94 protein-coding genes and 2 tRNA genes (2 of these 96 only partly in view) are annotated in these 115,343 nt (G+C 35.2%); 51 read left to right on the top strand and 45 right to left on the bottom strand.

The features are described from left to right. The 9 genes from NO995_RS01545 to NO995_RS01505 form a co-directional block, all read left to right on the top strand. Positions 1-189: the end of a hypothetical protein gene (locus tag NO995_RS01545; protein ID WP_258226003.1), read on the top strand. It extends 630 nt beyond the left edge of the window; 189 of the gene's 819 nt are visible here — the last part of the coding sequence; its start codon lies beyond the left edge, outside the window; its stop codon occupies positions 187-189. Then, positions 182-1,354 (top strand): glycosyltransferase family 4 protein, encoded by a 1,173-nt coding sequence (locus NO995_RS01540; protein ID WP_258226002.1) that lies wholly within the window; start codon positions 182-184, stop codon positions 1,352-1,354. The genes NO995_RS01545 and NO995_RS01540 overlap by 8 nt, the downstream gene beginning before the upstream one ends. Before the next feature lie 5 nt (positions 1,355-1,359). Continuing rightward, positions 1,360-2,544, top strand: a complete 1,185-nt coding sequence (locus NO995_RS01535; protein WP_258226001.1) for a glycosyltransferase — start codon at positions 1,360-1,362, stop codon at positions 2,542-2,544. A 93-nt stretch (positions 2,545-2,637) separates the two neighbouring features. Continuing rightward, on the top strand, positions 2,638-3,870 hold the full coding sequence (locus NO995_RS01530; protein WP_258226000.1) for a glycosyltransferase family 2 protein: 1,233 nt from the start codon (positions 2,638-2,640) through the stop codon (positions 3,868-3,870). Continuing rightward, positions 3,870-4,973, top strand: a complete 1,104-nt coding sequence (locus tag NO995_RS01525; RefSeq protein WP_258225999.1) for a glycosyltransferase family 4 protein — start codon at positions 3,870-3,872, stop codon at positions 4,971-4,973. The genes NO995_RS01530 and NO995_RS01525 overlap by 1 nt, the downstream gene beginning before the upstream one ends. Beyond that, entirely contained in the window at positions 4,970-6,097 is a 1,128-nt protein-coding gene (locus NO995_RS01520; RefSeq protein ID WP_258225998.1) for a glycosyltransferase family 4 protein, read from the top strand. The genes NO995_RS01525 and NO995_RS01520 overlap by 4 nt, the downstream gene beginning before the upstream one ends. An 85-nt stretch (positions 6,098-6,182) precedes the next feature. After that, positions 6,183-7,502, top strand: a complete 1,320-nt coding sequence (locus tag NO995_RS01515; RefSeq protein ID WP_258225997.1) for an O-antigen ligase — start codon at positions 6,183-6,185, stop codon at positions 7,500-7,502. After that, on the top strand, positions 7,465-8,475 hold the full coding sequence (locus tag NO995_RS01510) for a glycosyltransferase family 4 protein (RefSeq protein WP_258225996.1): 1,011 nt from the start codon (positions 7,465-7,467) through the stop codon (positions 8,473-8,475). Before NO995_RS01515 ends, NO995_RS01510 begins: the two co-directional genes overlap by 38 nt. 63 nt (positions 8,476-8,538) lie before the next feature. Next, positions 8,539-9,930, top strand: a complete 1,392-nt coding sequence (locus NO995_RS01505; RefSeq protein ID WP_258225995.1) for a sugar transferase — start codon at positions 8,539-8,541, stop codon at positions 9,928-9,930. A gap of 417 nt (positions 9,931-10,347) precedes the next feature. Here NO995_RS01505 and NO995_RS01500 read toward each other — a convergent pair whose 3' ends face one another. Together NO995_RS01500 and NO995_RS01495 are read right to left on the bottom strand one after the other, a co-directional pair. Further along, entirely contained in the window at positions 10,348-11,514 is a 1,167-nt protein-coding gene (locus NO995_RS01500; RefSeq protein WP_258225994.1) for a DUF4105 domain-containing protein, read from the bottom strand. A gap of 54 nt (positions 11,515-11,568) precedes the next feature. Then, positions 11,569-12,555 carry a PorV/PorQ family protein gene (locus NO995_RS01495; RefSeq protein WP_240572664.1) on the bottom strand — a complete coding sequence of 329 codons (987 nt, stop codon included), beginning with the start codon at positions 12,553-12,555 and terminating at the stop codon, positions 11,569-11,571. 202 nt (positions 12,556-12,757) lie between these two features. On the opposite strand from NO995_RS01495, the gene NO995_RS01490 reads away from it, so the two are divergent. Both NO995_RS01490 and NO995_RS01485 read left to right on the top strand, forming a co-directional pair. Then, on the top strand, positions 12,758-13,510 hold the full coding sequence (locus tag NO995_RS01490; protein WP_258225993.1) for a phosphatidylcholine/phosphatidylserine synthase: 753 nt from the start codon (positions 12,758-12,760) through the stop codon (positions 13,508-13,510). 27 nt (positions 13,511-13,537) lie between these two features. After that, the gene (locus NO995_RS01485) at positions 13,538-14,416 is read left to right on the top strand and encodes a DUF808 domain-containing protein (RefSeq protein WP_258225992.1); all 879 of its coding nucleotides are present in this window, start codon (positions 13,538-13,540) and stop codon (positions 14,414-14,416) included. Positions 14,417-14,435: 19 nt separating this feature from the next. Here NO995_RS01485 and NO995_RS01480 read toward each other — a convergent pair whose 3' ends face one another. The 7 genes from NO995_RS01480 to NO995_RS01450 form a co-directional block, all read right to left on the bottom strand. Next, positions 14,436-14,612 (bottom strand): Arc family DNA-binding protein, encoded by a 177-nt coding sequence (locus NO995_RS01480; RefSeq protein ID WP_240571483.1) that lies wholly within the window; start codon positions 14,610-14,612, stop codon positions 14,436-14,438. 2 nt (positions 14,613-14,614) lie between these two features. Then, the gene (locus NO995_RS01475) at positions 14,615-15,106 is read right to left on the bottom strand and encodes a hypothetical protein (protein ID WP_258225991.1); all 492 of its coding nucleotides are present in this window, start codon (positions 15,104-15,106) and stop codon (positions 14,615-14,617) included. A 2-nt stretch (positions 15,107-15,108) separates the two neighbouring features. Further along, positions 15,109-15,969 (bottom strand): SPFH domain-containing protein, encoded by an 861-nt coding sequence (locus NO995_RS01470; protein WP_258225990.1) that lies wholly within the window; start codon positions 15,967-15,969, stop codon positions 15,109-15,111. A gap of 325 nt (positions 15,970-16,294) precedes the next feature. Then, the gene (lptB, locus tag NO995_RS01465) at positions 16,295-17,035 is read right to left on the bottom strand and encodes an LPS export ABC transporter ATP-binding protein (protein WP_240571479.1); all 741 of its coding nucleotides are present in this window, start codon (positions 17,033-17,035) and stop codon (positions 16,295-16,297) included. Positions 17,036-17,159: 124 nt separating this feature from the next. After that, the gene (locus NO995_RS01460) at positions 17,160-17,519 is read right to left on the bottom strand and encodes a carboxymuconolactone decarboxylase family protein (RefSeq protein WP_258225989.1); all 360 of its coding nucleotides are present in this window, start codon (positions 17,517-17,519) and stop codon (positions 17,160-17,162) included. Positions 17,520-17,622: 103 nt separating this feature from the next. After that, entirely contained in the window at positions 17,623-18,459 is an 837-nt protein-coding gene (gene tatC, locus NO995_RS01455; protein WP_240571477.1) for a twin-arginine translocase subunit TatC, read from the bottom strand. Further along, positions 18,459-19,424 carry an SIS domain-containing protein gene (locus NO995_RS01450; protein ID WP_240571474.1) on the bottom strand — a complete coding sequence of 322 codons (966 nt, stop codon included), beginning with the start codon at positions 19,422-19,424 and terminating at the stop codon, positions 18,459-18,461. Before NO995_RS01450 ends, tatC begins: the two co-directional genes overlap by 1 nt. A gap of 213 nt (positions 19,425-19,637) precedes the next feature. On the opposite strand from NO995_RS01450, the gene NO995_RS01445 reads away from it, so the two are divergent. The 3 genes from NO995_RS01445 to NO995_RS01435 all read left to right on the top strand — a co-directional run bounded on the left by NO995_RS01445 (position 19,638) and on the right by NO995_RS01435 (position 23,666). Then, positions 19,638-21,836: an ATP-dependent DNA helicase RecQ gene (locus NO995_RS01445; protein WP_240571473.1), complete on the top strand. Its 2,199-nt coding sequence runs from the start codon at positions 19,638-19,640 to the stop codon at positions 21,834-21,836. Positions 21,837-22,130: 294 nt separating this feature from the next. Then, positions 22,131-23,063: a peptidylprolyl isomerase gene (locus NO995_RS01440; RefSeq protein ID WP_240571469.1), complete on the top strand. Its 933-nt coding sequence runs from the start codon at positions 22,131-22,133 to the stop codon at positions 23,061-23,063. A gap of 117 nt (positions 23,064-23,180) precedes the next feature. Next, a complete protein-coding gene (locus tag NO995_RS01435) occupies positions 23,181-23,666 on the top strand; it encodes a GNAT family N-acetyltransferase (protein WP_258225988.1) in 486 nt (161 codons plus the stop codon). Here the strand turns inward: NO995_RS01435 and NO995_RS01430 are convergent. Continuing rightward, positions 23,663-24,220: a thioredoxin family protein gene (locus tag NO995_RS01430; RefSeq protein WP_258226885.1), complete on the bottom strand. Its 558-nt coding sequence runs from the start codon at positions 24,218-24,220 to the stop codon at positions 23,663-23,665. The two genes, NO995_RS01435 and NO995_RS01430, sit on opposite strands and share 4 nt — an antisense overlap. 46 nt (positions 24,221-24,266) lie before the next feature. On the opposite strand from NO995_RS01430, the gene NO995_RS01425 reads away from it, so the two are divergent. Continuing rightward, on the top strand, positions 24,267-24,602 hold the full coding sequence (locus NO995_RS01425; RefSeq protein ID WP_258225987.1) for a tRNA-binding protein: 336 nt from the start codon (positions 24,267-24,269) through the stop codon (positions 24,600-24,602). 53 nt (positions 24,603-24,655) lie between these two features. On the opposite strand, the gene NO995_RS01420 is transcribed toward NO995_RS01425, so the two are convergent. The 3 genes from NO995_RS01420 to NO995_RS01410 all read right to left on the bottom strand — a co-directional run bounded on the left by NO995_RS01420 (position 24,656) and on the right by NO995_RS01410 (position 29,554). Continuing rightward, positions 24,656-27,160, bottom strand: a complete 2,505-nt coding sequence (locus tag NO995_RS01420) for a M14 family metallopeptidase (protein ID WP_258225986.1) — start codon at positions 27,158-27,160, stop codon at positions 24,656-24,658. An 89-nt stretch (positions 27,161-27,249) separates the two neighbouring features. Continuing rightward, complete coding sequence (locus NO995_RS01415; RefSeq protein WP_240571461.1) at positions 27,250-27,633, bottom strand: PUR family DNA/RNA-binding protein; 384 nt, start codon at positions 27,631-27,633, stop codon at positions 27,250-27,252. Positions 27,634-27,796: 163 nt separating this feature from the next. After that, the gene (locus tag NO995_RS01410; RefSeq protein WP_258225985.1) at positions 27,797-29,554 is read right to left on the bottom strand and encodes an ABC transporter ATP-binding protein; all 1,758 of its coding nucleotides are present in this window, start codon (positions 29,552-29,554) and stop codon (positions 27,797-27,799) included. Between the two features lie 299 nt (positions 29,555-29,853). Here NO995_RS01410 and nusB point away from each other — a divergent pair, with 299 nt between their 5' ends. The 8 genes from nusB to NO995_RS01370 all read left to right on the top strand — a co-directional run bounded on the left by nusB (position 29,854) and on the right by NO995_RS01370 (position 36,163). Next, on the top strand, positions 29,854-30,765 hold the full coding sequence (gene nusB, locus NO995_RS01405; protein WP_240571457.1) for a transcription antitermination factor NusB: 912 nt from the start codon (positions 29,854-29,856) through the stop codon (positions 30,763-30,765). A gap of 131 nt (positions 30,766-30,896) precedes the next feature. Then, a complete protein-coding gene (locus NO995_RS01400) occupies positions 30,897-31,352 on the top strand; it encodes a DUF1573 domain-containing protein (RefSeq protein WP_240571455.1) in 456 nt (151 codons plus the stop codon). Positions 31,353-31,400: 48 nt separating this feature from the next. Beyond that, positions 31,401-31,694, top strand: a complete 294-nt coding sequence (yajC, locus tag NO995_RS01395; protein ID WP_240571452.1) for a preprotein translocase subunit YajC — start codon at positions 31,401-31,403, stop codon at positions 31,692-31,694. A gap of 890 nt (positions 31,695-32,584) precedes the next feature. Further along, a complete protein-coding gene (locus NO995_RS01390) occupies positions 32,585-33,025 on the top strand; it encodes a GNAT family N-acetyltransferase (RefSeq protein ID WP_258225984.1) in 441 nt (146 codons plus the stop codon). 30 nt (positions 33,026-33,055) lie between these two features. Further along, on the top strand, positions 33,056-33,247 hold the full coding sequence (locus tag NO995_RS01385) for a hypothetical protein (RefSeq protein WP_258225983.1): 192 nt from the start codon (positions 33,056-33,058) through the stop codon (positions 33,245-33,247). 118 nt (positions 33,248-33,365) lie between these two features. Then, positions 33,366-34,172 (top strand): pyrroline-5-carboxylate reductase, encoded by an 807-nt coding sequence (gene proC / locus NO995_RS01380; RefSeq protein WP_258225982.1) that lies wholly within the window; start codon positions 33,366-33,368, stop codon positions 34,170-34,172. A 1-nt stretch (position 34,173) separates the two neighbouring features. After that, positions 34,174-34,944: a glutamate 5-kinase gene (gene proB, locus NO995_RS01375; protein WP_188217366.1), complete on the top strand. Its 771-nt coding sequence runs from the start codon at positions 34,174-34,176 to the stop codon at positions 34,942-34,944. Further along, entirely contained in the window at positions 34,919-36,163 is a 1,245-nt protein-coding gene (locus NO995_RS01370) for a glutamate-5-semialdehyde dehydrogenase (protein ID WP_258225981.1), read from the top strand. The genes proB and NO995_RS01370 overlap by 26 nt, the downstream gene beginning before the upstream one ends. Before the next feature lie 7 nt (positions 36,164-36,170). Here the strand turns inward: NO995_RS01370 and NO995_RS01365 are convergent, their stop codons facing one another. The 9 genes from NO995_RS01365 to pepT form a co-directional block, all read right to left on the bottom strand. Beyond that, positions 36,171-36,764, bottom strand: coding sequence for a YdeI family protein (locus tag NO995_RS01365; protein WP_258225980.1), 594 nt, complete (start codon positions 36,762-36,764; stop codon positions 36,171-36,173). A gap of 9 nt (positions 36,765-36,773) precedes the next feature. Continuing rightward, positions 36,774-39,746 carry an AsmA family protein gene (locus tag NO995_RS01360; protein ID WP_258225979.1) on the bottom strand — a complete coding sequence of 991 codons (2,973 nt, stop codon included), beginning with the start codon at positions 39,744-39,746 and terminating at the stop codon, positions 36,774-36,776. Between the two features lie 184 nt (positions 39,747-39,930). Continuing rightward, positions 39,931-40,788 (bottom strand): PHB depolymerase family esterase, encoded by an 858-nt coding sequence (locus NO995_RS01355; protein ID WP_258225978.1) that lies wholly within the window; start codon positions 40,786-40,788, stop codon positions 39,931-39,933. An 18-nt stretch (positions 40,789-40,806) separates the two neighbouring features. Beyond that, entirely contained in the window at positions 40,807-42,549 is a 1,743-nt protein-coding gene (locus NO995_RS01350) for an amidohydrolase (RefSeq protein WP_258225977.1), read from the bottom strand. Between the two features lie 469 nt (positions 42,550-43,018). Next, entirely contained in the window at positions 43,019-44,584 is a 1,566-nt protein-coding gene (locus NO995_RS01345) for an arylsulfatase (RefSeq protein WP_258225976.1), read from the bottom strand. A gap of 135 nt (positions 44,585-44,719) precedes the next feature. Next, positions 44,720-44,995 carry a hypothetical protein gene (locus NO995_RS01340; protein ID WP_258225975.1) on the bottom strand — a complete coding sequence of 92 codons (276 nt, stop codon included), beginning with the start codon at positions 44,993-44,995 and terminating at the stop codon, positions 44,720-44,722. 43 nt (positions 44,996-45,038) lie between these two features. Further along, positions 45,039-45,710, bottom strand: coding sequence for a methyltransferase (locus NO995_RS01335; protein ID WP_258225974.1), 672 nt, complete (start codon positions 45,708-45,710; stop codon positions 45,039-45,041). 24 nt (positions 45,711-45,734) lie between these two features. After that, the gene (locus tag NO995_RS01330) at positions 45,735-46,661 is read right to left on the bottom strand and encodes a hypothetical protein (RefSeq protein WP_258225973.1); all 927 of its coding nucleotides are present in this window, start codon (positions 46,659-46,661) and stop codon (positions 45,735-45,737) included. A 160-nt stretch (positions 46,662-46,821) separates the two neighbouring features. Next, the gene (gene pepT, locus NO995_RS01325; RefSeq protein ID WP_258225972.1) at positions 46,822-48,063 is read right to left on the bottom strand and encodes a peptidase T; all 1,242 of its coding nucleotides are present in this window, start codon (positions 48,061-48,063) and stop codon (positions 46,822-46,824) included. Positions 48,064-48,221: 158 nt separating this feature from the next. On the opposite strand from pepT, the gene NO995_RS01320 reads away from it, so the two are divergent. The 11 genes from NO995_RS01320 to NO995_RS01270 all read left to right on the top strand — a co-directional run bounded on the left by NO995_RS01320 (position 48,222) and on the right by NO995_RS01270 (position 65,705). Further along, complete coding sequence (locus tag NO995_RS01320; protein ID WP_258225971.1) at positions 48,222-49,256, top strand: quinone-dependent dihydroorotate dehydrogenase; 1,035 nt, start codon at positions 48,222-48,224, stop codon at positions 49,254-49,256. Positions 49,257-49,335: 79 nt separating this feature from the next. Continuing rightward, positions 49,336-50,199 carry a hydroxymethylglutaryl-CoA lyase gene (locus tag NO995_RS01315; protein ID WP_258225970.1) on the top strand — a complete coding sequence of 288 codons (864 nt, stop codon included), beginning with the start codon at positions 49,336-49,338 and terminating at the stop codon, positions 50,197-50,199. Positions 50,200-50,343: 144 nt separating this feature from the next. Next, positions 50,344-51,546 (top strand): DUF4856 domain-containing protein, encoded by a 1,203-nt coding sequence (locus NO995_RS01310; protein WP_258225969.1) that lies wholly within the window; start codon positions 50,344-50,346, stop codon positions 51,544-51,546. A 98-nt stretch (positions 51,547-51,644) separates the two neighbouring features. Beyond that, positions 51,645-52,763, top strand: coding sequence for an imelysin family protein (locus tag NO995_RS01305; protein ID WP_258225968.1), 1,119 nt, complete (start codon positions 51,645-51,647; stop codon positions 52,761-52,763). 63 nt (positions 52,764-52,826) lie between these two features. Next, positions 52,827-54,182, top strand: coding sequence for an HTTM domain-containing protein (locus NO995_RS01300; protein WP_258225967.1), 1,356 nt, complete (start codon positions 52,827-52,829; stop codon positions 54,180-54,182). Continuing rightward, positions 54,163-56,586 (top strand): TonB-dependent receptor, encoded by a 2,424-nt coding sequence (locus tag NO995_RS01295; RefSeq protein WP_258225966.1) that lies wholly within the window; start codon positions 54,163-54,165, stop codon positions 56,584-56,586. The genes NO995_RS01300 and NO995_RS01295 overlap by 20 nt, the downstream gene beginning before the upstream one ends. A gap of 89 nt (positions 56,587-56,675) precedes the next feature. Next, positions 56,676-59,438 carry a TonB-dependent receptor gene (locus NO995_RS01290; RefSeq protein ID WP_258225965.1) on the top strand — a complete coding sequence of 921 codons (2,763 nt, stop codon included), beginning with the start codon at positions 56,676-56,678 and terminating at the stop codon, positions 59,436-59,438. Positions 59,439-59,593: 155 nt separating this feature from the next. Beyond that, a complete protein-coding gene (guaB, locus tag NO995_RS01285) occupies positions 59,594-61,066 on the top strand; it encodes an IMP dehydrogenase (protein ID WP_240571400.1) in 1,473 nt (490 codons plus the stop codon). Positions 61,067-61,247: 181 nt separating this feature from the next. After that, positions 61,248-63,626, top strand: a complete 2,379-nt coding sequence (locus NO995_RS01280; RefSeq protein ID WP_258225964.1) for a TonB-dependent receptor — start codon at positions 61,248-61,250, stop codon at positions 63,624-63,626. Between the two features lie 71 nt (positions 63,627-63,697). Beyond that, positions 63,698-64,858 carry a PepSY domain-containing protein gene (locus NO995_RS01275; protein WP_258225963.1) on the top strand — a complete coding sequence of 387 codons (1,161 nt, stop codon included), beginning with the start codon at positions 63,698-63,700 and terminating at the stop codon, positions 64,856-64,858. 196 nt (positions 64,859-65,054) lie between these two features. Further along, on the top strand, positions 65,055-65,705 hold the full coding sequence (locus NO995_RS01270) for a sterol desaturase family protein (protein ID WP_258225962.1): 651 nt from the start codon (positions 65,055-65,057) through the stop codon (positions 65,703-65,705). A gap of 1 nt (position 65,706) precedes the next feature. On the opposite strand, the gene NO995_RS01265 is transcribed toward NO995_RS01270, so the two are convergent. Continuing rightward, entirely contained in the window at positions 65,707-65,943 is a 237-nt protein-coding gene (locus tag NO995_RS01265; protein WP_258225961.1) for a hypothetical protein, read from the bottom strand. 147 nt (positions 65,944-66,090) lie between these two features. Here NO995_RS01265 and NO995_RS01260 point away from each other — a divergent pair, with 147 nt between their 5' ends. The 8 genes from NO995_RS01260 to mqo all read left to right on the top strand — a co-directional run bounded on the left by NO995_RS01260 (position 66,091) and on the right by mqo (position 79,512). Then, entirely contained in the window at positions 66,091-68,049 is a 1,959-nt protein-coding gene (locus NO995_RS01260) for a peptidylprolyl isomerase (RefSeq protein WP_258225960.1), read from the top strand. Positions 68,050-68,090: 41 nt separating this feature from the next. Further along, the gene (locus NO995_RS01255; RefSeq protein WP_258225959.1) at positions 68,091-68,906 is read left to right on the top strand and encodes a peptidyl-prolyl cis-trans isomerase; all 816 of its coding nucleotides are present in this window, start codon (positions 68,091-68,093) and stop codon (positions 68,904-68,906) included. Then, the gene (locus NO995_RS01250) at positions 68,869-70,317 is read left to right on the top strand and encodes a peptidylprolyl isomerase (protein ID WP_240571380.1); all 1,449 of its coding nucleotides are present in this window, start codon (positions 68,869-68,871) and stop codon (positions 70,315-70,317) included. Before NO995_RS01255 ends, NO995_RS01250 begins: the two co-directional genes overlap by 38 nt. A gap of 3 nt (positions 70,318-70,320) precedes the next feature. Further along, positions 70,321-71,274 carry a MoxR family ATPase gene (locus NO995_RS01245; RefSeq protein ID WP_258225958.1) on the top strand — a complete coding sequence of 318 codons (954 nt, stop codon included), beginning with the start codon at positions 70,321-70,323 and terminating at the stop codon, positions 71,272-71,274. 541 nt (positions 71,275-71,815) lie between these two features. Beyond that, a complete protein-coding gene (locus NO995_RS01240) occupies positions 71,816-74,608 on the top strand; it encodes a bifunctional aconitate hydratase 2/2-methylisocitrate dehydratase (protein ID WP_258226884.1) in 2,793 nt (930 codons plus the stop codon). A gap of 220 nt (positions 74,609-74,828) precedes the next feature. Next, complete coding sequence (locus tag NO995_RS01235) at positions 74,829-77,096, top strand: aconitate hydratase (protein ID WP_258225957.1); 2,268 nt, start codon at positions 74,829-74,831, stop codon at positions 77,094-77,096. Positions 77,097-77,202: 106 nt separating this feature from the next. Then, on the top strand, positions 77,203-77,976 hold the full coding sequence (gene mazG / locus NO995_RS01230; RefSeq protein ID WP_258225956.1) for a nucleoside triphosphate pyrophosphohydrolase: 774 nt from the start codon (positions 77,203-77,205) through the stop codon (positions 77,974-77,976). Positions 77,977-78,147: 171 nt separating this feature from the next. After that, a complete protein-coding gene (gene mqo / locus NO995_RS01225; protein WP_258225955.1) occupies positions 78,148-79,512 on the top strand; it encodes a malate dehydrogenase (quinone) in 1,365 nt (454 codons plus the stop codon). A 64-nt stretch (positions 79,513-79,576) separates the two neighbouring features. On the opposite strand, the gene NO995_RS01220 is transcribed toward mqo, so the two are convergent. The 12 genes from NO995_RS01220 to NO995_RS01165 all read right to left on the bottom strand — a co-directional run bounded on the left by NO995_RS01220 (position 79,577) and on the right by NO995_RS01165 (position 96,996). Further along, positions 79,577-81,550: a DUF349 domain-containing protein gene (locus NO995_RS01220; protein ID WP_258225954.1), complete on the bottom strand. Its 1,974-nt coding sequence runs from the start codon at positions 81,548-81,550 to the stop codon at positions 79,577-79,579. 128 nt (positions 81,551-81,678) lie between these two features. After that, positions 81,679-82,422: a shikimate dehydrogenase gene (locus NO995_RS01215; protein ID WP_240571366.1), complete on the bottom strand. Its 744-nt coding sequence runs from the start codon at positions 82,420-82,422 to the stop codon at positions 81,679-81,681. Then, positions 82,415-83,434 carry a DUF368 domain-containing protein gene (locus NO995_RS01210; protein WP_258225953.1) on the bottom strand — a complete coding sequence of 340 codons (1,020 nt, stop codon included), beginning with the start codon at positions 83,432-83,434 and terminating at the stop codon, positions 82,415-82,417. Before NO995_RS01210 ends, NO995_RS01215 begins: the two co-directional genes overlap by 8 nt. After that, positions 83,435-84,355, bottom strand: coding sequence for a DUF368 domain-containing protein (locus tag NO995_RS01205; protein WP_258225952.1), 921 nt, complete (start codon positions 84,353-84,355; stop codon positions 83,435-83,437). A 51-nt stretch (positions 84,356-84,406) separates the two neighbouring features. After that, positions 84,407-85,795, bottom strand: a complete 1,389-nt coding sequence (locus NO995_RS01200) for a tetratricopeptide repeat protein (RefSeq protein WP_240571362.1) — start codon at positions 85,793-85,795, stop codon at positions 84,407-84,409. A gap of 154 nt (positions 85,796-85,949) precedes the next feature. Beyond that, positions 85,950-87,134 (bottom strand): aspartate aminotransferase family protein, encoded by a 1,185-nt coding sequence (locus NO995_RS01195; RefSeq protein WP_258225951.1) that lies wholly within the window; start codon positions 87,132-87,134, stop codon positions 85,950-85,952. 7 nt (positions 87,135-87,141) lie between these two features. Continuing rightward, positions 87,142-89,295: an OstA-like protein gene (locus tag NO995_RS01190; protein ID WP_258225950.1), complete on the bottom strand. Its 2,154-nt coding sequence runs from the start codon at positions 89,293-89,295 to the stop codon at positions 87,142-87,144. Positions 89,296-89,462: 167 nt separating this feature from the next. Beyond that, positions 89,463-90,695, bottom strand: a complete 1,233-nt coding sequence (locus NO995_RS01185) for a M48 family metallopeptidase (RefSeq protein ID WP_258225949.1) — start codon at positions 90,693-90,695, stop codon at positions 89,463-89,465. 4 nt (positions 90,696-90,699) lie between these two features. Continuing rightward, on the bottom strand, positions 90,700-91,497 hold the full coding sequence (locus tag NO995_RS01180; protein ID WP_258225948.1) for an RNA methyltransferase: 798 nt from the start codon (positions 91,495-91,497) through the stop codon (positions 90,700-90,702). Between the two features lie 73 nt (positions 91,498-91,570). Next, positions 91,571-92,872 carry an amidohydrolase family protein gene (locus NO995_RS01175; protein ID WP_258225947.1) on the bottom strand — a complete coding sequence of 434 codons (1,302 nt, stop codon included), beginning with the start codon at positions 92,870-92,872 and terminating at the stop codon, positions 91,571-91,573. Positions 92,873-92,882: 10 nt separating this feature from the next. After that, positions 92,883-95,852: an amidohydrolase family protein gene (locus tag NO995_RS01170; RefSeq protein ID WP_258225946.1), complete on the bottom strand. Its 2,970-nt coding sequence runs from the start codon at positions 95,850-95,852 to the stop codon at positions 92,883-92,885. 76 nt (positions 95,853-95,928) lie between these two features. Beyond that, on the bottom strand, positions 95,929-96,996 hold the full coding sequence (locus NO995_RS01165; protein ID WP_258225945.1) for a DUF3810 domain-containing protein: 1,068 nt from the start codon (positions 96,994-96,996) through the stop codon (positions 95,929-95,931). Positions 96,997-97,176: 180 nt separating this feature from the next. On the opposite strand from NO995_RS01165, the gene NO995_RS01160 reads away from it, so the two are divergent. Then, positions 97,177-98,640 (top strand): aminoacyl-histidine dipeptidase, encoded by a 1,464-nt coding sequence (locus NO995_RS01160; protein ID WP_258225944.1) that lies wholly within the window; start codon positions 97,177-97,179, stop codon positions 98,638-98,640. 178 nt (positions 98,641-98,818) lie between these two features. Here the strand turns inward: NO995_RS01160 and yidD are convergent, their stop codons facing one another. The 5 genes from yidD to NO995_RS01135 form a co-directional block, all read right to left on the bottom strand. Continuing rightward, entirely contained in the window at positions 98,819-99,040 is a 222-nt protein-coding gene (gene yidD, locus NO995_RS01155) for a membrane protein insertion efficiency factor YidD (RefSeq protein WP_258225943.1), read from the bottom strand. Between the two features lie 101 nt (positions 99,041-99,141). Continuing rightward, the gene (gene cysS / locus NO995_RS01150; RefSeq protein WP_258225942.1) at positions 99,142-100,623 is read right to left on the bottom strand and encodes a cysteine--tRNA ligase; all 1,482 of its coding nucleotides are present in this window, start codon (positions 100,621-100,623) and stop codon (positions 99,142-99,144) included. 31 nt (positions 100,624-100,654) lie between these two features. Next, positions 100,655-101,332 (bottom strand): GTP cyclohydrolase I FolE, encoded by a 678-nt coding sequence (gene folE, locus NO995_RS01145; protein WP_240571338.1) that lies wholly within the window; start codon positions 101,330-101,332, stop codon positions 100,655-100,657. Between the two features lie 220 nt (positions 101,333-101,552). Then, positions 101,553-103,070, bottom strand: coding sequence for an OmpP1/FadL family transporter (locus NO995_RS01140; RefSeq protein ID WP_258225941.1), 1,518 nt, complete (start codon positions 103,068-103,070; stop codon positions 101,553-101,555). A 29-nt stretch (positions 103,071-103,099) separates the two neighbouring features. Next, the gene (locus NO995_RS01135) at positions 103,100-104,248 is read right to left on the bottom strand and encodes a hypothetical protein (RefSeq protein ID WP_258225940.1); all 1,149 of its coding nucleotides are present in this window, start codon (positions 104,246-104,248) and stop codon (positions 103,100-103,102) included. Positions 104,249-104,347: 99 nt separating this feature from the next. Between NO995_RS01135 and proS the strand changes: the two genes are divergently transcribed. From proS to NO995_RS01110, 5 genes are all read left to right on the top strand, one after another. Continuing rightward, positions 104,348-105,826 (top strand): proline--tRNA ligase, encoded by a 1,479-nt coding sequence (gene proS / locus NO995_RS01130; protein WP_258225939.1) that lies wholly within the window; start codon positions 104,348-104,350, stop codon positions 105,824-105,826. 149 nt (positions 105,827-105,975) lie between these two features. Then, a tRNA-Glu gene (locus NO995_RS01125) sits at positions 105,976-106,047 on the top strand. Between the two features lie 98 nt (positions 106,048-106,145). After that, positions 106,146-106,217, top strand: a tRNA-Glu gene (locus tag NO995_RS01120). 27 nt (positions 106,218-106,244) lie between these two features. After that, positions 106,245-106,496, top strand: coding sequence for a 30S ribosomal protein S20 (gene rpsT, locus NO995_RS01115; protein WP_240571332.1), 252 nt, complete (start codon positions 106,245-106,247; stop codon positions 106,494-106,496). A gap of 199 nt (positions 106,497-106,695) precedes the next feature. Beyond that, a complete protein-coding gene (locus NO995_RS01110; protein WP_240571330.1) occupies positions 106,696-107,052 on the top strand; it encodes a hypothetical protein in 357 nt (118 codons plus the stop codon). A gap of 75 nt (positions 107,053-107,127) precedes the next feature. Here NO995_RS01110 and rho read toward each other — a convergent pair whose 3' ends face one another. After that, positions 107,128-108,801 carry a transcription termination factor Rho gene (rho, locus tag NO995_RS01105; protein ID WP_258225938.1) on the bottom strand — a complete coding sequence of 558 codons (1,674 nt, stop codon included), beginning with the start codon at positions 108,799-108,801 and terminating at the stop codon, positions 107,128-107,130. A gap of 198 nt (positions 108,802-108,999) precedes the next feature. On the opposite strand from rho, the gene NO995_RS01100 reads away from it, so the two are divergent. Further along, on the top strand, positions 109,000-109,410 hold the full coding sequence (locus NO995_RS01100; RefSeq protein WP_258225937.1) for a DUF4293 domain-containing protein: 411 nt from the start codon (positions 109,000-109,002) through the stop codon (positions 109,408-109,410). A 143-nt stretch (positions 109,411-109,553) separates the two neighbouring features. Here the strand turns inward: NO995_RS01100 and NO995_RS01095 are convergent, their stop codons facing one another. The 4 genes from NO995_RS01095 to NO995_RS01080 all read right to left on the bottom strand — a co-directional run bounded on the left by NO995_RS01095 (position 109,554) and on the right by NO995_RS01080 (position 113,482). Further along, positions 109,554-110,051, bottom strand: coding sequence for a metallophosphoesterase (locus NO995_RS01095; protein ID WP_258225936.1), 498 nt, complete (start codon positions 110,049-110,051; stop codon positions 109,554-109,556). Positions 110,052-110,657: 606 nt separating this feature from the next. After that, the gene (locus tag NO995_RS01090; RefSeq protein ID WP_258225935.1) at positions 110,658-111,641 is read right to left on the bottom strand and encodes an ABC transporter permease; all 984 of its coding nucleotides are present in this window, start codon (positions 111,639-111,641) and stop codon (positions 110,658-110,660) included. Between the two features lie 8 nt (positions 111,642-111,649). Next, positions 111,650-112,606 (bottom strand): ABC transporter ATP-binding protein, encoded by a 957-nt coding sequence (locus NO995_RS01085; RefSeq protein ID WP_258225934.1) that lies wholly within the window; start codon positions 112,604-112,606, stop codon positions 111,650-111,652. A gap of 6 nt (positions 112,607-112,612) precedes the next feature. Beyond that, the gene (locus NO995_RS01080) at positions 112,613-113,482 is read right to left on the bottom strand and encodes an NEW3 domain-containing protein (protein ID WP_258225933.1); all 870 of its coding nucleotides are present in this window, start codon (positions 113,480-113,482) and stop codon (positions 112,613-112,615) included. Between the two features lie 532 nt (positions 113,483-114,014). Here NO995_RS01080 and truA point away from each other — a divergent pair. Both truA and NO995_RS01070 read left to right on the top strand, forming a co-directional pair. Continuing rightward, entirely contained in the window at positions 114,015-114,758 is a 744-nt protein-coding gene (gene truA / locus NO995_RS01075) for a tRNA pseudouridine(38-40) synthase TruA (RefSeq protein ID WP_258225932.1), read from the top strand. Beyond that, positions 114,758-115,343, top strand: the 5' end (the start) of a protein-coding gene (locus tag NO995_RS01070; protein WP_258225931.1) for an ABC transporter ATP-binding protein. 1,184 nt of this gene lie beyond the right edge of the window; the window shows 586 of its 1,770 coding nt (coding positions 1-586); it begins with the start codon at positions 114,758-114,760; its stop codon lies off the right edge, out of view. The genes truA and NO995_RS01070 overlap by 1 nt, the downstream gene beginning before the upstream one ends.

Here is a 115,343-nt window from a genome sequence, read left to right as displayed (position 1 = left end):
ATTGCTCCTATAGAGGATCAACAACCAACAACATTAGATTCAGATTATCAGATAACAAATCACAGCACATTACTTAATGATAGTTATTTTTTTTATGATCGTATACATGTTAATTTGGAAGGAAGTAAGCGCGCAAGTTATGCTTTTTCTCCAATTTTAGATAAGTTTATCAAAATGAAAAATGAGTAAAATATTAAAAATAGCTGTTTATTCTGGACAAATTCCCAGTACGACTTTTGTAGAGCGTTTGGTTCTTGGACTTTCTGAGCAAGGACATCATCTGTATTTATTTGGAGTTAAGAATAAGCACTTAAACTATCCTAATCGAATAAGTGTTTTAGGTTATAAAAATTCCCGATTATGTAAGAGTATTTATCTTTTGAAATATTGGCTGCTTTTAAGTTTGTTTAAGTCGAATGATAAAAAACGTTTAGATCGTATATTGAAAAATAGAAAGGATAATAAATTATATACACGTGTTAAATGTTATCCAGTTTTATGGCATCGCCCTGATATTTTTCATGTACAGTGGGCGAAAGGTTTAGCAGATTGGATATGGGTTCAGGATTTCGGTATGCAGTTAGTGTTAAGTCTTAGGGGGGCTCATATAAATTATTCACCCATAACTAATACCAAATTAGCTACTATTTATAGGGAGTTATTTCCACAGGTGGATAGTTTTCATGCTGTTTCTAAAGAAATAGCTAAAGAAGCGATAAAGTATGGAGCTTCATTTCCTAAAATTAGGGTGGTTTATAGTGGACTTCCTCTGAATGAATGGCCTTATCAAGAGAAAAAGGCATTAAATCATTCATTAAAAATTCTATCAGTGGGTCGTTCACATTGGATAAAGGGGTATGATTATGCTTTGGATACTATGAAAGTATTAGATGATCAGGGATTTAATTATCATTATACAATTATAGGTGTAGAAAATAATGAAGAACTGCTTTTTCAACGATACAGACTTAATTTGGAGAATAGAGTCTCTTTCTGTTCTAAAAAGGACTATGAAGAAATTGTTACAGCTATTCAGGCCGCTGATGTGTTATTATTGCCTAGTTTAAAAGAAGGTCTTCCCAATGTGGTATTGGAGGCAATGGCTTTGGGGACTTTGGTTGTAAGTACACTTTGTGGAGGAGTAAGTGAAGTAATTACGCATTGTGAATCGGGGTATTTGGTTCCTGTTCGAGACATTCCGGCCTTAGCTGAGACTATAAAACTAGTGAAAGATCTGTCTATTTCAGATTATCATGACATTACCCGACAGGCTAGAATTGTAATTGAACAAAATCATGAAAACACACATATGGTGTCAGGAATGGTAAAATTGTATAGGAAAAAAGAGGATTAGATCATATGAAAATAGGATTGGTATTGGCATTGGCACCAGGTTATTCTGAAACATTTTTTAGAACAAAAATAAAGGGACTGCAAGAATCTGGACATAAGGTAGTCTTGTTTTGTAACTCAGATAAAGTTGGTTTTGATTTATGTGAGATTCAGTCTTTTCCTAAGCGAGATTCCTTGGTATTGCTACAGGTGGGAAGATTAATTCTTGAGTATATAAGTTTATTGCCTTTTGCTAATCGTGTAATACGGTTTATTAGGGAAGAAAGGGAGCATAAAATTACTTGGAGGGCTATTTTTAAACGAATCTATCAAAATTCACCTATTTTAAGATCTGATTTGGATTGGTTACATTTTGGGTTTGGTACACTTGCTTTGGGAAGAGAATCTTTAGGAAAAGCAATTGGAGCTAATACAGCTGTGAGTTTTAGGGGATTTGATATTAGTATTTATCCATTAAAGAATCCTGGATGTTATACGAGGTTATGGCAGTATGTAGATAAAGTACATGTTATATCAGAGGATATAAAACAATTGATTTATGATAATGGTTTTTCTAATGAGGCTCCTGTAGTGAAAATTACACCGGCAATAAATATTGATTTGTTTTGCGAAAATGAAATATCAACGTATTTAGAATATCCTATAAAATTGGTGACAGTCTCCCGATTGCATTGGATAAAGGGCTTGGTTTATATCTTAGAGGCCTTAGCTATTTTAAAGTTACAAGGCTTAAAATTTCAATATACCATTATTGGGGAGGGACCTGAATTAGAACGATTGAAATATATAACCCATCAATTGAAACTTGAAGATGAAGTTGTGTTTTTTGGAAAATTTGAACATTCTGAAGTAAAGAATTATCTTCGAAAATCTGATATTTATGTACAGTACAGTTTACATGAGGGGTTTTGCAATGCGGTTTTGGAAGCACAGGCAATAGGGTTATTATGTGTTGTGAGTGATGCTGGAGGTCTTTCTGAAAATGTGTTAAATGGGATAACTGGTTGGGTTGTTCCTAAAGGAGATAGCATTTGTCTTGCTAAGGCAATAAATAATGTGATTACTTTGCCAGAAGACACTTTATATGCAATAAAAAAAGTAGCGAGAAATAGAATACAAAAAGATTTTAATGTAACTAATCAAAATGATGCTTTTTTAGCATTTTATAACCAGAATCTTAAAAAAATATAGATGCTATTTAAGTTTTTAAAATACCTACAACCTACACATTATTTTTCTTTGCCTCATAGGTTAGGATATTCCGTATTTCCTAAAATTTCAGCCATGCCTCAATCAATTTTGAAGCAGTTAAATTATGATAGTCAGTATTCTAATTCTGTTTCGGTTGATTATGATTTGTCATGGCAAGCCATCCAAAAAGGCTATATAGGAGAGGCAGAAACTTATAAAGAGTTTGAAAATCTTCCTATTATTGATAATTATAGGTTTATTAGAAAGTATTTTAGTCCAGTTTGGGTATTTTATGTTTTGTTTTTGCGTATTCTTTTGCTTTGTAATCCATATGAAGAATTACGAGCCTATATTAAAACTTTCAGAGTTAAGCGATTAAAATATCAAGAAACTCCTTTGCAGTATTCAGATTATAATGGGTATGACTTTCCTTTGTTAAAAGAAGCTCCATTTATAAGTGTTATTATACCTACTCTAAATAGGTATGATTATTTGAAGGTTGTACTAAAGGATTTTGAAAGTCAGGATTATTCTAATTTTGAAATTATAGTTGTTGACCAATCAGAACCATTTGATTTGACTTTTTATAGGGAATTTAATTTGAATATTAGGGTAATTCATCAAATGGAAAAGGCTTTATGGTTAGCACGAAATACTGCTATAAAAGTATCAGAAGGAGAGATAATTGCTTTATCGGAGGATGATGTGCGTATTCAATCTGATTGGTTGTCCCAACATATAAAATGTTTAGATTATTTTAAGTCTCAGGTTTCAGCAGGGGTTTTTTATCCATTAGGATATCAATTGCCAAAAGAACGCTCCTATTTTGCTAAATCAGCTCAGTTTGCTACAGGGAATGCAATGCTTTATAAAAATGTATTTCAGAAAGTTGGTCTTTTTGACAGACAATTTGAAAAACAACGCATGGGGGACGGTGAGTTTGGAATGCGTTTATATTTAGAAGGTGTAAAAAGTGTGTCTAATCCCTTGGCTTCATGTGTCGATATTAAAGCCAATGTGGGGGGGCTTCGGGAATTGGGAAGCTGGGATGCCTTTAGACCCAAGAAGTGGTTTGCACCAAGACCTATACCAAGTGTATTGTATTTTTATAGACGTTATTTTGGGAATACGGCTGCGTGTTATGCGTTGTTACGAACGGTTCCCATGTCTGTATTACCCTATCGTTTTAAGAAGAATAAGCCACTTCTTGTTTTTGGGGTGATTTTAACCGTACTGTTTTTCCCTTTTGTTTGTGGTCAGGTATTCTGGTCGTGGTGTTTATCTAGTAAAAAGTTGAAAGAAGGTCCATTAATTGAACATCTATAGTGAAAGAAAAGCCTAAACATATACTTCTTGTAACTTCAGAGTTCCCTCCGCAACCCGGAGGCATAGGAGTGCATGCCTTACATTTAGCTGGTGCTTTGGTGAAAGAAGGGTATAAAGTATCTGTTGTTACGGATCAGCGTTCAGATGAAGGTCTGGAAGAAGCTAAATTTGATACCAATTTAAGTTTTTCTGTATACAGGATAAAAAAGTATTCCATACGTACTTTAATGTATGTTAATAGAGTTTTGAAAGTTATTCAATTGCTTAAATCAGCCGATTATGTAATTGCTTCGGGTAAATTTTCTCTGTGGAATGTGGCATTCTGTAATGGGTTTAATAAACGTTTTAGTCTGGCTGTTTTGCATGGTACTGAAGTGAATTTACCACAAGGAATTTCTAGGAAATTGGTAGATGCCGCTTTAAAACAATTTGATAAAGTAGTGGCGGTTTCTAATTATACTAAACAACTGGTGGCACACTTAAATATGGATGTTGCCATTATTCCAAATGGTATAGACTTGGCAAGGTGGCAGACCTTTGAAAAAGGAGAGTTTGCATTGCATGGCTTTCCTAAACTAATAACGGTGGGGCGTATAAGTGAGCGTAAAGGCCAGGTGGAGGTAGTGAAATTATTGCCTGAACTTTTAGAAACCTTTCCTAATCTGCATTACCATTGTGTAGGTATAGATACAGAAGGCGGTCATGTAAAATCATTAGTTCAACAATCAGGATTAGATGCTCATGTCTCTTTACATGGGGTGTTGGAACAAAATCAATTGAAAAGTTATCTGGCACAGAGTGATATATTCATCATGCTGAGCAAACCCGGAGAAAAGGGAGATGTGGAAGGTTTTGGAATTGCGATATTAGAAGCCAATGCCTTGGGTGTTCCTGCTATTGGGGCTTATGGGACTGGGGTTGAAGATGCCATTTTAGAAAGGAAATCTGGAGGATTGATACACTTGGGGGATGCAAAAGAGTTAAAGAAGCTTTTAAAGAATATTTTAGATCATAAAAAAAGTTATAAGCAAGGTGTCGAGGACTGGGCGAAAGAGCATGACTGGAAAAGTATAGTTAAACAATATACAGCCTTATTACCATGAAGCAGTTAACTATTATTTCTCATACTGAGCATTATATAAAGACTGATGGTCAACTCGTGGGTTTTGGAGCCACAGTAACCGAAATTAATCAATTGTTAGAGGTTTTTGATAAGATTGTACATGTTGCTGTATTGCATCACGATTCCCCGCCAGAAAGTGCTTTGCCTTATCAGTCCGATGCTATTCGTTTTGTCGCTGTACCTGCGGTTGGTGGTAAAAGATTTTCTGATAAATTTAAGGTAATTTTGAAGGCTCCAAAAATTTTAAGAACCATTCGGCATAGCTTGAAGGGAAGTACGCACTTTCAATTTAGAGCCCCCACGGGTATGGGAGTATATGTTATTCCGTATTTCATGTTTTTTTGTTCTAAATCAGGATGGTTTAAATATGCCGGAAACTGGAAACAAGAGCAGGCCCCTTTAGCATATAGATTTCAGAAATGGTTACTGAAACAACAAAACAGAAAAGTAACTATTAATGGACAGTGGGCAGATCAGCCTGATCAATGTGTATCTTTCGAAAATCCGTGCTTAACAGAGCAGGAACTTCAGGAAGGACTTCTTGTTCGTAGAGAAAAGCAAAAGCCAGAAATGGGAATTTCCTTGTGTTTTGTAGGGCGTTTAGAAACGGCAAAGGGCTTTTATTTGTTTCTGGAAAGTTTAAATGCATTATCTGAAGGTTTTAAAGGTCTGATAAATACCGTGCATATTGTAGGGGAAATGAAAGACGATTTTTCTAAAAATAGTTTAGCTGTTTTAGGAGTTTCTTTAAACTATCATGGGACTTTGCCAAGATATGAGCTTCATGACATTTATAAACAATGTCATTTTATTGTCCTGCCATCTAAATCGGAAGGCTTTCCAAAAGTTATTTCAGAAGCTTTAAATTTTGGCTGTGTTCCTGTGGTGTCTGATGTTTCTGCTATAGGGCAATACATTAAAGATGGTGAACAGGGGATATTAATTCAGGAGTTAACGCAAGCTTGTTTGGTATCAAAACTGGAAGCCTGCTTGAGAATGAATGTTAAGAGATTTACAGATTTGATAGCTCAGGATGAATCCTTTTATCATCAGTTTTCATATATGCACTATAATCAACGCATTTTAAAAGATGTTTTAACTTAACCATGATTGAGTTTTAAAAGAAATTATATATTTACTTTTTAGAGAAAATTTTTTGAGACTAAAGGATAAACATATACAATTGATATTGCTCCATATAATCATAGGAGTACTGGTGTATTTTAATGAAGGTCTGGCAAAGCTTTATTTTTTATCGGTAGTTGGCTATTATCTCATTAGAATCATAAATGCATCAAAAAAAGATAAGAGCATTGAGGTGTTGTGTGCTTGCGCTTATATAATGGGAGCAGAGGTGTTTTTAAGGATGAACTATGGTACCTTTTTTTATGAGGCTAGTAAGTATTTAGTCATTTTATTTTCGGTGATGGGGCTGTTTTATAAAGGGTTCCGACTCCATGCTATTCCTTATGTGTTTTATTTACTGCTTCTCATTCCTGGTATTTATGTATCGATGTACGCTTTGAATGTTAGTGTAAACTTAAGGAAAGCTGTAGCTTTTAATTTAAGTGGACCCGTATGTCTAGGGGTATCCGCATTATTTTGTTTTGGTGTTAGCATTACTAAACTTCAATTGCAACGCCTTATAAATTCAGTGCTTTATCCTTTAGTAGCTATGCTGTTTTATGTTATTTTTTATAACCCGGATGTGTCGCAAGTTGTTCATGGCACGGGTTCTAATTCTATTACCTCAGGTGGTTTCGGACCTAATCAGGTAGCTACAGTTCTGGGTTTGGGGGCTTTTTTTATGGCTGTAAGATTTTTTGTTTTTACCAATACTCGCTTCCTTCGGTATGTTGATTTGTTTTTTGTATTATTATTTTCCTTTCGAGCTGTTGTAACTTTTAGTAGAGGAGGAGTTCTTACGGCAGTTATTATGTTGGCTTGTTTTTTATTTTTCCAGTTTAAGTTTATGAATAAAAGTAAACGGAGTCATATGCTGGTTTCTTTAATATTATTTTCATGTATTATTTTAGGCACTTGGGTTTATTCTTCTATTCAAACAAATGGTTTAATAGAGCGTCGTTATGCTAATGAAGATGCTCGCGGAATTGAAAAAGGAGATATTACTACAGGTCGTGTTTATTTATTTCAGCAGGAAATAAAGGAATTTTTTGATAACCCGTTCTTAGGTGTGGGAGTCGGACGGATTAAAGATATCAGATTTCAGGAAACCGGTATTCAGGCAGCATCTCATAATGAAATGAGTCGAATCATTGCCGAACATGGTTTACTCGGTATTCTGGCATTTTCAATTTTACTTCTTACGCCCTTAGTGTTCCGAACAAGAGATAGAAGTAATTTGCTGTTTTTCTCTTTTTATTTTTTCTGGTTTTTAACCATAAACCATTCGTCCATGCGTATTGCTGCGCCGGCCTTTATTTATGCTTTAAGTTTATTACATATTAAACATGATCAACCTAGTTTACATAGGGAACAAATTAAATAACACCAAAGCGACGGTGACGTCCATTGATGTTTTGGGACCTTTGTTAGAGGATGAAGGGTTTCATATAAATTACGCGTCCAGTATATCGAATAAAGGACTTCGGTTTTTTGATATGGTTTTTACGGTAGTGAAACACCGAAAGTCTACTGATTATGTGTTGATTGATACCTACAGCACACTTAATTTTTATTATGCCTATGTTATTAGTCAATTGTGTAGGGTATTGAAACTAAAATGTATTCCTGTTTTGCATGGAGGGAATTTACCAGACCGGTTAATAAAGAATCCTAAAATGTGTCAGTCGATTTTCAATCATGCGTTTAAAAATGTCGCACCGTCGCAGTATTTAAAGTCGAGGTTTGAAAATGAAGGCTATTCCAATATTTTAAATATCCCGAACAGCATCAACATAGAAGCTTATAGGTTTCAACAGCGAACTATTGATACGATTCATCTGCTTTGGGTACGTGCCTTTGATAAAATCTACAACCCCTTGTTGGCCATCGATGTTTTAAAAGCATTACAGGATCGTGGAGAACCAGCAACCTTAACCATGGTCGGACCTGATAAGGACGGAACCTTGCAACAGGCTATAGATTATGCAGATAAATTAGGGGTAACCGTGAATTTTACCGGTAAACTGGAAAAGGAAGAATGGATTAAATTATCACAACAGTGTAATGTGTTTATGAATACCACGAATTTCGATAATATGCCTGTGAGTGTTATTGAGGCTATGGCTCTGGGATTACCTGTGGTGTCTACTAATGTAGGCGGGATGCCTTTTTTAATTGAAGATGAACAGGATGGGATTCTGGTGCTACCAAATTCGGTTAAAGCTTTCGTGGAAGCGATTATGAGTTTAAAGAATGATTCTAATTTCACAAAAAAAATCACATTAAATGCACGTAAAAAGGTTGAACAGTATGATTGGGAAGTAGTTAAAAGTTTGTGGCTTAGTTTGTTGGTTTAAACAGTGTTTCATTCAATAAACTTGCTATCTTTACACTATCTCAAATCATGACCTACATAGAAAATGTTCAAAGGTGGAGTACATTTTAATATATCAGAGCGCAAGGTGTTATTGCGTTTGGTTGATGTTGCCTCAATATTGTTCGTGTTGTGCTTTGTAAGTAGTACCTTCAGTTTTGATTATTTTACCATTTCCGAAGACCGCTGGCGTTGGGTATTTGTATTGATTCTTTACATTAGTATTTTCGGGACGATTTTTGAACTGTACGATTTAAAAAAGTCCAGTAAGTTGGATAAGATTTTTACCAGTATCGTTTTTACGGTATCCACAACGGTATTGTTTTATTTTTTAACACCTTTTTTCACGCCGGAACTCCCTAATAATAGATTGCAGATTCTTTACTTTTATTTTTCTATACTGTTTGCTTTACTGGTATGGCGCTGGGTCTATTTAACATTTATTGTGTCGCCCAGGTTTTTTAAACAAGTGTTGGTAGTAGGTGAGGTTTCGGATCTGGATGCCATCATTGATGTTTTTAAACAATCAGATCCGAATTATAAGATTTCGGGGTTTGTAAATTGTGAAACAGGAAAAAAAATATCCTTATCCCATGAAGATGTCATGGAATATCAAACACACGAAATTATAGAAGTCGTGAAACGGGAAGGGATTATGGAGATTGTGGTGGTTAGTTATAAGCCCGACACGATCACACCTGAGGTTTATCAATCCTTGATAACCTTACTGGAATCTGGTTTTCCGGTTCGTGAGTATACTCAGGTGTATGAAGATATGACCTACCGCGTTCCTGTTCAGTTTATAGGTAAAGATTTTTATAAGTATTTCCCATTCAGCCGGAACAATCAAAACCGTTTATACCGTTTTTTTCAACGGGTGTTTGATATTGTTATTTCAGTTGTTGGTCTTTTGTTAAGTCTTATTTTTGTGCCTTTTATAGTTTTAGGAAACCTTATCGCTAATCGGGGGCCGTTATTTTATACTCAGGAACGTGTAGGAATGAATGGTAAGGTGTTTAAAATCATTAAGTACAGAACCATGGTTAAGGATGCGGAAGCCAATGGGGCTGTGTGGGCAGTGAAAAAAGATGGGCGTATTACACCTTTCGGACGTTTTTTAAGACATTCTCGGTTAGATGAAATACCACAGTTTATTAATGTATTGTTAGGGGATATGAGTTTTATTGGCCCCAGACCTGAACGTCCTGTGTTCGTCAAGCAATTATCGGAAGTCTTACCGTTTTATGAAACGCGCCACATGATTAAACCCGGATTAACCGGCTGGGCACAGGTGAAAACACGATACGGCTCATCGTTGGACGACAGTTTGTTAAAACTGCAATATGACCTGTATTATATAAAACACCGTAGTTTATTTCTGGATATCAACATCATGATAAAAACCTTAACCACCGTTATTTTCTTTAGAGGTCAGTAATGCTAGGTACAAAAATTAAAAGTGCTAGTTGTTAAACAACATACAACACCATAACAATTCTCGACTCACGTTTCAAGCCCACACCCCACTGTCATTCCACACTAGATGCGGAATCCATTTATTTTAAATCTTACAGGTTACAGCAAACAAGACTTCGGCCTATGCTTTATTTTGTAGTAAGATCAGTTTTAAGGAGTTGTAAAGGCAGAGGAGCATGGCCTAGCAGAGCGATTGCCATGCGCAGGCAAAGCCTTAAAACCAGAGATTCAAGAAATAAATCATTAGCCTAGATTTTTTTGTTACTTTTTTTTAGCAATGAATAAAAGTAAGGAGAATAATGAACTAGAGAAGTAAATCATCTGTTTAAAATAGTAGCACAAACTACGACTTAACAACTTATGACTAATGTTTCACCTCTCAACTCTCACGACTTATACTTATCAAATACACATACCTAACAAGCAATGCAATTAATAACGGAATTAATCCAATAGTGAAGACCTGCACACCAATAATCCAGTGAAGTGTTAACAGGCACAACAAAATCACTAATAGCTTCAAATACTTAACAAACCAAACGCTGGGTTGAGTTTTTACTAACTGACCAACAACAAAAACATTGAATGCAAAAGCCCAGAGCAAGTTATAATTCTGATGGGTTCCAGTATGGTCGGTAGCAAACCAAAGCAGTAAAAGAAGAATACCAACAATGCCGGTTACAGAAAATAGAATAACATCCAGCCATTGACTTCTTTTATTAGTTTTTTTATCCTTATAGGTGATGTATAAAATGAAAATAGCAAGAATACCAAATACAAACAACGGACTTGTAAAAAAGGTGGTTGCTTCTGGTGTTTCAATCTTAGTATAGATGATTCTGCTGTCTTTCACCAAAGGTTTGTTGTTTACCGTAGCGACTTCAAAAAAACGGTAGATGTTTTCGGGTAAAAACATATGGTCTTCGGCAGGAGCCTGTTGGTCAATAACCGAGCCTAAAGCCACATTAATACCAAAACTTCCCCAGGAATTAGCCTTTAAGTTATTGTTGATTAAGGTTCGGAAGCTGGCATCTTTAAAATCTTCAGGTTTATGAAATTCAATAGTGTTGTTTAATGCAATATTGGCAACGTCTTTTATTTTGGTAGCGCAGTTGTCGTAAAAGAAATCGTAAAGGTAACGTCTGTTAGCTGGCTTGATATTATTTTGAAGGAAATCGAAGAGCTTTTGTTTTTCAGAAGCGTTTAAGTTTAAAATCTGTTCTTTAATGCTTCGGTTTTGAGATATATAGGCATTGTAAAAGTCTTCATAATAATTCATGCCACACAAATAATTCAACTTCCCTTGCGCAAACTTTAGGTAGAAATGCGGCGTGTTAAAATCATAAATACCATAGTTAAACACGAAGTCAATCCCTTTAATAGGATCTTTTACTCGAAACCCGCTATGACCAAAGGAATCGTTTAATAAAGTGCCCGGGCCAATGGTTAAAACACTAATTTCGGCACGTTCAGAAAGTTGTTTGGATTGCGCAAAGCTTAGCTGGGTTATAGCGAAAATGATAAGGGAGTAAAGAAAGTGTTTCATCAATTTATTCTTGTTTATAGACTGATACGTGGTAACTAAAAGCCCGTTATGGGCTTATCTAAAGATACTAAAATCGAGTTTTAATGAAAACACATTAGAGTATAAAGCCACACTTTGGTCGCCAATATCGGTAAACGCATAATCAACCTGAATGCCGTTGTATTTAAAACCAACACCAAAACTTGGCTGAAAGCTTAATTGCTCGGTATCGTCTATTTGCAATTCATTTTGGAAATTACCCACGCCACCTCGTAAATACACCATATCGATATAACCAAACTCAAACCCGAATGCCGGATTAACACTGGCAAACGATGATGAAATGATGTCGTTGTTTTCTTCAAAACGTACATTTAAATTCGCTGCCGCCAATAAAGTGTAATCGTAATTAAAGGTGAACAGTTTAGAAACCCCTAATTGTAATTTCGGAATAGTAATTTCAGTTGTTTCGGGTAATTCCTGGTTCTGACCTTCAACCGCATCCTGAACTTTTTTAAATTCATCTTCATCAATCGCCCAGGCATTAAATGTGGTGGTAATATCGCGGGCCATCAACCCGAATTTCCAGTTGCTGTCGGTTTCAAATTGAACGCCGGCATCAAAACCAAACCCCCACGACGATGCAAAGTCTCCAATGATTCTGCGAATCACTTTAGCATTGATACCATAATTTAAACCTTCAACAGGCAACGCTCGCGCATACGAAAAAGTTAAGGCGTAATCGGCAGTAGAAAACAAACTGATGCGATCGTAATTAATATTGCCTTGTTCGTCAATTAGCTGTGTGGTATTTAAAATATCATCAACAGCAAAGCGAATTAAGGAAACAGCAAAAGCACTTTGGTTATCTATAGGTTTGGCAAAAGCCGCATAGTCATAATTGGCAATATTGGCAAAATAGCTGGAGTGCATTAATGCCATCTGGTTGTCTTCAAGTTTAAGTAGCCCTGCAGGATTCCAGTAGCCCGAATTCACGTCGGCAGAATGTGACGTTACGGCATTACTCATACCTAAAGCCGCTGCATCAACACCAATATTCATAAACTCGTTAGAATATTTTCTAACCGTCTGGCTGAAGATGGAGGCCGTAATAAAACAAAACAGGACAGTAAGGGATGTTCTCAACCGCAAATTTTTTTTACAAAGATGCATATTATTTATAATCTTTTAAAACTTGAAAATGGATTAGATATTGTTTTAGACGAAAATTGTTTGCTATTTTTACCGAAACAAAACACCTTTTATGAAGAAACACATCCCAAATGCTTTAACGCTTCTTAATTTATTCTGCGGAAGTATTGCCGTGATTTATGCTGTTAACGATAATTTTTCATCGGCTGCCTTATTTGTGTTTTTAGGGATTTTCTTCGACTTTTTCGACGGATTTGCAGCACGAAAACTAGGGGTGTCCAGCGAATTGGGCTTACAGCTGGATTCTCTTGCCGATATGGTAACCAGTGGCGTGGTTCCGGGAATTGTGATGTATAAAATGCTGGAGTTAACTCAGGAGAAATCGCTGGTCATGCAGGTGCTTCATGATTGGAATTCAGATATAGAGTTAACCGGTTTTAAGTTATCGGCTTTACCGTTGATTGGTTTGTGTATTACACTGGCTTCTGCCTATCGATTGGCAAAATTTAATTTAGACGACGAACAGAAAACCTATTTTAAAGGCTTGCCAACACCGGCAAATACGCTTTTAATTGTGTCTTTACCGCTTATTCTGGAATTTCAGAATAGTGATGCTATTAATAGTATCATTATCAATAAATGGTTTTTAATCGGGTTGACGTCCTTAAGCTGTTATTTATTGAATTCTAATATTAAATTATTTGCTCTAAAGTTTAAAGACTTTAGTTTTAAGGCAAATGCATTGCGTTATACCTTCATTATACTTTGTGTGGTGTTATTAATTGTGCTTCAATATGCGGCTATTCCATTAATCATATTAACCTATATTTTGTTATCCTTATGGGATAATGCAACTTCAAAATAACTTTCTTTTAAACTCAGAATTAATTTTATGGCCTCAGGTTTTTTCGCATTATTAGACGATATCGCTGCATTAATGGATGATGTAGTGGTAATGAGTAAAATTACAACCAAAAAAACGGCGGGCATCTTAGGTGATGACCTGGCAGTAAATGCCGAAAAAGCCACCGGATTTGTATCGTCCAGAGAGTTACCGGTATTATGGGCGATTACAAAAGGATCGTTTTTAAATAAACTGATTATTCTGCCAATTGCTTTTTTATTAAGTACGTTTTTACCCTGGGCGGTAACACTTATTTTAATATTAGGTGGTGTTTATCTGGCGTATGAAGGCGTTGAAAAAGTTATGGAATATTTTTTTCCGCATGAACATAAAGTTGAAACTGTAAGTCATGAAGATTTATCGCCGGAGGAGCAGTTGAAAGCGGAGCAGAAGAAGGTAAAATCGGCGATATTTACAGATTTCATCTTGTCGGTAGAGATTGTGATTATCGCTTTAGGAACCGTTTTAGGAGAACCTTTGGTGTTTCAGGTAATCGTAGTTTCAATTGTAGCCATTATTGCAACGATTGGGGTTTATGGCATTGTTGCACTTATTGTTAGAATGGATGATATGGGGTTTGCTTTGATTCAAAAAAGTGACGATCAAAAGGGACTGTTATTTAATGTGGGAAATGTTCTGGTAAAAGCCTTACCGATAGTGATTAAGAGTTTATCGGTCATAGGAACCATTGCCTTGCTTTTAGTTGCAGGTGGGATATTTACACATAATATTGAAGCCTTGCATCATGTTGCAGAATCGATTCCTGCATTTATTAAGGATTTTGCAATCGGTATTGTTGTTGGATTGTTGGCTTTGTTGGTGGTGAAAGTGTTCAGTAAGATTATTAAGAACTTGAAAAAGCAATAAAGATCAAACCTAGATAGGCTTAACCCGTTTCTTTCGAGTCGCTATTTTTTAAATGTCGCTTCGCTTTTTTTAGACTTTCGTTTAGCATCCATTCTATTTGTCCGTTGGTGCTACGAAATTCGTCTGAAGCCCATTTTTCAATAGCTTTGAGCATATCCTCATTAATTCGCAATGCGAAAGCTTTTTTTTTAGACATAGTTATATTTTATTTGAGTACTTGGCAATAACAATGTTGGCATCATTTTGCTTTTGTGTTCCTATGAGTATCTTTTTGTCGGTTTTAAGGATTAACTGAATACCTATATCTCCGGAAACATTAATAGCCAGCCCATTCCTTTTTCCAAAAATGCTTCCTGATTTTAAACCCCAGCCGCCATATTCAGTTAGGGCATTATATTTTCTGGTTTTGGCTTGTTTGATGTTTTCCCAAAGTATGGTTTTCATTTTTAAGTGAAAAGGGAAAAATTGATAATGAATTCCAATATGGTCAATCCTTGTTTTTAATTTAAATATAAATATGAATCCACAGGCTATTAAAACAAGGATAATATGACTTACGTATTTATTAAGAGGGATGTTGCCCTTAAAAAAACCATCGGTTATTATTATAATTGAAATAATTGCAGAAATACTTAACAACAGGATTAGCCAAGTTTGTGTAAACCGTTGTTCTTCTTCAAAAACTCTCATAATTAGTGATTTAAAGTGCCCGTGTTTAATACTGGAGAAGCATCTTTATCACCGCATAAAATAACCATTAAATTGCTAACCATGGCAGCTTTGCGTTCGTCGTCCAGATTTACGATGTCTTTTTCTCCTAATTTTTCAAGAGCCATTTCTACCATGCTTACTGCGCCTTCAACAATTTTATGTCGGGCAGCTACTATGGCAGTGGCTTGTTGGCGTTTTAACATGGCATTTGCTATTTCCTGAGCATAGGCGAGGTAGCCAATTCTGGCTTCTAAAACTTCAATACCGGCAATCGATAAACGTTCGTGAATTTCTTTTTCAAGGGTTTCGCTTACCTCATTGACACTGGAACGTAAGGTGATATCTTCAGTATGACCATCATCAGCAAAATTATCATAAGGATACATACTCGCTAATTTTCTAACAGCCGCATCGGTTTGTACACGCACGAAATTCTCATAATTATCGACATCAAAAGCCGCTTTATAAGTGTCGGAAACACGCCAGACTAATATGGTACTTATCATAACAGGGTTTCCCAATTTGTCGTTAACTTTTAAGCGTTCACTATCAAAATTACTGGCGCGCAACGATATTTTTTTCTTTGTATAAAATGGATTTACCCAATAAAAACCATTTTTATTAACGGTTCCTATGTATTTTCCAAAAAGCAATAACACTCTAGAGCTGTTTGGTTGAACCATTATAAAGCCTAGCGCAATGATCGCACATAAAATGCTTACTAATAAATAGGCAGGTTCTTCTTTAGTAAAAGTTAGAAAAATGCAGCCAAGTAAAAGGGCTATCAGAATAAATAAGATGATGTAGCCATTTGCGGGAGTAATTACTTTTTCTTTTTTCATGATGAAATATGATATTATTATGATATCATAAAGATATGAAAATATTTTTAATTTTTTTTGCCTATGTCTAAGATTTATAAGGAGTTAGTTTTAATTGTGGTTTTGGTTTTGATATTTATACAGGAGATGAAAGCAGCAAAATGTGGAGAAAGTATTGCTGGGATTGGATGATGGAATCTGACTTTTGAAAGTGATATGAAAAAAGGATATTCAGAATAAAACAGGAAACTCGTTTTGGTGAGTATTTTTTTCGAAGAGGCTCTTGTCAGTATGAATAAAAAAGTCCGGTTGATTTAACCGGACTTTTTTATATGTCATTGAGAACTTAATCTCTGATTTTCTTTTTACGTAATTCGAAGTTCTGACCAAGGTAAACCTTACGCACCATTTCGTCATTGGCTAATTCCTCAGGTTCGCCGGCCTTGAGAATACTTCCTTCAAACATCAGGTAGGTTCTGTCGGTAATCGCCAGAGTTTCCTGTACGTTGTGATCGGTAATTAAAATACCAATGTTCTTTTTGGTTAATTGTGCTACAATACGCTGAATGTCTTCAACCGCTACCGGGTCAACCCCTGCAAAAGGCTCATCTAATAAAATGAAACTTGGGTCGGTGGCCAGAGCACGGGCAATCTCTGTACGACGACGCTCACCACCCGATAATAAATCCCCACGGTTTTTGCGAATATGTCCTAAACCAAACTCCTCGATTAGGGACTCCATTTTATGGAGCTGCTCTTTTTTGCTCAGTTTGGTTAGCTGTAATACACTTAAGATATTGTCTTCAATACTTAATTTTCTGAATACAGAAGCTTCCTGAGCCAGATAGCCGATTCCGTTTTGAGCACGTTTATACATCGGGAATTGCGTAATCTCGGTATTATCTAAAAATATATGTCCGCCGTTAGGTTTTATAAGACCTACAATCATATAGAACGACGTCGTTTTACCGGCACCGTTAGGTCCCAATAATCCAACAATTTCCCCTTGGTGTACTTCAAGAGAAACGTCTTTAACTACTTTTCGTCCGTTGTAGGACTTCATTAAATTTTCGGCTTTTAAAATCATATGTTTAACTCACCAGGTGAGAATTTAATGTTCAGATTTATCTGAACTTATAATTGCTTTTCAAGTTAAAACGCTAAAAATAGAAAAATACTATAAATACGTTCTTTTAATTTACTAACTGTTGTTATTCTTTTGAGGCGTCTTGTCCTTCTAAGGCATCCCAGAATTCATAGGCACGACGCAAATGCGGGATAACAATGGTACCACCAACCAGAGTGGCAATACTTAAAGCTTCAACCACTTCTGCTTTAGTTAAACCTTCTTTGTAGCTGGTTTCTAAATGGTATTTTACACAGTCGTCGCAACGTAAAACAGCCGATGCTACAAGACCTAATAATTCTTTGGTTTTTACATCTAAAGCACCTTCCGCGTAAGCGTTGGTATCTAAATTGAAAATTCGCTTAATAACTTTATTGTTATCAGATAGAATTTTGTCGTTCATTTTAGAACGGTATGCATTAAATTCAGAAACGATATCAGACATGTTCTTTATATAAAAGTTAATTATACTTAATATTTTTACTTTTTACGATTCAAGTGTCACCCTGAGCTCCGCCTGTACTGAGCATAGACGAAGTATCGAAGGGTTATTTTCTCACCGCTTGTGTTGCAGCTTTCTGGTTTCTTACAACCATTTTAGAGATGTAAATACTCGCTTGGTATAGAATTAAAATCGGTATAGCTACAATAACCTGACTCGCAATATCAGGAGGTGTAATAACAGCCGATAAAATCAAAACGATAACCAGGGCAAACTTTCTGTATTTCTTTAATATTTCAGGAGTTACTAAACCTATTTTGGTTAAAAAGTAAATAACTATAGGTAACTCGAAAATTAAACCGGAGGCCAGTACAGACGACCGAACTAAGCCTATGTAAGAGCTAATGTCAATTTGATTTTCAACAACGTCAGAAATGCTGTAATTAGCTAAGAAATTAATAGATAATGGGGTGATAATATAATAGCCAAAAAGCGCTCCTGAAAAGAACAGTAACGAGCAGATAATGATAAATCCACGGGAATGTTTACGTTCATTTTCATGCAATCCGGGGCTAACAAATTTCCAAAGCTGATAAATAGTATAAGGAAATGAGATGATGAAACCGGCCAGAATAGCGGTCCAGATATCAGCAGAAAACTGCCCCGCCATGGTTCTACTTTGAATCATCATCGGGATTTCGTCGTTACAGAACGTAGTCTCAACACCAATAAGGCGTCCCATATTACATAGGAATTCGTAAGTCGGGAAATTCATGCGAATGGGTGCAAAAATAATATCCTCGAAAATAAAACGACTGAATGTAAAGGCTAAAACCGCAACAATCATAATACCGGCACAGATACGAATAAGGTGCCAGCGTAAATCTTCAAGATGGTCTAAAAAAGACATCTCATTTATATTCTTTTTTTCTTTTTTAGCCATTATATGATACCTTCTTTTATTAAATCGTGAATGTGAACCACACCAGCGTAGTTGCCGTTGTCTTCAACCAGAATCTGAGAAATTTCATTGGCTTCCATAATTTCTAAAGCATCAATGGCCATGGCACTCGCTTCAATACGTTTTGGGTTGGTACCCATAATATCTTTGGCAGTCAGGTTTGCGAAACTATCAACTTTGGTAAGCATGCGACGTAAATCCCCATCGGTAATAATTCCGATAATTTTATCATTTTCAACAACGGCTGTTACTCCAAGCATTTTTTCTGTGATTTCAATAATCACATCTTTAATATTTGTAGAGGCTTCAACCTTTGGTTTTTTGTTAACCGATGAAATATCCTGAACACGTAAATACAGTTTTTTACCTAAAGCACCGCCTGGGTGAAATTTGGCAAAATCGTTACTGGTGAATCCGCGTAATTCCAGCAAACAAACCGTTAAAGCATCGCCAATAACCAATTGAGCAGTGGTACTTGTGGTAGGGGCTAAATTGTTCGGACAAACTTCTTTATCCACATAGGCGTTTAAAACGTAATCGGCATGTTGCCCAAGAAATGAATCTTTATTACCAGTAATGGCAATCATTTTATTGTTTACACGCTTAATAAGTGGTACAAGTACTTTTATTTCTGGTGTGTTTCCACTTTTAGAAATACAGATCACCACATCGTCTTTTAAGATTAAGCCAAGATCGCCGTGAATGGCATCGGCAGCATGCATAAATACAGCAGGTGTACCAGTGGAATTTAACGACGCAACTATTTTACTGGCAATAATGGCGCTTTTTCCAATACCTGTGATAATAACACGACCTTTAGAATGGTATATGAGCTCTACGGCTTCGGCAAAATCAGAATCGACAAGATTCGATAAATTTAAAATAGCTTGACTTTCGGCTTCAATAGTTTCTTTAGCTATTTTAATAATTGAATGTTTGTTATTCAAAATTTATGAAATTTTTTAGTTGATGCTTTTGAAGAAATTCTTAACTTTAAATGTAAATAGAATTTAATTTTATAGTAATTTCGATTTTTTTTTACAAAGCTAACGAAAAAAATACGAGGGTTTTCTTAATGCACTATTAAAAAGTCAATTCAAATTTGAGTTTGACGGGGCATGATATAATTAATTAAAATAAATTTTAAAGTTTTCTGATTGATGGAAAAGAGTGACTTGCATTCTGCACTAAAAAAATATTTTGGGTTTAGTAAATTCAAGGGACTTCAGGAAGATGTTGTAGAAAGTATATTATCGGGCAACAATACATTTGTTATAATGCCAACGGGGGGCGGGAAATCGTTATGTTACCAGCTGCCCGCGTTAATGCAGGAGGGGACAGCCATTGTTGTTTCGCCCTTAATCGCATTAATGAAAAATCAGGTAGACGCCATTCGTGGCGTTTCTAATGAAGAAGGTATTGCACACGTGCTGAATTCTTCATTAAACAAAACAGAAATTAAACGGGTTAAAGAGGACATTGTTAACGGGGTAACCAAGTTACTTTACGTGGCTCCGGAATCCTTAACCAAAGAAGAAAATGTTGAGTTTTTACGTTCGGTAAAAATATCGTTTATGGCCATTGATGAAGCACACTGTATTAGTGAGTGGGGCCACGATTTTAGACCGGAGTATCGAAATTTAAGACACATAATTTCTCGAATAGGAGATAATATCCCCATTATTGGGCTTACCGCTACGGCGACGCCTAAAGTACAGGAAGATATTATTAAAAACTTAGGAATTACGGGAGCAAGAACCTTTAAAGCGTCTTTTAACCGTCCTAATTTATACTATGAAGTACGTCCGAAAACCAAAAATGTTGATGCCGATATCATTCGTTTCATCAAACAAAATGCAGGGAAATCGGGTATTGTTTATTGTTTAAGCAGAAAACGCGTTGAAGAACTGGCTCAGGTACTTCAGGTAAATGGTATTAATGCGGTGCCATATCATGCGGGATTAGATGCTAAGTCGCGTTCAAGTTTTCAGGATAAATTCCTGATGGAAGAGGTTGATGTGGTGGTTGCAACCATCGCGTTTGGTATGGGTATCGATAAACCAGACGTACGTTTTGTAATTCACCATGATATTCCTAAAAGTATAGAAAGTTACTATCAGGAAACCGGTCGTGCTGGTCGTGATGGTGGCGAAGGGCACTGTTTAGCATACTATTCGTATAAAGACATTGAAAAATTGGAAAAATTCATGTCGGGGAAACCGGTAGCCGAACAGGAAATCGGACATGCCTTGTTACAGGAAGTGGTCGCTTTCGCGGAAACATCAATCTCACGTCGTAAATTCATCTTGCATTACTTCGGTGAAGAATTCGATAACGAAACCGGTGAAGGTGGGGATATGGATGATAACATCAGACACCCGAAAAAGAAACACGAAGCACAGGACGATGTGGTAGTTTTGTTAGAAACCATTGCCAAAACCAATGAAAAATATAAATCTAAAGATTTGGTTCAGGTGATTACGGGTAAAGAAAATGCCTTAATTAATTCACATAAAACCAACGAGCAGCCATTCTTTGGAAAAGGGAAGGATAAGGATAAAAAGTACTGGATGGCCTTATTACGTCAGGCATTAGTTGCCGGATTGTTAAAGAAGGATATCGAGACTTACGGTGTTATAAAATTATCTCCTGCCGGTAAAGCCTTCCTTGAAACTCCGGAATCATTTATGATGACCGAAGATCACGAGTTCGATAGTTCTGTAGACGATGGTACAATCGTTTCAGCAGCAAAAGCGCAGGCAGCCGTTGCAGATGCCTTACTTATGGATATGCTAAAAGACTTGCGTAAAAAGAATGCGAAGAAATTAGGCGTACCGCCGTTTGTGATTTTTCAGGATCCGTCGTTAGAGGATATGGCTTTAAAATACCCGATAAATTTAACCGAATTAGCCAATGTTCATGGTGTAGGTGAGGGGAAAGCTAAAAAGTATGGAAAAGACTTTGTGGAATTGATAGCCAGGTATGTTGAAGAACACGACATCATTCGTCCGGATGATTTAGTGGTGAAATCTACAGGAACCAATTCAGCAAACAAATTATATATCATCCAGAATATTGACAGAAAATTGCCGCTTGACGATATCGCTTCGGCAAAAGGTCTTCAAATGGATGAGTTTATTAAAGAAATGGAAGCCATTGTATATTCGGGTACCAAACTAAATATCGACTACTGGATTGATGATATTTTAGATGAAGACCAGCAGGAAGAACTGCACGATTATTTTATGGATTCAACAACCGATAATATAGCGACGGCTATTGAAGAGTTTGATGGCGATTACGATGATGAGGAATTACGTTTATACCGTATAAAATTCATCAGCGAAGTAGCCAATTAATTGTCATTCTTTTTATTGAACCATTTTGTTGTTAAGTTTCAGAGTTAAAAGGTGTTCCTTAGTGTGCGTCCTTATGATTCTGAAACTTATTTGTTTATGGACATTCTTATGAAGAAAACTTCAGTTATTATATACTAAGTCAGAGCTATGGTTAAAGTATGGATGTAGTATGGATATAGTATGAAATATACGTTTTTTTGGTAGTGCTCTTTTACAAAAGCATAATATTGAGACCTCTTAATTGTCAAATGATAATTAATTAAGTACCTTTGCACTTTCTTAAAAATTAGAACCATGCAAGACGGATTATACGCAAAATTCAATACAACAAAAGGAGAAATTCTTGTGGCTTTAGAATACAAAAAAACACCTGGAACAGTAGGTAACTTTGTGGCTTTAGCAGAAGGAAATTTAGAGAATAAAGTAAAACCTCAGGGAACACCTTACTACAACGGATTAAAATTCCACCGAGTTATTCCTGATTTTATGATTCAGGGAGGTTGTCCTCAAGGTACAGGTTCTGGAAACCCAGGTTACCAGTTTGATGATGAGTTTCACCCGGAATTAAAGCATGATGGCCCAGGAGTTTTATCTATGGCAAATGCAGGTCCAGGAACTAACGGAAGTCAGTTCTTCATTACGCACGTTGAAACCCCTTGGTTAGATAACAACCATACAGTTTTTGGTAAAGTGGTAGAAGGACAAGATGTTGTTGATGCTATTGCTCAAGGTGATGTTATCGAGTCTTTAGAGATTGTTAGAGTTGGTGCTGAAGCTGAAGCTTATAATGCTGTTGAGGCGTTTAGAACATTTGAAGGTTCAAGAGAGAAGCGTTTAGCTGAAGAGAAAGCAGCTATCGAAGCAGAATTAGATAAATTAGCTACAGGTTTCGAGAAAACCGAAAGTGGTTTACGTTACCAGATCATCCAAAAAGGAAGTGGAGCAAAAGCTACAAAAGGTAAAAATGTTTCTGTTCACTACAAAGGACAGTTAGCAGACGGTACCGTTTTCGATTCATCTTACAAACGTAACCAACCAATCGATTTTCCTGTTGGAATGGGACAAGTAATCTCTGGTTGGGATGAAGGAATCCAATTATTAAGCGTTGGCGATAAAGCGCGTTTTGTTATTCCTAGTCATTTAGGTTACGGAAGTCGCGGTGCAGGTGGTGTAATTCCTCCTAATGCTACTTTAATTTTCGATGTAGAATTAATGAACGTAAAATAAGAGAGTCCTCTTTTTTATAATATGTTAAAGCACTTCATTTTTGAAGTGCTTTTTTTATATTTACTCAATTCGAGATACTTACCAATCTTGAAGGGAACCTTATTTTATATCTTTAGAATGATACGACCTATTCATTATACCGATGCGCAGCAATTGTTGAATATTTATAACTATTATGTTATTAATACCGATGTAACTTTCGATTTGGAACCAACACCATTAAAAGTATTTCAAGAGAAAATTCACAGTATCAGTAAAGATTTTCCGTTTATTGTTTACGAAGAAAACAATGAAATTTTAGGTTATGCTTATGCTGGAAAATTCAGAGAACGTCCAGCTTATAATCATACTTTAGAATCTACAGTCTATGTTAAGAACTCAGCTCATGGAAAACAAATAGGGTCTAAGCTCTATGCTGAACTAATTGCTCAATTAAAACAAACCGATTGCCGTGTTGTTTTAGGTGTTTTAACACTTCCCAATGACGCAAGTGTGAAACTGCATGAAAAATTCGGATTCGAGCTGGTGGGGCATTTAAAAGAAGTTGGTTTTAAATTCAATACCTGGTTAGATGTTGGTATTTTTGAGTTGAAACTGGCTTAACGCTTCCATTTAATGTTACAGCCAATACTTGGTTTTTGAGTCTGTGTATTTTCGATGCCCTCAATTAAACAATCTAAAGCATATGCTAAATCAGCTCCTGTAACAGGAAGTCCGTTGCCTGGTCTAGAATCATCTAATTGTCCGCGATAGGTTAGTTTTAAATCCTTGTTAAAGACATACAAATCCGGTGTGCAGGCGGCATCATAAGCTTTGGCAACTTCCTGTGTTTCATCATATAAATATGGAAACGGATAATTTTCAGCTTCAGCGTGTATTTTCATTTTATCCGGGCCATCTTGTGGGTAGTTAACAACATCGTTACTTGAAATAGCTATAAAATTAATTCCTTTTTCCGCGTAAGCGTTAGCCATATTAACCAAAGTGCTGTTAACATGAATAACAAACGGACAGTGGTTGCAAATAAACATGATAATTGTTCCTTTTTCTCCTTTAGCGTTTTCTAAACTTACCATTTTGTTACTAACCGTGTCATGAAGTGAGAAAAGTGGCGCTTTGGTGCCTAATGGAATCATGTTTGAAGGTGTGTTTGCCATAGCTTTAATTTTATTCAAAGTTCGTAATTATTTATATTTTTGAGAAATGGAACAAACAATAACTTTCGAAGATTTCTCGAAAATAGATTTACGTGTCGGGACGATTATTGAAGTAAACGACTTTCCGAAAGCCCGAAAACCTGCTTATCAATTAACTATTGATTTTGGAGATTTGGGAATTAAAAAGACCTCGGCGCAGATAACGACACTTTACCAAAAGGAAGATTTATTTAACAAACAAATTGTTGCTGTTGTAAATTTTCCGAAGAAGCAAATTGCTAATTTTATGAGTGAGTGCTTAGTTTTGGGAGCTGTAAGTGGTAAAGATGTTATATTACTTAATCCTGAAAAAAAGGTTAAGGATGGTAGCGTAGTGAGCTAAAAACAAAAAAACCGTTAAATGCTTAACGGTTTTATGTAAAAGTATTTACCAGATTAGAATTCTTCTCTAAAGAAAATGGCATTCATCATAAGCTTGTTGGTGCCATACCAAAAGGCTCTAAAATTAGTATTATCTGTAAATGCTACGACTTTACCTTTACCTAAGCGTTTTACTTGAAAAGGTACCGTATTACTTAAGCTGTCCAAATTAGATTTTGAAATGTAACCACTTAAAAGAGGTTTCTCGGTGTACTGAATGGGATTGTTATAGCTGTCTTTATTTGGTTTAATGAAAATGGTGGTGTTTCTAAATAGAGCAATTTTATCATTTTTAAATCCAAAATTTATTGGATGCGAGCGGTCTGTTTTAGCTTCAAAAATAGCACCTTTAATACTTTGAGCGCTTTGGAATTCGCTTTTGTCTTCATAAGAAATATTTTCTGCGATGTGTTCTTGTTTTTTGAATTCCAATTGAATAAGCTCATTCGAATTTAACCATTTAACAGTGTTTTTAAATCCAATGATGGTACCGCCTGAGTTTGTCCATTTTTTTAGTTTTTCAGCAATGTCTTTACTCAAGGAGTTGGTACTAGGAATGATAATGGTATTATATCTGCTTAAATCTGCTTTTTCAAAATTTTTAACATCAAGTTTAGTGGCAGTTATATTATACCTGGTATCGAATAAATGCCAGATCTCACCAGCGTCTAAAGATGAAATACCATCACCTACCAATAAGGCTATTTCAGGCTTTTTTAAAGTTTTAAAATGACGACTACCTAAGTCAATACCATTAGTTAGTCCTGTATTTACACCATCAATTTTAACATAGCTCTCTTTTGCTAAACGGTTTAAAAGGTTAAAAAGCTCATCACTATTTAGTTTTTGATTTTGAACCGGTATTAAAATGGTGCCATAGTCATATTCTTTGTTATTTAAACTAAATGTTTTCATGGCCACTTTAGTTCGTATATTATGATTTAATAGCTGATTAAGTATTTTAGGTGTAAAATATTCATGCCATTCCATAAGGTAGGCAATATTACTTTTTGAATTTACTTGTCCTTCTGAATTTGTTACGTTGTCAATTTTGTTACCCAAATGTTTTGTTGAGATGTTTTCTTCATAATCCAGATTGAAGGCTAACGGAAATGACCAAGCCGAAATATCGTAGAATAAACTATCCTGAAAGCTCGTTCTTTTTTCAAACATAGCGTTGATTAAACGAATGTTTTTTTGGTTTTTAGGAATGATGTAGCTATAGCCTTTTTTGAAAGATTTTCCATTTTCAATAAAATCTTCTTTTAAATTGTAAATTTCAATTTGATGTTGTTCTAAAATTTTGGCAAGTTCATTGGTTTTAGCTGCGTCTTTTTCATCACCAAATATGAAAGCTTTTTTAGCTTCTTTTGAAGCTTCCTCTCTGGCGTTATTGTAAAAATCATGTTGATATTTTAATAAGTCTTCTCTTAATACTGTTGCAGCCTTTAGTGTTGACAGTGCAGTGGAATATTGGTTTCTAATTGTGAAAGGAAATGATATTAAACCGTTATCTGATTCTTGTAAATGACCTCTGGAGCTTGCCTGTTCAAATAAAATACCGATACCGCCATTAATATCCGGAAAAGTAGAACCTTTCCCGTAATAGAAGTCATCGTAGCTTTCTTCGGTAAAGTATAAAGAACCAATTTTATCTAAAGCTTCCGCATGGTAATTCCCAATCTTTTGAGTTAATTCTTGGTTTAATTTTGGTGTAAGGGGGTGGGTTCTTGAAGGGACTCCTGGTTGAAAAAAGAAGGTAGAATTAGTGCCCATTTCATGGTGATCGGTTAAAATATTAGGTAGCCACTTATGATATGTTTTTATTCTAGCTTGCGATTCAGGTAATTGAACAGGTAGCCAGTCTCTGTTCATATCAAACCAGTAGTGATTGGATCGTCCGCCTGGCCAGACTTCTGAATATTCTCTGTCGTTAGGGTCTGAACTTAAATTTATATTTTTATTGGTATTAGCCCAATAGGCGAAGCGCTGCAAACCATCTGGGTTAAAACAAGGATCGAATAAAATGACGGTGTTGTCTAATAATTCTTTAGTGAATTCATCCTGAGCTGCTGCTAAATAGTAAGCTACAATCATGGCAGCATTGGTACCACTAGGTTCGTTACCATGAATAGAAAAGCCTTGATAAACAACTAAAGGCCGGTTGTAATCTTCATTGGCATTTGCTTCAGTGGCGGCAAGATGTTCCGTTCTAATATTTTCTAGATTGGAATGATTTTTCGGAGATGTAATTGTTAATAACAATAGAGGCCTGTCTTCGAAAGTAGTACCTCTGTTTTCAATTGTAATTCTATCTGATGCATTGGCAAGGGCATACATATATTGAACAACTTTATCGTGTGATACATGCCATTTACCAATATCAAATCCTATTACACTTTTTGGGGTTGGAATGTCTTTGTTTAAAGGAACATTAGAATTGATATAATAATTTAGGTCGAGGTTGTTTTGAGCGGATAGGGCAGAGCAAAAAACGAGCAGGAGTAAAAGTATTCGCATTAAATTATTTTTAGGTTAAGTTATAAATATAAAAAAAGTCATTAAACTAATGCTTAATGACTTTCTATATGTTTTAATTTGACTCTATCTTAAATATCGTCGAAATCAATATCTGTAAAACTATCTGTCGATTGGTGTAATTCACCATTTTCACTGGCTACTGTATCGTACTCTTTTTTGAAGTCTTTTTGGTGACGCTCACTAATCACTTCGTCGCCTCTTTCATTTACTATGAAATCGGTCATTTCATTTAAAATTTCTTTAAACTCGGCAAAATCCTCTTTGTAAATATAGATTTTATGTTTCTTATAGTGGAATGACCCGTCGTCGTTGGTAAACTTTTTACTTTCTGTAATGGTTAAGTAATAATCGTCTGCTTTTGTCGATCTCACATCAAAAAAATATGTACGTCTTCCTGCTCTTAATACCTTAGAAAAAATCTCCTCTTTCTCCATCATGTCATTATTGCTCATAGTTGTTAATAGAAATTATTTAAATATTCTTTCAGTACCAAAAATCTAAAAAAAAGTGTTATTAACCAACATTTTATAAGATTTCTTTTTAAAATCTCAATATTTGTTGCATTTTCCTAAAAGAAAACCAGGCTATGTTGTTGATTGTTAATAATTTAATTTTTTAAGCAGAAGTGGTTTCGCTTAACTGTTTCAAATAAAGGTGTTTGTAATAACCGTCTTCGTTGATAAGCGTTTCATGAGTACCTTGCTGAACAATTTTACCGTCGTCTAAAACAATAATCTTATCGGCGTTTTTAGCTGAAGATACACGATGACTGACAATCACAGATGTTTTGTCTTTCGTAATTTTATTCAGTGTTTTTAGGATTTTCTCTTCAGTTTCGGTATCTACAGCAGACAAACAGTCGTCGAATAACAGGATTTTAGGCGATTTTATAATGGCACGTGCAATAGAAACACGTTGTTTTTGTCCTCCCGAAAGTGTAATGCCACGTTCTCCTAAAACGGTATCGTAACCGTTGTTGAATTTTACAATATTTTTATGAACCTGAGCATTTTTTGCAGCTTCAATAACCTCTTCGTCAGAGGCGTTTTCTTTACCGAACTTAATGTTGTTTTTTATAGTATCTGAAAACAGGAAGGCATCCTGAGGTACATAACCAATACTGTCTCTTAAATCGGTTAAGTTATGTTTTTCAATAGAACGTTTATTGATGGTTATTTCTCCCGAATTAATATCGTAAAGCCTTCCAATAAGATCAAGAATGGTCGATTTCCCTGATCCTGTTTTTCCTAAAATAGCGAGAGTTTCTCCCTTTTTAATGTCGAAGCTTACACCTTTTAAAGCCTGAATATTAGTATCGTCGTAGGTGAATGTAACATCTTTAAAAACGATATCACCGGTGATTTCGGTATGGTTTTCAACATTGTTTTGTATTTCAGGTTCAATTTTTAAAAATTCGTTAATCCGTTTTTGAGAAGCCTCAGCTTGCTGGACAATTGAGGTCACCCAACCTACAGTAGCTACTGGCCAGGTAAGCATGTTGACGTATATAATGAATTCGGCAATAGTACCCAAACTTTCTATTCGTCCGTTTATATATTGCATGCCGCCAATGTAAATTACCAAAAGGTTACTGGTACCAATAAGTAGAATCATCATCGGGAAAAACCAGGCTTCAACTTTAGCTAAATTCACCTGTTTGTTTTTACTTTCTTCGGCTAAAACTTCGAAGTTTTTCGAGGTTTGCGGTTCTATACCGTAAGCTTTTATTACCGAAATACCACTGAAAGATTCCTGTGTATAGGTTGATAATTTTGATAAATATTGCTGTACAATTGTACTTCGGTTATGAATCTCTTTACTTAATTTGTAAATAGCTACAGATAAAACAGGTAATGGGATTACAGTATACATAGTTAGCAGCGGAGCCTCATTATACATATAAATGATGGCGATGATGAATAGTGTAATAGTATTTATACTATACATAATGGCCGGCCCTGCATACATACGTACACGACCTACATCTTCACTAATACGATTCATTAAATCGCCAGTTCTGTTTTTCTTGTAAAAATTAAGAGAAAGTTTTTGGTATTGGGCATAAACTTCGTTTTTTAAATCGTACTCAATATAGCGGGAAATGTTAATGATATATTGACGCATGAAAAACGTTAAAATAGCCCCAATAATAGCAGCTCCTACAATGTAAAGGATAATTTCAATAAGTTCACTTTTTATTATTTGTTCTGTAATTTTACCATCAAGATAATTTTCTACAACAACAAATATTTTGCGAACATAACGAGGAGTATAAAGTAAAAAAATACGAGCAATAATGGTGATTAAAATCCCCAGAATTAACTTCGTTTTATATTTTAAAAAGTATTTATTTAAGTGCTGTAATTCTTTCATTGAAATAGATAATCTGCTATGAAGATGTATTTTATATACTAACAGGCAAATATACACGATTCAAACAACAAAAGCAGAATGAAGCTGTAAGCCTTTTGTTAAATATAGTTTAAAGTTCCTATAGAAAAGGGCGTTATAATTTTGGGTTAAGCTTAAAATGAAGAAATAACCAAAAACATGAAGTAAATGTTTGAAAATAGTATTATTTTTGCAGCCTGAAACCAAATGAGTTTTTAGGTTAAAATAAATTTAAGTTCCTTGTAATTATGTTAAACAGAAGACATATACGTGTAAAAGTAATGCAAACCCTTTATGCTTATAAAGGAGGAGAAAGTGACGATTTTAGTAAAGATCAAAAGTTTTTACTGTTTAGCATAGACAATATGTACAATTTGTACTTATTGAGTATTTCCCTACTTCTGGAGGTGCAAAAACGCGCTGAAAGCGACTTAGTAAAAAAGCAAAACAAAATTTTAGCAACTAAAGAGGATAAAGATCCAAACCGTAAGTTTGTTAATAATGAGGTACTGAATCTGCTTCAGGAGAATTATCAGTTGAAAAATCAGTTAGAGGTTCATAACATTAATAACTGGCAGTTAGACGACGAGTATGTAGAGGTTATTTTTAAAGCCATTACATCGAGTGAATTGTATGAAGAATACATGAAAACACGTGTGTCTGACTTTAAAGAAGATAAAGAATTTATCGTTGATGTATTTAAAGATATTATAGCCCCTAACGAAAAGCTTTACGAATATCTGGAAGATAAAAATTTAACCTGGTTAGACGATCTTCCAACCGTTAACACGACTATTTTAAAGTTATTACGTAAGGTGAAGCCATCGTCTTCAGAGACACATTTTACACCAAAACTTTACAAAGATTTAGACGATAAGCAGTTTGCTATCGATTTATTCAAAAAGACCTTATTAAACCGTACAGCGGTTAATAAGGAAATCGATGAAAAAACTCAAAACTGGGATTCCGATCGTATTGCGAATATTGATTATGTGTTACTTCAAATGGCTATTAGCGAGATTAAGCATTTCCCGTCTATTCCTGTAAAAGTTACCATCAACGAATATCTAGAAATCGCGAAAGAATACTCGACGCCTAAGAGTAGCATTTTTATTAATGGTATTTTAGATAAACTTGTAAAAGAGTATGAAGATGCCGGAACCCTTAATAAAGTAGGGCGCGGCTTGATGTAGAAGACTTTAGTAAAGTCAGAATAGAAATAAAAAATCATTTTTAAGTAAAATAGTGTTAACGCATAAACAAAAGTTTTTAAACGGGTAAATAATTTCTATTTTTACATCATTAATACTAAATAAATTTTACAATGAAGAAATTAATATTAGGATTAAGTGCATTAAGCTTAATAGCATTTACATCTTGCAAAGAAAACGCTGCTCAAAAAATAGAAGAGGCTAATGTAATTGCTGCGGCTGAAAGAGATGCAGTAGCATCAAAATTCCCAAAAATTGAGTTTAACGAAACAGAGCACGATTTTGGTGAAATTGAAAAAGGAACGCCAGTTGAAACAACTTTTACATATAAGAACGTTGGTGAGGCTCCTTTAGTTATTACAGATATCAAAAGTTCTTGCGGATGTACTGTGCCAAAAGACTGGAGTAGAGAACCTTTAGCTCCGGGTGAAACAGCTGAGTTTTCAGTGAAGTTTAATGGTAGTGGTGCTAATAAAATTTCAAAAACTATTACTGTAACAGCAAATACAGAAAAAGGTTCGGAGATTGTAAAAATTACAGCTTTCGTAAAACCTGACGCTGCTCAGTAATTAAAAAGTAACCAAGCTGTTCAGGCAGCAATTTAAATACATAAAATAATGGGAGAAGGAATCGGTCAGTTTTTACCGTTTTTACTAATGTTTGCGGTGGTATATTTCTTTATGATTGCACCACAAATGAAAAAGGCTAAGAAAGAGAAAAAATTCGCTTCAGAATTAAAAAAGGGCGACAAAGTAATTACCAAAAGCGGTATGCACGGTAAAATTTTGGAACTTAACGATAAGGACGGAAGTTGCGTTATTGAAACGTTGTCTGGTAAAGTTAAGTTTGAACTTTCAGCTATTTCAATGGAATTAAGTGCAAAACTAAATCCTGTAGAAACTAAAAAGTAATTCGTTACTCAATTAATATAAAAAAGGCTTTCCAACAGGAAGGCCTTTTTTATTTGTCAAAATCAGGTATGGGGTAGGGTAATTTTACTTAGGTGTCTTGCTTACAGAAAACTTAAGGTAAGTGTCTAACAAACCCCTAAATCTATGAAAGCCGTTTCTGTACTATTTTTTTAATGGTTATCAACTTAATTTGTTTTTATGAGTTTTAAAATGATGATGGATATCAAGCCGACTATACTGTTGTAGCTTCATCTTTCGATAAATTCTTTTATCAGGTTTTAAAGAAGAAGAAATTACCCGGTTTAGCTAATAAAAGCAAATCTTAAGTTTGTAGATTCAACGTGTTTAATCCGTCAAATAGTGTTAAAATGGTCGTACATTAAATTTTTTTTAAATTTTTTTTCCTTTCGTTTTATCTGGATTTTTCGAGGGCTGTTTTTCTGTTCTAAATCTATTTTACATAATCTTTGTTAAGTGTTATGGTTACACGTTTTAGAGGGTATTCTTATTTGTAAGAAATCATTCGAAAAGCAAGTGAAATATCGACAACAAATTAACAGCTGTTAACAACATCTTAGCCTTGTCTTAACGTCTTCGATTTGCGTAAAGCCTTGTGTTTTCGTACATTTGCAGTATGGAAAAAGGGATTCATGAAATACAAAACAACAGAATTTTTAATTTTAACTTTCTAGTTTTTAGAAACCAGTCCGATAAATTTATTCCTCCTAGCACTTCCAATTAAGTATTCTATTTGTAAGACATTTTTGTCTTACCCGAACACGTTATCGCCTTTAGATATTTAAGTTTTTTAAGTATCTGCAGCTTTAATTAATTCTAATATGATTATTGCGCGTCTGAGCATCAGGTGTGCTAAAAACATATATCTGTTAATGACTATTAAAACTTTTGATGCCTTTTCGAGGCTGTCAATTATTGATATCAATCGAATAACTAATTTTTTGTACCGTTATTCAGGAGAATTCAGAGATACAAAAAGTGCTATAAAGAAATCTATTCTGTATGCCGGCAAAGAAATTCCCGGGTTGGGAGGTTATGTATTTGTTGTAGAACAGCATAACGAGATTATTGGTGCAACGGTAGTAAACCGTACGGGTATGAACGAGTATATTCCCGAGAATATTCTGGTTTATATTGCCGTAAAGGAAGAGTATAGAGATCAAGGTATTGGAAGCGAATTAATTAAGTATACAAAAACGTATTGTGATGGCGATATTTCAATTCATATAAATAAAGATAATCCGGTAATTAAATTATTCGAAAAACAAGGGTTTAAACCCCGAAATATCGAAATGCGACTGGTTAAAGACTAGGTTTTATTAATTACAAACAAACAACGAAAGATGAAAATTTTATATATCAAAAGAGAAACGAAATACGAAAAGCGCCATACAGTTAAAATGGGTGAGTTAACCACTAAAGTCACTTACATCAAAAGATACTTATTAGGCCTGCCTATTGCAACGCTTCACAAATATCGTGAGACTTATTACGGTGAAGTTAAAGATTGTAACGACTGCATGCTTTTTGTTTAACATTCAATCATAACATATTAAATATAAATAACTAATGGCTTTAAGTAGTTGCTGTAATTGGCTTCTACCGAAGCGTTATGTCTAATCACTAAACAAAAAATAAGTAAACAAACAACACATGAAAGTACTAGTAATTGGAGCAGGTAACATGGGATTAACCTATGCTGAAGGGATGTCTAAATCCAAACTGTTAAAAAAGAAAAACATTATGGTTTTAGATAAGTCTGAAGAGAAGCTTGAAGAGCTTCATCAAATTTCACACTTTGATGCCTTTAGTGAACTTAAAGATTGTGTGCCACAGGCTGACATTATCTTTATCGCGGTTAAACCATACCATGCCGAAGGCGTATTTAAAGCCATTAAACCGCTTGTAAATTCGCAGCAAATACTTGTTTCCATTATGGCAGGTGTGACCATCACATCTATACAAGAGATTACAGGCTTAACAAAAATTGTTAGAGCCATGCCAAATTTACCGGCACAAATAGGTAAAGGATTAACATCGTATGTTATTTCTCCTGACGTTTCAAGAATTGAAATGTTAACCGTAGAGAGTTTATTAGATACCACCGGAAAATCCATTCAGGTAAGCAACGAGCAATTTATCGATGCTTCTACAGGTATTTCGGGTAGTGGTCCGGCTTACGTTTTCTACTTTATGCAAAGTATGATGGAAGCTGCGCTGCAAATGGGCTTTTCAAAAGAGGATTCTACCATTTTGGTAAGACAAACCTTTACAGGAGCTGTCGAGCTGTTCAATCAATCCAACTTATCACCTAATTCATGGATGGAACGCGTAGCTTCAAAAGGAGGAACAACACGAGCAGCATTAGACTCGATGGAAGACAATAATGTAAACGAATTAATTAAAGATGCTGCATTTGCTGCTTTTAACAGGGCAGTAGAATTAGGTAAAGAATATTAAAATGTACAAAGAAAAAATAGTAATAAAGGTCGGGACAAACGTCATGACCAACAGAGATAATAAAATTGTTAGACCAGTACTTAAAGAGTTGGTGAGACAAATCGCCGAGCTTTACGAACGCGATATTATGACCATTCTGGTATCCTCAGGATCGGTAATCGCGGGTAAAGAAGTACTGGGGAAATCGCAAATAGAGAACAAAACACAAAAACGTCAGGTGTATTCGGCTATCGGTCAACCTCGAATGATGCGTTTGTATTATAATATTTTCCACGATTATGGAATGAAATGTGCCCAGGTATTACCAACAAAGAGGGATTTTAGCCCGGGTGTACATCGCCAGAATATGATTAATTGTGTGGAAGGGTTACTGTCTGAAGGCGTAATCCCTATTGCGAATGAGGATGATGCTGTTTCGGTAACCATGTCGATGTTTTCCGATAATGATGAGCTGGCCAGCTTAATTGCTCAGTTAGTGAATGCTGATAAGTTAATTATCCTAACCGATATTGACGGATTGTATACCGGTCACCCCGATCTGGAGAGTAGTAATTTAATAGAAAATGTCAATCCAGACGAAAACTTAGATAAATATATAAAAGACAGTAATAAAAGTGAAGGAGAAGGCCGTGGTGGTATGGGGTCGAAATTAGATTACGCTCAGCAAGCCGCCTCGAAAAATATCCCAACTTATATTGCCAATGGTAAAAATAATAATACCATTATTGATATTATAGAAGGCAACTTTGTGGGAACCAAAGTATCTCTATAAACAAAACAAAAACAGACAGATGAAATTATTATCAGAAGATAAAAAGAATGATGTATTAGTAAGTATGGTTAAGCTTATTAGAGCCAATGCCCATACTATATTGGAAGCGAATAAAAAAGATATAGAAGCCTTTAATAAGGAAGATCAGGCCATGTACGACCGTTTAATTTTAAATGAAAAGAAAATTGACGGCATGATTCAGGCTATTGAAGAAGTGCATGTACAAGCGGATCCGGTAGGGAAGGTTATTGAAAGTAAAACATTAGACAGTGGTTTAGAAATCATTAATAAAACAGCACCTTTCGGAACGATTATGATTATTTACGAATCGCGTCCTGATGTGACTGTTGAAGCTACTGTTTTGGCATTTAAAGCCAATAACAAAATTTTACTGAAAGGAGGTAAAGAGGCCATCAACAGTAACAAAGCCATTGTTGAACTCTGGCATCAGGCCTTAGCTGAAAATGATCTAAACACGGAATATATTCAGTTATTGACTATGAATCGAGAGCAAACACAAGAGTTCTTAAAGAACCCTGGTGAGCCCTTAGATTTAATTGTGCCTCGTGGAGGTGAACGCTTAATTAAGTTCGTTAAAGATCATGCAAAGTGTGCAGTATTAGTGAGTGGACGTGGGAATAATTTCCTTTATGTCGATACCGAAAGTAACTGGCAACAGGTCATTAAAGTGATTTTAAATGCCAAGACCCATAAAATATCGGCCTGTAATGCTTTAGATAAAATAGTGGTGAATAAAAACATCGCTGATTATGAAGCTAAACTAAAGGATCTAAACGCTGTATTGAAGTCTAATGGAGTTTCTGTTTTAGTCGATTCCGAAACACATACGGTATTAAAAGAAGACATCTTGATTCAAAATGAATCAGTTTGGTATGAAGAGTTTCTGGAGATGAAATGTCTTATAGGAACGGTAGCTTCACTTGAAGAAGCCATCAATCAAATTAATACCTATTCAGGAGGGCACTCTGCGACCATTATGACTACAAATACCACTACGGCACAACAGTTTATGGAACAGGTAGATTGTGCAGCAGTGTACCATAATGCCTCGACTCGTTTAACCGATGGCGGACAATTAGGAGCAGGAGCAGAACTTGCTATCAGTACCGATAAATTACATCACCGTGGTCCATTAGGACTTAAAGAACTGGTGACCAATAAATATTATGTATATGGCGATGGCCATGTAAGAGTGTAATCAGGACTTAACGATATTTATCGTTGAGACCTATACCCTGCAAAACCATAGGGATAATTTTTTCTAAGCGCGACAGTTTAGTCATTTCCCGTTTTGCAGTACTAATGTATTCACAATATTCGCGTTGTTTGTATGTGGTAAGTGAAGCGAAGCCGGCTTTAAAGTCGGTATTATTACTTATCAAATCTTTTAATTCCATAGGCATGCTAAGTTCTTTAGCGTGCCTTTTTGGTTTTAGTTCTTTCCCTAGTTTCTGATTTTCTATGGCTTCTTTTATATAGCTTAACACAAGATTTTTATTGATGTCGTTTTTTGATTCAAATATTAATTGCCGTAATGCTTTGGTTTTATCTTCCTGAGCATTCACTAAAACATGATGTTCGTCTTTTAAGAATACACCGTTAAAAAACCAGATGCCAAAATGGTTTTTGAAGGCGCCTAGTCCAATCACATTTTTTCCGTTTAAGGTGTAAACAGGTGAACTCCATTTTATAGTTTCTTCCAGTTCTGTTGAAGTGATAATATTGTGAAGTAGTTGTAATTCCTGTTCAAAATGTGTATGACGTTCTATGTATTCTTCTACCGAAGTAATTTTATTCATAATAGTTGTTTAGTTGAAATCCAGCGATTTTAAAATACGTTCCTTATCCTCAAATACCGAAGCATCTGCTTTTTTTATTAAGCGTTCTTTATCGGTAAAATAATATTTGTATTTGGCTTTTACTAATTTTATATGATGTTCAGAAAAATTGCTTCCACTAATATCAACACCCATTTTAATAGGGATGGGGGACTTGAGTACCGAAACGTGGTACTCGTAGCTCATATCCAGACGTTGCACACCACCCAAAGCAATCCGGTATTTATCCACTTCCAATAGCGCCGGAAGAATATCTACTTCACCTTCTTTAAACTCAATCTCTACATCAAAGGTTTTTACAGGATTTTTCTGTTTAGGTTTAAAACTTATGGCTTTAGCCACATCGTTAAATGCCGGGTCGTTTACCACCATAATATTTCGGGCTTTTAGTGCGGCAACTCCGCGTAAAGTAGGAAGTTTAAAGTCCAAATTTTCATTTAAAAGGACATTGCCTTTTATTCTGAAATCGGCTTTGCCCTCAAATGATTTAATGGCCGGGAATAGCGTATCCATTACCGGAACGACATCGTTAATCTGATTCATATCAATCTGACTAATATAAAATCTGAAGTCTAAACTCGCCTCGGTATTACTTTGTGGATTGTATTTCATGTAGGCATCCATATTGGCTGAAAGGGTCGTTAGTTTGATACTATTCATATTTACAACGCCATCTTTCACGGTCATTTCCCCCTGAATATCATTCATATTAATAAAACCCATTCTGAAGGCTTTTACATAGGTCGAAAATTTAAAATCACACTGTTTAGGTATTCTAAAAATACGTTTACCCGTTGCACTGGCTGCTTTTACAGAGTCTATTACAACTTCATTTTTAGCTGTTACAATTTCTCCTGTTTCAGGTGGCGCTAAGGCCAGCATAAGTTGGTTAGCGTCGGTAAAGTTTGATTCTACCTTTAGATTTGCTGTTACCAATTCGCCATTTTGAAAACCTCTGGCGTGTTTTAATTCCCCTGTAAGGGTCATATCGGTATCTCCAAAATTAATTTTTGTGCGGTTTAGGGTAATGTCGTCATTCACAAAAGCAATCCCCGATTGTGAGGTTTTTAGGTTATAAACGTACTCTGGTGCATGGGCATAAATACTTTTAAACGATACGTTTCCAGAGGGTTCCCAAAGATTGGTCGGAGTTTTACTAACCTTCAATTGGGTTTGTGCACCCATTATGGTTACAAAGGCTGTTTTTTGTGATAAGGTTACACTGTCGGTTTCAATTTCTGAGGTCATATGTGCTGAAAGGCTTTCGGATTTTGGGACGAATTCAGCATTCATTTTAAGGGTTTTAATATAGCTGTAAATGGAATCGGTGGCTTGCATTTCAAAATTCTGAAATTTAATATCGGCTTTAAACTGCGGTAGAGTAGTAGGTTTATCATCGGCTTTAAAATCGATGTTAACTTGTTTCATACTGGTATCTAACCATTGTTTATACTTTGCTACAGTATTGTTAACCACTAAAGTTGATGTAAGTGATTTAGCGTTATCTTCACCTTTATGAATTTTAAAGTTGATATTCTTAGAACTTACAACGGCTGAATCTTTTTGTGAACTTATAAGTAGGTCTTTAACCTGAAAAATAGCATCTAAATTAACTTTATTAAAATGAAAATCTTCTAAGTCGGCGCTGTTGAAATCTGCTAATAAATTTGAGTGAATAGAGCCTTTTAGGGTTACAGAAGGATGAACAGGGAAGTTGTTAGTTATAGTATTAAAATCAATATCTGCTATAGATTGAATATTGACGATGGGATGTTTTGTAAGTTGCTTGATGTCGCCCGATATATCCATATTTATACCAGTTCCCAAAATGTTAAATGTTTTAATTTCGGAAAAGGATTCTTCTGGACTATTTAAATTAATGTAAGTATGTATATCAGCATTCATATCTTCAATTTCACCCTTAAAGTTTTTATAAGCTATTGAACCGTTATCTATTTTAAAATAGCTGTTCACGACAGGAAAACTGTCTTTGCTGTAAATGCCTTCTATGTGTGTTTTCAGGTTAATAGCACCTTTAGCTTTTAAGCCATCCTGACTTAAAAAGCGAGGAGGGATAGTGTTGGCAATATTTTTTAAAGACCGGGTTGAAAGTTCACTGTCTATATTAACTTTAATTTTTTTGTGATGCGGGAACAGCTGGACATAACCTTTGTTTTCAAAATGCACATCGTTAATAGACACGTTGCTATTTTTAACAGTAAGTAATGTGTCGGCGAATGTAAGTTCAAGATTAGATGTTACCGAAACATGATCCAGATTGTAAGGACGTTTTCCTGTTTTTAACAGACTAATCCTGTCACTGTTTTTTTCAATATTTAGTTTTATGCTCGTATTTGTGGTTTTCGATTTAATGGATAAGTTGAGGTTTTCAACCGCGTAATTCAGTTTCGACAGACCATCGACAGCATGAGCTTCGGCGTTTGTAATTATTATTTTTGGGATATAAATTTCCGAAGCCTTAATCGTTTTTTTTTCTTTTTTAGTGGTTGTCGTGTCTGGTGCTGTTTTCGCCAGGTTATTCCAGTTTGAATTTCCTAAGGAATCCACATAAAAGAAAAGTTTAGGACTATTTAGTTCAATACTATGTACAGCTCCTTTACTTTTTTTTATAAGCCCAATGACACTTAGGTTTACTTTGGCTTTTTTAAAACTGATTAAGGTGTCCTGTTTGTAAAAGTCCTTGTTGGGCAACAGTGCGCCATTGGTAAGTTGCAACGAGAATTTTGGGAAACTGGAAAAATAGGTGAGTTCGATACGCTCGCAATCTACCTTACCCAATAAATCCTGATTAAGAAGTTCAAGGGCTTTTGGAGTAACTTTTTCAGGAGTGACAATTACATTAAGCACAATGGCAATAACAAGGAAAACCAATAAAACAATACTTAATAGTGCTATAGAAATGCGTTTAATCCATTTTTTCATGTTAGAATCTATTAGTTGATTACCAGTTATTAAGGACTAATAAATTTAAGAAATATTACTGAGGAAGTCGATTAATCACACAAGTTTGTTGGAAGATATTTGATGAGAATATGTTTTTAAAAGTGTTGTATTAGTTAACCTTTTAATTTTGAATATTTTGAGATTTCTAATTTTATTCGAACCTTTAAAGTTGACTAAAAAATTCCCAAATCAATTCGTTTGAGTTTAATCCTGAATTTCCCTTTGTGGGCATATCATGTCCGAAACCTTCTAATTTATAATACCATATAAGATTGTTGTCGTCACAGTATTTAAAATGATATGCATGAATATTACTTGGGCTTTTTATGGTATCTACAGAACTGCAGTTGTTCAATTTCACCCAATAGTCTATAACCTTATCCATGTGTGGAGCGCCACCCCATCCCCATTGTTCAGACATAGTACCATCAATTGGAACTGATTTATCGGCTAATCCAGAAATTTGTAATACAGGTACGGGCTGAGGTGAAATAAATCTTTTTTTCCACGTTATTCCTGTCATTGTTCCTGTAACCGATGCCATGGCTTTAAAGACGTCAGGAGATTCTCGAACTAAAGTATAGCTCATAAATCCTCCATTTGAAATACCACAAACGAAGGTTCTACCAGGGTTTAACTTATATTTATTTTGAATATGTTTTGCAAGATTTGTCAAGAAGCCTATATCATCAATATCACTTGCAGGTAATTCACTGTTCCAATAAGGTTTTCCTGTATTTATATCTAACGTCCCCTGTGGGTAACAAATTATAAAATTATTTTTTTCAGCAATAGAATCCAGTTCTAAACTTTCAAGATGACCTTTAGCAAACCTACCATATGCATGAAGCACAAAAACTAATGGCGCATTTTCAGATAAGTTAGATGGAATATATAGTTGATAGGTTCTATTTAAACTATCATGTTGATAATTGAAATCGTATAAATGTCTTTTACAAGAACATAAAATGAGCAATAAACAAAACGAACTAAAAAGCGTGATGTGTTTTATTTGTTTCATTAGTGTTTAATATTTGTCCTATTTTGCTTTGAATACCGTTTGTCCTTCTTTAATAGATTCTAAAACTTGAATGGTGTTAATTTCTAAAGGATCTATTTTTAGAGGATTTTTATCCAGAATTACAAAATCGGCAAGCTTGCCTTCTGTAATGGTTCCTTTGTTGTTTTCTTCAAAATATTGATAAGCTGCCCAATCGGTTAAAGTTTTTAACCCTTCGTAGGCAGAAATTCTTTGGTCTGGTCCTAATATTTCTCCGCTTCTGGTAATTCGGTTTACCGTAGCATCTAAAACACGCATAGAATTAGGAAACGTTACTGGGGCATCGTGGTGAGATGTGATTTTTAAACCGGCATCGATAGCATCGCGACATGGTGAAATGTAATCGGCTCTGGGTTCTCCTAAAACCGATTCTACATGCCAGTCTCCCCAGTAAAAGGTATGCATAGGGAAAAGAGAAGGCATAATATTTAATCTTACCAATTCAGGAATTTGATCTTTACGCAATGTTTGTCCATGGATAAGCACGGTTCTATGGTCTGGGTATCCAAACTCTTTTTCAGCAGCATCAACAGCCTTAATGTATTGGTCTATGGCTGCATCTCCGTTGCTATGACATAGTATCTGCCATTTGTTGTTGAAAGCTGTTTTGACATAATTGATAGCTTTATCATCATCCATAATGGGGTAGCCTTCGTAACAACCTGTTCTGCCTTCAGGGTTAACATGGTAGCATTTGGTAAGCCATGCCGTTTTGCCTTGAGGAGAACCGTCCAATGTTAGTTTAACACCACCTACTCTAAATTTGTTTTTGTATCTGTGGTTTGGTGCGTATTCCCCCTCTGAAATATAGTCTGTGCCCAGAGTAATATCTGGATAGGCTACTACATCCATATAATAAGCTTCATTGGTTGCAGCTTTTCTTAATGCGGCTAACTGTTCCTTTGTTGTCCGTCCGTCCTGTGCAGTAAGATATCCTTTTTTAGCATACTCATCTTGTCCTTTTTTGATACATTTAGCCGCCATTTCATCATCCATTTTGCCTAATAGAGGAATTAAAACTTTGAAAAAAGCAGCTTCTTCTAAAACACCATTAGGATTTCCCTGGTTATCCTTTCGAATTACACCGCCCTCAGGATTTGGAGTGCTAGGATTGTAATTCATTAATTCTAATCCTTTGGTATTAATCGATGCTAAATGTCCTGATTGGTGAATGATAAGAACAGGTATATCTGTGCTAACTTTATCTAAATCGGTTGCTTTAGGATGGTCTTTTTCAGCTAACTGGGAATCATCATAACCGTTACCAATAATCCAGCCTAATTTAGATAACATATACTTACCATCCTCTGTGTTTTGGTAAGTTTTTAGTGTTTGAACAATGCTTTCGAAATCTTTTCCTGATCCATCAGGAGGAGGTAATACATTTGCTGCAAGTGCTGTGAACCCTACATTGTAAAAATGACCATGTCCGTCTAAAAATGCGGGTACCATAGTTTTACCCATTAAATTCACTTCTGAAGCTTTACCTTGGTAGGTTTTTAAAGCTTCATTTTTCGAACCTACGAAAACAATTTTTCCTTCGCGTTCTACAACAGCTTCAGCATAAGCAGGAGAATCTCCTTCCATTGTTAAAATATCACCACCAAAAAAAATGGTCTGTCTTAATTGGTAGGGTTCGGCAACTGGCGTTACTTTTTGTTGTTTTTCTTTACATGATACTAGTAGTAGTGGGACAAATAGAATAGTGAAAAGTTTTTTCATGATTTGTTAAGTTTTATAAAAGTAATCATGAAGTTAATTTACGAAAATTAAGTCGGTTTTATTTATTTTTGATATTGTATTTGAGGTAGTTAGGTTAGGTTTAAGTGAAGTGTATTCGTTTTAGGGTGTATATGAGTTGGTATGTGCTTTTGAATATTAAACAACAGCAAGTATGGAAACTATAATTAACAAATTAATAGAAATGGCCGCAATGTTTATACTGAGATGCGATTGATAGTTTTTTAGTCTTTTTCTGAAAAGAAAGTCCATGACTATAAAAAATAAGGAAGTTAAAATGATTAGTACTGGGATTACAAACCCTAGAGGAGGTGTATGGCTACCGCCAATACCATCAGTTATTATAGAGTATATGGTAAATAATAAACTGATGGTATAAAGAAAATATTTTAGGACTTTGTAGGTTTTGTTCATTTCAAATATGTGCTCTAATACATAAAAAAGAAAACGTTTATTGGTTTGCAAAATCGATTTGTTTCCAAGTAAAATCAATTTTATCATTGTTTTGTGGTATTCCAGGTGTACTTCTGCCTTCTTCAATATACTTGATTAACAGGGCTTTTAACGCTTTAACTTTTTCAGGATATTTGGCTTCTAAATTCGTTGTTTCTCCAGGGTCAGTTTTTAGGTTGTATAGCTGAACATTTGGTAAGGTTTCAATAACTTCTTTATTGCCTGGTTTAGGATAACTCCACCCTCCAGATCCTGGACACATCGTTAATTTCCAGTCGCCTTGTCTGATGGCAAAACTTCCATTAATAGAATGATGGACTGTAGCTTCACGTGTTGGTTTTTTAGGATTTGGTTTTTTAAATAGAGACAACATGCTGTAGCTGTCTTCACCTTCGCTATCTGATAATTTGTAGTTTGTAATATCGGCAGCAGTAGCCATGAAATCGGTAGTACAGATAATATCGTTAGATACCATGCCTTTCTTAATATAATCCGGCCATTTAACAATAAAAGGAACACGGTGACCGCCTTCAAAAATATCAGCTTTATGACCACGGTACTTGTCACTTGGATAATGACCTAATTCTTCCAATCCTTTAATATCCGCTGCAGGAGAGCAACCATTGTCGCTTGTAAAAATTACCAGGGTGTTGTCTTCAATGCCGGCGTCTTTTATAGCTTTTATGAGTTGTCCCATATAATCATCAACCATCATAACAAAATCACCGTAAGGGTTCAAATTACTTTTACCCTGCCATTCTTCGGTAGGTAAAATAGGGGTGTGGGGCGATGGTAGTGCCAGATATAAGAAAAACGGTTGGTCTGTTTTTGCTTGCTTTTCAATATGTTTAAACGACTTTCTAAAGAAATTAGGGGTTACATCTTCATGAATAAAGTCTCTTGCGGTTGGCCCTTTTCGCCACCAATGAAATTTACCACCTCTTGCGGAAACTGTATCGGGAACCTGAGTAGGCATGCCATTTTCAACATACACATATGGTGCCATGTCCAGAGAGCCGCTATGCCCATAGGAGTAGTCGAAACCAAGTTCTTTCGGGCCATTTTGTATCGGCTTAGAAAAATCGATATTATCGAAATCTTTTGGGTTCCAACCTTTTTTTTCAGGTGCGTTTTTATCTTTAAGACTCCAGTCCCAGCCTAAATGCCATTTACCAATAAAAGCGGTATGATAACCTTGCTGTTTAAGCATGGATGCAACGGTAGTTCTGTCAGGTGAAATTAAAGCTTTTGAATTGCCGGTAAGCACTCCTGATTTTAATTTACTACGCCAGTTATATCGGCCGGTAATGATGCCATATCGTGTAGGCGTACAAACGGCTGATGAAGTATGAGCATCGGTAAACATTAATCCATCGGTTGCTAATTGGTCGAGATGTGGGGTTTGTATTTTGCTGTTTTTGTTATAGACAGAAAGATCACCATAGCCTAAATCGTCAGCTAAAACATAAATGATATTCGGTTGTTTATATTTTTTAGGTGATTCTTTAAATGGAATGACACTTAAAAATGTAAGTAGACTGATAAATAAAGTGATGATTTTCATAAAGAAAAGAAAATATATGTTTTGGATTTATTTGAGTTCAAGTTAACAAAAGAGAGCCCGGTCTAGCAATAAACTTCGACAGATAGAGCTTTTGGGGCAGTGAAAGTGTTATTTGATGGATTTTTAATTAATAACTTATTTATTATTGTTTAAGGATATTATGTCAACCAATACAATCACAAAGAAAACAATAAATAATAATAAGCCAATAGGTATGGTAATCATACCTAACCAAGGTAGTACCATCCAACCGCAATTGCCTTCATGGCAAGGTTCTCCTGTAGTTAATTCAGAAAAATAAGCACCAACTAATCCAATAATTACAGGTGCGAAACCAATAAAGAGGATTAAGAAAGTAATAAGAGGAATTCTGGTTAAAAGATGTTTTTTACGTTTTACAATTAGGGACATGGTATTGTAGGTTTAATAATAGAAGGGGTATTATGTGTTTATTTTAATTATTCCTGTAAATATATTTTATATCAGGTAATTCGGTGAAATAATAATGGACCCAAATGTAGGTGTGATTGAAAACGGCGACTAAAATTGCAGCTTTCGATTGAAGTAAAAAACCAGGCAAATAAAGAGCCAGAAAACCATAAATATACATGCCATTAGATGTGTATTTAAAAATACCTCTTTTTATAAAAGGTTTGTCTTTATATGTATCCGGTTGAAAGTGGTCGATGCCAAAGGCTCTGTCCATTCCAAAATATTTTTTTACGGAATAAAAAAGATAAGCTGAAGGTATTAAACATACAGCGATTAGGGTATAATGTAAAATAGTATTGATGTTAAAGGTATGGTTGTTTGAAAATGCTAATATAATAATCGTAACTACCCTTGAGAGAATAAGTATGGCAAAACCCAATTTATAAAATTTAAAACCCTTTGGTCCAAAACTTTTGGAGATTGATTGACGGTGTAGTTCTAATCGCCAGCAAATTAACACGTAGATTTGGTGTGCTATAGAAGAAATAATAGCTATTGCCAGCCAAACAGCTGTTGGAAGATTTAGAAAAGCTCCGTCCAATACTTCAGGTGTTTTGCCAATATACCAATAAACACTAACTAATGATAAGGTTAAGAAAACTAAATGCCAGAATTGGTGTTTAAGGATTTTCATTTTTAAGAAAGATGTAACATATTCTTATTCCCATTTATAGAACATAGATCCATAATTTGGATAGTTGGGTATTTCACTTAGTGTGATAGATTGAATATTCCCAGAACTATCAAATGAGTTATTTAAAATTTCTTTATAAGGATAATTACTGTATTGATACCATTCTATTTCAATTGGATAATTTTTACCTTGTTGTTTAACCAGTAATTCTTTAAAATTCCCAAAACTTGTTCCCCATGTAAGTATGTTGTAGTTGAAGAAAACATTTAAAATTGGAGCTTTTTCTTCCGTTCCGTATAAAACATTTAAAGCGATGTTACCTGTTATAGAGTCATAAGAGCCTTCATTAATAGGTCCGGTACCAGAAATACAGTTTCCGTTATCATCGTAAGTAAATTGCATATCACTTTTTAATTCACCATTTTTAAATACTTTTATTGATGTAATAAGATTGTTATCACTTAACCCGTATTCAACTTTTGTTTGATGATAGTCATCTGAAGTTTTAATCATTAAATTGGTTAAATAAGTAATGTTATGAGTTACTGTATTTTCGTTGGGAGTACTGCCAGGAATATAATTAATGTAAGTTTCCTGAATGGTTGAAAATTTATTGTCATTGCCGTATGAAAAGGTAGTTATTTCTTTAAAATCTAGATCATTTGAAGTTTTATCAACATATTCAAAGTATTCTTGAAGAACCATTTGGTTTGAAGCGTTATAAGAATATGTATTTGTTGTTTGCCCAACTTCATTTTTCATTTCAATAATATTTCCATTATCATCATAAACTATATTACTTTCATAAAAATATAGGGAATCATCTAAAGCTTGATATTTGATTTGAATTAATTTTTTTTCCGGGTTAGAGTTTGTTTCATCACTATTTGATGAACAAGATATTATGGTAAAACCAATAAGTAGCGCAAAATAAAGATGTAGGTTGTTCATTTAATGAAGTTTTGTCAAGATTTATTATTTTAAATATTTTAATTTTCTGACAATATAAGTCGCTATTTTATACAATCAAAATCAAATTTTTGTGAAAATTCCAAAAGAAAAACGCCTGAAACTTTAGTCTCAGGCGTTTTAAAAATATAGTGAAATACGTTTATTGTTGTTTTAAAGCTGTAAGTTCTGCAATTTTGCAAATCACTTCGGTTGCTTTAATCATACTTTCTACAGGAACGTACTCGTAACGACCGTGAAAGTTGTGCCCACCAGCAAAAATATTTGGGCAAGGTAAGCCCATATAACTTAACTGAGATCCATCGGTACCGCCCCGAATAGGTTTAATAAGAGGTGTAATATCTAATTGTTTCATAGCTTCTTCAGCGATATCAACAATATGCATTACCGGCTCTACTTTTTCGCGCATATTAAAGTATTGGTCTTTAATTTCGGTAGTAATCACTTCACGACCGTATTGCGAGTTTAACTCATCGGTTAATTTTTTTAGAACTTCTTTACGGGCTTCAAAGTGTCCTAAATCGTGGTCGCGAATAATATATTGTAAGGTCGTTTCTTCTACTTCTCCTTCAATAGAACATAAGTGAAAAAAGCCTTGGTATCCTTCGGTATGTTCTGGAGTTTCAAAACGAGGAAGTGAACTGATAAATTCCTGAGCAATGTACATCGAGTTTACCATTTTGCCTTTGGCATACCCTGGATGTACAATTTTCCCTTTTACTTTTACTACCGCCCCAGCCGCGTTAAAGTTTTCGTATTCTAACTCCCCAATCTGGCTGCCATCCATAGTATAAGCCCAGTTTGCACCAAATTTTTCGACATCAAACTTATGGGCGCCACGACCAATTTCTTCATCGGGAGTAAAGCCTACGCGAATGGTTCCGTGTTTAATTTCCGGATGGTTAATCAGGTATTCCATAGCCGAAACAATTTCGGTAATTCCAGCTTTATCGTCTGCACCTAAAAGGGTTGTTCCGTCTGTAGTAATTAAGGTCTGACCTTTGTATTGTAATAAATCTTCAAAATAATCCGGAGATAAAACTATGTTTTCAGCTTTGTTTAAAACAATATCTTTTCCGTCGTATTTTTCAATAATTTGTGGTTTTACATTGGCACCGGTAAAGTCTGGCGAGGTATCGAAATGTGATACAAATCCAATAACGGGCACATCGTAATCTACATTACTCGGTAGAGTTGCCATAATGTAAGCATTCTCGTCGATACTAACATCCTGCATACCAATAGCTTTAAGCTCTTCGGCAAGTTTGTTAGCAAGATCCCATTGTTTTTCAGTACTCGGGGTGGTTTCAGATTTTGGATCCGATTCGGTATCTACAGTTACGTAACTTACAAATCGGTTTATAATATGTTCTTTAGAAATCATATTAGAGACAATTAAATGGATTAAATTTGAGTGTTCTGGTATAAATTATACCTAGTGTTTTTCAGGCTTCAAAAGTACGATTAATAATTTTTTTGCTTTTAGAATTTACTGATTTTTTATTTAGAAGAAATAAGAGTACTTTTGCACAAATAATCGAGATGTATAAATTACTACTTCGCCCAATATTTTTCGCGTTCGATCCGGAAAAGATCCATCACTTTACGTTTTCATTAATAAAAATAACCTCTAAAATACCTGGTTTCAAAACTATATTTAGAAGTTTATATGTGGTTAACGACAAACGTTTAGAGCGCAATTTGTTTGGTTTAACGTTTAAAAACCCTGTGGGACTGGCCGCTGGTTTCGATAAAAATGCTGTGTTGTATAACGAACTAGCTAATTTTGGTTTTGGTTTTATTGAAATTGGAACCGTGACACCCAAAACACAACCAGGAAATCCGAAAACCCGTTTATTCCGTTTAAAAGCCGATCAAGGAATTATTAATCGCATGGGCTTTAATAATGAAGGCTTAGAAGCTGCAATTGAAGCATTAAAGAAAAATAAAGGTCAGTTAATTATTGGTGGAAATATTGGTAAAAATACCAGTACGAAGCCAGAAGATTACACAAAAGATTATTTAGAGTGTTTTAATGCGCTGCATCCGTATGTAGATTATTTTGTGTTGAACGTAAGTTGCCCTAATGTTGGTAGCCATGCCAAGCTAAATGATAAAGATTATTTAGAAGAATTGATTGGCGCTGTGCAACAGGCCAACAAGAATTTTGAAAAGCAAAAACCGATTCTTTTAAAAATTGCTCCCGATTTAAATAATAATCAGCTTGATGAAATTGTAGAATTGGTTCAAGATACTAAACTTGATGGGGTAATAGCGAGTAATACCTCTACCGATAGAAGCGGACTTAAAGCGACTAAAGAACAGTTAGCCGAAATTGGTAACGGTGGTTTAAGTGGACAGCCGATTAAAGCCAAGAGTACAAAAACTATAAAATACCTGGCAGATAAGAGTAATAAATCGTTCCCAATTATTGGAGTAGGAGGTATTCATTCTGCCGAAGATGCTTTAGAAAAGATTGAAGCCGGAGCCGATTTAGTTCAGGTGTATACCGGATTTATTTACGAAGGACCGAGTTTAGTTAAGTCGATTAACAAAGCCATTCTTCAAGGGAAATAAATCAAATTACTTGTTGCTTTTCTAAATTTTGATGCAAAAATTGTAGTATTTTTATCTTCAGTTTATTCTTTAAAAATCAATGTCAAGTCCGATAAAAATTATTGAATGTCCGCGTGATGCCATGCAAGGTATCAAGACTTTTATTCCTACCGAAAAAAAGGTGCAATATATTCAGTCTTTATTACGTGTAGGCTATGATACTATTGATTTCGGAAGCTTCGTATCGCCTAAGGCTATTCCACAAATGGCAGACACAGCTGAGGTTTTGGCACAATTAGATTTGAGTAAAACGACTAGTAAATTACTGGCAATTATTGCGAATACCCGAGGCGCAAGCGATGCCAGTACCCATAAAGAAATTGATTATTTAGGTTATCCGTTTTCTATTTCTGAGAACTTCCAGATGCGTAATACGCATAAAACCATTGCACAGTCAGTAGTGACCCTTCAGGAAATTTTAAATATAGCCGATAAAACCAATAAAGAAGTCGTTGTTTATATTTCTATGGGATTTGGTAACCCTTACGGAGATCCTTGGGATGTTGATATAGTAAGCGAGTGGACCGAACGTCTTCATAAAATGGGCGTGAAAATTTTATCCTTAAGTGATACTATTGGTAGCTCCAATCCGGAGAGTATCAATTATTTATTTTCAGAGTTAATTCCGAAATATTCACATATTGAATTCGGGGCGCATTTGCATACCACGCCTTCAACCTGGTTCGAGAAAATTGATGCCGCCTATAAAGCCGGATGCAAACGTTTCGACGGAGCTATTCAGGGATTTGGTGGTTGCCCCATGGCAAAGGATGAATTAATAGGGAATATGCCTACCGAAAAATTACTATCTTATTTTACTTCTAAGCATAATAACAATTTAAATGCTTTAAGTTTTGAAAGTGCTTTTAATGTGGCTTCTAAAATATTTAAAAGATACTTTTAAATTCTTTAAAGGATTCTAAAAGATATGGTGATTTTTTTGAAAACATCACTTTATTTATTTTTAATCTAAATAAACTTTGTTAATTTGATTTAGTATTTTAAATTTGCTGCTGTCAATTAATTTATACTAAGTCTAAATAAAAAAATGAAAAAATTTTTATCGATGGCAGCCGTAGTGGCAGTGCTATTCACATCGTGTTCAGATGATAATGAATCAAACAATGTAGAAAATCCGGCAACTTATACGTTTACTAGAAATGGAGTTTCAACAGTTGATTTTAATGGCCAAACCACAAGAATAGCCATGGCAACCGAATTGGTTTCTGCTTTAAGTGATAATACTAAAACAAAAGCACAGCTATTAGCAATGTTTAATCATGAAGTAGGTAATGACGATTTTTCGGATGATAACTTAGATGCTTCAGATAAAAATGTACGTAGTAAAGTAGCAGCTTCTAACGATTTCTTCGCAGCAAATACTACAGTTTCAAATGAAATTAAAACAGATTTTGATTCTTGGATTTCCGAGCAGGCAGATGTCGTATTTGTAAATTGGAGTGTTACTGCTCAGGCTAGTGTAGCTGGAAATTTACAACAATTAGGAAGTACTACAGTTCGTTATTTTAATGCTAAAGGTTTAGAATTAAACCAGGCGGTAGCTAAAGGTTTAATAGGAGGTTTAATGACAGACCAGATGTTAAATAACTATTTAAGTGATGCGGTACTAGATGCAGGATCGAATGTTGCTAATAATGATAGTGGTGTTGTTGAAGCGGGTAAGTCTTATACAACAATGGAGCATAAATGGGATGAAGCTTACGGATATTTATACGGAGCTGAAGTTGACCCGGCAAGTCCGGTTTTAGATGCCGACCGTTTCCTAAACACTTACCTAAGACAAGTAAATGATGACGCTGATTTTGCGGGTATTGCCGATGAAGTTTATCAAGCTTTAAAATTAGGACGTGCAGCGATTGTCGCAGGAGAGTATGGAGTTAGAGATGCACAGGTAGCTGTAATTAGAGAAAATATTTCTAAAGCGATTGCAGTTCGTGCCGTACATTATTTACAAGGGGCTAAATCAGATTTAGAAGCAGAGACTGTAGATTATGCACATGCATTCCATGAGTTATCTGAAGGATTTGGTTTTGTTTACAGTTTACAGTTTACAAGAAAACCTGGTACTGATGCACCTTATTTTACACATAACGAAGTTAACGCTTATGTTGATGCGTTATTAAACAATAATGCGAATGGATTTTGGGATGTAACTCCTGAAACATTAGATACAATTTCAGCAGAGATAGCAGCAGCATTTGGCTTTACAGTTGAGGCGGCAGCTAACTAAGCGAATAATATTAGTTTTTCTAAAATAAAGCAGTTGGAATTTTTAATAATTCCAACTGCTTGTTGATATTTGCAAAATATTAAAGAACACAATAGGTTATGATTAAAAAAGTTGTTTCTGTAGTCCTTTTAGCGCTCGTTATTATAGCGTGTAGTAGCTCTGACGGTGGCGAAAGTAAGCCGACAGATAATTTTGATAGACAAACCATGTTGGTTAACTGGGCTGATAATATTATTATTCCGGTATATCAGGATTTAGATAGTAAATTAAGTGTTTTGGCTGAAGCTAAAAACACCTTTACAACAACTGTAGATCAAACCAATTTAGAGGCACTGCGCACAGCATGGTTGGAAGCTTATAAAGTTTGGCAATATGCTGAAATGTTTAACATTGGTAAAGCTGAAGCAATCTATTATAGTTCTCAAATGAATATCTATCCAGCCAGTGTTACTGAAATAGAAGCAAACATTGCAAGTGGTACTTACGATTTAACTCATACTAATAATCAGGATGCTGTTGGTTTTCCTGCGTTAGATTATTTATTATACGGTGTTGCTTCTGATGATTCAGCTATTTTAGAGATTTATACAATAAATACAAATGCTAACGGATATAAAACGTATTTAAGTGATTTGGTTGATAAAATGAAGTCGTTAACTGAAACTGTGTTAAACGATTGGACATCCACCTACAGAGATACTTTTGTTAATAGTACAGGAAATACAGCCACCAGTTCGACAAACAAATTAACAAACGATTTTATTTATTATTTCGAAAAGGGATTAAGAGCCACCAAATTTGGAATTCCTGCCGGAATTTTTTCTGCTGGAGTTTTGTATCCTGAGAAAGTAGAAGCCTACCACAATCAGGAAGTTTCTAAAGAGTTGGCATTAGCAGCTTTAAAGGCTAGTCAAGATATATTTAACGGAAAAGCTTACAAAGGAACTACAGATGGAAGTAGTTTCGATGATTATCTAGATTATTTACAAACCATTACAGATGGTGAAGATTTAACTACTTTAATCAATAATCAAATGAATGCTGCTCGTACTCAAATTCAAGCATTAGATGTTAATTTTTCTAATCAGGTTAATACCGATAATACAAAAATGACTTTGTCTTACGACGAGTTACAAAAAGTCGTGGTGTTACTTAAATTAGATATGGTACAGGCTATGAACATTAGTGTTGATTATATTGATGCTGATGGCGATTAGTTTGATAATAAAATAAATGATTTAAAGATTCCCTGATGCGTTAGGGAATCTTTTCATTTTTATATGGGGTTTAATACAAAAGCATATCTACAAAGCAAAACAGACGCAGCACCCTTAGCGGTGTTCAGAATACTATTCGGTATCATGATGCTGTTTAGTATTATTCGCTTTTGGGCTAATGGCTGGATTGAAAAGCTTTATATTACACCTAAATTTCATTTTTCCTATTATGGTTTTGAGTGGGTAAAACCTTTAGGAGATTATACCTATTTACTATTTGTTATTTGTGGTTTGGCAGCCCTTTTTATTGCACTGGGGTTAAAGTACAGAATAGCGATTATAGTTTTCTTTTTGAGTTTTACCTATATCGAACTCATGGATAAAACCACCTATTTAAATCATTATTATTTTATTAGTTTACTGAGTTTTTTAATGATTTTTTTACCTGCTAATGCTTACTTTTCAGTTGATAATTTATTAAGAAAAACCTCGTATAAGGCCATTCCTAAATGGTGTGTAGATAGTGTGAAACTGTTTTTAGGAATCGTGTATTTTTATGCCGGGCTGGCAAAAATAAATTCCGATTGGTTATTTCGAGCCATGCCGTTAAAAATATGGTTACCATCAAAATACGACTTACCATTTATAGGCGAAAACCTCATGCAGCAGGAATGGTTTCATTATGCCATGAGTTGGTGTGGTATGCTATACGATTTAGCCATTCCGTTTTTACTACTTTATAAACGTACAAGATGGTTTGCTTTTGCTTTGGTTGTATTTTTCCATGTATTTACCAGGGTGTTGTTTCCAATAGGTATGTTTCCGTTTATTATGATTGTGTCGACGTTGATTTTCTTCGAAGCCGATTTTCATCATAAAATAATCAATACTATAAAAGGTGTTTTAAAACTTAAAACTACGGTAGATTTGAAGCCTGTTTTAGAGGTTAAAAAGGAAAAAGTCCTGGTGCCATTTTTAACGGTATTTTTTGTCATTCAGTTGCTATTTCCATTTCGATATATATTGTATCCTGGTGAATTGTTCTGGACCGAAGAAGGTTATCGATTTTCCTGGCGCGTGATGCTCATGGAAAAAATGGGGCATACCACGTTTACCATTAGAAATGCAAAAACGGGAGCGTCCTTTGTAGTTAGAAACCGTGATTTTCTGAGTTCCTTTCAGGAAAAACAAATGAGTTTTCAGCCTGATTTTATTTTGGAATACGCTCATTATTTAGGGGATCATTTTACATCGCAAGGTCATAAAAATGTACAGGTGTTTGTCGAAAGTTACGTCGCGCTTAACGGAAGGTTGAGCAAACCGTTTATTGACAATACCGTCGATTTATATAAAGAAAAAGAATCATTCTGCCATAAGGCATGGATATTACCATTTACCAATGAAATTAAAGGACTTTAAGTTATTAGTAGTGTTGTTTTTGTTTGTAAGTGCAGTACAGGCACAACACAAAATTTATGGAACAGTAACCAATACAGGAACTAAACAACCGGTTGCAGGCGTTGAAATTTACGATAAAACTGCGGGCTTAAAAGCAACTACGAATGCTTCAGGGTATTACCAGTTTAATACCGATAAGCAGAATTTAGATTTAATCTTTTTTTCTTATGAATTTCAAGTGAAAGAACTACCTGTTGCTGTAGCCAATGACGCGGAAATAAACGTGGAGTTAGTTTCTATTTCGGTTAATCTTTCTGAAGTAGAAATCACTGCGAGAAAAGCTAAACTTTTCGAATTATCGCGTTTAAAAGATGTTGAAGGCACGGCTATTTATGCCGGAAAGAAGACGGAAGTGGTTTTGGTAGATCAGTCTATGGCGAATTTAGCATCTAATAATGCACGTCAGATTTTCAGTCAGGTTGCAGGTCTAAACATATATCAGAATGATGATGCGGGATTACAGTTAAATGTTGGTGGTCGTGGATTAGATCCAAACCGAACGGCCAATTTCAATACGCGCCAAAATGGGTATGACATTAGTGCTGATGTTTTGGGATATCCTGAAAGTTATTATACGCCGGCATCAGAAGGGTTAAAGGAAATTCAGGTGATTCGTGGGGCGGCATCGTTGCAGTACGGAACGCAGTTTGGAGGTTTAATTAACTTTAAAATGAAAGCGCCTAATCCGAACAAACCGTTTGAATTAATTACAAGAAATACCTTGGGAAGTTTCGGATTGTATACCAATTTTACAAGCATTAGCGGAACAAAAGATAAGTTCAGTTATTACAGTTATTTCAACTACAAAAAAGGTGATGGATTCCGACCAAATTCAGAATTTGAATCTAAAAATGCCTTTGCACATTTAGGGTATCAGTTTACAGATAAAACTAAAGTCACTGGAGATATAACGTATATGCGTTACCTGGCACAGCAGGGCGGTGGTTTAACCGATAATATGTTTGCCTCTGATCCATACCAAAGCAATCGTGAGCGTAATTGGTTTCAGGTAGATTGGTTGTTATATAATTTAAAATTCGACCATAAGTTTTCAGAACAAACCAATTTTACCTTTAACTTTTATGGTTTAAATGCGTCCAGAGATGCGTTAGGCTTTAGGTCGAACCGTGTGGATCAGGTGGATTCTGGAGAGGAACGAGATTTAATAAAAGGCGATTTTAAAAATTACGGATTTGAAGCGCGTTTATTAAGTAAATATAATATTGGTGAAAAGGACGCAACGTTTTTAATTGGAAGTAAATTCTATAAGGCGAATAACTATCAGCAACAAGGCGCAGGGAGTAATGGAAGTGACGCTGATTTTAATTTTTATAACGATGAGTTTTCAGATTATCAAAATCAATCACAATTTGACTTGCCTAATTTAAATGTCTCGGTTTTTGGAGAAAATATTTTCTATTTAAACGATAAGTTTTCGGTAACGCCAGGTTTCCGTTTCGAATACATCAGAACTCAAAGCGAAGGGTTTTACAGAAATATCAATACAGATGCAGCGGGCAATGTTATATTAGACCAAACTATTGATGATAACAGGGATTTCGACCGTGCTTTTGTGTTATTAGGTTTGGGAGTGAGTTATAAACCTGTTAATGGTATGGAAGTATATGGAAATATTTCGCAAAATTACCGTTCGGTAACTTTTTCTGATATTAATATTAATAACCCTGCGTTTGAAATAAATCCGGACATCACCGATGAAAAAGGATTTACAACCGACTTAGGGATTCGTGGTAACCTAAATAATATTGTGTCTTACGATTTGGGAACTTTCGCCTTATTTTATAACGGACGTATAGGGTTTAAGCAAATTGAAACCAGTCAGGGAATAAAAAGCGAACGTGGTAATATTGGAGATGCCGTGATGTATGGTGTAGAATCGCTTTTCGATTTTAATCTGAAACAAGTGTTAGGATTAAATAACGATTTTAGTTTTAATTATTTTATTAATACATCTTTTATAAATTCTGAATATACATCTTCTGAAGCGACCGGAGTTGAAGGAAATAAAGTGGAGTTTGTGCCGGATGTGAACTTAAAAACTGGTTTAAAATTTGCCTTTAAAGACTTGTCTTCAAGCGTTCAGTATACCTATTTATCACAGCAATTTACCGATGCAACGAATTCTGTAGAAGGAGGGATAAGTGGTGTGATTGGTGAAATACCTAGCTACGATGTGTTAGATGTATCTTTAGCTTATACCTATAAATGCTTTAAACTGGAAACCGGAATAAACAATGTTTTAGACAATGCTTATTTTACAAGACGAGCAACAGGATATCCAGGTCCAGGTATCATTCCATCGGCACCAAGAAACTGGTATACAACACTTCAAATAAAGTTTTAATGCTTGAAATCTTAGGTTTTTTTTAACATACTTAGGTTAAACTTTACAAATAAAGTAAGGTCTAAGCTACCATTAACCTAACTATAAATATGTTGAAAAAATTATTGTTTGTTTTAGCATTATGCTTCACTTCGGTTCTTTTTGCCCAAAAGTTTACTTTAGAAGGAATTGTTAAAGATGAGTACGCTGCTGTTTTAGAAGGCGCTACCGTATATCTTCAAAGTATAAAGGATAGTGTTCCTATGGCTTATGGTATTACCAATAAAAATGGCGAATTTTCCATTAATGTTAATGCTGAAGACGATAAAAAAGCTATTTTCAACATTGCATATCTAGGTTACAAACCTTACATGAAAGATATCGATGTTCCTAAAGGAAATAAACTGAATTTAGGTGTAGTAACTTTAACAGATCAGGTTGAAGAGCTTAATGTGGTATCAATTGTTGGTAAGGCTCCGCCGGTAGTCATTAAAAAAGATACAATTGAATACAATGCCGATAGTTTTAAAACACTTCCAAACGATAAGGCAGAAGATTTATTGAAGAAATTACCAGGTGTCGATATAGATATCGATGGAAATATTACGGTAAATGGTGTAGAGGTAGAGGCTGTAAATGTTGATGGTATGCGCTTTTTTGGTGAAAAGCGTGGTGATATAGCCTTAAAAAATATACCGAGTCAAGCCATAAGTAAAGTTCAGGTGACCGATTATAAAACCGATATGCAAAAGTTTACCGGTGAAGAATCGACTTCTGGCACTAAAGAAATCAATTTAAAAATTAAGAAGGGACAGAATCGAGCAACCTTTGGCGACATTAAAGGAGGCTATGGAACCGATGATAAGTATCAGGCCAATGCCAATTTGTTTCAAATGATTGATGGTAAACAAATAGGGATTATCGCCGGAACCAATAATATAAATATGTCTCGAGGTTTTAATGCCTTACCAGATACCGATACCAGTAACGGGTACATAGAATCGGATTTTGTTGGAGCTAACTTTTCTAAGGGAAGATGGGATGAAACCCGTATTAATGCCAATTACAGGTATAGCGCCCAAAGTTCGGATACTGAACGTAAGAGTACCAGAGAAACCTTTTTACCAGATTTAAATTATTTAACCGAATCTACTAACAGTGGGTTTAGCGATTCAGATTCACACAATGGAAGCTCAGACCTTAAATTTATTGTTGAACCTAAAAATAAGGCTTCAAATAATAAAGTTCAAATTTCCAATGAAACCTCGTTTAATACTGCAAATACCGACTCTGGGTCAACCTCTCAGAGTACTTCAGAATATACTAATGGCGATTTGGTAAGTGATTATACAAGTACTAACGCGTCCAGTTCATCAAACTACGATATTAGTAATAAGTTTCGTGTAACGCCAGTAAGAGGTGGTGGTGGAAACTATTTCAATATTGGTTTAAATACCGATTTTAGTAAGTCGTCTTCAGACAGTAAAAAGTATTCAGAAAATATATTATACAATAGAGGAGAAACGGTTATACAAGACCAAATAAGTAATAACGACAGTAATAGCAGTAATATTGGTATTGATGCCGAATGGAGTGCCGAATTATTTGAAGATTTTAGAATCATACCAAGCTATAATGCAAGTGTAAATTCACAAAGTAGTGAGCGCTATATTTACGATTTTGATGAAGATAGTCAGGCGTATGATAGTTTTAATGACTTGTTAAGTAGTGATAGTAAATATATTGCCACGACTATCAGACCGGCATTAAAATTAAGATATAACCTTAACGATTTCCGTTTTGAAGTTGAAGCCGGACATACAACCACCTACAGAAGTTATAGGGATCAAATTGTGGAAGCACGTAACTTTAAAGCCGATTTTCAATATTTGACCTATTCAGGACGTATTCGTTATCGCGATCAAAATGGTTATAAAAATATTAGTTTAGATTATAATCAAAATGTGAATTTGCCATCAATGAGTCAGCTGCAACCTGTAGAAGATGTAAGCAATATTACACATATTCGTGTGGGTAACCCACTTTTAGAACCACAGATTGATCACAGATTACGATTTAGATATCAAAACAATTTGGCGTTTCATAACATTAATATTTCAGGAAATGCCAATGCGGGAATCACCCAGGATAAGATTATTAATTCAACAACAACCGACAGCGATTTAAATAAGTTAACGACTTATACCAACATTAACGGGGATTATTCTGTTGACGGGAATGCGTCGATTTCTAAATCTATTTACAGTAAAAAGACAAATATTAATATTAATGGGGCATTTGCAGCAAGTTTTAATAATAGTTTGTCAATGCAGAATGGTGTTAAATTTACCGGCCAAACAACAAGATTGAGTCCGTCGGTATCGTTCAGATATGCGTATGACAATAAAATAGATTTAAGTGCGCGATACAGTTATTCGGCATTTAAAAATGTGTATGACACAGATGCTTTTAACGATAATGATTATTTTGTACAAAACGTGAATTTCGATTCATCCATCTTTATCATTAAAAACCTGTTTGTTTCTAACAAAGTGTCTTATCGTTATAACAGCCGTGTAGGTGATGCTTTTGACGGTGATGCGGTGTTTTGGAATGCCGGAATAGGCATGGAGCTTTGGAATAATAAAGCAACGGTAACTTTAGTAGGGTACGACGTTTTAGGAAAGAACAATGGATACAGACGTAATGTCACGGAGACTTATATCGAAGATGTTGAGAATAAAATATTGGAGCAGTATTTTATGCTTAATTTTACGTATAAATTCGGAAGCTTTGCCGGACAACCCATGAATGTTGTTGAAGGAAGTCCACCAGGCGGAGGTGGCGGTCGAGGCGGTTACCGTCGTCAATAAATAGATATTTAAACGTCCGGTTGCTAATTTGTAATCGGACGTTTTCGTGTCCATTTAACACCAAAAGCCAATCTTAACATTAATTTAGTTTATTATTATACAGAATCAACTTAAAAAATGTGTATATTTGCACGCAATTAAAATGTAATTGCATCATGATCGCACATCAAAATAAAATAGTAGGAGAAGGACTAACCTACGATGATGTCCTTTTAGTTCCGGCTTATTCAGAAGTTCTTCCTCGCGAAGTAAATATCCAAACAAAATTTACCAGAAACATTACCATAAACGTGCCAATTATTTCGGCAGCTATGGATACGGTTACCGAAAGCAAAATGGCTATTGCTATGGCGCAAGAGGGTGGTATTGGTGTGTTACATAAGAACATGACAATTGAAGCACAGGCTTTAAAAGTAAGACGTGTTAAACGTGCAGAAAGCGGTATGATTATCGATCCTGTTACTTTACCACTTACAGCTAAAGTTAAAGATGCGAAATCATTCATGGCAGAACACGGTATTGGTGGTATTCCAATCGTTGATGACGAAGGTACATTAAAAGGTATCGTTACTAACCGTGATTTACGTTTCGAGCACGATAACAAACGTCCTATCGTTGAAGTTATGACAAGTGAGAACTTGGTAACGGCTGCAGTTGGAACGTCTTTAAAAGATGCCGAAACTATTCTTCAAAAACATAAAATTGAAAAACTACTTATTGTAGACGACAATTATAAATTGTCAGGTTTAATCACCTTTAGAGATATTACTAAATTAAAGCAAAAGCCAATCGCTAATAAAGATGAGTTTGGTCGTTTACGTGTTGCTGCAGCTTTAGGAGTGACAGCTGATGCAGTGGTTAGAGCTGAAGCTTTAGTTAATGCCGGTGTTGATGCTGTTGTTATTGATACGGCACACGGACATACTCAAGGTGTGGTTAACGTATTAAAAGAAGTAAAAGCTAAGTTTCCAAAGTTAGATGTTATCGTTGGAAATATCGCTACAGCAGAAGCTGCTAAGTATTTAGTAGAAGCTGGTGCCGATGCAGTTAAAGTTGGTATTGGTCCGGGTTCTATCTGTACAACACGTGTTGTAGCAGGTGTAGGTTTCCCTCAGTTTTCTGCGGTATTAGAAGTGGCTGCTGCTATTAAAGGTTCAGGAGTTCCTGTAATTGCAGATGGTGGTATTCGTTATACAGGAGATATTCCTAAGGCGATTGCTGCTGGTGCAGACTGTGTGATGTTAGGATCGCTTTTAGCAGGTACTAAAGAATCTCCGGGAGAAACGATTATCTACGAAGGACGTAAATTTAAGTCTTACCGTGGTATGGGGTCTGTAGAGGCTATGAAAGAAGGTAGTAAAGACCGTTATTTCCAGGATGTAGAAGACGATATAAAAAAATTAGTTCCGGAAGGAATCGTTGGACGTGTACCTTACAAAGGTGATTTATACGAAAGTATTCACCAATTTATAGGTGGTTTACGTGCAGGTATGGGATACTGTGGGGCTAAAGATATCGAGACTTTAAAAGAAAAAGGTCAATTTGTAAAAATTACAGCAAGTGGTATTAACGAAAGTCACCCACACGATGTAACAATCACTAAAGAATCACCTAACTACTCAAGATAGTTGAATCGAAATATTTATAGAAAGAACCCGGCAAGTAATTGTCGGGTTTTTTTATGCAATAACATATTGTTGGTTTTCATTTAGTTATGATTTTTATTTGTATTTAGTCTAAATAAGTTTTGTTTTGAAAGATTTGGATGATATATTTGCTTGCAATTTAAAATCAATCTAAATAATAATCATGTTTAATAAATTAAGTTTATTTCTGATTTTGGCAGTACAAATGTCATTTTCACAATCTAAAATAGTAGGAACAATATTTGATTCGAATAAGGATACCGTTGCTTTTGCTAATATTTTATTGTCTGGTACAAATACAGGAACTTCTACAGACAACGCTGGTGTTTTTGAATTTAAGAACCTTTCGGCTGGCTCATATACCATAAAAGTTAGTTTTGTTGGCTATAAGCAAACAACTAAAACTGTAGTGTTAGAAGATAATCAAACTTTAAAGTTGTCTATTACTTTAGAGACCGATTCAGATTTAGAAGAAATTGAACTTTTTGGAAATCGATTCGAGCACCCTGATAAAATTGAAGCCTTAACAAGGTTACCATTGGAACCTTACGAGCAAATTCAGAGTATTTCCATTATATCAGATAAAGTAATTACGCAACAAGGAAATTTAACCATTTCAGATGCTACGAAAAATGTGCCTGGGGTATACACGTTTGCAACTTACGGAAACAAGAGAGAGAGTATGTCTTCTCGTGGATTCAGAGGAATTCCAATATTAAAAAATGGGGTGCGTGTACATTCAGATTTTAGAGGAACCGGAATTTTAACAGATATGCAGGGTGTTGATAATATTCAGGTATTAAAAGGAGCGGCGGCTATTACACAAGGGGTTGCAACCGACTTAGGGAGTCCGGGTGGTGTTATAAACATTGTAACCAAAACGCCTAAATATTATTTTGGTGGTAATGTATCTCAACGTATTGGTAGTTTTGGACAAGCCCGAACAACTTTCGATGTTTACGGTCCTTTAGCAAAAACGGAAAATGTAGCCTTTAGAGTTAATGGGGCATTAGAACGTGCCGATGGTTTTAGAGATGGCATTTCTTCTGATCGTTTTTATATCAATCCATCTTTACAATGGAAAGTAGATAGTAAATCGACCATTACTTTAGAAATGGATTATATGGATGATAGCAGAACACCGGATTTAGGAACGGTAAATTTAGCAGGTAATGATACCAATGCAATTTACGATTTGCCATATGATCAGTTTTTAGGTTATTCAAACGATAAATCATTAACTACAAATAGTACATATTCTGTGCGTTTTGACAGGGCATTAACCGAAAAGTTAACGTTGAAAGCTGCTTATTTTAAATCAGATTTAGATCTTGATGATAAAGGAGCAAGCTTAGGAAGCGTGGTAAATGACGAATTTGGAGATCCCATTTACAATCAACGTAAACGTGGTTATTCAGTTTCTACAAGAAAAGATGCCAATAGCGTTTTGCAATTCGATTTAGTAGGAGATGAATTAAAAACAGGAAGTGTCTCTCATAGTTTTCAGGTTGGATTCGATTATAGAACAACCAAGTATAGTACAAAATCTCAGCGTATAACGACAATAGATACTATAGATGTATTTACTTCAGTAAATCATGTGTTACCCGATAACTTAAACTTTGGAAGTATTAGTTTAGCAGGATCAAAATCAAGAGCTTTAGGTTTTGTAGCACAAGATGTTATTACTTTTAATAATTGGGTAAAAACCTTCTTGGGGCTTCGTTATAGTAAAACACAAACAATTGCAGCAACCGAAACAACTGAGAGCGATGCTATAAATCCTTTAGTTGGTGCTATTTTTACACCAGTTAAAAATGCAAATCTGTTTGTATCCTACACAAACAGTTCTTACCCCAGAACAGGAACTCGTTTAGATGTTAACGGAAATCAGTTAGGTAATGAGCGTTTCGATCAGTTTGAAACAGGGATAAAAACCAATTGGTTAGATAGCCGTTTACGTTTCAACTTTACATTCTTTAAGATAAATAACAAGGATATTAATTTACCGGTTTACGATGAAAACTGGGTAGCAACCGGATATTATCAAAAAGGAGGTAACGACGAAAGAAAAGGCGTAGAGGTTGAGCTTAGCGGGCATATATTAGACAATTTAGAGGTGATAACCGGTTATTCTTATATTGATGCGCAGTACAAGGAACACACATCGTACGTTTATGGTTCGGCGCCTTTAAATACACCTAAGCATACCTTTAATGCTTATGCAAACTATAAGTTTAAAAAGAAATTAGATGGTTTATCTTTGGGAGCAGGAATTTATTACACTGGTGAAAGACCTGTTAATGATTGGAGTTCAGGAGCTGTTACTCACGAAGGTATTCTACCAAACCAGGAGCCATTTAATGTTGATGCTTACACACAGGTAAATGCTCAGGTAGCATACAACTTTAATCGCCATTGGAATTTCAGATTTATACTAAACAATATTTTTGACGAAATTGGTTATAACGCCTATAGAACGAGTTATATTAACCAAACTGATCCAAGAAATTTTGCAGGTATGTTAACATATTCATTTTAATTAGTAAATATTTAATCACTCAGAGTGTAATCTTTTTAAGGTTGCACTTTGTGTGTTTATAGCTTTTATATATGTCAAAAAAAGGAACCTACAGTTTTAGAAAGTTAATTAACGATATTCACTTGTGGTTGGGAATAGCCAGTGGAATTGTTATTTTTTTTGTGTGTTTTAGTGGAACAATTCTTGCATTTGAGCATGAGATTAAAGATGCTTTTTCTTCATCAATAAAGGTTCAACCGAAGGGAGATAGGGTTTCTGTAGAAGAACTTATAAGTTCGTTACGAACATCAAATTTGGGTTTCGTAACTGGGTTAACAATTCCGAGTGATTCAGATGAGCCTTATGAGTTTTCAGTAAAGAAAGACTCGAAAGAAAGACGTGGTTCGAAAGTGTTGGTTAACCCTTATACTTCAGAAATTCATAAAGTAGAAAAATCTGGAGCAGACAACTTTCTAATGGTCATGTTTAAATTACATAGATGGCTGTTGTTAGATATTAATATAGGCCGTCCAATTGTAGGCATTGCAACCATTATCTTTTTAATATTATCGGTTTCTGGGTTGGTATTATGGTTTCCTAAAAAAATAAAATGGAAACAGATAAAACAAGGGTTTAAAATTAAAACCGATGCGAACTGGAAACGTATCAATCATGATTTGCATAATACCTTAGGGTTTTATTCCTGTATTTTTATTCTTATTATGGCAATAACAGGATTGTGCTGGTCTTTTGAAGGTTATAGAGAAGGATTGGGCAATTTAATAGGAGCTAAGATTTTTGATCGTGGTGGATTTGAATACAAAGCGGAAAATAATGAGGGGTTAGCTGTAACTATTGATGAAGCTATTGCTAATGCCAACACAATCCTGAACTACGACGGAGAGCTTTCCGTTGGTTTTCCAGATAAGCGTAATAACTATTACCGATTTTCTAAAGTAGCTGATGCCAACTGGTCTCCGGTCGCATCAGATAAATTATATATGGATGTTTCAGGAGACGTATTAAAAGTAGAACGGTTTGATGAGAAGCCTTTAAATATACAAATAGCGTCTTTAATACGACCTATTCATACCGGAGAAATCTACGGAACATTTTCTAAGATAATATACTTTTTGGCTTGTTTAATAGGTACTAGTCTACCTGTAACAGGAACAATAATTTGGATTAATAAGTTGAAGAAGAAAAATAAGAGAAAGCAGAAGGCAACTCCGGTTTTACGTAAAGTTGTTTAAAGCTTTAATTAGCTTAGTTTTTTATATTAAAGGCTTCTGTTTTTACAGAGGCCTTTTTTTATCTATAATTTTAAGAATCGTTATTTCGTTGATTTTGTTATCTTTAAGAGAGGTAAAATTAAAAGTTATGAAATGAGCTAAAATGATTATTAGCGAATTACATCTGACAGATAAATAATAATAAAAATTTAAACAGATGAAACAACACAGAGTAACCACAGATTTTTCTACCGGTCAGGCACAAATATTTAAAAATCCTTTTTTAGAACGGTTAACTAAAACCAATCCTGCCTCAAACATTGTTATTTATGGTATTACTATTCTACTTCTGGCGTATCTGGCTATAGGTGTTATTGGGCTTTCAGTAATAAGTTTTATAACTTTATTTTGCATCGGTTTTGTTTCCTGGACCTTGGCCGAGTATTTACTTCATAGGTTTTTGTTTCATTGGTATAACGACTGGAAATGGACACAACGCTTTCATTTCATTATGCATGGTTCACATCATGAATATCCAAAAGATAAAGAGCGTTTATTAATGCCTCCAGTTCCAGGACTAATTTTAGCCTCGTTACTTTTCTGTATTTTCTACCTTTTATTTTGGGTATTTGGGGTTTCAATTTACACCTTCGGGTATTTTCCTGGTTTCTTTTTTGGGTACTTAATGTATTCGTTTGTACACAGAGCTATTCATGTAAAACGACCACCAAAACGATTTAAATACTTATGGCTCCATCATAATTTACATCATTACCAATATCCAGATAAAGCATATGGTGTATCTAATACATTTTGGGATAAGGTTTTTGGTACCATGCCACCTAAACCACGGCGCAAAGACGCATAATTTATCCTTGGTAAACTTGTCCTCTGTGTGGTTTCAAAGCATCTCTAAGCGGTTTCATCTTGTCTTCATCAACCACCAGATAGGCAATGGCATGAAATTCATTTATCACCTCACAACCAGTTAAGATGTTTTCTAATTTTTCAATTTGAACATATTCTTTTAAATGAATATTATGATGTTCGGCTGTTTTATGTGCTGCAGGGCCTCTAAAGTCCCATATTAATTTTAGTTTGCGCATGAATTTTATGCAATAAAAATGAATGCCGAAAGTTAAAAAGATATAATTAAAATAGCACTTAAAATATATCTTTTCAAAGCTTACTTAAAGCAACTTGCATTATAGCATTATATTAGTATTTTTGTTGCTATGGTTTAAATTTTTAATATGAATATAAAGTATATTTTTGTTTTATTCTTCACTTTGTTTTTACTTCAGGTAAAGGCCCAAACATCTAAAGAAGACGTGTTATTTACAGTCGATAGTGAACCCGTTACAGCTTCTGAATTTATGAGGGTTTACAATAAGAATTTAGATTTAGTACAGGATGAATCTCAAAAAGATGTTGACGAGTATTTGAAACTTTTTACCAATTACAAATTAAAGTTAAAAGAAGCCAGAGCTTTAAAGTTAGATGAAAAGCCATCTTACATTCGGGAATTATCGAATTATAAGAAGCAATTGGCAAACAGTTATATTACCGACAATAAGGTAACCGAAGAGTTGGTAGAAGAAGCTTACAATAGGGTGTCTTACGACGTAAAGGCCAGTCATATTCTCATTAAATTACCTGAGCATGCCAGTCCAAGTGATACACTTGTAGCTTATAACGATATCATAAAACTTCGGGACCGAGCTTTAGTTGAAGGTTTTGAAAAGGTAAGAGAAGAAGTGCATAACGGACAAACCATTTACGGAGAAGATCTAGATTGGTTTTCTGGTTTTAAAATGGTGTACAAGTTTGAAAACGCGGCTTACAATACACCAGTAGGAGAAATTTCAATGCCGTTTAGAACGCGTTTTGGTTATCATATTGTATCTGTTCAGGATAAACGTAAGTCTAGAGGTGAGCGCACTGTGGCTCATATTATGATTTTCCAAAAAAAGGAAGATGCTAATCAGGAACAATCTGCTGAAAGAATTCAGGATATTTATAAAAAACTACAACAAGGTGAAACTTTTGAAACCTTAGCAAAACAATTTTCAGAAGATAAAAGTACGGCTTCAAATGGTGGACGATTAACACCTATAAGCAGCGGACAGCTTAATTCAAAAGAGTTTGAGGATACGGTATTTGGATTAGAGGAAGTTGGTGATATTTCAGAACCCATAAAAACAGAATACGGTTGGCACATCATAAAATTGTTAAATAAAAAACCAATCGCAAGTTTTGAAGATATGCGTCCGGAACTGGAACAAATGGTTAAGCGTGACGAACGTTCAAAGTTAATTGATGAAGCGTTGTATGCTAAGTTAAGAGCTAAGTACGGCGTATCAGAAGAACAACCTGCTTTACCATATTTTGTAGGACTTTTAAATGACGATTATTATAAATTATCATGGAAGCTTCCTGTCGCTTTTGAGGCGAATAAGCCTTTGGTTAAAATTGGAGATGAACAATTGTTATTTGTTGATTTTGGTAATTTCTTAGTTAAAAATCAACATTACAACAGAAGCGCAGATACTTTTGAAAACATTGTAAATCAGGCTTACCAGACCTTTTTAAATACAAATCTTGTTAAATATCAGGAAGAGCATTTAGAAGAAGAGGATGAAGATTTTGCGCACATTGTAGGAGAGTATCGCGATGGTTTATTGTTATTCGATTTAATGGAGTCTACCATTTGGGATGCAGCTAAAACTGATTCTTTAGGAGTTATAAATTATTATCAAGCTCATAAAGCTAAGTATATGGCGCCAGAAAAAATTGATGCTGTTGTAGCGTCTTCAGCCCAGCAAAAAACACTTAAGAAAGTATCAAAATTAATAGAACAAGGTATGTCTGTTGAAGATATTAAGGCTTTAGTGAATAGTAATGATAAAATAGATGTTATCTTTACAGAGGAAATTATGGATGCTGGCCATCAGGTGTTACCAGAGAACTTTGAATTTAAAAAAGGGGTGTCTAAAATTTACAAGCACAACGATGCGTTTGTATTAGTGAATGTAAAAGATATAATACCGGAAACTCAAAGAACATTCGAGGAATCAAAAGGGTTAGTGCTTAGCGATTATCAAACCTATAAGGAGGAACAATGGGTAGCCGAATTGGCTGCAAAATATCCTGTAGAGGTAAACCAGGAGGTTTTAAATCAGGTAAAATCTCAACTAAAACTAAATAAGTAAATCAAGTGCGTTTTAAAAGTCTCTCGATATTAGTGTTGCTTTTGGCAACCTCGTGTCATTTCTTTAAAGAAGTCGATGACCGTATCCCTGTTGCACGAGTTAATGAAAGCTATTTGTATTACGACGATATTAAAGATTTAGTATCTGAAGGTACTTCAAAAGAAGACAGTACTTTAGTGGTTCAGAATTACATTAATCAATGGGCAACGCAACAGTTATTGGTCGATGGAGCAAAGCTTAATTTAAGTGAAGCAACACAAAATAATTTCAACAAGCTGGTTAATCAGTATAAAAACGATTTGTACACCAAAGCTTATGTTGAGGCTTTAGTGGCGAGAAGTATCGATTCTGTGATTTCAAAAGAGGAAGCAGAAACCTATTATAATATAAATAAGGATGCTTTTAAACTGAATGAAGAATTAATTAAGTTTAGATATATTCATATTGATGAAAATATGAATAATTATAAATCTGTAGTTGAGCGGTTTAAACGTTTTAATGATAAAGATAAGCGCGTACTAGACTCCTTGTCTATTCAGTTTAAATCGTATTCACTTAACGATTCCATTTGGATTAAGGCCAGTCAGGTGGTTAAAAAAATTACAGCAATTACCCCGGAAAATAAAGATCAACTGTTAAAAAAATCTAATTTTGTGCAGCTCAAAGATTCATTAGGAGTATATTTGATGCAGGTGAACGATGTGTTATTGCCTAAAGATACGGCACCGTTGGAATATGTAAAACCAACCATCGATCAAATTGTAATCAACAAAAGAAAGCTCGAGCTTATTCGAAAATTAGAAAAAGATATAACTAAAGATGCCATTACAAATAAACAATTCGAAATCTATAAATAATTTGAAACACATATTGGGTTTATGCATAGCATTACTTGGGGCACAGGTAATGGTTGCTCAGGAAATCATTGAAGACGAAGTTAAGGAAGAGGTAAAGGAAGCAGCTCCTGCAAACCAAAATGCTAAAAAAGTAGATGGCGTTGCTGCTGTAGTTGGAGACTATATTTTATTAGATTCAGATGTCGATAAGGCTTATGTGCAATTACAGGCACAGGGTGTAAATACCAAAGATATTGGTCGTTGCGAATTGTTTGGTAAACTTTTAGAAGATAAATTATACGCACATCACGCCATTCAGGATAGTATTGTGGTGTCTGATGCGCAAATCAGACAAAATGTAGATTATCAAATCGAACAGTTTTTACAGTCTACAAATGGTTCTATGGAGGCTTTGTTGAAGTTCTATAATAAAGATGATGAGCAAAGTTTTAGAGATGAGATGTTCGAAATCAATAAAGCGAACATGTTAGCTCAGGAAATGCAGAAAAAGATTGTTGGTGAAATTGAAATTACTCCAGAAGAAGTTCGTGAGTTTTTCAATAAAATTCCAAAAGATCAGCGTCCGACATTTGGTACTGAGTTGAAAGTAGCTCAGATTGTAGCAGAGCCTAAAGTGGCTGAAGAGGAAAGGCAACGTGTAATCAATCGTTTAAAAGAATTTAAAAGAGATATTTTAGAAAACGGATCAAGTTTCCGTTCTAAAGCCGTTTTATATTCAGAAGATCCGGGTTCGGCAAGTAAGGGAGGAAAGTACACCTTGAACAGAAATCAGCCTCGAATGGTTAGAGAGTTCAGACAGGTAGCTTTTGCGCTTCAGGAAGGTGAGATTTCAGAACCCTTTAAAACGGATTATGGTTATCACATTATTTACTGTGAAAAAGTTAGAGGACAGGAACGAGATGTCGCACATATCTTATTAACACCAAAGGTATCAGACGAGGCGATTAAAGAAGCTAAAGAACGTTTGGAAAAAGTAAGACAGCGTATTGTTGATGGCGAGATTTCTTTTGCCGATGCTGCAAGAGAAGCCAGTGATGAAAAAGAAACCAGAGGTGATGGCGGACAGTTAATTAATCCGGCAACACAAGATTATAATTTTGAATTAACCAGAATGGATACCGAGTTATATACTCAGATTCAGAATTTAAAAGATAACGAGGTAAGTTTGGTATATAAAGAAGAAGATCGTACAGGCGGTGTTAAGTTTAAAATACTAATGGTTACCGATAGGATTGATGAGCATGAAGCGAACTATGCCCGCGATTATTTAAAAATAAAACAATTAGCTTTAGACGAAAAGAAAATTGATGCTATTGCTAAATGGCAACAGGAAAAAATCATGGATACTTACATAAAAATTAGTGGTGAGTATAGAGATTGTAACTTTTCTAGTAACTGGTTAAAAAAATAATATATGTCTGATGTTTCCGCTATTGAACAATTTGTAAAGCAGTATAAAGATTTAAAAACCGAAATCGCAAAGGTCATTGTTGGTCAGGACGAGGTTGTAAATCAAATATTAATTTCCATTTTTTCTGGCGGACATTCACTTTTAATAGGTGTGCCTGGACTAGCCAAAACTTTAATGGTTAATACCATTGCTCAGGCGTTAGGTTTAGATTTTAAACGTATTCAGTTTACGCCTGATTTAATGCCAAGTGATATTTTAGGTAGTGAAATCTTAGATGAAGACCGTCACTTTAAGTTTATTAAAGGTCCTATTTTTTCGAATATTATCTTAGCCGATGAGATAAACAGAACGCCACCAAAAACACAGGCAGCTTTATTGGAAGCTATGCAGGAGCGTGCGGTAACTGTGGCTGGGCATCACTACAAATTAGATTTACCATATTTTGTTTTAGCAACACAAAACCCGATTGAGCAGGAGGGAACGTATCCATTACCCGAAGCACAGTTAGACCGTTTTATGTTCGCCATTAATTTAGATTACCCTACCTTTGAAGAAGAAGTAGAAGTTGTAAAATCGACAACAACAGATTCTAAAAAGGAAGTCAAGGCTTTATTTACAGCTAAGCAGATTATCGATTTCCAGCAATTAATTCGTCGTATTCCTGTTGCTGATAATGTGGTTGAATATGCCGTAACCATGGTTGGTAAAACAAGACCAAATTCTGAATCTGCCATAGATTTAGTTAAGAATTATATCGATTGGGGTGCTGGACCTAGAGCTTCTCAAAATTTAATATTGGCGGCAAAAACCCATGCAGCCATTCACGGTAAATTTTCACCGGATATTGAAAATGTACAGGCTGTGGCTAATGGTATCTTACGTCATAGAATTATCAAGAACTATAAAGCTGAAGCGGAAGGTATTACCGAAGATCAAATCATCAAGAGTTTGTTTTAAATCGGTTCCTAAATATTTTATTATACGTAATAATACTTAATTTTAAAAATAAGTATTATATTCTTCCTGTTTACTTCATTATGTTGTGTTTTTGTTAAGTATTCAACATATTGGCGGTATTTGTGAAGCTTCAATGATAATTAAAATCATAACTTTGCTGACTTATTGGGGATTATCTTTTTATTTAAGTCATTTGTTATATACGTATTTCGAAAAACCAATGACGAATTTAAGAGATAAACCATTTTTTAAAAGAATATTGAATTAAGTGAAGTTACCAAAAAAGCATTTTTTTATTGAATTTCATTAAAAAATTTCAAACCATACTTAATAATTATAGCACAATAATAATTAAGTATTATTCGGTATTGTATTCCTTGTTTTATTTTTAAAACTTTGTATTAATTCAGTACTTTTGCGAGGCTAAAGAAAAAACTAAGTTAAACGGCTTTAAAACAATATATAGGGGCTGTAATCAGATAATCTGAACTACAGTTTAGCGTTTTTAAAGAGCCAAAAAATTGAAATGACTTCTAATAATATGAATATGTACAACGATTACATCAAGGAAATCGAAGAACGAAAAGCTCAGGGACTTCACCCAAAACCAATTGATGGAGCTGATTTATTAAGCGAGATTATTGCACAAATTAAGGATTTGAACAACGCAAATCGTGAAGATTCGCTTAAATTTTTTATTTACAATGTGGTGCCGGGAACTACTGGTGCAGCTGGTGTAAAAGCAAAGTTTTTAAAAGAGATTATTCTTGGTAATGCTGTTGTTGAAGAAATTACTCCGACCTTCGCTTTTGAATTGTTATCGCACATGAAAGGCGGACCTTCTATTGAGGTACTTTTAGATTTAGCTTTAGGAAACGACGAAGCTATCGCTAAGCAAGCTGCTGAAGTTTTAAAAACTCAGGTTTTCTTATATGATGCAGATACTAATCGTTTAGAAGAAGCTTATAAAGGAGGGAATGCCGTTGCTAAAGATTTATTAGAGAGCTACGCTAAAGCTGAATTCTTTACTAATCTTCCGGAGGTTGACGAAAAAATCGAAATCGTTACGTTTATTGCAGGTACAGGTGATATTTCAACAGATTTATTATCGCCAGGAGCAGATGCGCATTCAAGATCAGATAGAGAATTACACGGTCAGTGTATTTTCGAACACAATAAGGAGATGCAGAAGGAATTATCTGCATTAAAAGAACAACACCCGGACAAACGTGTGATGTTAATCGCTGAGAAAGGTACCATGGGAGTTGGATCTTCAAGAATGTCTGGTGTAAACAACGTAGCCTTATGGACAGGTATTCAAGCAAGTCCTTACGTGCCGTTTATTAATATTGCACCGATTATTGCTGGAACAAATGGTATTTCTCCAATTTTCTTAACAACGGTTGGTGTAACTGGTGGTATTGGTATCGACCTTAAAAACTGGGTTAAGAAAACTGATGAATCTGGAAATACAGTTTTAGATGAAAACGGTGATCCTGTATTAGAGCAAGCGTATTCTGTTGAAACAGGAACTGTTCTTACAATTAATACAAAAGAGAAAAAATTATACAACGGAGACGTTGAATTAAAAGATATTTCTGCAGCATTAACACCTCAAAAAGTAGAATTTATTAAAGCAGGAGGATCTTACGCTGTAGTTTTTGGTAAAAAATTACAAACTATTGCAGCAGGTATTTTAGGTATTGAGGCGCCAACTGTTTATGCACCTTCTAAAGAAATTTCTGTTGAAGGACAAGGTTTAACTGCTGTAGAGAAAATTTTCAACAAAAATGCTGTTGGAACAACGCCAGGTAAAACATTACATGCGGGTTCAGATGTTCGTGTTGAAGTAAATATTGTAGGATCTCAGGATACTACCGGATTAATGACGTCTCAGGAATTAGAGGCTATGGCTGCTACAGTTATTTCTCCAATTGTTGACGGTGCTTACCAATCAGGGTGTCACACGGCTTCAGTTTGGGATAACAAATCAAAAGCGAACATTCCTAAATTAATGAAGTTTATGAATGACTTCGGATTAATCACAGCGCGTGACCCTAAAGGAGAATACCACGCCATGACCGACGTTATTCACAAAGTATTAAATGATATTACTATTGACGACTGGGCAATCATCATTGGTGGTGACTCACATACACGTATGTCTAAAGGTGTGGCTTTCGGTGCCGATTCTGGAACTGTAGCTTTAGCTTTAGCAACGGGTGAAGCAACGATGCCAATTCCGCAGTCGGTAAAAGTAACCTTCAAAGGTGAAATGAAACCTTATATGGATTTCCGTGATGTGGTACACGCAACACAACAACAAATGTTAAAGCAATTTGGTGGTGAAAACGTATTCCAGGGTCGTGTAATTGAAGTGCACATAGGTACCTTAACATCAGATCAGGCCTTTACATTTACCGATTGGACAGCTGAAATGAAAGCCAAAGCATCTATCTGTATTTCAGAAGATGAAACCTTAATAGAATCTTTAGAAATCGCAAGAGATCGTATCCAGATCATGATTGATAAAGGTATGGATAACGCAAAACAAGTGCTTCAAGGACTTATTGATAAAGCAAACGCAAGAATCGAGGAAATTAAATCTGGAGCGAAACCAGCTTTACGTCCTGATGCTAACGCGAATTATTTTGCAGAAGTTGTTATCGATTTAGATGAAATCGTTGAGCCAATGATCGCCGATCCAGACGTAAACAATGACGATGTTTCTAAGCGTTATACACACGATACTATTCGTCCGTTATCGTTCTACGGTGGTACTAAGCAGGTAGATTTAGGTTTCGTAGGATCTTGTATGGTTCACAAAGGCGATATGAAAATTTTAGCTCAGATGTTAAAAAATATCGAAGCGCAACAAGGAAAAGTTGAATTTAAAGCGCCTCTAGTAGTAGCCCCTCCAACATATAACATTGTGGATGAGTTAAAAGCTGAAGGTGACTGGGAAGTATTACAAAAATACTCAGGATTTGAATTTGACGATAACGAACCAAAAGGTTTAGCTCGTACTAAATACGAAAACATGCTTTACTTAGAGCGTCCGGGTTGTAACTTATGTATGGGTAACCAGGAGAAAGCTGAGCCAGGAGATACCGTAATGGCAACATCTACGCGTTTATTCCAAGGTCGTGTCGTAAAAGATTCTGGTGAGAAAAAAGGAGAATCTTTATTATCTTCTACTCCAGTAGTGGTATTATCTACAATTTTAGGTAGAACACCAAATATTGAAGAGTATCAAGCGGCTGTTGAGGGTATTGTTTTAACGAAGTTTAAACCACCTCACAAACAATTGAGTACTGCTGCGGTAGCATACTAAATAAAGGATAATTAGATATTTCAGAATATCTCAAAAATAAGTAGAAAAGGAGCCTGGATTTTATTCAGGCTCTTTTTTTATGGATTTTTAGGGAAAAATTTTCGTATTTCAGCTTTCTAAAATCAGTATAAATAGGCTAATATTTAGTTAATTAGTAAGTCCTGTCGCGATATTTTTAATAAATTAGAGGGAATTTAAACAATCTAAATAAAGAAAAAATATGGCATTTGATATTGAAATGATTAAAGGCGTTTATTCCCGAATGGCCGAGCGTGTTGATGCTGCTCGTAAAGTGGTGGGTAAACCTTTAACGCTTTCTGAGAAAATATTGTATAATCACCTATGGGATGGGAATCCAACCACCGCATTTACAAGAGGTAAAGATTATGTCGATTTCGCTCCAGATAGAATCGCATGTCAGGATGCAACTGCGCAAATGGCGTTACTACAATTTATGCAAGCCGGAAAAAGTAAAGTTGCTGTGCCTACAACCGTGCATTGTGATCACTTAATTCAGGCAAAAGATGGAGCTGCAACCGATTTAAGGCAAGCGAATAGTGTGAGTAGTGAAGTATTTAATTTTTTGGAATCTGTTTCAAATAAATATGGCATTGGTTTCTGGAAACCTGGAGCAGGGATTATTCATCAGGTGGTTTTGGAAAATTATGCGTTCCCTGGCGGCATGATGATTGGTACCGATTCACATACAGTTAATGCAGGCGGATTAGGAATGGTGGCTATTGGTGTTGGTGGTGCCGATGCCGTAGATGTTATGGCAGGTATGGCCTGGGAGCTTAAATTCCCTAAGCTTATTGGTGTGAAATTAACCGGTAAATTATCCGGGTGGACAGCACCGAAAGATGTGATTTTAAAAGTAGCTGAAATTCTTACCGTAAAAGGAGGAACGGGAGCTATTGTTGAATATTTCGGACCAGGAGCAACTGCCATGTCGTGTACTGGTAAAGGAACCATTTGTAACATGGGAGCCGAAATTGGTGCAACGACATCTACTTTTGGTTACGATGAATCTATGGAGCGTTATCTACGTTCTACCGAAAGAGCCGATGTTGCCGATGCAGCTAAAAAAGTGAAAGAATACTTAACTGCCGATCCTGAAGTTTATGCCAATCCTGAACAGTATTTCGATCAGGTGATTGAAATAAACTTGTCGGAATTAAATCCGTTATTAAATGGACCTTTCACACCAGATTTATCAACTCCTGCAGGAAAGGAAATGAGCGAGAAAGCTAAAGCTAACGATTGGCCAATTGTGGTCGAGTGGGGCTTAATAGGGTCGTGTACAAACTCATCGTATGAAGATTTATCACGAGCGTCTTCTATTGCTCAGCAAGCTATTGATAAGGGTGTTAAAATGAAAGCCGAATTAGGCATTAATCCCGGTTCAGAGCAAGTGCGATATACTGCCGAACGTGATGGCATTCTTGAAGTTTTTGAAAAATTAGACGCTAAAATTTTTACGAATGCCTGCGGACCATGTATAGGGCAGTGGGCACGTTACAGCGATCCGAAAAATGCACCAAAAAACAGTATCGTGCATTCATTCAACCGAAACTTTGCCAAACGTGCCGATGGTAACCCGAATACGCATGCTTTTGTAGCTTCACCCGAATTAACAGCCGCGATTGCTATTGCGGGTCGACTTGATTTCAACCCGATGACCGATAAATTAATCAACGAAGAAGGCGAAGAAGTCATGTTCGATGAGCCAACAGGATGGGAGTTACCACCAAAAGGTTTCGAAGTTAAAGATAATGGCTATATCGAACCTGAGGCAGATGGTAGTCATGTTCAGGTGATTGTAGATCCAAAATCTGAAAGATTACAATTATTAACGCCATTCACGCCAATTGGTGATGATATTAAAGGCGCCAAATTATTAATAAAAGCCTTCGGAAAATGTACAACCGATCATATTTCTATGGCGGGTCCTTGGTTACGTTTCCGCGGTCATTTAGATAATATTTCTAATAACTGTTTAATTGGTGCCGTAAACGCTTATAACCAACAAACAAACTTTGTTAAAAATCAATTAACGGGTGATTATGGCGGAGTACCAGATGTACAACGTGAGTATAAAAAAGCAGGTATTAAAACGGTAGTTGTTGGCGATCATAATTATGGTGAAGGGTCTTCTAGAGAACACGCAGCTATGGAACCAAGACATTTAGGTGTTGCGGGCGTTATTGTAAAATCGTTTGCGCGTATTCACGAAACAAACCTTAAAAAACAAGGGATGTTAGGTTTAACGTTTGCTAATGAAGCCGATTACGATTTAATTCAGGAAGATGATACATTTAATTTCTTAGACTTAAATGAATTTGCTCCGGATAAGCAGTTAACTTTAGAGGTCGTTCATGCCGATGGAAGCAAGGATATTATCAAGTTAAATCATACATATAATGATGCTCAAATAGCCTGGTATAAAGCCGGTTCGGCATTAAACCTTATTGCTGCAGAAAATGCTTAATCTTTAAAGAATATACAAATAAAAATCCAGCTTATTAGCTGGATTTTTTATTGCAATAAAGCTTGAAAAACGTATAGAATTGTATTTTTACAAAAAACTTATCTCAATGAATACAAGAGCAGAGCAACTTAAAGCATTTGATAGATTGTTAACCATCATGGATGAGCTTAGAGCACAGTGCCCATGGGATAAAAAGCAAACCATGGAAACGCTTCGTCATTTAACCATAGAAGAAACCTACGAGTTAGGTGATGCCATTTTAGATAACGATTTGGAAGAGGTTAAAAAGGAATTGGGGGATGTGTTGCTTCATATTGTATTTTATTCAAAAATAGGCAGTGAAACTAACGACTTTGATATTGCTGATGTTTGTAATAGTATTAGTGAAAAGTTAATTAATAGACATCCACATATTTATGGTGATGTAAAAGTTGAAAATGAAGAAGACGTGAAGCGCAACTGGGAAAACCTGAAGCTTAAAGAAGGTAAAAAAAGCGTTCTTGAAGGGGTGCCTAACAGTTTGCCAGCTTTAGTTAAAGCTAACAGAATTCAGGAGAAAGTTGCCGGGGTAGGGTTTGATTGGGAAGAGCCGCATCAGGTTTGGGAAAAGGTTGAAGAAGAACTTCAGGAATTAAAAGCCGAAATAGATTCAAATAATCAGGATGCCATTGAAAGTGAATTTGGAGATGTACTTTTTTCAATGGTAAATTATGCCAGATTTTTAAATGTAAACCCTGAAAATGCTTTAGAACGTACCAACAAAAAGTTCTCAAAACGTTTTAAATATTTAGAAGAAAAAGCTCAGGGATTAAATAAACCGCTTAAAGAAATGACCTTAACCGAGATGGATGTGTTTTGGGAAGAGGCTAAAAAGTTGTAAAACAATTTACTAATATCTTGACTCTGCGTCTATAACCTTAACATATTTCTAATATTAATTGCGAATTATTTCAATACTAAAAAATTAAAAATATTGTTTAGGGTATCGATTTTATATCTTTAAGAAACGATTATCTTTGCAAGCGATTAAAAAAGAAACAAGGTTTCAGAAATGGCTAAAACGATTAAGCACTCCGAGTTTGTTCTCATCGGAGGTGGAATAATGAGTGCCACATTGGCAATCCAACTTTTTGAGAAATTTCCTGGTAAGAAAATAACAATTATTGAAAAGCTGCCTAAAATGGCAGAAGAAAGTTCTGAAGCATGGAATAATGCAGGAACTGGTCATGCAGGTAATTGTGAGTTAAATTATACTCCGGAAAAGAAAGGTGCTGTTAAAAAGGGTTCAATTGATACCACTAAAGCAATAAATATTTCAGAGCAGTTCAACGAAACACTAGGGTTTTGGAAAGATTGTGCCGAAAAAGGATATATCAAAAACCTGTCAAAGTGTATTAACGAAGTACCCCATATCAGTTTTGTTGAAGGCGAAAAGAATGTAGAGTTTTTAGAGAAGCGTTGGCATGCTTTAAAGGAAGTTCCTCATTTTAGAGATATGCAGTTTTCTAAGGAGATTAATGAAATTAGAGAATGGATTCCTCTAATGATGGAAGGGAGAGACGAAAAAGAAATCGTTGCTGCTACCTATTTTGAGAAAGGATATGATGTTAATTTTGGTGAAATAGCCGACCAGTTATTTAACTTTTTAGGAAAACAGGATAATGTTGAGTTGGTAAACAACAGTAATGTTTACAACTTACAGCAAACCGATAATAAACGATGGTTAATTTCGGTTAAAGGACAAAATGTGGGTAAACACTGGAAGATTGTAACAAATTATGTGTTTATTGGTGCTGGAGGTGGTGCTTTGCCTTTATTAGAAAAATCGAATATTAAAGAGGCTAGAGGCTACGGTGGATTCCCAATTAGTGGCTTATGGTTACGCTGTACAAATCCTGAAGTTATTGAAAGACATCAGGCAAAGGTTTATGGTAAAGCTAAAAAAGGCTCACCACCAATGTCTGTACCTCATATGGATACACGTATGATTAATGGCCGTAAAGAATTATTGTTTGGTCCGTTTGCCGGATTTACCACTAAGTTCTTAAAACATGGTTCGATGTTTGACTTACCACGATCGGTAGAGTTTGATAATATAATGAGTCTTCTTGGAGCAGGTTATCAAAATTTACCTTTGGTTAAGTATTTAATTAAGCAGGTAAGTTTAAATTTTAAAGATCGTATGGAAATGCTTAGAGAGTTTTATCCGGAAGCTCACGACGATGATTGGAAAATTGTAGTTGCAGGACAGCGTGTACAGATTATTAAGCGAAACAAAAAAGGTTTTGGTAAGCTAGAATTCGGAACTGAAATTATTGTTTCTAAAGATAAAACAATTGCCGCTTTATTAGGAGCTTCACCAGGAGCATCAACTTCGTATTCTGTAATGAAAAATGTTATTGAAAAATGTTTCTAACATTTAATATATGAAATAAAAAAGCGGCTTTTTAGCCGCTTTTTTTATGTTGTAATTATTTTAGTTAATACAGTTCTTTAATTTTACTCAACTTGGTTTCCCATAGTTCTAAGGCTTCTTTGTGAGTCTTAATATTATTATGAACTTCTTTAACTAATGGATTATTTTCATCAACATTCGTGAAAAACTGTAAGTTGTTTTCCAATTGGTTGATTTGGCTCTTAACTTCATCAATTTTTTTACGAATGAATGAACGTTCGTTGTCTAAATCTCTATTGTCATCTTCAGTATTCATATGATCAAGCTTGTTTTCGAACTTAATCATTTCAACTTCGTTTTTATCCATTTCAAGGTTCGATAACAAATCATCTACAGCTTTATTAAATTTACCCTCAATATAGCGTTTATCGTTAGGTACACGCCCTAAATCTTTCCATTGATTGGTGAACTCTTTAATTTGTTCAATGCCCTTTTCTTTATCTGTAAAAGGTTTTAGGTTTTTTAGGGTATCTAAAAGTTCTAACTTTTTACCAAATGCTTCCAGTCCTTCCTTGTTAGCTGCATTCTTTTTGGCATGTAACTTATCGAAGTAAAAATTACATGCGGTTTTAAATCGTTTCCAGATTTTATCACTGTCTTTACGAGGCACATGACCTATTTTTTTCCAGTCACTTTGAATTTTCTTCATCAACGGCGTGGTAACCTCGTAATCTTCACTGTCTTTATTGTCTTCAGCAATTTTAATTAAATCCAGTTTCTTTTGAAGATTGGTGTACTGTTCTTTCTTAAGGTCTTTGTAGAATCCGTTTTTACTTCGGTTAAACGTTCTTACAGCCTCCTTGAATTTAGCCCAGGTATTTTCATTTTCCTTTATAGGAACTTTACCTGCGTTAAAGAAGGATTCTCTAAGATCTTCAACTTCCTTAATTTTCTTTTGCCAACCGTTATGAGAAGTAATGTTTTCGGCTGTTATGGTTTTAATAGCCTCAATAATATCAAGTTTCGTTTCAAGATTTTTATCGTAAACTTTATCGATTTCTTGGAAATACAGCTGACGTTTATCGTTTATCGTTTTTGTTGCTACCTTAAATTTATTCCAGATATCTTCACGATATTCCCTTTGTACCGGACCTAGTTCTTCTTTCCACATTTTGTGAAGCTCTTGCAACTCTCTAAAGGCACGCATAACATTGTCATCTTTGGCTAGTTCCTCAGCGCGCTCAATAATCTTAAGCTTTTGTTCTAAATTGTGCTTAAAGTCTAGGTCGCGTAAATCTCTGTTTAGGTGCAGAAAATCGTAAAACATTTCTACGTGGTGGTGGTAGCTATTCCAGGCATTGTTGTATTTATCTCGAGGAATTGGACCTGTATTTTTCCAGCGCTCCTGAAGTTCTTTAAAGTGCTTGTATGTGGTATTTATATTTTCTTCAACGTTAATTAAACCTTTAAGCTCTTCTATAATTTCAAGTTTATCGGTTAAATTTTGTTTTAGATTTTTTTCAATGTTTTGATAGTATTCGTTACGCTTTCTGCGATAATCGTTGTAAGCTGCTTTGTAACGTTTTTGAACCGGAGAGCTGTAATAAAAGTCTATTTCGTTACCGCCTTCATTTAAGAAATCGTCTTTTTTCTCATCTAGAAGCGCTTGAAATTTATCTTTAAACTCATTATTGATAGCTTCAACATGAGTTTTTATCGCCTGTACTTTTTCGGTTCTAAGTAAACGCTCTAACTCAATAGCAAGAGCTTCAAGCGACATGGTGTCGTAAGCTTTAAGCTCAATGGTATGTCTGTCTTTATGACCTTCATCCTCGGCGTCTTCAGCATTAGATTCATCAATTTCATCTAAACCGTGATCATCGCTATCAGACTCTGAAACAGAAGCAGGGACAGTTTTGTCTTCTTCCGTAATTTCAGACTCTTTGGCATCAGTAGTTTCGGTAGATTCTATTGACGTGTTTTCAACTATTTTTTCTTCAGAATGTTCCTCATTCTTACTTAGCTCTTCTTTTCCGTTCAGGTTATTTAAATCAGACATTTTAACAATGTTAGGGTTCGTAATACAGCTTTGTGTGTTTAAAGATACTAACAAGTCTATTATTTACAAATATTTAGAAGGCAAATTATTTGTGTCTGATGTAAGAAATTTTGAAATTTTTAATGAGTTTAAATAGTAACATTCCAGATAGACCATGCTTTTTCAGCTTGAAAAACCAACATGTCTAAGCCGTTTACTGTGGTTGCCTGACGTTCTTTTCCTAATTTTAAAAAGGTGGTTTCTTCCGGATTATAAATTAAATCGAATAAAATATGTTTGTCGGTGATACCGCTGTATGGAATGTCTGGATGATTTTCAATATTTGGAAATGTTCCAAGAGGAGTACAGTTGATAATAAGCTGATGGTCTGCTACAATAGATTCTGTTAACTGATCGTATGTGAATTTAACATGCTCTGAAGCTGTACGTGATACATAGTGATATTTTATACCTAGTTTTTTCAGAGTGTAAGCAATGGCTTTACTTGCGCCACCGGTTCCTAGTATTAAAGCCTTTTTATGACGCTTTTTTAAGTGAGGTTTTAGCGATTTCTTAAATCCGTAACAGTCGGTGTTGTAGCCAATAAGTTTTCCTTTTTTAGTAACTTTTATGGTGTTAACGGCTCCAATTGCTTTTGCTTTTTTATTCAGTTTATCCAGAAAAGGAATAACCTCCTCTTTATAAGGAATGGTTACATTCATACCCTTTAAGTCTGGTGTGTTTTTAATGATGTTTTGAAGGTCATCAATCGAAGGAATATCGAAATTTTCGTAAGTTGTATTCGTTATTTCAGCGTCCTCAAACTTTTTTTTGAAGTAAGATCTTGAGAAAGAGTAGGAGATATTTCTACCTAAAAGGCCTAGTTTATTCATTAATTTTTCGTGTTTTTTGTCCGTAATACTCTAAAGCTAAAACGATGGTAACGCCTAAAAAGATATAAGCAATGGCGTAATAGGTTTCTGTATTCAGTTCCGGTATATAGCGTTGGTAGTTGGCTACGATTTTAGTTCCTGTAGAATCGAATAATGGTTCGCCGTCTTCAGTAAGTTTATAAATGGTATGTTTCCAAGGCCATACAACTCCTAATGATCCAACAATAAAGCCGATAATAGCAGAAAGCGTAATGCTTTTGTAGCGTTTTAAAATATAGCTTAGCATATGGGAAAAGGTAACTAAACCTGTTATAGACCCTAGGGTAAAAACCGCTAAAACCTTTAACATACGAATACGTTGCGAATTGTGTATAAAGTCGAAGTTTCCGCTGAAGATGTCTGAAAACGTATCGTATAAGGCATTTACCGAATCGACTAGCAGAAGGACATAATTACCTAATAAAATAAGAATGAAAGACCCTGAAAATCCTGGTAAAGTCATTCCTGAAACACTAATAATCCCGCAGAAAAATACAAACCAAAGGTTGTCGTTTTCTTTAGCAGGATTTAAAAAACTAATACCAGCGCCCAATAAAATACCAATGGCTAAAGAGGTGTAGGTGCGGTAATTCCAATCTTTAAAATCTTTGTTGATGTAATAAATGGAGCCGATAATCATTCCAAAAAACACACTCCAGACGTAGAGTTCGTAGTGCTCAATAAGATAATCCAACACTTTTGAAACACTAAAATAGCTAACAATCATTCCGAAGAATAGCAGACTAATAAATCGTCCGTTAATGTAATTGTAAAAGCTTTTGTAACGACCGTTAATTAGTAGTTTAAAAGCTTTTCCATTTATCTTTTTTAAGGAATAAATAAATTCCTCGTAAAAGCCAGCTACAAAAGCCACAACACCTCCAGACACACCAGGTACTTTATTAGCAGCACCCATTCCTAATCCTTTTAGAACCAGAAAAATTTTGTCTTTTAGTGTTCTAGTGCTTTCCATTTATGCTTTTTTTGCTCCTACTTTTTCAAGAATAAAAATAGTTAAAAATCCCAGTAACATTAAAGTTATGGCAAATACAATTTGATTATTCCCTTCAAAAGCAAAGGGAGAGATGCTTTCCTGAATTAATGGTGATTTTATGCCTTCGGAATTTGTATGCCATGACAAAGTATTTTTCCAAGGCCATACTTTGTTTAAAGACCCAAAAATAAATCCGGTAAGCAGAGCTAAGGTGATATTGTGATAGTTTTTGAATAACCATTTTAACGCATGACTAAAACTCAACAAACCAATAAGAGCTCCTGAAAAAAAGATAATTAATTTTTTAATATCTACGTCGTGAATGGCATCACTTAAGGTTTTATAAGCGCCTAATATAATTAAAATGAAAGAGCCAGAAATACCCGGAAGAATCATAGCGCAAATGGCAATGGCTCCTGAAAAAAACAGAAACCAATCACTATCGCTATTTTCCATTGCAGGTAATGAGCTAATGTAAAAAGCAATAACAGCACCTACGATAAGAGCTGAAATTACAGAAGCATCCCATTTTGTTACTTGTTTTCCAACAAAATAAATACTCGCTACAATTAAACCAAAAAAGAAAGACCAGATTAAAATAGGTTGATTTTCAAGCAGGTATTTAGCCAGTTTCATAAAAGAAACGTAGCTAATAACAATTCCGCTTAAAAGTGCAAGAATAAAATTACCGTTTACTTCAATCCAAAAGGCTTTAACCCCTTTGGTAAAAAGTGTTTTAAACAGCGAAAGATTAACGTTACTAATGGTAGAAATTAACTCTTCGTAAATTCCGGAAATGAAAGCGATAGTACCACCTGAAACACCAGGAACAGCATCGGCTGCACCCATGGCTAAACCTTTAAAAGTAATGATTAAATAATCAATTAAGCGTCGTTGCATATTTTGGTTTTGCATAAAAACCAAAGGTATACATTTTAATTAAACAGACGCTTATTGATTTGTTTTTAGTATGTTTTTAACAAGTATCTTATTGGCAACTTCAGGGAAAAGCTCTTCGATAATAAAAGCGTAATCTTCGTTATGATCTATACCATTTTTCAGATAAAAAATACCTTTATCATTTTCATTTAGAGAAAAATATAAACCAGCTAAACGATATTCTATTTCAGAATTTTCCGGGTAAAATTCTATGGCTTGCTCAAAGTTATAAATAGCAGCTTCAGGTTCGCCAAGTTTAATTAAAATATCACCTCTGGAAAGCCATGTGTTTAATTCGTAATTTCCTAGCTCTAAAGCTTTCTTAAAACCACGTTCAGCTTCTTCTAAATGATTTAAGCGATGATTGATTTGCGCATACAACTTCCAGTAAACTACGTTTTCAGAATCTATATTAATGGCTTTATTGATATAGTATAAGGCTTTATCGTAGTTTCTTTTTTTGTTATAAAAACGCGTAATCGCAATCCAACCTTTATCTAATAACGGATCTTCATGAACAGTTTTATAATAATATTGAACCGCTAATTCATCATTTTTAAGTTTTTCATGACAGCTACCAATACGTAGCAACGCAAACGAGGTTGGGTCGTCCAACTCTAAAGTAATGGTATAGTTTTCAATAGCCTCGTTAAAACGTTTCAGTTTTTCTAAAACCTTACCACGTTCTAAATAAGCACCAACAAAGGTGTCATCTGAGATAATTGCGAAATCGTAAGCAGCTAACGCTTTTTTGTAATTTTTAAGATTGTAGTACTGTTTTCCTAGTTGATGCCAGGCAACTTCACAATACGGGTTTTTGTCTAAAAAGATATTAAGGTACTCAATAGCTTCTTCAGATTGATTTAAAAATTCGAAACAATAAATCACGTTATACAGTGCCGAATAATCTTCAAGATCTTCTTCTAAACACTTCATAAAACATTCTTTAGCTTTTTCAAATTCATCAAGAAAAAGGTATTCCATTCCTATAAGCGAATACAAATCTACAACGTCATCGGTCAGTTCTAGGGCTCTTTTAAGCACATCGATAGCTTGCTGATGGTCGTCTTTTTTGGAAAAGATATTGGCTTTCTGGATGTAGATCTCTTCATTCATCGGATCCAGATTATAAAGTTCATTAAGTAAGGTGTCTGCTTCAACAAGTTTGTTTTCAAACACGTAAACTTCAACTTTAAAAAGTCTTAGATTGACGGAGGTAGGATGTTGATCTAGACCAAGTTTGATGGCTTTTTTTGCTAAAGCTATCTTTCCTTGATTTAGATAGTGATGAATGATGTTTTCAAATTCCTCTGAGTCAAAAAACAAAACGTGGTTTGTTTTTAACATCGACTCGAATTTGGTTAGAGGTAAATTGTTGTTTTCATCTTGACTAAACTCCATAGGCACATTTGTAAAGTTCTACTACTATAAATTTAATGTTCTATTTTGACGATTAACGTTCAAGACTTAAATGTTTTTAACAAAGTAATGAACAGTTAAGGAGTTTATTTGAAAAATTAAGTTGTTTGTTGGTAGTTAGTCGTTTGTCGATGTTTTAGCTTTCAAGAATATCGTCTAAAATGGAAATAATAATAGAACATCCTTTCATTATTTCTTCATTTGAAATCGTTAGAGGTGGCGTTATTCTTACTGCCCGACCTTCGAAGAGCAACCAAAAGAGAATTAAACCGGCTTCCTGACTCTTTAAAATAACGGTGTTAGCAATGTCAACAGATTGCATTATTGGGGCAAGCATAAGGCCTTTTCCTCGTACTTCGGTTATTAAAGGATGTACCAGAAGTTTTCGGAAAAGTTGTTCTTTTTCCAAAGCTTCAGTCATCAGGTTGGTTTCTGTAATTTCTTTTAATGTAGCTAAAGCTGCCGCGGCGATCACCGGATGCCCGCCGAAAGTGGTAATGTGTCCCATTTTTGGATTGTCCATCAATAAATCCATATGAGCTGTTGAAGCTGTAAACGCACCAATAGGCATCCCGCCACCAAGACCTTTACCCATAACCACAATATCAGGTATACAGTTATAGTTGTCGAAACCAAATAATTTTCCCGTACGACCAATACCCGGTTGAATTTCATCTAAAATAAGAACAGCACCAACTTCATCACAACGTTTTCTAACTTTAGTTAAGTAATCATTTTGTGGCTCTATAAAACCAGCACCTCCTTGAATAGTCTCTAAAATGACTCCGGCAGTTTTATCTGTTATTCTTAAAAGATCTTCTTCATTATTAAATTCAATATATCGAATGCCGGGAAGTAAGGGTCTAAACGCTTGTTTACGTTCTTCGTAGCCCATAACACTCATAGAACCCATGGTGTTACCATGATACGCTTTTTTAGCCGCGATTATTTCACTTCTACCGGTAATACGTTTGGTAAGTTTAAGCGCACCTTCAATGGCCTCAGTTCCTGAATTGGTTAAATAAGTTTTATCTAATGGATTAGGTAAATGTTCTGCAATTAGTTTACAAAGCTCTACAGGTGCTTTTTGGACATATTCGCCATACACCATAACATGCATATATTTGTCCAATTGATCTTTTATAGCATTAACCACTTTAGGATGATTATGGCCAAGTGGTGTCGCAGAAACCCCGGAAACAAAATCTAAAAAGGCATTATTATCAGTGTCATAAATATAGCTGCCTTTAGCATGAGAAATTTCCATAGCTAATGGAAATGGTGAAGTTTGGGCTTGATATTTTAAAAAGTCGTTTTTCATACTTTTATTATTTTTTGGGTTCAGCAGGGTTTTCTTTGATTTCGATAAGGGAAGCGCCCCAGGCGTAGACTTCGTCATTTGGATTAATGTCACTGATTAGGCATCTAAAAATGGATTGGTCTTCAGGTTTATTAGCTCTAATACTGTATTTTTTCCAGATATTCGTGAGTTGTATTTCTAGAAAATTGTAAGTTGTCCAAGGAGTACCTGTTTTTTGAATTCTAATTTTTATTTTTCCATTACCTTTTAGCCAAATTGAAAATTCGAAGTTTCCTTTAGTTTTGTTTACATATTGAATGATTTGTCCAGTTGATTTATTTTTATTATTTCCTGTAATGGCATATACTGACTCATAATTATTGGGGGAGGGAATATTTTTATTAGTCAAGGTTGTATATTGCTGTTGCCATTTATCACTGTTATACAAGTTGTTTGGCGTTTTTAACAAATTATCAGGATTATTCCCAATAAAATCCTGACTATTCCCCGCCATATTAATTCGCTGCATCATCTCTTCATTGAAGAAATCATCTTCAGGAATGTAGTCTTCAAGTCCTTGTATTTTTGGAAGTACTATAGGTTCATCTTCTTTAAATAAATCTTCAACAGATTTTGGTCTTTCATCTTCACGCCAGTCAAAGCCTTTTAAACGTTTGTCTTTGTCAAGGTATTTGGATTCTGGAGGCAGGGTTCCGTCAACTTGATTGAAACGGGTGTATTCTTCAATATCACCATTAGCAAAAAGAATAGAAATACTTCCTGATTTAGCCTTGTCAATACCAACCAATTCTTGCTTATCATTACGAACATAGAAAATAGATTGTGCGTTTTTGGTAATGTCAACTGTTCGTAACTGATTTTCGTTATCAAATAACCCTAATAATTTTAATCCGTTAATTTGATTGTAACCATCATCGGTAAGGGTGTCTTTACTAATGATAAACGCATTGTTGAAAACAAGAAGAGAATCTAATTTTTCAGTTTTTGTATTTGAAAATAGATGTATTGTATCACCTGTCATCTGGCTTTCGGCATTCCACATGATAGGTTTTTTTATGGTAGAAAACTTATCAGTAGTAGCTAAACGGTTTAGATTTATAAGTTGTGTTAAACCTGTTTTTTGATTGGAGTGAATGGAGTCTGCTTTACCACTTAAGTCTGTTTTAAAGATTTTAGCTTTGTAATAGGCTCTTAAAATACGTTCATCGGGTTTGCCTGTAACCATAATTTTATCGGCGTGCATGTAGATGGAATCGTTTTCCTGTTTAGTAACTGCTAAAGCGCGTTTTGTAATGAAAATAGAATCATTTTCTTTAAAAACTTCAGCATAATGACCTTTAACAATGGTTTTGTTTATAGTATCGGTTACTTTAATATTATTTGTAGCTGAAGCAAAGCTTATGTTGTTGTCAAAATATAAGCTATCACCTTCTATAATCCGATTGTCATAATCGATCCTTGAATTTTTAACAGCAAAACCCGTTTTGTTTTTGGTATCGTAAAAGCCTTTTTCGCAATAGGTTTTGCTGGTTTCGGTCACAATAGTCGATGGTCCATATAAATATGCTTTCCCCGTATCGGAATAAAAATCAAAGTAATTTGAATTTATAACAGCGTCGTCATTTGTTAAAACGACATTTTCTGTAAAACGATATTTTTTTTGTTGCATCAAATAACGACCAATTTGACTGGTAATGGTTCCTGAAGTGTCCTTTAAAACGGTGCCGCCACTTTTGTAAAAAGCTTCCTGATTGATTCTGTCGAAATATAAAGTGTCGCTTGAAATAGTAGAATTGGGGTCTTTTAAAACCACGTCACCACTGGCAAAAGCCAGCTGTGAAATACCACTGTATTCAATATATTTAGAAGACATATTGATGGTGTCTCCCTGAATCATTTTTACATTTCCGTACGCTTCAATAAAATTTTCAGCACTATAGTGAATCGCTTTATCACACCACATTTCAATACTTCCATGAGCAATATGTACTTGCTGAGCATCGTCTCTGGTTAAAAGTTTCGCTCCAGGATAGTTTTCTTCGTCAACATTAAGTCTACCGGAATATTTGATTTCTATTTTTTTCTTTTCTTGAGCGGAAATATTACCAATTATAAATAGGAACAAGAAAAGTAAAAAGTATATGGGGTTTAATTTTTTCAAGATTAAAAAGTTTGTAGCAAAAATAACGATATTTCTAAAGTTTAATTGTTTTGACACAAAAAACGCTCCAAAATTAATTAAGAGAATTAATAAGATATAAACAGACTGCTTTTTATGAGGTTTTATTCATGTTATAGTTAAAATTATTTTCGAATTTTTTAAAAAATCTATTTTCTTAAGTTCTGAATACGTTGTAAAAGTGTTGGGTGCGAATAATGCATAAACACATAAGCCGGATGTGGTGTTAAATTACTTAAACTATTTTTAGATAGTTTTTTTAACGAGGTAATTAAAGGGTCAGCTTTATATGTTGTTTTGGCATAATCATCGGCTTGGTATTCAAACTTACGTGAAAACACATTCATGATTAATCCTGTAATTTCTGAAATAGGCGAATACAGCATTCCGAAGGCTATTAAACCAATGTGAAAGCTTGGCATATCTACTCCTAAAGCATTTGAAAGTAACGGATTCGAAATAAAAAGTGATAACACATAAAGCGTCAATCCGGTAAGTAATATTGAAGAAATTAAATTGAAAATAATGTGTTTCTTTTTGTAATGCCCAACTTCATGTGCCAAAACCGCAACAATTTCTTTATCGTCTAAATCATTAATCAACGTATCGTAGAGGGTTACACGTTTTTCACTTCCAAATCCTGAAAAATATGCATTGGCTTTGGTGCTACGCTTAGAGCCGTCAATTACAAAAATCTTATCAAGTTTAAAACCTACTGTATTGGCATATGCTGAAATTTTGTCGCGTAAATCGCCAGCCTCTAAAGGGGTTTGTTTATTGAATAGCGGCACGATTAGTTTAGAATAAAACATATTCATAAACACGGTGAAAACAGTAACCAGTCCCCAGGCATATAACCAGAATTCTTCTCCTGAAAATTGATAAAACCAAATGATTAAAGCTAAAATACCTCCGCCAACAATAGCCATCATCAACCAGCCTTTTATTTTATCGAGAATGAATGTTTTAAGGGTTGTTTTGTTGAATCCGAATTGTTCTTCAATAACAAAGGTGCTGTAATATGAAAATGGTGTGGTTAAAATGTCGCTTCCAATCATGATAATTCCGAAGAAAATTAAAGCAATTATAATCGGATTTTCACTATAGATTCTGGCTATGTTATCAACCCATGCAAAGCCATCTAACAATAGAAACCCCAAGGTTAAAACAATAGAAAATGTTGAGGTTATAATGCCAAATTTATATTTGGTAGACTTATAGCTTTGTGATTTTTTGTATTCAGCTTCATCGTAAACATCTTGCAAATCTTTAGGTAAAGCATCATTAAAATGTTTTGCGTTAAGCGCATCAAGAATTTTATCGACAATAAAATTGACAATAATTATGGCTATAATAATATAAAATAGAGTAGTGGAAGTCATGTTTTTATTTGAAATTTCTTTGGCGTTTGGCTTCAAAAATCAGGATGCCGGCAGCAACCGACACGTTCATAGAATCGATCTCGCCTTGCATGGGAATGATGATGTTTTGGGTTGAATGTTTTTGCCAGGTATTACTTAATCCAGTCGCTTCGGTACCAACAACAATAGCGGTTGGTTTGGTGAAATCCTGTGTGTGATAATCAACTGAAGCTTGTAGTGCAGCGCAGTAAATATTGATGTTCTGAGAACTTAAAAAAGAGATGATTTCTTCGGTTGTTCCGGTTGCAATCTGGTTTGTAAACACACAACCTACACTTGAACGGATAATGTTCGGGTTGTATAAGTCGGTTTTGGGATTGGCAATAATTACAGCATCGGCATTGGCTGCGTCGGCTGTTCTTAACAAGGCTCCAATATTTCCTGGTTTTTCTGGCGCTTCGGCAACTAAAATTAAAGGCGTTTTGGTGTTGAATTTCAAATTTTCAAACTGATGTGTTTTACATTTTGCAACAGCTAAAACCCCTTCTGTAGTGTCGCGATAGGCTAATTTCTCATAGACCTCTTTCGAGATTTCAATAAGATTGATAGAAGAGTTAACAAAATCCTTAATTTCAGATTCAGAAATTAAATCCGGGTAAAATAAAACAGTATCAAGTTGATAACCACCTTTTACAGCTAAAGAAAGTTCACGAACACCTTCAATTAAAAACACCCCCGATTTTTTACGTTCACGAGATTTATCTTTTAGTTGAACTAATTGCTTTATATACGAATTCTGTATGCTTGTTATTTGTTTGCTCATATGGAGGACAAAAATACGTATTTAAAAAGACTTGAAGTAAATAAAAAAGCGAGCTATACTGCTCGCTTTTTTATTATTTGGTTTTAAGTTTTTCTGAATACCGTTTCCAAAGTTCCGTTTGGTGCGTTTCCAAACTAATTTGTCTGCCATCAATAAAGGCATGAGAAATAGTATTTGTTTTCATATCAAGTGCATCACCTTCTGAAATAAATAATGTAGCACTTTTCCCTTTTTCTAAAGAACCATAATCGGTATCGATCCCTAAAACTTTTGCTGCATTTAGAGTTATTAATTGTAAAGCCTGTTCCTGAGATAAACCGTAAGTAACTGTAGTTCCTGCATAAAAAGGTAGGTTTCTTGAACTCATACGTTCCATATCACCACTGCTGTCCAAACAAACCGTTATACCTTGATTAACCAATAAACGCGCGGTTTTGTAGGGTAGATTATAATCATCGTCGTCGCTATCAGGAAGCGAATGCACGCGATTTAAAACCACAGGAATGTTGTTTTCTTTTAAAATATCAATAGTCTTATAAGCTTCTTTTCCACCAACAATTACGACATTATTTAATTGAAAGGTTTTACAAAAGTTAGTAGCATCGATAATACCTTTTTCTTCATTAACATGGATGAACAATTTTTGATTTCCATTAAAAAGACCCTCCATAGAAGTAAAAGGCAGATTGGTCGGTTTTTTATCGCCCTTATTATAGGCTATTGCATTTTGAAAATAAGTTTCAATTTCTTTAATCTGTTCGTTGTAGTTTTCATTCGCTGAAATTCCTGTACGGGTATTTGAAAATAAGGCATGAGAAGCTGAAAAATTACTTGGCCAGTTCAGATGAATGGCATCATTAATTTTAATAGCAGCGTCTTCCCAGTTCCAGGCATCAAATTGAACGACAGATGATGTTCCTGACATACGTCCGCCTTGCGGGGTAATTTGCCCGATAAGTACGCCGTTAGGTCTTAAACTTTCAACAATTTTAGATTCGGCATTATAGGCAATTAAACTTCTAATGTGGGGGTTCCAGGCTCCCATTTCTTTTTCATCATCTGAGGCTTTTACAGCATCGATTTCTACCAACCCAAGAGTGGAGTTTGGTAAAATAAAACCAGGATAAACATGTTTGCCATTAGCATTAATAACATCGATGTTGGTTAAATTTAGTTTTACTACATCGCCATCAACAATGTTTGTAATTCTCCCGTCACTTAATATAATAACACTGTTTTCAATAACAGTACCATTACCTATATGAGCCTTTGCTCCCAGGATAGCAATGTCCTTTGTTTGTTTTGTAGCAGGTGTTTGTTGTGCAAATGCGTTAAGGCAACAAACAAAAGCTATGTATGATAAGAATGTTTTCATCTTTATATTATTAAATCTCATTTTCAATAGAATCGCAGTGTAAGTGTTTGTGTTCTTTCTTTTTAACAGGTTGCGTTTTATCACCTTTGTTTTTAGATTGAAGCATCATATTAATCAACTGGTTTTTTTCTGTTTTAATGGCTTTACGCATCTTTTTATCTTGCTCAATATCGAAATAGGTAACACCTTCTATAATTGTTTTTTCAGCTTTAGCGTAAATACTTAAAGGATTGTGAGACCATAAAACGACATCAGCATCTTTACCAACCTTTATGCTTCCAACACGATCATCGAGATGTAATAATTTGGCAGGGTTTAAAGTCACAAACTTCCAGGCATCTTCTTCACTAACGCCACCATATTTAATGGTTTTTGCAGCTTCCTGATTTAGTCTGCGAGACATTTCGGCATCGTCACTATTAATAGCAACCGTAACACCAGCATTGTGCATAATGCTCGCATTGTACGGAATAGCGTCGTTAACTTCGAATTTATAAGCCCACCAATCGCTAAATGTCGATCCGCCAACGCCATGCTCAACCATTTTATCGGCTACTTTATAGCCTTCAAGAATATGGGTAAATGTATTAATGTTGAAGTCGAATTTTTCGGCTACTTTCATAAGCATATTAATTTCGCTTTGTACATAGGAGTGACAGGAAATGAAGCGTTCTTTGTTTAGAATTTCAGCTAAAACCTCCAATTCTAAGTCTGTTTTATAAGGTTTTCCGCTTTTCTTTAAAGCATCGTATTCCTTAGCTCGGGTAAAGTAATCGATATATACCTGTTCAACCCCCATACGTGTTTGCGGAAATCTGCCACCACTCCAGTTAGACTGCTTGACATTTTCACCAAGGGCAAATTTTATGAATTTAGGGGTGTTGTCGTAAACTAAATTATTTGCCGATTCTCCCCATTTTAGTTTGATGATAGCCGAACGTCCACCAATAGGGTTCGCCGAACCATGTAGAATTTGAATGGAGGTAACGCCGCCGGCAAGGTTTCGGTAAATATTAACATCGGTTTCATTAATAACATCTTCGATGGTAACTTCGGCAGATGAGTTTTGTCCAGCTTCATTAATTGCGGCAGCGGCAATATGAGAGTGCTCGTCTATAATTCCAGCTGTTAAATGCTTACCAGTGGCGTCGATTACTGTAGCTTTTCCATTGGATAGGTTTTTGCCAATTTTAGAAATTTTACCGTCTTTAATTAGTACATCGGTGTTTTCTAAAATGCCGTCTTTTTCGTTTGTCCAAACCGTGGCATTTTTAAATAACAAGGTTTCAGCCTTTGGCATTTCGGCGAAACCGTAGGCTTTATTTGGGTAGGTAACAGGTAAAAGAATGTTTGTGTCTTTTGTTTCGGTTTCCGATTTGGAATCTTCAGCTTCTTTTTCTTCAGCCGTAATTTTTAAAGGAAATTCACTGCCGTTTGGTAGAATATACTTTCCTCTTAACACGCGATCCTTTTCAGTTAAAGCAGTTATTCTTATAAACTCCTGTTTGGTAGAATCTTTTGATGCGATTGCAATATTAACCCAGTCATCTTTGTAAGTCAGGTTGGCATTTAGCTTTTGTTCACCTTGTTTAACTTCAATTTTAGGTTTACTCAATTCGCCTGAAATAGACATGCTATAGTTCTCATTTGCTAAAGTTACTTTGTAATCACCTTTTATATCCTTTTTATTGATGTCTTCAAATGTTGTTTTATTGCCCTGTACCCAGTTTTCGTAAATGGTGGTCTTTTTGTCGAAGATATCACCTGAGGTTACAATAAAATTCGCCAGATGCCCTTTTTCGAGAGAACCAATAAGTTGTTCTTTTCCTAAAAGTTGCGCTGGAATCATAGTTAAGGCTTCCAGAGCTTTTTCTTTAGAAAGCCCCGTTTCAATTGCTTTGAGTAAGTTTTCCCTAAATTCTTTTAGAGATTTTGAACTGTGTGTCGTAAATGCAAAGATAATATCATTCTCAGATAATATTTTAGGATTTGAAGGTCTTTGATTCCAGGCTCTCATATCTCCCAAAGTTAATGCCGATGATAAAAACGGATCTTCCACATCGTAAGCATCAGGGAAATTTAATGGCAATATAAGTTTGGCTTGAGAGGCTTTAATATCGGCAATGCGCTCATATTCATCACCACCGCCTAACATCACGTATTGCACGCCATAAGCATCACCAACTTTGTCGGCTCGCATAATGTTGGCTCGACTTCCGGCATCAAAAAACTGAACCAGATTTTTATTGTCGTTAAAGGCTTCTAATGATAAGTCTTTGGTATCTATATGGCCACCAGCATACCAGTCGGCATCAATAAATACCTGTCTTAATAAAGCCATGCTTCCCATTAAAGAAGTAGGATAGGCTTGTTGAGATGTTATACTTTTACTAAAAGAGGAATATTGTCCTGAATTTTCATCTATAATACGGTATTGGTTGCCTTGCTCATTATTCAATGCAATCAATACGCCTGTACCTCTAACAATACCATCAGGAATATGTGTGTTTACAACTCCAAACCCGGCTTTTAATAATTCGGTAGCTTCTTTAGTATTGTAATTAAATGCATCTGTTGCATGTTTTTCAGGCATGATATGGTCGTTCCAGTAATAACCTGTACGTGAAGAATCATATTGCCTTGATCTTCTACTTGAAGCAGAAGATGCGTTTGGAACTTCAATTCCGAAAGAAGAAAAGACATCGATAAAAGATGGGTAGATGCTTTTACCTTCAACATCGATAATAATTGAATTTTTTGGAATGGAAACCGATGATCCGGTAGCAACTACTTTTCCATCTTGAATAAGAAGAGTTCCGTTTTCAATAATTTGTGAGGGAGTAACAAATAGCTTGGCGTTTGTTATGGCGGTGTAGTTTTTGTTCACAGTGTGTACGCCATCATTTTTTGGAAAATAATCCTGTGCAAATAGGCTCGTTGAAAATACAATGGCCATACCTGCTAAATAATTTTTCAGCATGTGATAGAGGTTAGTTAAGTTTTAAATGTACGAAAAATCTAATTTTATTGAATAATATTCAGTAAATTTTAACTTTTCATAAAGATTTTTCATTGAAGTAATTGCTCAGTAATGCTACCACATAACTGTAACTTTCCATGCCTTTGCTTTGTTGGTTGGCTTTTAAATAGTTACTGTAAAAGATTTTGAAAAAGGGTTCTAACGGATTGGCATGAGCTTCCCAGAAGTCGCGGGTTTCTTTATAATTTTTTAAAACGCCCTCATTAACATCGGCAACTAAGTCGTCGTAAAGACATTCATCTCGAGAATAGACTTCGTTTAAGCAATAGCGTAATCCAAAAGTAAAGCCGGCATAATTAAAGTAAATATCATCATGATTAATAGCCGCTAAACAGCCTATAAAATTAGCTTCGTTTTCAGCAGCATAGCCCAGCTGGTGAGCAATTTCATGAGAAGATGTTGTTGGTATTTTAATGGTTGGAATAATGGCGTCAACTTGAGCCTCGTTGGTTAACGGATTTAAATAACCACTAAAACCCATATATGTTAGCGGGTAACTAAATAGCGACTTTTTTACACTTTTTGGGTGGTATTCCAAATGTGGAAATATGGTTTTTAAGTTTTCATAACCTATAGGCGCCATGTTTAAAATTACTGTTTTGCTATAGGGGACGGTAACTTTAATAGTATCATTATTGGTGATTTTTAAATGCAGCTCGTTCGATTTTTTAATGAGCTTTTCGGTAACAGCGACCAATTGTTCTGTAGTATAATCGCGATTTAGGTTTAAGTTTTTATGAAGCGGTAATCGGTGGTAATTTAATCCCCAGCATAAATGAAACAAAAAGAAAATAACAGACAGTGCTACAGTTACATCAATCACCCAATTCAGACTATCTTTCAAAATACGGGTTTTGTTTAAATACAGCCATCTTAATATATAGATTATGGCAAAAGCATAGATTAAATCACCAAACGAAAACGGTAACCAGCCCAGCGTATATCGAAATAGCTTCGAAATTATTGGATACAGTCCATTACTGTAATAGGTTTCAACAAATTCAGGATACTTGCCCAGTAGCTTAACAAACAGATATTGCGGAATAATAAGCAGGGCAATAATGGTCTTTTTCTTTATCTGCATATTTCAAAAATAATAAAAATAAGTACCCGATGGTCGGTGTTTATCCGTTAAGGTTTCTTCCTGCTGTTCGTTATATCTTTTTTTGTCATGCTTCTAAAAAAAGGATGCCACTTCCATCAGGAGTAGCGACTTAAATCTGTGGGTTTTTGCTACCTTTGCAAGTACTAAAACTATATAAAAATGAGTTCAGAAATAAGACAACTTCAACCCCAACAATTGTGGAATAAATTCGCCGATTTAAACGAAGTTCCACGTCCTTCAAAAAAAGAAGAGCGTGTTATAGCGTTTATGAAAAGTTTCGGTGAAAACTTAGGTTTAGAAACAGTAGTTGATGCTGTTGGGAATGTCATCATAAAGAAGCCTGCAACCGCAGGAATGGAAGATAAAATTACTGTGGTGATGCAGTCGCATTTAGATATGGTTCACCAAAAAAATAACGATACCGTTTTCGATTTCGATTCTCAGGGTATTGATATGTATATTGATGGCGATTGGGTACGCGCGAAAGGAACGACCCTTGGTGCCGATAACGGTTTAGGTGTGGCAACGATTATGGCTATTTTAGAAAGCACCGATATTGCTCATCCTGCCATAGAAGCTTTATTTACCATTGATGAAGAAACAGGAATGACTGGAGCAATGGGCTTAAAAGGCGGATTGCTTTCAGGTGGTATTTTATTGAATTTAGATACCGAAGAAGATGATGAGATTGGTGTAGGTTGCGCCGGAGGAATCGATGTTACGGCCACCAGAACTTATGAGGAAGAAGAAACACCGGAATTTAAAATTGGATTCGAGATAAAAGTAAAAGGGTTGCAAGGAGGACATTCAGGAATGCAGATTCATGAAGGTCTTGGTAATGCCAACAAAATTATGAACCGCATGTTATTTGACGGTTTCGAAAATTATGGATTACGTATTTCGCAATTAGAAGGAGGAAGTTTACGTAATGCCATTCCTCGCGAGAGTGTTGCTGTTGTGGCTATCGATGCCATTCATGAAGAAGCATTTGTATTAGAAACTAAGATTTTAGCAGATGTTATTAAGAATGAGTTAAAAATCATGGAACCAGATTTAGAAATTTTAGTTTCTAAATGTGATACGCCAGAGAAAATTATGGATTTAGGTATTCAGGAAGGGTTTACCAGAGCACTTTATGCTGCACATAATGGTGTTTACCGTATGAGTGCAGATATTCCTAATTTGGTGGAAACATCAAATAATATAGCTAAGGTTATTATTAAAAATGGAAATATTCACGTAGGATGTTTAACGCGATCTTCGGTTGAGAGTTCAAAAATGGATTTAGCGAATACCTTAAGAGCGACATTTGAATTAACGGGTTGTGAAGTTGAGTTTTCAGGCGATTATCCTGGTTGGGCGCCAAATATGGATTCTGCCATTTTAAAAGTGATGAGTAAATTATACGAGGATTTAAATGGAGAACAGGCGCATGTAGCTGCTTGTCATGCCGGATTAGAATGTGGTATTCTTGGGCAAAATTATCCTGAAATGGATATGATTAGTTTTGGTCCTAATATTAAAGGAGCACACAGTCCAGATGAACGTGCACAGATTTCTTCAGTTCAAAAATACTGGGCATTTGTTTTAGAAATACTAAAGAACATTCCGAGTAAAAATTAATTAAAGTGTATTTTATCGAATAAATTTGCGTTTAATCGATGTGTTTTGCATATTTGTTTAGTGAAAAGCATTTTTTGAATGAAACATAAAGTAAGCCCCAAATGGCCTCTAAAAAGAAACATTCGGAATAATGCTTTTTATTTTTTCACTAAGAGAGATTTAAAATACTAAGATTGAATTAAGGTACAGGGTCGTAACCTGAACCTCCCCAAGGGTGACAACTAAAAATGCGCTTTATTGCCAGCCATCCACCTTTAAACAAACCATATTTTTGTAAAGCTTCTTTGCTGTAATGCGAACAGGTAGGCGTGTATCTACAGGTTGCTGGTGTTAGCGGAGAAATAAAGGTTTGATAAATCTTTATTAGAAATAGAAACGGTGCAACAAGTAGTTTTTTCATGTTTTTGTTAACCTGAACTTGTTTCAGGTTCTTTTGTTAGTTCGAGCGGAGTCGAGAACTTTTAGTTAGCAAATTCTCAACTGCGCTCAAACTATCAATATTTAATTTACGGAAAAAGTCGTACCGTCTTTACCGTCTTTTAGTTGAATTCCAGCGTTTGCCAATTCATCACGAATTTGATCAGATAAGGCAAAATCTCTATTCGCTCTGGCTTCTTGTCTTAATTTTATTAAAATATCTACAGCTGCCGATAATTTATCGGTACCCGATTCCTTTTTAGTCACGTTTTCAAGCCCTAAAATATCAAAAGTAAAGATGCTAATCGTTTCTTTTAATAATTCTAGATCGGTTTCGGTTAAGGTTTCTACACCTTCTTTAATCTGATTAATATATTTTACAGCTTCGAATAAATGCGCAATAACAATAGGTGAATTAAAATCGTCATTCATAGCATCATAACAAGCTTGTTTCCATGCACTGATATCTATCGTTGAGGTTTTAGAAGCTTGCAGACTATCTAATTGATTAATGGCATCCATTAATCTGTAAAAACCTTTTTCGCTTGCTAATAACCCATCATCGGTTAAGTCTAAAACACTTCTGTAGGACGATTGAGCTATGAAGAAACGAATCACACTTGGCGCGTAAGCCTTACTGAAAAATTTGTTATTTCCAGATAATAACTCATCCGGATTCACTGTGTTTCCAGTAGTTTTAGACATACGTTGTCCGTTTAATTCCAACATATTGGCATGCATCCAATAGTTTACTGGTGATTCTCCTTTAGCGGCTTCATTTTGAGCAATTTCACATTCGTGGTGCGGGAATTTTAAATCCATTCCTCCACCATGAATATCAAATTTATCACCTAAATATTTAGTGCTCATGGCTGTACATTCTAAATGCCAACCCGGGAAACCGTCTCCCCAAGGCGAAGGCCAGCGCATAATGTGTTGCGGTTCGGCTTTTTTCCAAAGGGCAAAATCCTGCGGATTCTTTTTATCGCTTTGTCCGTCTAATTCACGCGTATTGTGGATTAAATCGTCCAGTTTTCGTTTGCTTAATTTTCCGTACTCATGACTTTCATTAAACTTATATACATCGAAATATACCGATCCGTTTACTTCGTAAGCAAAACCATTATCGATAATGCTTTTTATAAGTTCAATTTGTTCAATAATATGTCCTGTTGCTGTAGGCTCAATGCTTGGCGGCAGGAAATTAAAGATGTTTAGAATGTTATGAAAATCTACAGTGTAGCGTTGCACAACTTCCATAGGTTCAATTTGTTCTAAACGTGCTTTTTTAGTGATTTTATCTTCACCTGCATCGGCGTCATTTTCTAAGTGACCAGCATCGGTAATATTCCTTACATAACGAACTTTATAACCTAAATGCTTTAGATATCTGAATATCATATCGAAAGACATAAAGGTTCTTACATTTCCTAAATGCACGTTGCTGTAAACCGTTGGGCCACATACATACATACCCACGTGGCCTTCGTTTATAGGTTTAAAAAGTTCTTTTTTACCAGTAAGAGAATTATATATTTTTATCTGTTGATCTTGAAAAAGTTGCATTGATGTTGGGTTGATAAGCAATTAGTTTAACTTAAAACTTAGTGTCTAATTTTATGTAATCTAAAAATTCTCTGCGCACAGATTCTTCTTTGAATTTACCACCAAATTCTGAGGTTACGGTACTACTTTCAATATCGCGAATACCTCTTGAGTTTACACATAAGTGTTTTGCATCTACAACGCAGGCAACATCGTCTGTGCCTAAAACTTCCTGAAGTTCTTTAACAATTTGAATCGTTAAACGTTCCTGTACTTGCGGGCGTTTAGCGTAGTAATCTACAATTCGATTCATTTTAGATAAACCAACAACCGAACCGTTAGAGATGTAAGCAATATGAGCTTTACCAACGATAGGTAATAAGTGGTGTTCACAGGTTGAATACACAGTAATGTTTTTTTCAACAAGCATTTCACCGTATTTATATTTATTGTCGAAAGTTGAAGCACTTGGCTTTCTTTTTGGATCTAAACCTCCAAAAATTTCTTTAACAAACATTTTGGCAACACGGTTTGGCGTACCGCTTAAACTGTCGTCTGTTAAATCAAGACCCAATGTTTCCATGATGTGACGAACATCGTCTTTAATAATTTCTATTTTTTCTTCATTAGACAATTTAAAAGCATCACCTCTTAATGGGGTGTCTGATGAAGTTCCAATGTGGTCGTCTCCTAAAGATTCAAATTCTTCTAAGTTATTCTCAATTTTCATCTGTTCATTTCATTGTTGTTTAGTTGAATGATTGTCATATCATTAACTAAAAAAATCACTTTAAGTTTGCAAAGATAAGCAAAACTGTTTTGTTATGATTTGTATTATTACACAATTAATTTAAAGAGTAGGTCTGTTTTTTTATGTATTAATTACATGAAAAATAAAAAAAGCTTGAATTAATTAATCCAAGCTTTTTTAAATATTGTTTGGTTTCGTTTTACAAGTTGAAACTTAACGAGAACGTAACGTTCGAATTCGTTTGATCTATTGATGCAGAATCTATCAAGCCAACATTATATAAGGGCGTTTCGAACGAGCGTTGCGACTGATCGAAAGTGACATCAAATTTCGTGTTTCCAAAGCTATAACCTAAACCTACAGAGAACCCGTTTAAATCTCCAACGGTAATACCATCGGCATACGGACTTTCTTCATAGCGGTAACCACCTCGTAAACTTAATTGCTTTATACGGTATTCTCCACCAATGCGGTAAGTAGAAGCGGAGGTTAAAATATTATTCATGACAGTGTTTTGCTCAGCAAAGAAGCTATCAGATGTAGGTTTAAATTTTGTATTGCTGTAATCTTTAATAGAGTAATCAAAACTGATTAAGCCTTGACTTCCGAAAATATAAGCTAAACTTCCTGTGAATTTACCAGGAGTTTGAATTCTGTATTGCGGGTAAACATTAATGATGGATGGAATATAGTCAACATCGGGATCTGCAAGATTGGTATTGATATATTGTGTTGTTTCTTCTCTAATGGTATACCAGGTAGGAGAGTCGTACGTTGCACCAACTCTAAATTCTTGTGAAAGTTTTAAAATACCACCTAACTGAAATGAAAAACCATTTCCTGTGGTAGATAAGGTATTGTCGAAATCGATAAGCTCGATATCTCCACCATTGTTATTGTCCTCCATTATGCTGGTTAAACGATCATAATCTATAAAGTGTGAATTTAAGTTAAGTCCTAAATATAACTTGTCTTGGTACTGCGTGGCAAAGTTGAAGGATATTTTACCGTTGTATCCGGTTGAAATGTAAGCGTAATCGTGAGCAAAGTTTCCGGTTGCCACGTTTGCTATATATTCGGTGTTGTCGTCGCTATCAGTAACCGGGTCTAAAATATAGGCCTGATAACCTAAAAAAGCTTGTTGATGCGCAAACCCGTATTTACCACCGATAGCTTGATAGGCTTCTTCAATATATCTGTCGTTAAGTGAAATCTCTACAAGTCTTACTCCATCGGCGTAATCGTAAAAATAACTTGCAATGGAGTTGCTAAATTGGCCATCATCATTGGTGTTTGTGCCAATAGCATTCCATACATTTTCATGATTGTTGGTTTTCTCATAAGCCACACCTAAAGAAAACTTGCGCCAAGGTGAATTATTTCTTGCAGCGAATACAAACGAAGCACCTCCCTGATTTAAGTCAAACTTGGAATTATTGACTTTGTTAAACCCGTTGAAATATTGCGTTTCATTTTTTACATCGGCGTTTGATAATGAAAACGAAACATGACTCGCATTAAATACTGCCGAACTGGCCGGGTTTAAACTCACGGCACTCATGTCGCCACCTAAGGCTCCAAAGGCTCCGCTTAAGGCTCTGAAACGCGCTGTTCCTTGAATTTCACTTTGCGAGTAACGCAAAGCATCACTAATATCCTGAGCATTTAGTGCGCATGCCGATAGTATACCTATAAATAACAGGTTTAACTTTTTCATAGTTTAATTTTTCTTTTTTTTTATGCTTTTTATCCTCTTCGTCCTCCACTTGAAGATCTTGAACTTCCACCACCACTACTGGAACGACTACTGCTTCCAGAAGACGATCTCATACTTGAGCCTGAACTGGAACTTGATCCGGAACTGTAACTTCTACTAGGAGTGTAAGATGAGTTACTACTTCCTGATGATCTTCTAGAGTAATTACTATTATTACTGTTTGAAGGTGAATAGGTTCCCGAGCTTGTTCTTCTGCTTGAAGATGCTCTGGATGTTGAGTTTGTTGATGGCGTGTAAGTCGAAGTTGAGCGTCTTTGTGAGCTACTTGTATAATTACGCGAACTATTAGTTGTATTGTAATTTCTTCTGTCGGCACTCACGCCATTGGTATTTACAGTGCTTCTTCGAGTAGTATACTTTGAAGTTCTATCGGAACTTGTGTAACTGGTTCTTCTATTTATGGTAGAATTTGTAGCTCTGTTAGCATAGGTGCCTCTTCGGCTTGCGCTATAAGCAACATTTCTTCTGTCGTAAATACCATTGTTGCCCCAGTAACCACCATAATATGTGTTGTAACCATAATATCTGCCATAAGGAGTGCCATAGTAGCCTACATATCCATAGCGCCAAGGGTATCCCCAGCCATAATAACCACCATACCAGAAAGGATCGCAATAACCCCAGCTGTTCCAACCCCAGCCCCAATTCCAGTTGTTGTAACCGTAATTCCAGCCGTAGTTCCAGCCCCAATTGTTCCAACTCCAGTTGTTCCAATATGGGTCACCCCAATAGCCATATCCTGTATTGAAGTTAATAGTTACACTGCTGTTTTCCTGTCCCCAGCCACCATATCCTTGGTAGTCATTGGCCTGAGCATCATCTTCAGAGTACCCCGATGTTTCATAATCATCGATATCGGTAAAAATTTCTCCACTGGAAACCATATAATCAGCTTCCATAGATTTATTTTTAAAGTAATTAGAGTAGTAATTGTTTTTAGAATTTTCCTTAGGCACTTCAACAACAGCTTCCTCGTAGCGATCGTATTGTTCTGTGCTTCCGTAAATCCCATCATTAGCGCCAACATATTGATAAGAACCACATGAAGACAAGCCAATTGCCAAGCCTATAACGGCTAAAATTGGCATTTTCTTGGTTAAGTAGTTGTGAAATAGCATATCATTAGATTTTTATTGTTGAACATAACAAAAATAGTTAGTTTTGCTGAACTATTTTTATATTTAACATAATCACAATATTTGTGCCAAAATACTAATATGAGTAAAAAACTTACCAGTAGATCAGAAGATTATTCAAAATGGTACAACGAACTTGTTGTAAAGGCTGAATTAGCGGAGAATTCAGCAGTTAGAGGATGTATGGTTATTAAGCCATACGGATATGCCATTTGGGAAAAAATGCAGGCGGAATTAGACCGAATGTTTAAAGAAACCGGTCATCAAAATGCCTATTTCCCGTTGTTCGTTCCTAAAAGTTTGTTTGAAGCTGAAGAAAAGAATGCTGAGGGATTTGCAAAAGAGTGTGCTGTAGTCACACATTATAGATTACAAAACGACCCTGATAAACCAGGTAAATTGAGAGTTGACCCTGAAGCAAAGTTAGAGGAAGAATTAGTGGTACGCCCAACTTCTGAAGCTATTATTTGGAATACTTATCGAAGCTGGATTCAGTCGTATAGAGATTTACCCATATTAATTAACCAGTGGGCTAATGTGGTGCGTTGGGAAATGCGTACCCGTTTATTTTTACGTACGGCAGAGTTTTTATGGCAGGAAGGACATACAGCGCATGAAACAAAAGCAGAAGCATTAACGGAAGCAAAAACTATGAATAATGTTTATGCAACGTTTGTGGAGAACTTTATGGCTATTCCAGTGGTTCAAGGGGTAAAAACCGAAAGCGAACGTTTTGCTGGGGCAGAGGAGACTTATTGTATTGAAGCTTTAATGCAGGATGGAAAGGCATTACAGGCAGGAACGTCTCACTTCTTAGGTCAGAACTTCGCAAAAGCTTTTGATGTGAAGTACGCGAGCAAAGAAGGTAAACAGGATTATGTTTGGGCAACCTCTTGGGGAGTTTCTACGCGTTTAATGGGAGCTTTAATTATGACACACAGTGATGATAATGGTTTGGTGTTGCCTCCAACATTGGCACCTAACCAGGTTGTTATTGTACCTATTTATAAAAGTGACGAAGATTTAGATAAGATTACTGAAGTAGCCAATACTATAATGAGTAATTTAAGAGCTAAAGGAGTTTCAGTGAAGTTTGATAATAGAACCACACAACGTCCGGGAGCTAAATTTGCACAACACGAATTACAAGGGGTGCCATTACGTATTGCTATTGGTCCAAAAGATTTGGAAAACGGAACGGTGGAGTTAGCTCGTCGTGATACATTAACTAAGTCTGTAGTTGCTATAGATGATTTAACTACGACTGTAGATGATTTGTTAAAGGAGATTCAGGAGACTTTATTTAATAAAGCGTTAGAATTTAGAAATAGTCACATTACAGAGGTGGAAACATTCGAAGAGTTTAAGGATGTTTTAGAAAATAAGACAGGATTTATCTCTGCGCACTGGGATGGCTCAAATGAGACCGAAGAAAAGATAAAAGAGCTTACAAAAGCGACTATTAGATGTATTCCTTTGGAAATGAAAGAAGAAGAAGGTGTATGTGTATATTCTGGTAAGCCTTCTAAAGGTCGGGTATTATTTGCAAAAGCATATTAATTGAAATTTTTTTAAAAAAAGTTTGAAAAGGTATTGCAGCATTCAGAAAAAGGTGTAATTTTGCAACCGCAATCGAGAAAATTGCTAGTTATTTGAAAAGTATCGCAAGTTTGAAGTTGTAAAAATGTTTACGCTTTTTAAGATACCATGGCCCGTTCGTCTATCGGCTAGGACGCCAGGTTTTCATCCTGGTAAGAGGGGTTCGATTCCCCTACGGGCTACTATTTTTCTCGAAAAAAAAGTACATTAATTTATTGAAAAGAAGTTGTGAGTGTAAGAAATAAGTTTTACATTTGCGCTCTCGAAAAACAATAATAATGGCCCGTTCGTCTATCGGCTAGGACGCCAGGTTTTCATCCTGGTAAGAGGGGTTCGATTCCCCTACGGGCTACAATATTTTAATAATATACAAAAGAAAATGGCAAATCATAAGTCAGCATTAAAAAGAATAAGAAGTAACGAAGCTAAGCGTTTAATCAATAAGTATCAGCACAAAACAACTCGTAATGCTATTAAGAAATTACGTGAGTTAACTGATAAAACTGAAGCTGAGGCTTTATTTCCTTCAGTAGTGTCTATGTTAGATAAATTAGCTAAGAAAAACATTATTCACGCTAATAAAGCTGCTAACCTTAAATCTGGTTTAGCTAAGCACGTAGCTGCGCTTTAATAGCTTGATCCCATAATAAATATTTGAAAAAGCTTCTCTTTTCTAGAGGAGCTTTTTTTTTATATCTAACCGAAATTTATTTAGAATTTGGGTTAAAATAAATTGGCAAAATGATTAGAATTTATGCCAAATTTGGTTTTAATGCTCTAAATTTGCAAAACATAAGAAGTTAATTATTCATTTTTATTAATAGTACCCTTTGGAAAATACAGCAGCAATAAAGTTAATTGATAAGATTGTAAGTGATCTGGATCAAACAGGAATCAATACCGATACGTTAATTGATGATATTAAAACATTAAGAGGTTATGCCTTAGAAGAGCAAATTCCTTTAGTTGTAAAAGTATTAAGACTAACTTACGAGCATATTGAGGAAAACGAATCATTCTTAATCCCTATGCCGGAAGATGAAGACGATGAATTTGAAGTAGAAGCTGAAGTAGAGAACGCTCCGGTAGAGAGTTTAAAATACGTGATTTCTTTAATGAGAAATCTAGATAATAAAATTAACATTAACGATTTAAAGACGTACAGAGATTCATTAAACAATTTCTAATTTAAAAGTTCTTTATAAAACATAAAAAAGCCTTTCTGAAAAGAAAGGCTTTTTGTTTATTATCAATTTAAGTTTTTATCCGTTCATTGAGATTAAAAACTCTTCGTTGTTTCTGGTTTGTTTCACACGATCGTTAATGAATTCCATCGCTTCAACAGGGTTCATATCGGCAAGATACTTACGCATTACCCACATACGTTGAATTGTAGCTTCATCTAATAATAAATCGTCGCGACGTGTACTTGAAGAAGTCAGGTCGATAGCAGGGAAAATTCTACGGTTAGCAATTTTTCTATCTAACTGTAGCTCCATGTTACCGGTTCCTTTAAATTCTTCGAAGATAACCTCGTCCATTTTAGAACCTGTTTCTGTTAACGCCGTAGCAATAATGGTTAACGAACCACCATTTTCAATATTTCTGGCTGCACCAAAGAAACGTTTTGGTTTATGTAAAGCGTTAGCATCAACACCACCACTTAATATTTTACCAGAGGCTGGTTGTACGGTATTGTAAGCACGCGCTAAACGCGTAATAGAATCTAAAAGAATTACCACATCATGACCACATTCTACCAAACGCTTTGCTTTTTCAAGAACGATGTCGGCAATTTTTACGTGTTCATGCGCTTCTTTATCAAACGTAGACGAAATAACCTCACCACGTACATTACGTTGCATATCGGTAACCTCCTCAGGACGCTCATCAATAAGTAAAATCATTAAGTATACCTCAGGGTGGTTTGCTGCAATGGCGTTGGCCACATCTTTAAGTAACATGGTTTTACCAGTTTTAGGTTGCGATACAATCATACCACGTTGTCCTTTACCTATAGGCGAGAACAAGTCCATAATTCTGGTAGAAATCGTACTTTGCTTTTCAGCAATATTGAATTTCTCTTTAGGGAATAATGGCGTTAAGTGTTCGAAAGCGACACGGTCTCTTACCACTTCTGGTTTCTGACCATTTATGCGGTTTACTTTAATTAACGGGAAGTACTTTTCACCTTCTTTAGGTGGTCTAACATTTCCTAAAACAGTATCTCCTTTCTTTAACCCGAATAAACGAATTTGCGATTGCGATACGTAAATATCGTCAGGAGACGATAAGTAGTTGTAATCCGATGAACGTAAAAATCCGTACCCATCCTGCATAATATCTAAAACACCCTCACTCTCAATAATAGCATCAAATTCAAAATCAGGTTCGCGGTAACGGTTTCTGTTATCCTTGTTACCGGCATCAACAGTATTCCCGTTGTTTTCTCTGTTTTTTTGATTTTTGTGTTGATTTTGTTTGTGCTGATTGTCCTTTTTCTGGTTTTGCTGTTTATGCTGGTGCTCTTTCTGGCGATCTTGCTGCGGATTATTTGGTTTCGCAGGCTTATCGTTTTTAGCTTCAGGCTTAGCTTCAGCCGGAGCCAGAGCCGGACTCTCGGTTTTTGAAGTTTCAGCCGTAGGTTGCTCAACTTCGGTTTTAGTTTCGTTTTTTACAGGTGCCGGTTTTGGTCGTTGTACACGCTGTCTTGGTTTTTTTACTTCTTTTTTTGGGGCTTCGTTGGTTTTTGGTTCAGCTGTTTCAGAAGAATCAACGACAGCTTTTACTGCTTTTGGGTCGGCAGCCTGATGGTCTAGTATCTGGTATACTAAATCCATTTTTTTTAATGAACGATACTTAGGAATGTTCAATTTTTTAGCAATCTCCTGTAAATCAGAGAGCTTTTTTTCGTTTAATTGAGAAATTTCAAACATTGATGTTTAATATAATACGTTTAAGAATTTTAACTTTTGAGTAATTCTGAAAAAAAAATGATTTTATTCTGAAGAATTAACAACCTGTTAATGCGGCTGTTGAGAATTGTTAATGCAATTATACGACTTTATTTTAATTTTTAGTAGTAAAATTTTAAAAGAAACTATTATTTTTGCCTTCGAGTTTTAAAAAAGCACATGTTACAACGTATACAATCTATATATCTTTTAGCCGCCGCAGGCGTATCTGCAGGGCTAATATTTGTATTCCATTTATGGGTTACAAATAACGATGTTGTGGTGTATGCAAAAGACGATATTAAGTACTTAGCTATGTTTGTAGCTTCGGCAGCTTTATCGTTGGTAACCATATTTAAGTATAAAAACAGGAAGTCTCAATTTATGTTGGGGCGACTTAACATCATATTAAACTTTATTTTACTAGGATTTTTTGTGTATCAATCTCTAAATGTATCTGGAGAAACTAACGTTTCTGAGAAAGGTATTGGGATGCTTCTTCCTATCATTTCTATCGTATTTCTGGCTTTAGCCAATAAGGCCATCAAAAAGGATGAAGATCTCGTAAAATCTGTAGATCGATTGCGTTAAAACCTAACATCTTAGTAGTATTAGTGCGTTAGCCCAAGGTGAAGATCTTGGGCTTTTTTTTTGTTTCTATTTTGGGCGTTACCCTTCGGGTCGGGCTTTACGCGCTACATGGTAGCTTGCTGCAATCCCTAACGCAAAGGTTTCTAATAGCGATTTTCAAACTCAATAACTTCCAGATTATCAATTTTACCGGAATCTATAGTGAAGCGTAACATGGTTCGAACTTTATGAAATCCGTGTTTACCAACTGCTCCGGGATTCATATGCAGCAGATTCAGTTTTTTATCAGGCATCACTTTTAAAATATGTGAATGTCCGCAGATAAACAGTTTTGGCGGATTGGCTTTTATCGCTTCACGAACTCGCATGTTGTAGGCATTGGGGTAACCCCCAATATGCGTAATCCAGACATCGACACCTTCGCACATAAACCTGTTGTTTTCCGGAAACTCAGCTCTTACTTCATGATTATCGATATTACCATATACCCCACGCAACGGTTTTAAGGCTTTTATAGCATCGGTAACTTTAATGTCGCCAATATCACCGGCATGCCAGACCTCGTCTGCTTGCCGAACGTGGTTTAAAATATGCTCGTCTATATAACTGTGTGTGTCTGAAAGTAATAGGATCTTGGTCATGTGCCGAATACTAAATTCGGTGTAAAAATAACAGTTTTAAATTGTTTAAAAGTATTAATGAACGTTAATAAGTTTGTTTTAAGTTGTAGGAAAATTGATAATTGGTTTTGTTTAAAGGAAGTTGGGATTTAACTGGTTCTACTACTAATAAAAGCCATCAGTATTTACCTTCCTATGTTAGACTAGATATGAAGATGAGATATTTTTTTTGTGATTTTAAAATAAATAAACAAGGAAAGTAACTAGTTACTTTCCCTGATGGTATAAACACTCAACTATAATTTAGATACGTTTTTCTTGTCGAAGATGAATCATTATGAAATTCATATTCTTGACTTACAAGCATCTTGTTAAAGAGATTCTCATTAACTGTAACTGGAATTTTTAGGTAAGGGAACTTTATTTGATATGATTTCCCTTTTTTTCCTATCAATTTAATTTTTAAAGGTTTTGTTTCCATAAGTAAAATCTTTTAAAAGGTTAAATCGAAAATCAAGTTATTATTTATTGAGCAAAATTTATTCCAAAATAAAATGAAGTTAACTTGTTTAAAACCAGCAATAAACTCTATCGGTTTTCTGAAAAAATGTCATTTGTTCTGAAAAACTAACATTTAATCTCTTTTCTCATAAAGAAATAATAAGCCAAAGCAAAACAAACAATTGTAACAGAAATCAAACCACTTACTTGAGGCCAAACAATTAAAAGACTATCTCGAATTGGTAATGAATTTGGAATTGCTCCAGCCATTTGTTCCATACTCATAGGGCCCAGACTTCTTACTTTCGGCATTAAAAGTGTTGTAGTAGCATCAGTATATAATTGATTAGGGGCCATATGAAACAACATTTCAATCCATGAATATGGACTGGAAGAAAATATGTTTGATTTTGGAATTATAACTTTAGCAATCATTTTAATGATCATATTGTAGAATATCGTAAAAAATAACCAAAGACCTATTGCGGCTATTGCCGCTGTAGCGGCTTGTTTAAATCTAATTGAAAATATAATAGATAGACTAAACCAGAATTCAACATAAAATACACATATAATAATGTAACTAAGTATTCTTACTACTTCTTCAAACTCAATGGGCACACCTGTTATAAGTAAACCTCCACCAATCATGAGAAGAGATAGGGTTAAAAACATAGTACTTATAAGAATGGTGACACTAATAAACTTGGATAATAATAGGTTATCTCTGTAAATAGGTTGGGCCATTACTCTAATTAGTGTTCCGTTTTGTTGTTCCGAATTGATAGCATTAAATCCTAGGCTTATACCTAATAATGGCCCTAAAAAACTAATAAATACATGAAAAGGAGGCAAACTACCATCGGTTATGGTTAATAGTTTAAGATATATCAATAAATGATCGGGGTCTTTAGTATTAGAAATGGCCGAATTTAAATTGCTTATTGCGACATACATAGACGCAAAGAATGTAAAAACAATAATCATTAGTAAAATAATGAACTGCCAACTTCTAATGTGGTCAGAAATTTCTTTTCTAACCATGGCCCAAATTGGAACACTCTTGTTTAATGATTTACTAAATGAGAAATCAGTATAAGATATTGCCATAATTGTTGTTATACGTTTAAGTGTTGGTTTTCAAAATATTTTTGATAGATATCTTCCAATCCATAGGTTTTTTGATGAACGCCAATAATGTTATAATTCTTTTCAACCATAAACCTTACAATGTTTGGAGTTAAAGTCTTATTACAGTTAATATAAATTTGATTACCTTCTTTGTAGATATGTTCTACTTTTGCTAATTGCTGTAATGCCAGTTCTTCCTCCTGGGTTAATTTTACAGGTTCGCTAAGAGTAATGCTAACTTGATGTGAGGTTTGTGAAAATAGTTGTTCAGATAATTGTTCAATGTTTCCTTGCGCTAATAATTTTCCTTTTACAAAAATCCCTACACGATCGCATATTTTTTGAACCTGATTTAAATGGTGAGATGACAGTAAAACAGTAAGTCCATGCTTGCGACTTAATGTTTTAATTAGTTTTAAGAAGTCTTGAACGCCACTAGGGTCTATTCCAAGTGTGGGTTCATCCATAATGATAACTTCAGGTTCTTTAATTAAAACATCTGCCAGACCCAAACGCTGTTTCATACCTCTTGAATATGCAGCCGTTTTGGTATTAAGAGCATTATCTAAGCCTACAGTTTTCATAGTGTTTATAGCCGATTTCTCGGCTTCCAATCTGGAAAGCCCATTTAATTGCCCTATATAAACTAAATTTTCAAGTCCGGTCATGTGATCATAAAAGCCAACATTGTCCGGCATATAACCTACTTTACTTTTAACATTTATAGGATTGGATATTGAGTTGTGTCCACAAACTTTAGCTATTCCTGATGTAGGTTCAATTAGCCCTAACATCATTAAAATCGTTGTTGTTTTTCCGGCTCCATTAGGTCCGAGTAAACCAAAAATTTCCCCTTTATGAATATCAAGGTCTAAATGATCTACTACATTAATAGAACCATAGCGTTTTGTGAGCCCTTTGAGTTCTATAATTGATGTTTTCATGACGTATTATCTTCTTCCGTATTTGCGAATCAAAACATAAACAACAAGAATAGCTACTAATATGATTATAGCTCCAAGTAATCCAGAAGCCAAGGAAGTCACAACTGATATTCTGAATACAGCTTCATCTTTTGTATTAGTATTTTTTGCCGTAAACGTGGTCATGTAATCGCCAGCAATAGTTTTGTCTGGTACGGTTAAGGTAACTGTTACATTTTCTGTTTCGCCGGGAGAAAGTTTATCAATCTTTGAAGGTTTAAATACCGCACTCCATTTTGGAGGTGTTTTACTATTCAGTTCAATATCGGTTAAACTTAAAGATCCGGTATTTTTAACGGTTAACTGGATTTCTTTTTTTTCTCCTTCAGTTATTTTATCACTCAATCTACCTGTGGAAGTGGTCATTTTCAATTCATAGGCTCCGCTTACAACAGCTTCTAAATTTAAACTTAGAGATTCTTGTGTTGATTTTGCAATTACAGGAACTTCATATTTCTTAGGTTTCGCTTCATACGATGGGTAGAATTCTAAGTTAATTATTTCCTTCTTACCACGATCGACCTTAATGGAAGTGACTTGTTTTCCTTTGGCTTTAAAAATCGCTTTCCAACCTTCAGGAACCTTAGCTGTTAGTTGGTAAATTTGATCTTCAGTTGCGTTATTTTCAAGTGTTGTGGTATAGCGAAATACCTGACCGACCGAAGTTTCTATATTAATTAAATCGGAAGAGAAAGTAGATTTTAAACCATCATCCTTTAATGGCTGTCTTTGGGCATTTAAGTTTGAAAAGATTCCAGAAACAATAAAAAAAAGAAATGTGATTGATGTGTAGAAACACTTAGAAGTGTTTAGTCTAGATAAATAATTGAATAACATAACAAAAACAAAATAATTATTATTAAAAAATGAAATTGATTAATCTATTAATTATAAAATGCTTTATATACAGGCTATTTTTATTTAGTGCATGAAATTAATATTTGACAAAAAAATATAAAAAGGAGGAAATAATTTTGTGAAAATTTTAACAATTATATTTGTGTTTGTTTAATTTGAAAGCAGATTTTTTATTAGATAGTGTAATGTTTTAGGTCTGTTTATACTTTATGATTAAATTAAATTTCCTCAAAAGGATAAATTATGATACAAAGTGACTTTTAGAATTTAAGTTAGTTGCTATTTAACAGAGTTATTGATTATTCATGCATTTTTATTTCATTTTGGAAATCGTGAATGCTTCGCGTTAGGGATAGTAGCGGCTAGCTTTGGCGTATGCCAAACTAATAGCGTATAGCCCGACCCGAAGGGTAACGCCCAAACCCATCTTTTAATATAGAATTAAGACGGTGATTTTCGCCGGAATACCAAAACTGTCTATCTTTGCTATTTCAACAAAAGTAAAATCAATTTGAGGTATTTTATAGAGCTATCGTATAATGGTAGTGCATATCATGGCTGGCAAAACCAGCCAACGGCAATTTCGGTTCAGGAAGTGATTGAGAAGGGCTTAAGTACGCTTTTAAAAACACCTATCGCTATTGTTGGTGCCGGCCGTACTGACACCGGTGTACATGCCACACAGATGTTCGCTCATTTTGATACCGATATTGAAATTGATGAAGCGCATTTAATGTATAAGCTCAATGCGTTTTTGCCCAAAGATGTGGCGATACACGAGATTTTTAAGGTAAAACCCGAGGTTCATGCCCGTTTTGATGCCTTAAGTCGTGCGTATTTGTATCGTATTACATTAAAAAAGAATGTGTTTAATGTCGATGCAGCATATTATATAAAGCAAGAACTAGATGTTGAAAAAATGCAGAAAGCTTGTACCATTTTATTCGACTATAAAGACTTTCAGTGTTTTTCGAAAGTGAATACCGATGTAAAAACGTATAATTGTGATATTATGAAAGCGGAGTGGTTTTTTAAGGATGAAGAGCTTCATTTTGTAATTAAAGCCGACAGGTTTTTGCGAAACATGGTGCGTGCCATTGTTGGAACCATGGTAAACATTGGTTTGGGTAAAATTGCGGTAGACGATTTACATACCATAATAAAATCTAAAGACAGGAGTGAGGCCGGATACTCGGTGCCAGGTCACGCTTTGTATTTAACCGAAGTGGCTTATAATAACGATATAAGACTGTAATGAGTAAAACAAAAGAAAATATATTCGACGTTGTATTGTTTAAACGTCTGTTTCAATACATAAAGCCATATAAGGTAGTCTTTGTGGTACTTATAATTTTAGTTGTATTGCTGGCTGTTTTAAGTGCCGCAACGCCATACATAACTAAATACGCCATAGATAATAGTATAGAGGTTAAAATACCTGAGACATTTCTGTACTATATACTGGCTATGTTTGGGGTGTTAATACTGCAAACCGTGTTTCAGTTGGCCTTTATTTACTATGCGGCCTGGTTGGGACAAAATCTGGTTGAAGATGTGCGTGTGAAGTTATTTAATCACCTGCTAAAATTCAAGATGAAGTATTACGATAATTCATCGGTAGGGGTGTTAATTACCAGAGCAGTAACCGATATGGAACGTATTGCCGATATATTCGGACAGGGACTGTTCATGATTTTTAGGGATTTACTGGCTATGGTGGTTGTGTTTGGGGTAATGGTTTACATCAACTGGCGCTTAAGTTTAATTGTTTTTGTGATGCTTCCTGTGCTTATGTATGCGACACGTATTTTTCAAAAATACATGAAGGTGGCTTTTGAAG

Origin of the sequence: Aestuariibaculum sp. M13 (assembly GCF_024723255.1) — a bacterium.
Classification (GTDB): Bacteria; Bacteroidota; Bacteroidia; order Flavobacteriales; family Flavobacteriaceae; genus Aestuariibaculum; species Aestuariibaculum lutulentum.
The sequence above is the reverse complement of the archived record's forward strand: the minus strand, read 5'-3'. Positions and strand labels throughout refer to the sequence as shown.

Excerpts from the sequence above, each read along its gene's own strand:
- NO995_RS01415 (WP_240571461.1), bottom strand. The coding sequence starts at position 27,633 with ATGAGCAATAATGACATGATGGAGAAAGAGGAGATTTTTTCTAAGGTA.
- NO995_RS01335 (WP_258225974.1), bottom strand. The coding sequence starts at position 45,710 with ATGAAAATCCTTAAACACCAATTCTGGCATTTAGTTTTCTTAACCTTA.
- NO995_RS01250 (WP_240571380.1), top strand. The coding sequence starts at position 68,869 with ATGCCATTACAAATAAACAATTCGAAATCTATAAATAATTTGAAACAC.
- NO995_RS01140 (WP_258225941.1), bottom strand. The coding sequence starts at position 103,070 with ATGAAAAAGTTAAACCTGTTATTTATAGGTATACTATCGGCATGCGCA.
- NO995_RS01480 (WP_240571483.1), bottom strand. The coding sequence starts at position 14,612 with ATGTCTAAAAAAAAAGCTTTCGCATTGCGAATTAATGAGGATATGCTC.
- NO995_RS01275 (WP_258225963.1), top strand. The coding sequence starts at position 63,698 with ATGTCAAAAAAAGGAACCTACAGTTTTAGAAAGTTAATTAACGATATT.
- NO995_RS01330 (WP_258225973.1), bottom strand. The coding sequence starts at position 46,661 with ATGAACAACCTACATCTTTATTTTGCGCTACTTATTGGTTTTACCATA.
- NO995_RS01280 (WP_258225964.1), top strand. The coding sequence starts at position 61,248 with ATGTTTAATAAATTAAGTTTATTTCTGATTTTGGCAGTACAAATGTCA.
- NO995_RS01170 (WP_258225946.1), bottom strand. The coding sequence starts at position 95,852 with ATGCTGAAAAATTATTTAGCAGGTATGGCCATTGTATTTTCAACGAGC.
- tatC (WP_240571477.1), bottom strand. The coding sequence starts at position 18,459 with ATGGCTAAAAAAGAAAAAAAGAATATAAATGAGATGTCTTTTTTAGAC.
- NO995_RS01245 (WP_258225958.1), top strand. The coding sequence starts at position 70,321 with ATGTCTGATGTTTCCGCTATTGAACAATTTGTAAAGCAGTATAAAGAT.
- NO995_RS01475 (WP_258225991.1), bottom strand. The coding sequence starts at position 15,106 with ATGAGAGTTTTTGAAGAAGAACAACGGTTTACACAAACTTGGCTAATC.
- proC (WP_258225982.1), top strand. The coding sequence starts at position 33,366 with ATGAAAGTACTAGTAATTGGAGCAGGTAACATGGGATTAACCTATGCT.
- NO995_RS01440 (WP_240571469.1), top strand. The coding sequence starts at position 22,131 with ATGCAAGACGGATTATACGCAAAATTCAATACAACAAAAGGAGAAATT.
- NO995_RS01410 (WP_258225985.1), bottom strand. The coding sequence starts at position 29,554 with ATGAAAGAATTACAGCACTTAAATAAATACTTTTTAAAATATAAAACG.
- NO995_RS01420 (WP_258225986.1), bottom strand. The coding sequence starts at position 27,160 with ATGCGAATACTTTTACTCCTGCTCGTTTTTTGCTCTGCCCTATCCGCT.
- NO995_RS01270 (WP_258225962.1), top strand. The coding sequence starts at position 65,055 with ATGAAACAACACAGAGTAACCACAGATTTTTCTACCGGTCAGGCACAA.
- cysS (WP_258225942.1), bottom strand. The coding sequence starts at position 100,623 with ATGCAACTTTTTCAAGATCAACAGATAAAAATATATAATTCTCTTACT.
- lptB (WP_240571479.1), bottom strand. The coding sequence starts at position 17,035 with ATGATTTTAAAAGCCGAAAATTTAATGAAGTCCTACAACGGACGAAAA.
- NO995_RS01315 (WP_258225970.1), top strand. The coding sequence starts at position 49,336 with ATGTCAAGTCCGATAAAAATTATTGAATGTCCGCGTGATGCCATGCAA.
- proB (WP_188217366.1), top strand. The coding sequence starts at position 34,174 with ATGTACAAAGAAAAAATAGTAATAAAGGTCGGGACAAACGTCATGACC.
- rpsT (WP_240571332.1), top strand. The coding sequence starts at position 106,245 with ATGGCAAATCATAAGTCAGCATTAAAAAGAATAAGAAGTAACGAAGCT.
- mqo (WP_258225955.1), top strand. The coding sequence starts at position 78,148 with ATGGCTAAAACGATTAAGCACTCCGAGTTTGTTCTCATCGGAGGTGGA.
- NO995_RS01135 (WP_258225940.1), bottom strand. The coding sequence starts at position 104,248 with ATGCTATTTCACAACTACTTAACCAAGAAAATGCCAATTTTAGCCGTT.
- guaB (WP_240571400.1), top strand. The coding sequence starts at position 59,594 with ATGATCGCACATCAAAATAAAATAGTAGGAGAAGGACTAACCTACGAT.
- pepT (WP_258225972.1), bottom strand. The coding sequence starts at position 48,063 with ATGATTTCTAAAGAACATATTATAAACCGATTTGTAAGTTACGTAACT.
- NO995_RS01490 (WP_258225993.1), top strand. The coding sequence starts at position 12,758 with ATGAAGAAACACATCCCAAATGCTTTAACGCTTCTTAATTTATTCTGC.
- proS (WP_258225939.1), top strand. The coding sequence starts at position 104,348 with ATGAGTAAAAAACTTACCAGTAGATCAGAAGATTATTCAAAATGGTAC.
- NO995_RS01165 (WP_258225945.1), bottom strand. The coding sequence starts at position 96,996 with ATGCAGATAAAGAAAAAGACCATTATTGCCCTGCTTATTATTCCGCAA.
- NO995_RS01195 (WP_258225951.1), bottom strand. The coding sequence starts at position 87,134 with ATGAAAAACGACTTTTTAAAATATCAAGCCCAAACTTCACCATTTCCA.
- NO995_RS01180 (WP_258225948.1), bottom strand. The coding sequence starts at position 91,497 with ATGAGCAAACAAATAACAAGCATACAGAATTCGTATATAAAGCAATTA.
- NO995_RS01385 (WP_258225983.1), top strand. The coding sequence starts at position 33,056 with ATGAAAATTTTATATATCAAAAGAGAAACGAAATACGAAAAGCGCCAT.
- NO995_RS01300 (WP_258225967.1), top strand. The coding sequence starts at position 52,827 with ATGGGGTTTAATACAAAAGCATATCTACAAAGCAAAACAGACGCAGCA.
- NO995_RS01425 (WP_258225987.1), top strand. The coding sequence starts at position 24,267 with ATGGAACAAACAATAACTTTCGAAGATTTCTCGAAAATAGATTTACGT.
- NO995_RS01500 (WP_258225994.1), bottom strand. The coding sequence starts at position 11,514 with ATGAAACACTTTCTTTACTCCCTTATCATTTTCGCTATAACCCAGCTA.
- NO995_RS01505 (WP_258225995.1), top strand. The coding sequence starts at position 8,539 with ATGTTCAAAGGTGGAGTACATTTTAATATATCAGAGCGCAAGGTGTTA.
- NO995_RS01430 (WP_258226885.1), bottom strand. The coding sequence starts at position 24,220 with ATGGCAAACACACCTTCAAACATGATTCCATTAGGCACCAAAGCGCCA.
- NO995_RS01185 (WP_258225949.1), bottom strand. The coding sequence starts at position 90,695 with ATGACTTCCACTACTCTATTTTATATTATTATAGCCATAATTATTGTC.
- NO995_RS01445 (WP_240571473.1), top strand. The coding sequence starts at position 19,638 with ATGGAAAAGAGTGACTTGCATTCTGCACTAAAAAAATATTTTGGGTTT.
- NO995_RS01310 (WP_258225969.1), top strand. The coding sequence starts at position 50,344 with ATGAAAAAATTTTTATCGATGGCAGCCGTAGTGGCAGTGCTATTCACA.
- NO995_RS01235 (WP_258225957.1), top strand. The coding sequence starts at position 74,829 with ATGGCATTTGATATTGAAATGATTAAAGGCGTTTATTCCCGAATGGCC.
- NO995_RS01305 (WP_258225968.1), top strand. The coding sequence starts at position 51,645 with ATGATTAAAAAAGTTGTTTCTGTAGTCCTTTTAGCGCTCGTTATTATA.
- NO995_RS01160 (WP_258225944.1), top strand. The coding sequence starts at position 97,177 with ATGAGTTCAGAAATAAGACAACTTCAACCCCAACAATTGTGGAATAAA.
- yidD (WP_258225943.1), bottom strand. The coding sequence starts at position 99,040 with ATGAAAAAACTACTTGTTGCACCGTTTCTATTTCTAATAAAGATTTAT.
- NO995_RS01290 (WP_258225965.1), top strand. The coding sequence starts at position 56,676 with ATGTTGAAAAAATTATTGTTTGTTTTAGCATTATGCTTCACTTCGGTT.
- NO995_RS01470 (WP_258225990.1), bottom strand. The coding sequence starts at position 15,969 with ATGAAAAAAGAAAAAGTAATTACTCCCGCAAATGGCTACATCATCTTA.
- NO995_RS01260 (WP_258225960.1), top strand. The coding sequence starts at position 66,091 with ATGAATATAAAGTATATTTTTGTTTTATTCTTCACTTTGTTTTTACTT.
- NO995_RS01485 (WP_258225992.1), top strand. The coding sequence starts at position 13,538 with ATGGCCTCAGGTTTTTTCGCATTATTAGACGATATCGCTGCATTAATG.
- NO995_RS01095 (WP_258225936.1), bottom strand. The coding sequence starts at position 110,051 with ATGACCAAGATCCTATTACTTTCAGACACACACAGTTATATAGACGAG.
- NO995_RS01220 (WP_258225954.1), bottom strand. The coding sequence starts at position 81,550 with ATGTCTGATTTAAATAACCTGAACGGAAAAGAAGAGCTAAGTAAGAAT.
- NO995_RS01365 (WP_258225980.1), bottom strand. The coding sequence starts at position 36,764 with ATGAATAAAATTACTTCGGTAGAAGAATACATAGAACGTCATACACAT.
- NO995_RS01350 (WP_258225977.1), bottom strand. The coding sequence starts at position 42,549 with ATGAAAAAACTTTTCACTATTCTATTTGTCCCACTACTACTAGTATCA.
- NO995_RS01205 (WP_258225952.1), bottom strand. The coding sequence starts at position 84,355 with ATGCAACGACGCTTAATTGATTATTTAATCATTACTTTTAAAGGTTTA.
- NO995_RS01495 (WP_240572664.1), bottom strand. The coding sequence starts at position 12,555 with ATGAATATTGGTGTTGATGCAGCGGCTTTAGGTATGAGTAATGCCGTA.
- NO995_RS01345 (WP_258225976.1), bottom strand. The coding sequence starts at position 44,584 with ATGAAAATCATCACTTTATTTATCAGTCTACTTACATTTTTAAGTGTC.
- yajC (WP_240571452.1), top strand. The coding sequence starts at position 31,401 with ATGGGAGAAGGAATCGGTCAGTTTTTACCGTTTTTACTAATGTTTGCG.
- NO995_RS01460 (WP_258225989.1), bottom strand. The coding sequence starts at position 17,519 with ATGTCTGATATCGTTTCTGAATTTAATGCATACCGTTCTAAAATGAAC.
- NO995_RS01340 (WP_258225975.1), bottom strand. The coding sequence starts at position 44,995 with ATGTCCCTAATTGTAAAACGTAAAAAACATCTTTTAACCAGAATTCCT.
- NO995_RS01400 (WP_240571455.1), top strand. The coding sequence starts at position 30,897 with ATGAAGAAATTAATATTAGGATTAAGTGCATTAAGCTTAATAGCATTT.
- NO995_RS01240 (WP_258226884.1), top strand. The coding sequence starts at position 71,816 with ATGAATATGTACAACGATTACATCAAGGAAATCGAAGAACGAAAAGCT.
- NO995_RS01100 (WP_258225937.1), top strand. The coding sequence starts at position 109,000 with ATGTTACAACGTATACAATCTATATATCTTTTAGCCGCCGCAGGCGTA.
- NO995_RS01090 (WP_258225935.1), bottom strand. The coding sequence starts at position 111,641 with ATGGCAATATCTTATACTGATTTCTCATTTAGTAAATCATTAAACAAG.
- NO995_RS01520 (WP_258225998.1), top strand. The coding sequence starts at position 4,970 with ATGAAGCAGTTAACTATTATTTCTCATACTGAGCATTATATAAAGACT.
- NO995_RS01215 (WP_240571366.1), bottom strand. The coding sequence starts at position 82,422 with ATGAATAAACTAGGCCTTTTAGGTAGAAATATCTCCTACTCTTTCTCA.
- mazG (WP_258225956.1), top strand. The coding sequence starts at position 77,203 with ATGAATACAAGAGCAGAGCAACTTAAAGCATTTGATAGATTGTTAACC.
- NO995_RS01210 (WP_258225953.1), bottom strand. The coding sequence starts at position 83,434 with ATGGAAAGCACTAGAACACTAAAAGACAAAATTTTTCTGGTTCTAAAA.
- NO995_RS01175 (WP_258225947.1), bottom strand. The coding sequence starts at position 92,872 with ATGAAAACATTCTTATCATACATAGCTTTTGTTTGTTGCCTTAACGCA.
- NO995_RS01355 (WP_258225978.1), bottom strand. The coding sequence starts at position 40,788 with ATGAAACAAATAAAACACATCACGCTTTTTAGTTCGTTTTGTTTATTG.
- NO995_RS01295 (WP_258225966.1), top strand. The coding sequence starts at position 54,163 with ATGAAATTAAAGGACTTTAAGTTATTAGTAGTGTTGTTTTTGTTTGTA.
- NO995_RS01530 (WP_258226000.1), top strand. The coding sequence starts at position 2,638 with ATGCCTCAATCAATTTTGAAGCAGTTAAATTATGATAGTCAGTATTCT.
- folE (WP_240571338.1), bottom strand. The coding sequence starts at position 101,332 with ATGAAAATTGAGAATAACTTAGAAGAATTTGAATCTTTAGGAGACGAC.
- NO995_RS01360 (WP_258225979.1), bottom strand. The coding sequence starts at position 39,746 with ATGAAAAAATGGATTAAACGCATTTCTATAGCACTATTAAGTATTGTT.
- NO995_RS01080 (WP_258225933.1), bottom strand. The coding sequence starts at position 113,482 with ATGTTATTCAATTATTTATCTAGACTAAACACTTCTAAGTGTTTCTAC.
- NO995_RS01510 (WP_258225996.1), top strand. The coding sequence starts at position 7,465 with ATGATCAACCTAGTTTACATAGGGAACAAATTAAATAACACCAAAGCG.
- NO995_RS01540 (WP_258226002.1), top strand. The coding sequence starts at position 182 with ATGAGTAAAATATTAAAAATAGCTGTTTATTCTGGACAAATTCCCAGT.
- NO995_RS01390 (WP_258225984.1), top strand. The coding sequence starts at position 32,585 with ATGACTATTAAAACTTTTGATGCCTTTTCGAGGCTGTCAATTATTGAT.
- rho (WP_258225938.1), bottom strand. The coding sequence starts at position 108,801 with ATGTTTGAAATTTCTCAATTAAACGAAAAAAAGCTCTCTGATTTACAG.
- NO995_RS01200 (WP_240571362.1), bottom strand. The coding sequence starts at position 85,795 with ATGGAGTTTAGTCAAGATGAAAACAACAATTTACCTCTAACCAAATTC.
- NO995_RS01320 (WP_258225971.1), top strand. The coding sequence starts at position 48,222 with ATGTATAAATTACTACTTCGCCCAATATTTTTCGCGTTCGATCCGGAA.
- NO995_RS01535 (WP_258226001.1), top strand. The coding sequence starts at position 1,360 with ATGAAAATAGGATTGGTATTGGCATTGGCACCAGGTTATTCTGAAACA.
- nusB (WP_240571457.1), top strand. The coding sequence starts at position 29,854 with ATGCAAACCCTTTATGCTTATAAAGGAGGAGAAAGTGACGATTTTAGT.
- NO995_RS01435 (WP_258225988.1), top strand. The coding sequence starts at position 23,181 with ATGATACGACCTATTCATTATACCGATGCGCAGCAATTGTTGAATATT.
- NO995_RS01265 (WP_258225961.1), bottom strand. The coding sequence starts at position 65,943 with ATGCGCAAACTAAAATTAATATGGGACTTTAGAGGCCCTGCAGCACAT.
- NO995_RS01085 (WP_258225934.1), bottom strand. The coding sequence starts at position 112,606 with ATGAAAACATCAATTATAGAACTCAAAGGGCTCACAAAACGCTATGGT.